At 38.0% G+C, this 115,343-nt stretch carries 111 protein-coding genes, 1 tRNA gene, 1 riboswitch and 1 other annotated feature (2 of these 114 cut by a window edge); of the genes, 82 read left to right on the forward strand and 30 right to left on the reverse strand.

Annotated elements, in window-relative coordinates:
- From lgt to ccpA, 7 genes are all read left to right on the forward strand, one after another.
- Nucleotides 1–537, forward strand: the 3' portion of a protein-coding gene (lgt, locus tag P7D84_RS01885) for a prolipoprotein diacylglyceryl transferase (RefSeq protein ID WP_311804815.1). The gene continues 294 nt to the left of window position 1, outside the view; 537 of the gene's 831 nt are visible here — the last part of the coding sequence; its start codon lies off the left edge, out of view; its stop codon occupies nucleotides 535–537.
- A 137-nt stretch (nucleotides 538–674) separates the two neighbouring features.
- The gene (locus P7D84_RS01890; RefSeq protein WP_137603993.1) at nucleotides 675–1,694 is read left to right on the forward strand and encodes an NAD(P)H-dependent glycerol-3-phosphate dehydrogenase; all 1,020 of its coding nucleotides are present in this window, start codon (nucleotides 675–677) and stop codon (nucleotides 1,692–1,694) included.
- Nucleotides 1,695–1,713: 19 nt separating this feature from the next.
- On the forward strand, nucleotides 1,714–2,607 hold the full coding sequence (galU, locus tag P7D84_RS01895) for a UTP--glucose-1-phosphate uridylyltransferase GalU (RefSeq protein WP_137603992.1): 894 nt from the start codon (nucleotides 1,714–1,716) through the stop codon (nucleotides 2,605–2,607).
- Between the two features lie 156 nt (nucleotides 2,608–2,763).
- Complete coding sequence (locus tag P7D84_RS01900; protein ID WP_311801255.1) at nucleotides 2,764–3,321, forward strand: TetR/AcrR family transcriptional regulator; 558 nt, start codon at nucleotides 2,764–2,766, stop codon at nucleotides 3,319–3,321.
- A gap of 116 nt (nucleotides 3,322–3,437) precedes the next feature.
- Nucleotides 3,438–3,875, forward strand: coding sequence for a DUF948 domain-containing protein (locus P7D84_RS01905; RefSeq protein ID WP_137604331.1), 438 nt, complete (start codon nucleotides 3,438–3,440; stop codon nucleotides 3,873–3,875).
- Between the two features lie 2 nt (nucleotides 3,876–3,877).
- Nucleotides 3,878–4,444, forward strand: a complete 567-nt coding sequence (locus tag P7D84_RS01910) for a YtxH domain-containing protein (RefSeq protein ID WP_311804816.1) — start codon at nucleotides 3,878–3,880, stop codon at nucleotides 4,442–4,444.
- Between the two features lie 220 nt (nucleotides 4,445–4,664).
- A complete protein-coding gene (ccpA, locus tag P7D84_RS01915; RefSeq protein ID WP_137604333.1) occupies nucleotides 4,665–5,669 on the forward strand; it encodes a catabolite control protein A in 1,005 nt (334 codons plus the stop codon).
- Nucleotides 5,670–5,810: 141 nt separating this feature from the next.
- Here the strand turns inward: ccpA and treR are convergent, their stop codons facing one another.
- Entirely contained in the window at nucleotides 5,811–6,533 is a 723-nt protein-coding gene (gene treR, locus P7D84_RS01920; protein WP_311804817.1) for a trehalose operon repressor, read from the reverse strand.
- 324 nt (nucleotides 6,534–6,857) lie between these two features.
- On the opposite strand from treR, the gene treP reads away from it, so the two are divergent.
- Both treP and treC read left to right on the forward strand, forming a co-directional pair.
- Nucleotides 6,858–8,798, forward strand: coding sequence for a PTS system trehalose-specific EIIBC component (treP, locus tag P7D84_RS01925; protein ID WP_311804818.1), 1,941 nt, complete (start codon nucleotides 6,858–6,860; stop codon nucleotides 8,796–8,798).
- A 15-nt stretch (nucleotides 8,799–8,813) separates the two neighbouring features.
- The gene (gene treC / locus P7D84_RS01930; RefSeq protein ID WP_311804819.1) at nucleotides 8,814–10,436 is read left to right on the forward strand and encodes an alpha,alpha-phosphotrehalase; all 1,623 of its coding nucleotides are present in this window, start codon (nucleotides 8,814–8,816) and stop codon (nucleotides 10,434–10,436) included.
- Nucleotides 10,437–10,520: 84 nt separating this feature from the next.
- Here the strand turns inward: treC and P7D84_RS01935 are convergent, their stop codons facing one another.
- The 4 genes from P7D84_RS01935 to P7D84_RS01950 all read right to left on the reverse strand — a co-directional run bounded on the left by P7D84_RS01935 (nucleotide 10,521) and on the right by P7D84_RS01950 (nucleotide 14,718).
- Nucleotides 10,521–11,027: a QueT transporter family protein gene (locus P7D84_RS01935; protein WP_137604337.1), complete on the reverse strand. Its 507-nt coding sequence runs from the start codon at nucleotides 11,025–11,027 to the stop codon at nucleotides 10,521–10,523.
- Between the two features lie 116 nt (nucleotides 11,028–11,143).
- A complete protein-coding gene (locus P7D84_RS01940; RefSeq protein WP_137604338.1) occupies nucleotides 11,144–11,896 on the reverse strand; it encodes a 3-oxoacyl-ACP reductase in 753 nt (250 codons plus the stop codon).
- Nucleotides 11,893–12,114, reverse strand: a complete 222-nt coding sequence (locus P7D84_RS01945; RefSeq protein WP_137604339.1) for a DUF2829 domain-containing protein — start codon at nucleotides 12,112–12,114, stop codon at nucleotides 11,893–11,895. Before P7D84_RS01945 ends, P7D84_RS01940 begins: the two co-directional genes overlap by 4 nt.
- 228 nt (nucleotides 12,115–12,342) lie before the next feature.
- Nucleotides 12,343–14,718, reverse strand: coding sequence for a transglycosylase domain-containing protein (locus P7D84_RS01950; RefSeq protein WP_311804820.1), 2,376 nt, complete (start codon nucleotides 14,716–14,718; stop codon nucleotides 12,343–12,345).
- A 335-nt stretch (nucleotides 14,719–15,053) separates the two neighbouring features.
- Between P7D84_RS01950 and tyrS the strand changes: the two genes are divergently transcribed.
- From tyrS to P7D84_RS01965, 3 genes are all read left to right on the forward strand, one after another.
- A complete protein-coding gene (gene tyrS / locus P7D84_RS01955; RefSeq protein ID WP_311804821.1) occupies nucleotides 15,054–16,316 on the forward strand; it encodes a tyrosine--tRNA ligase in 1,263 nt (420 codons plus the stop codon).
- Between the two features lie 90 nt (nucleotides 16,317–16,406).
- On the forward strand, nucleotides 16,407–17,312 hold the full coding sequence (locus P7D84_RS01960) for an AEC family transporter (RefSeq protein ID WP_311804822.1): 906 nt from the start codon (nucleotides 16,407–16,409) through the stop codon (nucleotides 17,310–17,312).
- A 17-nt stretch (nucleotides 17,313–17,329) separates the two neighbouring features.
- Nucleotides 17,330–18,217, forward strand: coding sequence for a deoxyribonuclease IV (locus tag P7D84_RS01965; protein WP_137604342.1), 888 nt, complete (start codon nucleotides 17,330–17,332; stop codon nucleotides 18,215–18,217).
- Between the two features lie 86 nt (nucleotides 18,218–18,303).
- Here P7D84_RS01965 and P7D84_RS01970 read toward each other — a convergent pair whose 3' ends face one another.
- Both P7D84_RS01970 and proB read right to left on the reverse strand, forming a co-directional pair.
- On the reverse strand, nucleotides 18,304–19,554 hold the full coding sequence (locus tag P7D84_RS01970) for a glutamate-5-semialdehyde dehydrogenase (RefSeq protein WP_311804823.1): 1,251 nt from the start codon (nucleotides 19,552–19,554) through the stop codon (nucleotides 18,304–18,306).
- Complete coding sequence (gene proB, locus P7D84_RS01975) at nucleotides 19,551–20,357, reverse strand: glutamate 5-kinase (protein ID WP_311804824.1); 807 nt, start codon at nucleotides 20,355–20,357, stop codon at nucleotides 19,551–19,553. The genes P7D84_RS01970 and proB overlap by 4 nt, the downstream gene beginning before the upstream one ends.
- 287 nt (nucleotides 20,358–20,644) lie before the next feature.
- Between proB and P7D84_RS01980 the strand changes: the two genes are divergently transcribed.
- The 9 genes from P7D84_RS01980 (at nucleotide 20,645) to P7D84_RS02020 (ending at nucleotide 30,041) form a co-directional block, all read left to right on the forward strand.
- Nucleotides 20,645–20,863, forward strand: a complete 219-nt coding sequence (locus P7D84_RS01980; RefSeq protein WP_010740033.1) for a YneF family protein — start codon at nucleotides 20,645–20,647, stop codon at nucleotides 20,861–20,863.
- A gap of 206 nt (nucleotides 20,864–21,069) precedes the next feature.
- Nucleotides 21,070–21,984, forward strand: coding sequence for a thioredoxin-disulfide reductase (gene trxB / locus P7D84_RS01985; protein ID WP_137604345.1), 915 nt, complete (start codon nucleotides 21,070–21,072; stop codon nucleotides 21,982–21,984).
- A gap of 143 nt (nucleotides 21,985–22,127) precedes the next feature.
- On the forward strand, nucleotides 22,128–23,852 hold the full coding sequence (locus tag P7D84_RS01990; RefSeq protein ID WP_311804825.1) for a phospho-sugar mutase: 1,725 nt from the start codon (nucleotides 22,128–22,130) through the stop codon (nucleotides 23,850–23,852).
- Nucleotides 23,853–23,866: 14 nt separating this feature from the next.
- Nucleotides 23,867–24,154, forward strand: coding sequence for an ArsR/SmtB family transcription factor (locus P7D84_RS01995; RefSeq protein WP_137604347.1), 288 nt, complete (start codon nucleotides 23,867–23,869; stop codon nucleotides 24,152–24,154).
- A gap of 127 nt (nucleotides 24,155–24,281) precedes the next feature.
- On the forward strand, nucleotides 24,282–25,571 hold the full coding sequence (locus P7D84_RS02000) for a homoserine dehydrogenase (RefSeq protein ID WP_311804826.1): 1,290 nt from the start codon (nucleotides 24,282–24,284) through the stop codon (nucleotides 25,569–25,571).
- A 2-nt stretch (nucleotides 25,572–25,573) separates the two neighbouring features.
- Nucleotides 25,574–26,632, forward strand: coding sequence for a threonine synthase (thrC, locus tag P7D84_RS02005; protein WP_137604349.1), 1,059 nt, complete (start codon nucleotides 25,574–25,576; stop codon nucleotides 26,630–26,632).
- Complete coding sequence (gene thrB / locus P7D84_RS02010) at nucleotides 26,629–27,492, forward strand: homoserine kinase (protein ID WP_311804827.1); 864 nt, start codon at nucleotides 26,629–26,631, stop codon at nucleotides 27,490–27,492. Before thrC ends, thrB begins: the two co-directional genes overlap by 4 nt.
- A 338-nt stretch (nucleotides 27,493–27,830) precedes the next feature.
- Nucleotides 27,831–29,102, forward strand: a complete 1,272-nt coding sequence (locus P7D84_RS02015) for an O-acetylhomoserine aminocarboxypropyltransferase/cysteine synthase family protein (RefSeq protein ID WP_137604351.1) — start codon at nucleotides 27,831–27,833, stop codon at nucleotides 29,100–29,102.
- Between the two features lie 3 nt (nucleotides 29,103–29,105).
- Nucleotides 29,106–30,041 (forward strand): homoserine O-succinyltransferase, encoded by a 936-nt coding sequence (locus tag P7D84_RS02020; RefSeq protein ID WP_311804828.1) that lies wholly within the window; start codon nucleotides 29,106–29,108, stop codon nucleotides 30,039–30,041.
- Here the strand turns inward: P7D84_RS02020 and P7D84_RS02025 are convergent.
- A complete protein-coding gene (locus P7D84_RS02025; RefSeq protein WP_311804829.1) occupies nucleotides 30,038–30,892 on the reverse strand; it encodes a pyruvate, water dikinase regulatory protein in 855 nt (284 codons plus the stop codon). The two genes, P7D84_RS02020 and P7D84_RS02025, sit on opposite strands and share 4 nt — an antisense overlap.
- Nucleotides 30,893–30,977: 85 nt before the next feature.
- Between P7D84_RS02025 and P7D84_RS02030 the strand changes: the two genes are divergently transcribed.
- The 21 genes from P7D84_RS02030 (at nucleotide 30,978) to P7D84_RS02130 (ending at nucleotide 50,910) form a co-directional block, all read left to right on the forward strand.
- Nucleotides 30,978–31,415, forward strand: coding sequence for a Fur family transcriptional regulator (locus P7D84_RS02030; RefSeq protein WP_311804830.1), 438 nt, complete (start codon nucleotides 30,978–30,980; stop codon nucleotides 31,413–31,415).
- Between the two features lie 138 nt (nucleotides 31,416–31,553).
- A complete protein-coding gene (gene rpsU, locus P7D84_RS02035) occupies nucleotides 31,554–31,730 on the forward strand; it encodes a 30S ribosomal protein S21 (protein ID WP_002356740.1) in 177 nt (58 codons plus the stop codon).
- Between the two features lie 20 nt (nucleotides 31,731–31,750).
- On the forward strand, nucleotides 31,751–32,197 hold the full coding sequence (locus P7D84_RS02040) for a GatB/YqeY domain-containing protein (protein WP_311804831.1): 447 nt from the start codon (nucleotides 31,751–31,753) through the stop codon (nucleotides 32,195–32,197).
- 373 nt (nucleotides 32,198–32,570) lie between these two features.
- Complete coding sequence (locus tag P7D84_RS02045) at nucleotides 32,571–33,491, forward strand: PhoH family protein (protein WP_137604380.1); 921 nt, start codon at nucleotides 32,571–32,573, stop codon at nucleotides 33,489–33,491.
- Between the two features lie 15 nt (nucleotides 33,492–33,506).
- Entirely contained in the window at nucleotides 33,507–35,711 is a 2,205-nt protein-coding gene (locus P7D84_RS02050) for an HD family phosphohydrolase (protein WP_311801254.1), read from the forward strand.
- Entirely contained in the window at nucleotides 35,711–36,184 is a 474-nt protein-coding gene (gene ybeY, locus P7D84_RS02055; protein ID WP_137604357.1) for an rRNA maturation RNase YbeY, read from the forward strand. Before P7D84_RS02050 ends, ybeY begins: the two co-directional genes overlap by 1 nt.
- Nucleotides 36,162–36,557: a diacylglycerol kinase family protein gene (locus P7D84_RS02060; RefSeq protein ID WP_137604358.1), complete on the forward strand. Its 396-nt coding sequence runs from the start codon at nucleotides 36,162–36,164 to the stop codon at nucleotides 36,555–36,557. Before ybeY ends, P7D84_RS02060 begins: the two co-directional genes overlap by 23 nt.
- Before the next feature lie 54 nt (nucleotides 36,558–36,611).
- Nucleotides 36,612–37,511, forward strand: a complete 900-nt coding sequence (era, locus tag P7D84_RS02065) for a GTPase Era (RefSeq protein ID WP_137604359.1) — start codon at nucleotides 36,612–36,614, stop codon at nucleotides 37,509–37,511.
- Between the two features lie 56 nt (nucleotides 37,512–37,567).
- Nucleotides 37,568–38,347 carry a DNA repair protein RecO gene (gene recO / locus P7D84_RS02070; RefSeq protein WP_311804832.1) on the forward strand — a complete coding sequence of 260 codons (780 nt, stop codon included), beginning with the start codon at nucleotides 37,568–37,570 and terminating at the stop codon, nucleotides 38,345–38,347.
- Nucleotides 38,348–38,670: 323 nt separating this feature from the next.
- Nucleotides 38,671–40,230: an ATP phosphoribosyltransferase gene (gene hisG, locus P7D84_RS02075; RefSeq protein WP_137604361.1), complete on the forward strand. Its 1,560-nt coding sequence runs from the start codon at nucleotides 38,671–38,673 to the stop codon at nucleotides 40,228–40,230.
- Nucleotides 40,227–41,534 carry a histidinol dehydrogenase gene (hisD, locus tag P7D84_RS02080; protein ID WP_311804833.1) on the forward strand — a complete coding sequence of 436 codons (1,308 nt, stop codon included), beginning with the start codon at nucleotides 40,227–40,229 and terminating at the stop codon, nucleotides 41,532–41,534. The genes hisG and hisD overlap by 4 nt, the downstream gene beginning before the upstream one ends.
- A gap of 60 nt (nucleotides 41,535–41,594) precedes the next feature.
- Nucleotides 41,595–42,653, forward strand: a complete 1,059-nt coding sequence (gene hisC, locus P7D84_RS02085) for a histidinol-phosphate transaminase (protein WP_311804834.1) — start codon at nucleotides 41,595–41,597, stop codon at nucleotides 42,651–42,653.
- Nucleotides 42,650–43,243: an imidazoleglycerol-phosphate dehydratase HisB gene (gene hisB / locus P7D84_RS02090; RefSeq protein WP_137604364.1), complete on the forward strand. Its 594-nt coding sequence runs from the start codon at nucleotides 42,650–42,652 to the stop codon at nucleotides 43,241–43,243. Before hisC ends, hisB begins: the two co-directional genes overlap by 4 nt.
- A 19-nt stretch (nucleotides 43,244–43,262) precedes the next feature.
- Entirely contained in the window at nucleotides 43,263–43,889 is a 627-nt protein-coding gene (gene hisH / locus P7D84_RS02095) for an imidazole glycerol phosphate synthase subunit HisH (RefSeq protein ID WP_137604365.1), read from the forward strand.
- A complete protein-coding gene (gene hisA / locus P7D84_RS02100) occupies nucleotides 43,886–44,608 on the forward strand; it encodes a 1-(5-phosphoribosyl)-5-[(5-phosphoribosylamino)methylideneamino]imidazole-4-carboxamide isomerase (RefSeq protein ID WP_137604366.1) in 723 nt (240 codons plus the stop codon). The genes hisH and hisA overlap by 4 nt, the downstream gene beginning before the upstream one ends.
- Nucleotides 44,609–44,638: 30 nt before the next feature.
- Nucleotides 44,639–45,400: an imidazole glycerol phosphate synthase subunit HisF gene (gene hisF / locus P7D84_RS02105; RefSeq protein ID WP_137604367.1), complete on the forward strand. Its 762-nt coding sequence runs from the start codon at nucleotides 44,639–44,641 to the stop codon at nucleotides 45,398–45,400.
- 99 nt (nucleotides 45,401–45,499) lie between these two features.
- Nucleotides 45,500–46,132 (forward strand): bifunctional phosphoribosyl-AMP cyclohydrolase/phosphoribosyl-ATP diphosphatase HisIE, encoded by a 633-nt coding sequence (gene hisIE, locus P7D84_RS02110; RefSeq protein ID WP_311804835.1) that lies wholly within the window; start codon nucleotides 45,500–45,502, stop codon nucleotides 46,130–46,132.
- A gap of 53 nt (nucleotides 46,133–46,185) precedes the next feature.
- Nucleotides 46,186–47,013 (forward strand): histidinol-phosphatase, encoded by an 828-nt coding sequence (locus tag P7D84_RS02115; RefSeq protein WP_311800481.1) that lies wholly within the window; start codon nucleotides 46,186–46,188, stop codon nucleotides 47,011–47,013.
- 337 nt (nucleotides 47,014–47,350) lie between these two features.
- On the forward strand, nucleotides 47,351–48,238 hold the full coding sequence (gene glyQ / locus P7D84_RS02120; RefSeq protein WP_137604369.1) for a glycine--tRNA ligase subunit alpha: 888 nt from the start codon (nucleotides 47,351–47,353) through the stop codon (nucleotides 48,236–48,238).
- Between the two features lies 1 nt (nucleotide 48,239).
- Nucleotides 48,240–50,318, forward strand: a complete 2,079-nt coding sequence (glyS, locus tag P7D84_RS02125; RefSeq protein WP_311804836.1) for a glycine--tRNA ligase subunit beta — start codon at nucleotides 48,240–48,242, stop codon at nucleotides 50,316–50,318.
- A 100-nt stretch (nucleotides 50,319–50,418) separates the two neighbouring features.
- The gene (locus tag P7D84_RS02130) at nucleotides 50,419–50,910 is read left to right on the forward strand and encodes a P-loop NTPase family protein (RefSeq protein WP_311804837.1); all 492 of its coding nucleotides are present in this window, start codon (nucleotides 50,419–50,421) and stop codon (nucleotides 50,908–50,910) included.
- 7 nt (nucleotides 50,911–50,917) lie between these two features.
- Here the strand turns inward: P7D84_RS02130 and P7D84_RS02135 are convergent, their stop codons facing one another.
- From P7D84_RS02135 to P7D84_RS02150, 4 genes are all read right to left on the reverse strand, one after another.
- Complete coding sequence (locus P7D84_RS02135) at nucleotides 50,918–51,859, reverse strand: AEC family transporter (RefSeq protein ID WP_311804838.1); 942 nt, start codon at nucleotides 51,857–51,859, stop codon at nucleotides 50,918–50,920.
- 42 nt (nucleotides 51,860–51,901) lie between these two features.
- A complete protein-coding gene (locus P7D84_RS02140) occupies nucleotides 51,902–53,854 on the reverse strand; it encodes a fructose-1,6-bisphosphatase (RefSeq protein WP_311804839.1) in 1,953 nt (650 codons plus the stop codon).
- A gap of 137 nt (nucleotides 53,855–53,991) precedes the next feature.
- Nucleotides 53,992–54,804, reverse strand: a complete 813-nt coding sequence (locus tag P7D84_RS02145) for a pyruvate, water dikinase regulatory protein (protein WP_137604374.1) — start codon at nucleotides 54,802–54,804, stop codon at nucleotides 53,992–53,994.
- Between the two features lie 10 nt (nucleotides 54,805–54,814).
- The gene (locus P7D84_RS02150; RefSeq protein ID WP_137604375.1) at nucleotides 54,815–55,444 is read right to left on the reverse strand and encodes a helix-turn-helix transcriptional regulator; all 630 of its coding nucleotides are present in this window, start codon (nucleotides 55,442–55,444) and stop codon (nucleotides 54,815–54,817) included.
- A gap of 242 nt (nucleotides 55,445–55,686) precedes the next feature.
- Between P7D84_RS02150 and P7D84_RS02155 the strand changes: the two genes are divergently transcribed.
- Nucleotides 55,687–55,758 (forward strand) — tRNA-Glu (locus tag P7D84_RS02155).
- Between the two features lie 423 nt (nucleotides 55,759–56,181).
- Here the strand turns inward: P7D84_RS02155 and P7D84_RS02160 are convergent.
- The 3 genes from P7D84_RS02160 to P7D84_RS02170 form a co-directional block, all read right to left on the reverse strand.
- The gene (locus tag P7D84_RS02160; RefSeq protein ID WP_137604376.1) at nucleotides 56,182–56,394 is read right to left on the reverse strand and encodes a DUF3955 domain-containing protein; all 213 of its coding nucleotides are present in this window, start codon (nucleotides 56,392–56,394) and stop codon (nucleotides 56,182–56,184) included.
- A gap of 163 nt (nucleotides 56,395–56,557) precedes the next feature.
- Entirely contained in the window at nucleotides 56,558–57,190 is a 633-nt protein-coding gene (locus P7D84_RS02165; protein WP_311804840.1) for a pentapeptide repeat-containing protein, read from the reverse strand.
- 532 nt (nucleotides 57,191–57,722) lie between these two features.
- Nucleotides 57,723–59,207, reverse strand: coding sequence for a helix-turn-helix domain-containing protein (locus P7D84_RS02170; RefSeq protein ID WP_311804841.1), 1,485 nt, complete (start codon nucleotides 59,205–59,207; stop codon nucleotides 57,723–57,725).
- Nucleotides 59,208–59,750: 543 nt separating this feature from the next.
- On the opposite strand from P7D84_RS02170, the gene P7D84_RS02175 reads away from it, so the two are divergent.
- The 5 genes from P7D84_RS02175 (at nucleotide 59,751) to P7D84_RS02195 (ending at nucleotide 65,170) form a co-directional block, all read left to right on the forward strand.
- Nucleotides 59,751–60,887 (forward strand): hypothetical protein, encoded by a 1,137-nt coding sequence (locus P7D84_RS02175; RefSeq protein WP_311804842.1) that lies wholly within the window; start codon nucleotides 59,751–59,753, stop codon nucleotides 60,885–60,887.
- Complete coding sequence (locus P7D84_RS02180) at nucleotides 60,827–61,090, forward strand: LPXTG cell wall anchor domain-containing protein (RefSeq protein ID WP_311804843.1); 264 nt, start codon at nucleotides 60,827–60,829, stop codon at nucleotides 61,088–61,090. Before P7D84_RS02175 ends, P7D84_RS02180 begins: the two co-directional genes overlap by 61 nt.
- Before the next feature lie 73 nt (nucleotides 61,091–61,163).
- Nucleotides 61,164–62,711, forward strand: coding sequence for a SpaH/EbpB family LPXTG-anchored major pilin (locus P7D84_RS02185; protein WP_311804844.1), 1,548 nt, complete (start codon nucleotides 61,164–61,166; stop codon nucleotides 62,709–62,711).
- 103 nt (nucleotides 62,712–62,814) lie between these two features.
- Nucleotides 62,815–63,993, forward strand: a complete 1,179-nt coding sequence (locus P7D84_RS02190) for a class C sortase (RefSeq protein WP_311804845.1) — start codon at nucleotides 62,815–62,817, stop codon at nucleotides 63,991–63,993.
- A 4-nt stretch (nucleotides 63,994–63,997) separates the two neighbouring features.
- Nucleotides 63,998–65,170: a class C sortase gene (locus tag P7D84_RS02195; protein ID WP_311804846.1), complete on the forward strand. Its 1,173-nt coding sequence runs from the start codon at nucleotides 63,998–64,000 to the stop codon at nucleotides 65,168–65,170.
- 121 nt (nucleotides 65,171–65,291) lie between these two features.
- On the opposite strand, the gene yidC is transcribed toward P7D84_RS02195, so the two are convergent.
- The gene (yidC, locus tag P7D84_RS02200; protein WP_311804847.1) at nucleotides 65,292–66,227 is read right to left on the reverse strand and encodes a membrane protein insertase YidC; all 936 of its coding nucleotides are present in this window, start codon (nucleotides 66,225–66,227) and stop codon (nucleotides 65,292–65,294) included.
- Nucleotides 66,228–66,331: 104 nt separating this feature from the next.
- Nucleotides 66,332–66,604, reverse strand: coding sequence for an acylphosphatase (locus tag P7D84_RS02205; RefSeq protein WP_311804848.1), 273 nt, complete (start codon nucleotides 66,602–66,604; stop codon nucleotides 66,332–66,334).
- Between the two features lie 160 nt (nucleotides 66,605–66,764).
- Here P7D84_RS02205 and P7D84_RS02210 point away from each other — a divergent pair, with 160 nt between their 5' ends.
- The 4 genes from P7D84_RS02210 (at nucleotide 66,765) to efp (ending at nucleotide 69,573) form a co-directional block, all read left to right on the forward strand.
- Entirely contained in the window at nucleotides 66,765–67,526 is a 762-nt protein-coding gene (locus P7D84_RS02210; protein ID WP_311804849.1) for a TrmH family RNA methyltransferase, read from the forward strand.
- A 129-nt stretch (nucleotides 67,527–67,655) separates the two neighbouring features.
- A complete protein-coding gene (locus P7D84_RS02215; protein WP_137603892.1) occupies nucleotides 67,656–68,153 on the forward strand; it encodes an HD domain-containing protein in 498 nt (165 codons plus the stop codon).
- 108 nt (nucleotides 68,154–68,261) lie between these two features.
- Nucleotides 68,262–68,900, forward strand: coding sequence for a YczE/YyaS/YitT family protein (locus tag P7D84_RS02220; RefSeq protein WP_137603891.1), 639 nt, complete (start codon nucleotides 68,262–68,264; stop codon nucleotides 68,898–68,900).
- A 109-nt stretch (nucleotides 68,901–69,009) separates the two neighbouring features.
- Nucleotides 69,010–69,573, forward strand: coding sequence for an elongation factor P (efp, locus tag P7D84_RS02225; RefSeq protein ID WP_311804850.1), 564 nt, complete (start codon nucleotides 69,010–69,012; stop codon nucleotides 69,571–69,573).
- Nucleotides 69,574–69,621: 48 nt separating this feature from the next.
- On the opposite strand, the gene P7D84_RS02230 is transcribed toward efp, so the two are convergent.
- The 3 genes from P7D84_RS02230 to P7D84_RS02240 form a co-directional block, all read right to left on the reverse strand.
- Nucleotides 69,622–70,521: a WaaS/CpsH family glycosyltransferase gene (locus P7D84_RS02230; protein WP_311804851.1), complete on the reverse strand. Its 900-nt coding sequence runs from the start codon at nucleotides 70,519–70,521 to the stop codon at nucleotides 69,622–69,624.
- Nucleotides 70,522–70,705: 184 nt separating this feature from the next.
- The gene (locus P7D84_RS02235) at nucleotides 70,706–71,236 is read right to left on the reverse strand and encodes a folate family ECF transporter S component (RefSeq protein WP_311804852.1); all 531 of its coding nucleotides are present in this window, start codon (nucleotides 71,234–71,236) and stop codon (nucleotides 70,706–70,708) included.
- A gap of 35 nt (nucleotides 71,237–71,271) precedes the next feature.
- Nucleotides 71,272–71,368: riboswitch (THF riboswitch) on the reverse strand.
- 72 nt (nucleotides 71,369–71,440) lie between these two features.
- The gene (locus tag P7D84_RS02240; RefSeq protein WP_311804853.1) at nucleotides 71,441–72,343 is read right to left on the reverse strand and encodes a LysR family transcriptional regulator; all 903 of its coding nucleotides are present in this window, start codon (nucleotides 72,341–72,343) and stop codon (nucleotides 71,441–71,443) included.
- A 287-nt stretch (nucleotides 72,344–72,630) separates the two neighbouring features.
- Here P7D84_RS02240 and P7D84_RS02245 point away from each other — a divergent pair, with 287 nt between their 5' ends.
- From P7D84_RS02245 to P7D84_RS02275, 7 genes are all read left to right on the forward strand, one after another.
- On the forward strand, nucleotides 72,631–73,485 hold the full coding sequence (locus tag P7D84_RS02245) for a sugar phosphate isomerase/epimerase family protein (RefSeq protein WP_311804854.1): 855 nt from the start codon (nucleotides 72,631–72,633) through the stop codon (nucleotides 73,483–73,485).
- A gap of 16 nt (nucleotides 73,486–73,501) precedes the next feature.
- Nucleotides 73,502–74,350 (forward strand): shikimate dehydrogenase, encoded by an 849-nt coding sequence (locus tag P7D84_RS02250; protein ID WP_311804855.1) that lies wholly within the window; start codon nucleotides 73,502–73,504, stop codon nucleotides 74,348–74,350.
- Nucleotides 74,351–74,408: 58 nt separating this feature from the next.
- Complete coding sequence (locus tag P7D84_RS02255; protein ID WP_311804856.1) at nucleotides 74,409–75,698, forward strand: MFS transporter; 1,290 nt, start codon at nucleotides 74,409–74,411, stop codon at nucleotides 75,696–75,698.
- Between the two features lie 197 nt (nucleotides 75,699–75,895).
- Nucleotides 75,896–77,224 (forward strand): citrate transporter, encoded by a 1,329-nt coding sequence (locus P7D84_RS02260; RefSeq protein ID WP_311804857.1) that lies wholly within the window; start codon nucleotides 75,896–75,898, stop codon nucleotides 77,222–77,224.
- A gap of 107 nt (nucleotides 77,225–77,331) precedes the next feature.
- On the forward strand, nucleotides 77,332–79,452 hold the full coding sequence (locus tag P7D84_RS02265) for a hydantoinase/oxoprolinase family protein (RefSeq protein WP_311804858.1): 2,121 nt from the start codon (nucleotides 77,332–77,334) through the stop codon (nucleotides 79,450–79,452).
- Nucleotides 79,453–79,469: 17 nt separating this feature from the next.
- Nucleotides 79,470–80,087, forward strand: a complete 618-nt coding sequence (locus tag P7D84_RS02270) for a hypothetical protein (protein ID WP_311804859.1) — start codon at nucleotides 79,470–79,472, stop codon at nucleotides 80,085–80,087.
- Nucleotides 80,088–80,210: 123 nt separating this feature from the next.
- Nucleotides 80,211–81,047, forward strand: a complete 837-nt coding sequence (locus tag P7D84_RS02275) for an SDR family NAD(P)-dependent oxidoreductase (RefSeq protein ID WP_311804860.1) — start codon at nucleotides 80,211–80,213, stop codon at nucleotides 81,045–81,047.
- A gap of 55 nt (nucleotides 81,048–81,102) precedes the next feature.
- Here the strand turns inward: P7D84_RS02275 and P7D84_RS02280 are convergent, their stop codons facing one another.
- Nucleotides 81,103–83,010, reverse strand: a complete 1,908-nt coding sequence (locus P7D84_RS02280) for a M13 family metallopeptidase (RefSeq protein WP_311804861.1) — start codon at nucleotides 83,008–83,010, stop codon at nucleotides 81,103–81,105.
- A 182-nt stretch (nucleotides 83,011–83,192) separates the two neighbouring features.
- On the opposite strand from P7D84_RS02280, the gene P7D84_RS02285 reads away from it, so the two are divergent.
- From P7D84_RS02285 to P7D84_RS02310, 6 genes are all read left to right on the forward strand, one after another.
- Nucleotides 83,193–83,747 carry a hypothetical protein gene (locus tag P7D84_RS02285; RefSeq protein WP_311804862.1) on the forward strand — a complete coding sequence of 185 codons (555 nt, stop codon included), beginning with the start codon at nucleotides 83,193–83,195 and terminating at the stop codon, nucleotides 83,745–83,747.
- A 107-nt stretch (nucleotides 83,748–83,854) separates the two neighbouring features.
- Nucleotides 83,855–84,826, forward strand: a complete 972-nt coding sequence (locus P7D84_RS02290; RefSeq protein WP_137603886.1) for a ribose-phosphate diphosphokinase — start codon at nucleotides 83,855–83,857, stop codon at nucleotides 84,824–84,826.
- Between the two features lie 178 nt (nucleotides 84,827–85,004).
- Entirely contained in the window at nucleotides 85,005–86,150 is a 1,146-nt protein-coding gene (locus P7D84_RS02295) for a cysteine desulfurase family protein (protein ID WP_311804863.1), read from the forward strand.
- A 55-nt stretch (nucleotides 86,151–86,205) separates the two neighbouring features.
- A complete protein-coding gene (locus tag P7D84_RS02300; RefSeq protein ID WP_137603884.1) occupies nucleotides 86,206–86,553 on the forward strand; it encodes a DUF1831 domain-containing protein in 348 nt (115 codons plus the stop codon).
- A gap of 201 nt (nucleotides 86,554–86,754) precedes the next feature.
- Nucleotides 86,755–87,393, forward strand: coding sequence for a hypothetical protein (locus tag P7D84_RS02305; RefSeq protein ID WP_137603883.1), 639 nt, complete (start codon nucleotides 86,755–86,757; stop codon nucleotides 87,391–87,393).
- A 91-nt stretch (nucleotides 87,394–87,484) separates the two neighbouring features.
- Nucleotides 87,485–88,090, forward strand: a complete 606-nt coding sequence (locus P7D84_RS02310; RefSeq protein ID WP_311804864.1) for a metallophosphatase — start codon at nucleotides 87,485–87,487, stop codon at nucleotides 88,088–88,090.
- 72 nt (nucleotides 88,091–88,162) lie between these two features.
- Here the strand turns inward: P7D84_RS02310 and P7D84_RS02315 are convergent, their stop codons facing one another.
- Together P7D84_RS02315 and P7D84_RS02320 are read right to left on the reverse strand one after the other, a co-directional pair.
- Entirely contained in the window at nucleotides 88,163–89,539 is a 1,377-nt protein-coding gene (locus tag P7D84_RS02315; RefSeq protein WP_311804865.1) for a PH domain-containing protein, read from the reverse strand.
- Nucleotides 89,539–89,913, reverse strand: coding sequence for a GntR family transcriptional regulator (locus tag P7D84_RS02320; protein WP_311804866.1), 375 nt, complete (start codon nucleotides 89,911–89,913; stop codon nucleotides 89,539–89,541). The genes P7D84_RS02315 and P7D84_RS02320 overlap by 1 nt, the downstream gene beginning before the upstream one ends.
- Nucleotides 89,914–90,083: 170 nt before the next feature.
- Between P7D84_RS02320 and mnmA the strand changes: the two genes are divergently transcribed.
- A complete protein-coding gene (gene mnmA, locus P7D84_RS02325; RefSeq protein WP_137603907.1) occupies nucleotides 90,084–91,214 on the forward strand; it encodes a tRNA 2-thiouridine(34) synthase MnmA in 1,131 nt (376 codons plus the stop codon).
- Nucleotides 91,215–91,282: 68 nt separating this feature from the next.
- Here the strand turns inward: mnmA and P7D84_RS02330 are convergent, their stop codons facing one another.
- Complete coding sequence (locus P7D84_RS02330) at nucleotides 91,283–91,513, reverse strand: hypothetical protein (RefSeq protein ID WP_137603879.1); 231 nt, start codon at nucleotides 91,511–91,513, stop codon at nucleotides 91,283–91,285.
- A gap of 330 nt (nucleotides 91,514–91,843) precedes the next feature.
- Between P7D84_RS02330 and P7D84_RS02335 the strand changes: the two genes are divergently transcribed.
- Both P7D84_RS02335 and P7D84_RS02340 read left to right on the forward strand, forming a co-directional pair.
- Complete coding sequence (locus P7D84_RS02335) at nucleotides 91,844–92,215, forward strand: DUF1033 family protein (protein ID WP_137603878.1); 372 nt, start codon at nucleotides 91,844–91,846, stop codon at nucleotides 92,213–92,215.
- Entirely contained in the window at nucleotides 92,154–94,229 is a 2,076-nt protein-coding gene (locus P7D84_RS02340) for a DNA topoisomerase III (RefSeq protein WP_311804867.1), read from the forward strand. The genes P7D84_RS02335 and P7D84_RS02340 overlap by 62 nt, the downstream gene beginning before the upstream one ends.
- A gap of 59 nt (nucleotides 94,230–94,288) precedes the next feature.
- Here the strand turns inward: P7D84_RS02340 and P7D84_RS02345 are convergent, their stop codons facing one another.
- The gene (locus P7D84_RS02345) at nucleotides 94,289–95,224 is read right to left on the reverse strand and encodes a ketopantoate reductase family protein (RefSeq protein WP_311804868.1); all 936 of its coding nucleotides are present in this window, start codon (nucleotides 95,222–95,224) and stop codon (nucleotides 94,289–94,291) included.
- Between the two features lie 143 nt (nucleotides 95,225–95,367).
- On the opposite strand from P7D84_RS02345, the gene P7D84_RS02350 reads away from it, so the two are divergent.
- The 13 genes from P7D84_RS02350 to rlmN all read left to right on the forward strand — a co-directional run bounded on the left by P7D84_RS02350 (nucleotide 95,368) and on the right by rlmN (nucleotide 111,121).
- Nucleotides 95,368–95,862 carry a TetR/AcrR family transcriptional regulator gene (locus P7D84_RS02350; protein WP_311804869.1) on the forward strand — a complete coding sequence of 165 codons (495 nt, stop codon included), beginning with the start codon at nucleotides 95,368–95,370 and terminating at the stop codon, nucleotides 95,860–95,862.
- Between the two features lie 95 nt (nucleotides 95,863–95,957).
- Nucleotides 95,958–98,636: a sigma-54-dependent transcriptional regulator gene (locus tag P7D84_RS02355; RefSeq protein WP_311804870.1), complete on the forward strand. Its 2,679-nt coding sequence runs from the start codon at nucleotides 95,958–95,960 to the stop codon at nucleotides 98,634–98,636.
- Between the two features lie 120 nt (nucleotides 98,637–98,756).
- Nucleotides 98,757–99,074, forward strand: a complete 318-nt coding sequence (locus P7D84_RS02360; RefSeq protein ID WP_311804871.1) for a PTS sugar transporter subunit IIB — start codon at nucleotides 98,757–98,759, stop codon at nucleotides 99,072–99,074.
- 11 nt (nucleotides 99,075–99,085) lie between these two features.
- A complete protein-coding gene (locus tag P7D84_RS02365) occupies nucleotides 99,086–99,415 on the forward strand; it encodes a PTS lactose/cellobiose transporter subunit IIA (RefSeq protein WP_170999787.1) in 330 nt (109 codons plus the stop codon).
- Between the two features lie 12 nt (nucleotides 99,416–99,427).
- Nucleotides 99,428–100,570: a GNAT family N-acetyltransferase gene (locus P7D84_RS02370; protein WP_311804872.1), complete on the forward strand. Its 1,143-nt coding sequence runs from the start codon at nucleotides 99,428–99,430 to the stop codon at nucleotides 100,568–100,570.
- Nucleotides 100,571–100,587: 17 nt separating this feature from the next.
- On the forward strand, nucleotides 100,588–101,841 hold the full coding sequence (locus P7D84_RS02375; protein ID WP_137603871.1) for a PTS sugar transporter subunit IIC: 1,254 nt from the start codon (nucleotides 100,588–100,590) through the stop codon (nucleotides 101,839–101,841).
- 109 nt (nucleotides 101,842–101,950) lie between these two features.
- Nucleotides 101,951–103,348, forward strand: a complete 1,398-nt coding sequence (locus P7D84_RS02380) for a glycoside hydrolase family 1 protein (RefSeq protein ID WP_311804873.1) — start codon at nucleotides 101,951–101,953, stop codon at nucleotides 103,346–103,348.
- Nucleotides 103,349–103,363: 15 nt separating this feature from the next.
- A complete protein-coding gene (locus tag P7D84_RS02385) occupies nucleotides 103,364–104,455 on the forward strand; it encodes a DUF871 domain-containing protein (protein ID WP_311804874.1) in 1,092 nt (363 codons plus the stop codon).
- Between the two features lie 80 nt (nucleotides 104,456–104,535).
- Nucleotides 104,536–104,760 (forward strand) — a binding site (T-box leader).
- A 342-nt stretch (nucleotides 104,761–105,102) separates the two neighbouring features.
- The gene (locus P7D84_RS02390; RefSeq protein WP_137603868.1) at nucleotides 105,103–105,744 is read left to right on the forward strand and encodes an amino acid ABC transporter permease; all 642 of its coding nucleotides are present in this window, start codon (nucleotides 105,103–105,105) and stop codon (nucleotides 105,742–105,744) included.
- 13 nt (nucleotides 105,745–105,757) lie between these two features.
- Nucleotides 105,758–106,393, forward strand: coding sequence for an amino acid ABC transporter ATP-binding protein (locus tag P7D84_RS02395; RefSeq protein WP_137603867.1), 636 nt, complete (start codon nucleotides 105,758–105,760; stop codon nucleotides 106,391–106,393).
- A 55-nt stretch (nucleotides 106,394–106,448) separates the two neighbouring features.
- A complete protein-coding gene (locus P7D84_RS02400; RefSeq protein ID WP_311804875.1) occupies nucleotides 106,449–107,276 on the forward strand; it encodes a transporter substrate-binding domain-containing protein in 828 nt (275 codons plus the stop codon).
- 96 nt (nucleotides 107,277–107,372) lie between these two features.
- A complete protein-coding gene (locus P7D84_RS02405; RefSeq protein ID WP_311804876.1) occupies nucleotides 107,373–109,766 on the forward strand; it encodes a DNA translocase FtsK in 2,394 nt (797 codons plus the stop codon).
- Nucleotides 109,767–110,053: 287 nt separating this feature from the next.
- Entirely contained in the window at nucleotides 110,054–111,121 is a 1,068-nt protein-coding gene (gene rlmN, locus P7D84_RS02410) for a dual-specificity RNA methyltransferase RlmN (RefSeq protein ID WP_137603864.1), read from the forward strand.
- A 165-nt stretch (nucleotides 111,122–111,286) separates the two neighbouring features.
- Here rlmN and P7D84_RS02415 read toward each other — a convergent pair whose 3' ends face one another.
- From P7D84_RS02415 to P7D84_RS02435, 5 genes are all read right to left on the reverse strand, one after another.
- Nucleotides 111,287–111,766, reverse strand: a complete 480-nt coding sequence (locus P7D84_RS02415; protein WP_311804877.1) for a DUF2798 domain-containing protein — start codon at nucleotides 111,764–111,766, stop codon at nucleotides 111,287–111,289.
- 153 nt (nucleotides 111,767–111,919) lie between these two features.
- Complete coding sequence (locus P7D84_RS02420; RefSeq protein WP_137603862.1) at nucleotides 111,920–112,750, reverse strand: NUDIX hydrolase; 831 nt, start codon at nucleotides 112,748–112,750, stop codon at nucleotides 111,920–111,922.
- 101 nt (nucleotides 112,751–112,851) lie between these two features.
- Nucleotides 112,852–113,784, reverse strand: a complete 933-nt coding sequence (locus P7D84_RS02425) for a peptidylprolyl isomerase (RefSeq protein WP_311804878.1) — start codon at nucleotides 113,782–113,784, stop codon at nucleotides 112,852–112,854.
- Nucleotides 113,785–113,922: 138 nt separating this feature from the next.
- The gene (locus tag P7D84_RS02430) at nucleotides 113,923–114,318 is read right to left on the reverse strand and encodes a YtxH domain-containing protein (protein ID WP_137603860.1); all 396 of its coding nucleotides are present in this window, start codon (nucleotides 114,316–114,318) and stop codon (nucleotides 113,923–113,925) included.
- A complete protein-coding gene (locus P7D84_RS02435; protein ID WP_311804879.1) occupies nucleotides 114,319–114,744 on the reverse strand; it encodes an HIT family protein in 426 nt (141 codons plus the stop codon).
- Nucleotides 114,745–114,934: 190 nt separating this feature from the next.
- On the opposite strand from P7D84_RS02435, the gene P7D84_RS02440 reads away from it, so the two are divergent.
- Nucleotides 114,935–115,343 carry the 5' portion of an ABC transporter ATP-binding protein gene (locus P7D84_RS02440; RefSeq protein ID WP_311804880.1) on the forward strand. 329 nt of this gene lie beyond the right edge of the window, so only the first 409 of its 738 coding nucleotides appear in the window; its start codon is at nucleotides 114,935–114,937; its stop codon lies off the right edge, out of view.

Consider the following 115,343-nt stretch of genomic DNA (forward strand, 5'->3'; position numbering starts at 1 on the left):
GCTGCTGTAATTGTTTTGATTATTTATACACGTTATCATTTTATTGATCCGTGGTTGTTTCTAGACGTGGTCTCACCAGGTGTGATGTTAGCGCAAGCTATGGGCCGATGGGGGAATTTTATGAACCATGAAGCCTATGGCGGGGAGACGACACGCCGCTTTTTAGAAAATTTACATTTGCCACAATTTATTATTAACAATATGTATATTGATGGCGCATTCCGTCAGCCGACATTTCTTTATGAATCACTATGGAGTCTCATCGGATTTGTCTTAATTTTATTTATTAGGAAAAATGGGACCACCAAACGTGGGGAACTATTTTTAGGATATGTGACGTGGTATAGTTTTGGTCGCTTCTTTATTGAAGGAATGCGAACGGATAGTCTCTACTTATTTGGTGGGATTCGCGTATCACAATTATTGTCGTTGCTTCTTTTTGTTGGCGGGCTTGTTCTGTTGTATTACCGTCGTAAAAAAAGTACGAATATTAAGTTATATGAACGTGATAAAGGAATTAATCAAGCTTTAATTTAAGCCTGAGTTGTTAACAGCCTGTGTTATGATAAAGAAGAAGGTTCGAAAAACCAATCACATGATTAAAGTGGCTGATTCTACCAATTATTTGGAGAATTGAAGCGTATAGATGAGACGTAAACTAGGAGGAACACTCAGTGAAACAAAAAGTAGCAGTTTTAGGCCCGGGGTCTTGGGGGACCGCTTTAGCACAAGTTTTAGCTGAAAATGGTCATGAAGTAAGACTTTGGGGAAATAACCAAGCACAAATTGATGAGATCAATACTTATCATACTAATCGACATTACTTGCCAGACTTGAAAATCCCCGAAAGTATTCGAGGAGAAAAAAGTTTGGAACGTGCAGTCAAAGATGCAGATGCTGTTTTATTTGTCATCCCAACGAAGGCTGTTCGGTTGGTTGCTCAAGAATTTGCCCAAGTGGTTGAAAACAGTCCTGTAATCATCCATGCAAGTAAGGGACTAGAGCAAGAAACCCACAAACGTATCTCAGAAATTCTAACAGAAGAAATTCCTCAAGAGCATCGTCAAGGAGTCGTTGTTTTATCAGGACCTAGTCATGCGGAAGAAGTAGCAGTGCATGATATCACAACGATTACAGCAGCTAGTGAAGATGAGACCTTAGCAACTTATGTACAAAAATTATTCATGAATGAATATTTAAGAATCTATACCAATACAGATGTCATTGGTGTTGAAACTGGTGCGGCATTAAAAAATATCATCGCTTTAGGTGCAGGCGCTTTACATGGTCTTTCTTATGGTGACGATGCGAAAGCTGCCATCATGACACGAGGATTAGCAGAAATCAGCCGATTAGGTGTAGCGATGGGAGCAAATCCACTGACTTTTATCGGTTTAAGTGGTGTTGGCGATTTGATCGTAACATGTACATCAGTCCATTCACGAAACTGGCGTGCTGGGAATCTTTTAGGCAAGGGCCATAAATTAGACGAAGTTTTAGACAATATGGGCATGATTGTTGAGGGTGTCTCAACGACAAAGGCAGCAAAAGAGTTAGCTGATCGATTAAATGTCAGTATGCCGATTACTGAGACAATCTATGATGTGTTATACAATGATAAAGACGTCCGGCAAGCTTGTCGCGATTTGATGATGCGTGAAGGTACGTTTGAAAATGAATTTACTTTAGAATAGAAAGTGTGGGATAAGAGTCATGCGAGTAAAAAAAGCAGTCATTCCAGCCGCTGGGTTGGGAACAAGATTTTTGCCAGCCACTAAAGCGATGGCTAAAGAAATGCTGCCGATTGTTGATAAACCAACAATCCAATTTATCGTGGAAGAAGCATTGAATTCTGGAATCGAAGATATTTTGATCGTGACAGGAAAAGCAAAACGTCCGATTGAGGATCATTTTGATGCCAATATCGAATTAGAAATGAATCTAAAAGAAAAAGGCAAAACAGATTTATTGAAATTAGTTGAAGAAACAACCGATGTGAATTTACACTTTATCCGTCAATCACACCCTAAAGGTTTGGGACATGCCGTGCTACAAGCTCGTGCATTTGTTGGAAATGAACCTTTTGTAGTCATGCTAGGGGATGACTTGATGGAAGATCGAGTGCCATTAACGAAACAATTGATGAACGATTACGAGCAAACTCATGCCTCAACGATTGCTGTGATGCGTGTACCAGAAGATGAAACGTCAAAATATGGAATCATCAATCCAGGTGAAGAAGTCGCTAAAGGCTTGTTCAACGTGAAAAATTTTGTAGAAAAACCAAAACCTAAAGAAGCACCAAGTAATTTAGCGATCATTGGTCGTTACTTATTGACTCCTGAAATCTTCGACGTTTTGGCTACACAAAAACCAGGTGCTGGAAATGAGATTCAATTAACAGATGCAATCGATACATTAAATAAAACACAACGAGTTTTTGCTCATGAGTTCAATGGAAAACGATTCGATGTAGGCGATAAATTTGGTTTCATGACAACTAGCATTGAATACGGCTTGAAACATCCAGAGATCAAAGATAAATTACAGGATTATATCATTGCTTTAGGCAAAGAATTAAGCGGACAAAACAAAGTAAAAAAATAATATAAAAGCGCAGATTGATTTCTGCGTTTTTTTGTTGTTTTAAATAAATGAATCATTGATTTATTTAATGTTAACTATCAATATGATTAATAGAATATATCATTCATTTTGTTATATAATATCTTTTGAAAATAACAATAATGAAAAGAGGGACAAATGAAAACTTCTCGCTTAAATAAAGAAATCGTCATTGAATGTGCGATGGAACTAGTTGATGAGTCTGGTATCAACGGATTGCGGTTAAATAAGATTGCAGAACGATTAGAGGTTAAATCACCCTCATTGTATACACATACAGGAAGTATCACCGAACTACGGCATACAGTGGTTGGACGCGCAATGGAAGAGTTTCGCGCGCAATTAGTCGATGCACTTTTAGGCCGTGCCAATCTATGCGCTTTTGTAGAATTAGGAAAGTCGTGGGTCACTTATGCAAAAAAGAAAAATGATTTTTACATTGTTTTTTATCAAAAAGAATACATAGAAACTTATGAAAGAAAAATCTCTCATTTTTTAAGAGCAGCATTTGAACGAATCTTTTTTACTTGTGAATTGACTGATAAAGAACTTGTTCAAGTCGAACGAGTCATCACCAATTATTTCCGGGGAAATACCAATGATTTTGTTGAAAGTTTTGATGAGGAGGATCTGATTAGTGATTTAGAGATTCTTTACAATGGTATTCTTCAAAATTTTACAAAGATCGCTCAATAAGTTAATTGAGCGTTTTTTTATTCCGATTGATTACAACTCTTTCTCTTTCATTAATTTGCAGGTGAATGGTATAATTTAAGTTAGTATAATGAGTGAAAGAGGAAGGGAGCGATTAAATGAATCTAGGGGGCATTGCAGCACTTATTGCAGCGCTTGCATTTGTTGTCTTAGTCTTATTTTTAGTTCGTGTTTTGAGTCAAGTCTCAAAAACAGTTGAAAAAGTAGAGACAACAGTGACCGAGGCCAATACAACAATCGATGTGCTTACAAAAGACGTGGATCTGCTCATGCAGCAAGTAGAAGGATTATTGGTTAAAGGGAATCATTTATTAAATGATATCAATGGGAAAGTAGAAACGATCGATCCATTGTTTACAGCAGTGGCTGATTTGAGTCAGAGTGTTTCTGATTTAAATACGACAAGTCGAAATCTAGCAGGAAAGGTCAGCGGTGTCGGAAAACATGCGACAAAAGCTGGCGTAGCAGGAAAAGTCGGCGCAACTACGATGCGGTTTTTTAGAGATCACAAGAAAACAACGAAAACGGAGGGATAAGGATGGCAAAACGCGGCAAATTTTTAGTAGGTGCTTTGATTGGCGGGACAGCGGCAGCAGCAGCGGCATTACTATTGGCACCGAAATCTGGTAAGGAACTACGTGAAGATTTAGCAAAGAAAACGGATGATTGGTTGGACCTAGCCTCTGATTACACGGATGATTTGGTTACAAAAACAAGTGAGATGGGATCAATCGTGAAAGAACGTGCTTCTGATTTGAGTGATCAAGCTAGTGATTTGGCTTCCAATGTAAAGGAAAAAGTCGGCGATTCAATGGAAGATATGAACGACATCACTTCTGACACTCTAGAAGATCTGAAACGCCAAAGTTCTGATCTATCTGATCGTTTCCGTAAAGCAGCCAGCGATGCGAAAGATGTGGCTGAAGATACATCAGAAGATATTGTGATCGATGCCAAAGAAACTAAGGAAGAAGCAAAAGAAACAGTTTCTGAAGGTGCGGAAGCTTTAGCAGCTAAGAGTGAAGAAATAAATCAACAAACCTCTGACTTTTCTGAAATCAAAGAAGAACTAAAAGAAGAAATCGAAAAGAATAATCCAGAATAAAAAAAGCTCTCAAATTTGAGAGCTTTTTTTATTGATAGACAGATCAATTATTGAGTAAAAAGAGTCCTTTTTTATAGTAAGATTGTAAAATAATTTCAGTAAACGCTTACATATAAATAAGAAAAAAAGTGTAAAACGGTTGCAATCAATGAACCAACGTGCTATTATCTTTTAGAAATGTAAATGACATTTTCTGAAAACATGATAAAAGGAGCATACCATGGAAAAGCAAACAATTACGATTTATGATGTTGCCCGTGAAGCAAATGTTTCAATGGCAACCGTTTCTCGTGTAGTCAACGGCAACCCTAATGTAAAACCAACAACACGTAAAAAGGTGTTAGAAGTTATTGAACGTCTAGATTATCGTCCAAATGCAGTTGCACGAGGACTAGCGAGTAAGAAAACAACAACTGTCGGTGTAATCATCCCAGATGTTAGCAATATGTTTTTTGCGTCATTGGCACGCGGAATCGATGACATTGCGACAATGTACAAATACAACATTATTTTAGCTAATTCCGATGGCGAAGCACAAAAAGAAGTCAATGTACTGAATAATTTATTAGCAAAACAAGTAGATGGTGTAATCTTCATGGGACATCGCATTACTGATGAGATTCGTGCGGAATTTTCTCGCTCAAAAACACCAATCGTTTTAGCTGGTTCAATTGATCCGGATGAGCAAGTCGGCAGTGTCAATATCGATTATGCGGCAGCTACAAAAGAATCAATCGATTTATTAGCAAAACATGGCAATAAGAAAATTGCTTTCATTAGTGGCGCATTGATCGATGCCATCAATGGTCATGCCCGCATGGGTGGTTACAAAAAATCATTGGCTGAAAATGGCTTAGAATATAGTGAAGGACTAATCTTTGAAGCGCCTTATAATTTTAAAGAAGGAATTGCTTTAACAGACCGCATCTTGAATAGTGGTGCAACAGCAGCTTACGTGACAGATGATGCGTTAGCAATTGGTTTATTGGATGGCTTGATGGACAAAGGTGTGAAAGTTCCTGAAGAATTTGAGATTATTACAAGCAATGATTCATTACTGACAGAAGTAGCACGTCCACGTTTGAGTAGTGTAACGCAACCGTTATACGATATTGGTGCTGTAGCGATGCGTTTATTGACAAAAATGATGAATAAAGAAGAGATTGAACAAAAAACAATCGTGTTGCCGCACGGTGTTTTTGAAAAAGGTTCAACGAAACAATAAGCATAGCCTCATTGTAGAGTTTGATGCAGATACGAGTAAATCTAAAATCAATCTTTTCTTGTTACAAAAATTAAAATAACTATAGCTTCAAGCGACTGTGTCTTCCATCAGACACAGTCGTTTTTTGTCATTTCTGACAGATTACATCGTTGAAGGATGGCGCCGTGCAAAATCAAAGAAACGGAATTTATCGACTTGATGACGGCTTTCAGTATATTGAAATTGTTGCGCATCACTAGTAAATACCCGACTTTTTACTGAGACGATATTGATATCTTGTTGATTGAGGTCCAATAGTTTACGATCTTCTTCTGTTAATGCATCAATCGTGATCTCTTTTTCCGCAAAAGAAATATTAATCCCCAATTGGTTCTCAAAGTAGCGATAGATAGAGTCTTTGGCAATCTCAGTATCTAAATCTGCTACAATTGTTGTCAGCAGCAGATCTTTATCAAGGATCACTTTCTTTTGATCAATCGCTCGGGTACGGAGCAATTCCCAACAAACCGCACCAGTTTCAAATCCTGTGTAATGTGCGACTTCTTGATCAATCACAATTTTTTTAAGACTGACGACTTGGGTATTACTTTCATAGCCATAGGAATTTTGTAATTCTTTATAGCTAGTCAGACCGGAAACCGGGAAACGTAGTTGTTCACGTTTTAAGACTAACGATCCTTTGCCTTGGATTTTTTGGATGTAACCATTGGCCATTAAAAGAGCAAGCGCCTTGCGAATCGTATCTCGAGAGACGTGATAGGTTTGTCGAAGCGTATTTTCACTAGGTAAGTAAGTCTCTGCTCCATAAACACCTTTTAAAATTCCTCGTTCAATTGCTTGATAGATTACTTCATAATTTTTCATCCAACCATCCTAACTTGTCCGTATATGTTTTAATCATTATACAAACAATCGTTTCATAAGTAAAACGCTTTCTAAAAAGAGCTAAAAGTAAAATGAGAGAATTATTATTTTAAGCAGAACTTGTTGGGAAAACAACCAACTTGTAGAGGGATTATAGACAAATAAGTCATTGATAAATTTTGTTATCATTTATTATGATGAGAAGAATCTAATAAAAAAACTATCTATCAAAATGTAAGCGATTTACAAAGACGGTTAAACCAGATATAGTAACTATATTAGCTGAACTTATCCATACAAGTGAAATTAATTGGAGGAGAAAAAATGGGAAAATATGAAAAGGATACAAAAGATCTACTCAAAGCGATCGGCGGCACAGAAAATATCTCAGCAGTCACGCATTGTGCTACACGAATGCGATTTGTTTTGAATGATCCGAAAAAAGCAAATGAAGCTCAAATTGAAGATATTCCTAGCGTCAAAGGAATGTTTACTAATGCGGGACAGTTTCAAGTCATTATTGGGAACGATGTGTCAGTTTTTTACAATGAGTTTGTCAAAGTTTCAGGCGTAACGGGTGTTTCAAAAGAAGCAGCCAAATCAGCAGCAAAACAAAATCAAAATCCAGTTCAACGTGCCATTACAGTTTTAGCAGAAATCTTTACCCCCTTATTACCAGCAATTATTGTCGGCGGTTTGATTTTAGGATTTCGAAATATTTTAGAAGCGGTACCAATGGGTTGGTTGGATGGTCAAACAATCGTTGAGGCTTCCACTTTTTGGAGTGGAGTGAATGGTTTCTTATGGTTGCCTGGTGAAGCGATTTTCCACTTCTTACCAGTTGGGATTACTTGGAGTATCGCCCGTAAAATGGGAGCGACCGAGATTTTAGGAATTGTTTTAGGGATTACATTAGTTTCACCGCAATTATTGAATGCCTATGCTGTAAACGGGACAACAGCTGCAGAGATTGCTAAAAATTGGACTTGGGATTTCGGTTTTTTCACCGTTGACAAGATTGGTTACCAAGCACAAGTTATTCCTGCGATGTTAGCCGGCTTTTTACTTGTGTACTTGGAACGTTTCTTCCGGAAATATATTCCAGAAGCTGTCTCAATGATTTTTGTTCCATTCTTTTCATTGATTCCGACTATTTTAGCCGCACATCTTATTTTAGGACCAATCGGTTGGAAAATCGGGACGGCAATCTCAGCTGTTGTGAATGCTGGATTGACTTCTAGCTTTAGTTGGTTGTTCGGTGGGATCTTTGGAGCCTTGTATTCACCGTTAGTTATCACAGGATTGCATCATACTACTTTAGCAATTGATTCGCAGTTGATCGCAGACTTTGGCTCAACTAATTTATGGCCGATGATCTGTTTATCGAATATCGCCCAAGGTGCATCTGTTTTAGCCATTGTTTTTGCTCATCGAGGAAATAAAAAAGAAGAACAAGTATCGATTCCATCAGTGATCTCTGCTTGGTTAGGTGTTACTGAACCGGCAATGTTCGGGATCAATTTAAAATACACCTATCCATTTATTGCTGCTATGATTGGTAGTGGAATCGCCGGGTTGTTTATTACTTTATTCAAAGTTCGGGCACTATCCATCGGTGTTGGTGGACTGCCGGGAATTTTGGCAATCCGTCCGCAAGATTATTTAATTTTTGTGATTGGTATGATCATTGCGATTGCCGTTCCATTCATTTTGACGCTGACTTTCCGTCGCATCGGTTTATTCAATAAAAACGATCGAGTGGAAGAAGACGATGTTCCAGCTAATGAATCCATTCAAAAAACAGGAGCCACAGTTGACTTATTTGCCCCAATTGCGGGTAGAGTGCAACCATTAAGCAGTGCCAAAGATCCTGTTTTTGCAGAAGGTATGATGGGACAAGGTGTTGTGATCGAACCTAGTGAAGGAAAACTATATGCACCCTTTGATGGGCAGATCAGTTTGTTATTTCCTACTAAACATGCCATCGGTTTAGTGAGTACGGAAGGAGCGGAAGTCTTGATCCATATCGGAATCGATACCGTTCAACTAGATGGCAATTATTTTACGAGTCATATGAAACAAGGAGACAGTGTCAAAAAAGGACAATTATTGATGGAGTTTGATGTAGCAGCAATCAAAGCGGCAGGTTATGAAACTCAAACACCTATCATCGTGACGAATGCGACTGATTTTCAAGTGGATCCATTGATTGAAGATGCCGTGGTCACAAGTAATGAGAAAATCTTACGAGCAAAAAAATTATAGATGCTGGAGGACACAATGAGTTTTAAAGAAAAAGTAATTTACCAAATTTATCCCAAATCATTTTTAGATACAAATCAAGATGGTGTCGGAGACCTACCTGGAATTAAGCAAAAACTTCCTTATTTAAAACAATTGGGTGTGGATATGATTTGGTTGAGCCCCATTTATCTAAGTCCACAAAAAGATAACGGATACGATGTGGCAGATTATACGGCCATTAATCCCATGTTCGGGACAATGGAAGATTTCGATCAGTTGATGACTACAGCCAATGAACTTGGAATCGAGCTCATGTTAGATATGGTATTTAATCATGTATCAATCGAGCATGAATGGTTTCAAAAAGCGTTAGCCGGTGATAAAAAATATCAAGATTACTTTATTTTGCGAGAAGAGCCGACTGATTGGCTCTCCAAGTTTGGTGGAAATGCTTGGGCCCCATTTGGAGAGACAGGGCGCTATTATTTGCATCTATATGATAAGACACAAGCCGATTTAAATTGGCGCAACCCTGAAGTTCGAGCAGAATTATTCAACGTATTAACATTTTGGATGGACAAAGGAGTCAAAGGATTTCGTTTCGATGTAATCAATGTAATTGGCAAAGATGAAGTATTAGCAAATTGTGAAGAAGAGGATGGCAAACCGGCTTATACGGATCGTCCGATCACTCATGAATTTATCCAGATGATGAATCAAGCAACCTTTGGTAAAGATCCCGAGATGATCACAGTCGGTGAAATGAGCTCTACTACGGTGAAAGAATGTATTTTGTATACAAAACCTGAACGAGAAGAATTAAGTATGACCTTTAATTTTCATCACTTAAAAGTGGATTATAAAGATGGGAAAAAGTGGACACAGATGCCCTTTGACTTTGCGAAATTAAAAGAATTGTTTCATACTTGGGGAACGCAAATGAGTGAAGAAGGTGGTTGGAATGCCCTTTTTTGGAACAATCACGATCAACCACGGGCATTGAATCGTTTTATCGATGTGGATAACTATCGTGTTGCTGGGGCAAAAATGTTGGCAAGTGCAATCCATTTGAATCGCGGGACACCATATATATATATGGGAGAAGAAATCGGCATGCTGGACCCAGATTATGAATCAATGGAGCAATACGTGGATGTAGAAAGTCTGAATGCATATCAAGAACTAATTGACGCTGGTCAGACGGAACAAACAGCATTTGAAATCGTCAAGCTTAAATCTCGCGACAATTCTCGTACACCGATGCAATGGGACAGCAGCAGATTCAGCGGGTTTTCACAAGTTTCTCCTTGGTTAACTGTTGGTCGAACAGCTGATACAATTAACGTAGCCAATGAATTACAAACAGGATCGATTTTCAGCTATTATCAGCAATTGATCAAGTTGCGCAAAAAATATCCTGTAATCTCAGAAGGAAGCTATGAAGCCTTTTTACCAGAACATCCGCAAATCTATGGATATATCAGACGTCTAGCAGATCATTCACTACTTGTGTTAAATAACTTCTTCCCACAAGAGACGACGATTGAACTACCAGAAGAATTTTCAGCAGGAGAAATTTTGATCGATAACTACCAGACTGAAACTTATAATAAAAAACTTGTGTTAAAACCTTATCAAACGATTGCGATTTATCGCTGATCTATAAAAAAAGGTTCCAAAGAATGATTTCTTTGGAACCTTTTTAGTCTCTAGTGATTATTTGAATTGTTCATGCTTGTATTTTTATTTAGTTAAATCGATTCGTTGATTGATTAAATAGATTAATCCGCCGCCTAATGCCATAGAAAGTAATTCGCCTACGCCAATGATCAACCAATTAAAGAAAAATGGAGCATGGTAGAAAAAGCTTAATTGGCCTGCAACGGTGAACATGGAGAAAGCGAAGATTAGTGCGGTGATAATCATTCGTTTTTTTAGACTGACAATATTTTTTGTCACAGCTCGACAAATCAGTAAGACGATTAACGTGGAAATACTTCCCAGTGCTACGTCGACTATACCTAGCGGAGAAGCCAAATTGGCGATTGCCACGCCTAAAGTCACAGCGATAGTGTAGCGTTTGTTAAAAAGCGGTAAGTAGTTGAACATTTCGGAAAGCCTAAATTGGATGGCCCCAAAACTTACAACAGATAAAACAATCGTGACAGCGACATATAATCCTGTCACAACGGCCATTTTAGCCGTATCAGTGGTGGTCCAGCGTTTAGCTGAACTTTTTTCAAGATGCATTTATCATTCTCCTTTACAAGACACTGTCTCGTTGATAACTGCGACCAAAGGATCGAAGTGCCGCAATGCGAAAATCTCGCTACTATTATCTTAGAGGATTTCAGAAAAATTGCAAGCTATTTTAAAAGCCAACCACCATCAATCGGTAAAATAGTTCCTTGGATATAACGTGTTTCTTCACTTGCTAAGAATAAGGTGGCGTATGCGACTTCTTCAGGTGTCGCCCAACGCTTGGTTGGTGTTTCCTCAGCTACCCATTTTGCCATTTTCCCATCCCCAGAGAAATCTGCTTGATTCATAGGGGTATCAATCGCTCCTGGTGCAAGTCCGTTGACATGAAGTCCCTTGTCAGCGTAATCTAGCGCCAATTGTTTAGTAAAACCGATGATAGCATGTTTGCTAGTCGTATAAGCGATTCCGCCGCCACCGGCGACCAATCCGGCAATCGAAGCCATGTTGATGATCGTCCCTTGATTATCCAATAATTCGTGTAATAATAATTTTGTCAATGTGAACATACTTTTTACATTGGTATCTAAAATTTGTGTCCATAAAGCTTCATCTGTTTCAGCTAATGGCAGATAATCATCTAGAATCCCCGCAGTATTCAGTAAAATATCAATCGTGCCAAACAAACTATGACAGTTTTTGATTGCTTCTTGCAGGTGATTTTTTTCTCGTACGTCTCCTAAGTAAAAAGCAAATCGTTCAGGAAAAATTTCTTGAAATCTCTGGAGTTGTCCGTTTTGCTGATCAAAAGCAAAGACTTGTGCACCAGCATTTAGTAAAGCCTGTGCTTGAGCCGCGCCAATTCCTGAGGCCGCACCGGTGATAAAGGCTGTTTTATTGGTAAAATCAAAAGTTATCATTCAACGATTTTCCAATCATCTGCTAAAATGTCACAAACAGTTGGGGCAAAACTAGAAAAACCTTCATCGGCTGTTTTAATCAGAAAATAAGGCGTAACTGGTGCACCCTCAAATTGCTGATTTTCAACGAGTGTCACATATAACTCAAATCCGCTCCAACCTTCCCGGATAATTTTTGCTCCTTTTTTTAGTTTGGGTAAAATTTCTTCAAATGTCATGAGTGATATCTCCTTAGTGGAATTATTTTTAAAACAGGTGTTCTGATCGATTATTTATAAAATGATTTTCTGTTGGTAGAATACCAAAAAGCTTGTGGAGTCACAAGCTGCTTAGATGCTCTTTTTACAGAATCATGAGCTTTTCACAAGTTGATCTAAGAAAAAAACTCACCATGGACTAGCCTCAAAGTTAGATTGAGAGACAGTTCATGGTGAGAAGTCTTTTAATTAATCGTCATCTGTCGTTTTGTTGTCTTTGTTTTTGGCAGCGACTTTATTTCGTGTATTCCAATACGTCTTGTAATCCTCGTCGTCACCGCCGATACCAAATTCGTAGGTGTTGTCTACTGGACCATCTTTTGCCCAAAGAGAAGTAGTTTCACCACTTGGCACTTGATAATTTATTCCATTGTGAGTCACTTTACCAGGTTTTAAACCAGTGAAATCAGAAACTTTGATTTGTTTCACGTCATCAGTCAGTTCAAATTTTTCATCTTCAGCAAAAACTGTTGGATTGACTTGATAGATTCGACCTGCAAGATAAGCCATGTAGGTTGCTGTTCGATTTCCAGCACCATCATTCATAGGTTTATTGTCATCTCGTCCAGTCCATGTTCCTAAGGTGATAGACGGAGTGGAGACAATTAACCAGTTGTCGGCATAGTTATCTGTTGTCCCAGTTTTTCCGACCCAATCAGCGGTACTTAGAGAATAATTCACACCACTCAAAATAGATTTGAACGGCGTTGTATGTTGTTCATTGATTACGCTGCGCATCAAATTATTCATAATAGAAGCTGTTGCTTTTGAATAGACTTGGACTGGTGCATTTTTATGTTTATAAATTTCTTTGCCAGTGCTGTCAGTAATAGAGTCAATCAAGTATCCTTGCTGATAGACTCCGTCATTTGCCAAGGTTTGGAAGCCATTGACTTCTGTTAAAGTTGAAACGCCTGTAGTACCTAATGGCGCGGATTCTACACCCCAAGTATTGGAAGTTGGATAATTCATTTTCTTCAAATAATTATCATAGGCAAATTGATCCGAACCTTTATTTGCAAGCATATCTTGATAAACATGGTATGCAGTGATATTTGTTGATTCGACCAAAGCTTCCCGAGTTGTCTGGAATGTCTTGGAACCTTTATTTTCCGCATTCTCTAATTCTTTTCCAGCATGTTCTCCGCGTTGATATTTCATCGGGAAATCAGCGATTCGCGAAGCGCTACCTAGTAGACCTTGATCGATTGCAGGTCCGTAGACTAAGACTGGTTTGATTGAGGAGCCGGCTTGTCGAACCGTATCAAAAGCATGATTGTTTTGATTTATATTGTAATCACGACTTCCGACGAAACCGTAGATTCGGCCAGTTTGGTTATCCATCATTACGGTTCCTGGTTCAACAGTTGCACCAGAGCCATCGTCTAAATATTGTCCGTATTCAGCAACCCCGAGTTGCATCGCGTCATAGATGTTTTTATCGATGGTTGATTTTACAATGAGCCCTTGATTTTGCATTTTGACTTTAGCTTGTTCAATGTAACGGCTTTGTACGTCATCTTTGTCGTATTCACCATCACTAATGCCATCTTCTTCCGCTTGTTTTTTTGCTACGATGCTGATGGCCTCATTATAAACAGTGTAGTATAAAAATCCGTGCTGCTGTACTTCGATATCTTGCCGAGCTTGAAAGTCTTTTGACAAATCATACTCTTTTGCGGCTTCGTATTCTTTTTTAGAAATCATCTGTTCACGATACATATTGAAAAGGACATCGTCTTTTCGAGCCATACCTAATGAATAATCTTGTTTTAGATCACCGGTGTTGGTGTAGGGACTATAAACAATCGGACTTTGCGGCAAACCAGCAATAAAAGCTGATTGCGGTAAGTTCAGATCCTTAGCATGGACACCAAAGATACCAATCGCTGCTTCTTCTACTCCTGCGATGTTTTGTCCTTTGTTATTACGCCCAAAAGGGGAGACATTCAAATAAGATGTTAAAATTTCATCTTTGCTTAAATATTTCTCTAAATCAAAGGCCAAGACAATTTCATTTGCTTTTCGTTTGAACGAAGTCTCATTTGTTAGGACCTGTTGTTTGATCAGCTGTTGAGTCAGTGTAGATCCTCCAGATCCAGCGCCAAAACCGACTACTTCGCCTAATAAGGCACGGACAACAGCTTTTGGTACGACACCGCGATGTTTATAAAAATTTTCATCTTCAGTAGCAACTAGTGCTTTTTTCACCCAGGAAGAAATTTCATCGGAACTTATTTTTTCACGGATTGGATCAGATTGGATTGTTGCTAGCTCTTGATCATCGGCATAAAGTAATTTTGATGGTTCGGCGATGTCTCCAACTTTTTGTTTCATTTCGGTTTTTGTAGGCGTCGGAGTTCCTTCGACAAGATGAGCAAAATACCCAGCTCCGATCCCAACAACCAGCAGACCGCCTAAAAAGAGCACTACGATAAAGCCAAGTAATAGTGACTTGATTACCCGCAATGAAACATTGAGTGCAAAAAGACCTCCAAGAGTAGTTTTTGATTTCTTTTTGCTACTCTTTTTCGGTTGTTTACTTATTTTTTTCTTGTGAGCCAAAAAGTCCACCTCGTTAAATTCTATTCATTTTAATTATCTGTTGAATTATAGCAAAGATTTACTTCTGTTAACAAGCAGATGCCGTGTTTGTAATCAAAACTTCAACTAATTGTTAAGGAAGAAAAAACAAGTATTAGCTGATTGATCAAGTGATGGTATGAAAAACGCTTTGTTAATCCCTCAGAAACTCGAATAAATCCAGCGAACATCTTTTATTTCCTCGTTTTTTCAGTTAATATGGGAAAGGATAAGTATCGATCATTAAGAAATGAGATGCGTAATAAACAGATAGTTGGTTCGAAGTTGACTATCATAAATCATTAGGAGGATAAAACATGCATTCAGACTTTTTCCAAGAATTAAAAGCCCGTGGCTTAATTTTTCAAGCAACCGATGAAGCAGCCCTAGAAAAACAATTAAATGAAGAGTCTGTTAAACTATATATCGGGTTTGATCCAACAGCAGATAGCTTGCACATTGGTCATTTATTACCGATCTTGACGTTGCGTCGTTTCCAACAAAACGGACATGTGCCGATCGCATTAGTCGGCGGTGGTACCGGGATGATTGGAGACCCTTCATTTAAAGATGCTGAACGTCAATTAAATACGTTAGAGACTGTTCAAAGCTGGTCGCAAAGTATCAAAAATCAGCTTTCAGGAATCATTGATTTTGAAAATAAAGAGAATCCAGCGATCGTTGCCAACAACTATGAATGGTTGGGCGAACTAAAAATGATCGATTTTTTACGTGATGTGGGGAAAAACTTTACGATCAATTACATGATGAGTAAAGAAAGTGTCAAACGTCGTATCGAATCTGGAATCTCTTATACAGAGTTTGCATACCAATTATTGCAAGCTTATGACTTCTATGAATTAAATAAACGTTACGGTTGTTTACTGCAATTAGGCGGCAGTGATCAATGGGGAAATATCACGTCAGGGATTGAATTGATTCGGCGCGAGTCAGGCAAACAAGCTTTTGGGTTAACCATGCCGCTGATTACTAAAGCTGATGGGACAAAATTTGGGAAGACCGAAGGCAATGCAGTTTGGTTGGATCCAGAGAAGACTTCGCCGTATGAATTTTATCAATTCTGGATTAATACAGACGATCGAGATGCAATCAAGTTTTTAAACTACTTTACCTTCTTGAGCTTAGAAGAAATTGCAGCAATTGAAGCAGAATTCACCAAAGCTCCTGAACAACGAGCAGCCCAAAAAGCATTGGCAAAAGAAGTGACTGTTTTAGTCCATGGTGCAGAAGCCTATGAACAAGCAGTGCATATTTCTGAAGCGCTATTTAGCGGGAATGTAAAAAATTTGAATGATGAAGAGATCAAGCAAGGATTTAAAAATGTACCGAACTATCGTGTACAAACAGACGATGATTTAAACCTCGTTGAAATCTTGTTGACTGCAGGGATTGAAAAATCTAAACGTCAAGCGCGAGAAAATATCACGAACGGTGCAATCTATGTCAATGGCGATCGTGTACAAGAAGTTGCTTATACATTGAGTGACCAAGACAAGTTAGCCGATAAGTATATAGTTATCCGTCGAGGCAAGAAAAAATATTTCGTTTTACAATTTTAGTTTTATCAGCAAAGGGATTGGACCAATTTTTGGCACAATCCTCTTTCTTTATCATGCAAGGTAAGCGCTTTTGGATTGAGAGGTGAGCACGTGAGAGCAGTTTTATTAAATTCGTTAGGATTATTTGTTATTATCTTGATAGGCTATCTAACCAAAAGACTCAACTTGTTAACAAAGGCGGATGGTTCCCTGATCTCAAAAATAGTTGTCAATGTCACATTACCGGCAGCAATTATTGTAAATTTGCAATCATTGGTGATTAAAAACCAGTTATTACTTTTGATTTTAGTCGGAGTATTCTTGAACTTAGTAATAATCATTATTGGTCATTGGTTCTCAAAAAGACAAGAGCAAGTCGAACGCGAGTTTTTGATGTATAGTGTTTCAGGCTATAATATCGGTAATTTTGCGATCCCTTTTGTACAGAGTTTCATGCCGCAAGCCATACCGATTTTGTCGTTTTTTGATATCGGAAATAGCATCATGTTGGCTGGAGGATCAAATGTAGTGATTGAGAGCATCAGTGGAGGAAATGAGGAACGTCCAAGTATCAAAAAAGTTCTAGGTCGATTGGGTCGATCAATTCCTTTTCTTTGTTATTTGATTATGTTGCTCTTACGGGTAACAGCGATCGATTTGCCGCAAGCAGTCTTTCAATTGGTGCAGCCTGTCGCAAATGCTAATACTTTTTTATCGATGTTTATGATCGGTTTATTTTTGGAACTGCGGTTGCCCAAAAAAGATCTAGCTTTAGTTTTGCGAGTTTTAGTAATCAAATATGGAAGTGGGCTATTATTGACAGCTTTGTTCATGTGGTTGCCGTTTCCTGAGATGATTAAGATTGTTTTGTGCCTTGTTTCGGTTGGACCGATTCCGACATTTGGAGTCATTAATAGTGTGGCCGCCGGAATGCGAGCAGAAGTAGTCGGATTCACGTCCTCGTTAAGCTTTTTGATTAGTTTGCCGTTGATGACGAGTTTACTATTATTTTTATAAAAAAACTGGAGGTTTTTATGTTAATTGGTTCTCATGTAAGTATGAAGGGAAAAGGTATGTTATTGGGTGCTGCACAAGAAGCAGCTAGTTATGAAGCATCGACCTTTATGATCTATAGCGGCGCCCCGCAAAATACTCGTCGCAAACCAGTGGAAGAGATGAATATTCCAGCTGGAGAAACATTTATGAAAGAACATGGCTTGTCAAATATTGTCATGCATGCACCTTATATTATCAATTTAGGAAATACGAAAAAACCGGAGATGTTTCCTTTTGCTGTCCAATTTTTACGAGACGAAATCATGCGAGCTGAAGCGCTAGGCGCTATGCAGATCACGTTGCATCCTGGTGCACATGTCGGTGCGGGTGAAAAAGCAGGATTGGATCAAATCATCAAAGGTCTAAATGAAGTGTTGACCAAAGATCAACGGGCGCAAATCGCTTTGGAGACGATGGCAGGGAAAGGGACAGAGTTGGGGAGAACTTTTGAAGAGTTAGCGTATATTATCGATGGCGTAACATTGAATGAAAAACTTTCAGTAACTTTTGATACTTGCCATACCAATGACGCAGGCTACAATGTCAAAGAAGACTTTGACGGTGTCTTAGCAGAATTTGATCGGGTGATCGGTCTGGATCGTTTAAAAGTGATTCATGTAAATGATTCTAAAAACCCAATCGGCTCTCATAAGGATCGTCATGCTAATATTGGTTTTGGCACGATTGGCTTTAATGCGTTGAACAAAATTGTTCATCACGAAAAATTGAAACATTTGCCAAAAATCTTAGAGACACCTTATGTAGGAGCAGATAAAAAAAATCAACGGGCTCCTTACGGCTTTGAGATTGCTATGTTAAAAGCAGAAACATTTGATCCAGATCTCTTGACAAAAATCCAAGCATAAAGCAGAGGGCAAATAAACCTCTGCTTTTTGCTATAAAAAAGCGGTTGATTAGTTGAAAAAGTTCAATTTAATACAGTCGCTTAAAATTACTCTCGAATTTGACCGTTGCCGTAAATGATGTACTTAGTCGCAGTCAAATGTTCCAACCCCATCGGCCCACGAGCGTGTAATTTTTGTGTAGAGATTCCGATTTCTGCACCGAAACCAAATTTGAAACCATCAGTGAAACGAGTCGAAGCATTGATGTAAATAACAGCTGCATCTATTTCATTCAAGAATTTTTGCCCATTTGAATAACTGTCCGTTACGATAGTTTCTGAATGTTTCGTATTATACTGATTGATATGTTCGATTGCTTCATCAAGCGAAGAGACAACTTTGATTGCTAAAATATAATCTAAAAATTCCGTTGCCCAATCGGTTTCGGTAGCTAAATTTGCTTGATCCAAATAAGTTAAAGCTTCAAGATCTCCTCTTAAAGCGACCTGATGAGGAAGCAAAGCTTTTTCTAACCTAGGCAAAAAATCACTAGCAATCTCTTTATGAATCACTAACGTTTCAACGGCATTACAGACAGAGGGGCGTTGTACCTTCGCGTTGACGACGATGTTCAGCGCCATATCTAATGATGCCGCCGTATCAACATAGATATGATTGTTTCCAGTACCAGTTTCAATCACAGGTACGGTTGCATTATTTTTGACACGCTGAATTAATCCTGCTCCGCCGCGAGGGATTAAAACGTCCAGATAGTCATTTAGCTGCATCAATTCCTGAGCAGTTTCATGGGACGTATCTGTAACAAATTGGATCATTGCCGGATTGAGCTGTTGTTTTTGCAAAGTCTGTTGCATAAGTTGTACGAGCACTTGATTCGAGTGGAACGCTTTTTTGCCTCCTCGAAGTATCACAGTGTTTCCAGATTTGAAACATAAACTGGCTGCATCAGTTGTTACATTTGGTCGTGCTTCAAAGATGATGCCAATCACACCTAATGGCACACGTTGTTGCCCAATCATCAGCTGATCTTCTGTACGCCACATTTTTTCCACTACGCCAATTGGATCTGGCAAAGCTGCGACTTGCCGAATGCTTTCAGCCATTTCGCTGATTCTTTCAGCAGTTAAACGTAAGCGATCAAGCATCGTATCAGAGAGTTTATTTTTTTGTGCTTGGATTAAATCCAGTTGATTGTTCGCTAAGATCTCTGACAGATTGTTTTCTAAATCTAGGGACATTTGCAACAAACAGTCATTTTTTTTCGCAGTCTCCAGTAGACATAATTGCTGGGCAGCAAGTTTACTTTGTTGCCCTAGTCTATTTAGTAAATCACTCATACTGATCCCTCCTTGAATAATGTCCCGATTTCATCACCGGCTAAAATATCAAAAATTATTCTAGGTGGTTTGCCATTGGCTAAGACCATCGTGCTATTAGCTGCCAAAACTCGTTGAGCTGCTTTTAATTTACTGAGCATTCCGCCAGTACCAAAACGACTGCCTTCGCTGCCAGCTTGTTCCAACAATGTTTGATCAATCATTGAGATAGCCGAATACAAAGTTGCCTGTTGATTTTTAGTCGGATTATCAGAGTAAAAGCCGTCAATATCACTTAGTATAATCAATACGTCTGCTGCCATCAGTTGTGAGACGACTGCAGATAGTTCGTCGTTGTCACCAAATTTTCTCGTATGATCCATTTCATCTACTGCAACGGTATCATTTTCATTGATGATTGGAATGATACCCATTGAGAGCAATTGTTCCAAAGTATTGATTACATTGGAGCGGCTTTCTGGAAAATCGACGACATCTCTTGTCAGTAATACTTGAGCAGTTTGCTGACTGTAGCCTAAAAAGCGTTGGTTGTAAATATGCATCAATTCTGATTGTCCTACTGCGGCAACGGCTTGTTGAATGGGGATTTCTTGTGGGCGTTCTCTCAAGTTAAGTTTATCCATGCCCACACCAATTGCGCCAGAAGAGACGAGCAATAATTCTTTTCCTTGGTTACGAAGATCTGTTAAGACAAAAGCTAATTGGTCGATACCAGAAAAATTGATTTTGCCATTTGGATGAATCAACGAACTTGTTCCAATCTTTACAACGATCCGATTGACTGATTTTAAAAATTCTCTCATATAGACACCTCTTCACTTAGCCACCAGTGAGGAAGATAGTAAAATGGATTTTATCATATTTTAATCGTTATTTCATCAATTGTTTAAAAAATAATGAATTTTTTTGCTGGTTTGTTTGGCTTGTATAACAAGTAGAAGGTATTTTTTTGATAAGAAACGAGCGATCAGTCATCCGTAAGAACAAACTAAAATTTTATTGTTGTCTTTGAAGATTCTTAAAACTGCTTTTCTTTTGCTGAATCTTCTAGTAAAATGTATGAGAATGTGTCAGGAAAGGAGCGGTGAAAATGGTATCAACTGGAATTGTAGTATTGATCGCAGTAATTGCTGCACTATTAGGTGCTGTTGGCGGTTTCTTCTTAGCCCGTAAATATATGCAAGACTATTTCAAAAAGAATCCTCCAATCAACGAGGATATGTTACGTCAAATGATGATGTCAATGGGACAAAAACCATCAGAAAAAAAAGTGCGTCAAATGATGCAACAAATGAAAAACCAACAATAATTTTTGAAAGGACAATCGTCACTAGATGATTGCCCTTCTTTTTTAATCCATAAAACACTGAATGATCTGTCAAATAATTGATCGAAGTATAAAGGAGTAATAGATCTTTACTTTATGAAGTACAAAAAAGCTGACAATTAGTAAGCAGATTTGTCGACAGAATAAATTCTTGGATGTAAAGTAAAGCCGAATGGAGGAATTACTGAATGTATGATGTAATAATTATCGGCGCAGGTCCTGCTGGGATGACTGCAGCCTTATATGCTTCACGCTCGAATTTAAAGGTTCTTTTGATTGAACGTGGTGCGCCAGGCGGACAAATGAACAATACCGCTGAGATTGAAAATTATCCAGGTTTTGAATCCATCATGGGTCCAGAACTTGCGATGAAAATGTACGATGGTGTCACGAAATTTGGGACAGAAAATGCTTATGGGATCGTACAAGACATTAAAGATCACGGCGATTACAAAGAAGTCATTACTGAAGATACCAGTTATCAAGCAAAAACGATCATTGTTGCTACCGGTTGTGTTCATCGCAAATTAGGTGTGCCAGGGGAAGAATCTTTTGCTGGACGTGGCGTTTCTTATTGTGCAGTTTGTGATGGGGCATTTTTCCGCAACAAACGATTAATTGTTGTTGGCGGTGGTGATTCTGCAGTAGAAGAAGCCATCTACTTAACCCGCTTTGCTTCTGAAGTTGTGATTGTTCATCGGCGAGATGAGTTGCGTGCCCAAAAAATTATTCAAGATCGTGCCTTTGCTAATGAAAAAATTTCATTTATTTGGGATAGCGTAGTGGATGAGATCGTCGGCAACGATATGGTTGTGACAGGTGCACAGATTCGCAATGTCAAAACAGGTGATGTTCATTTAGAACCAATAAATGGTGCCTTTATCTATGTCGGATTGGAACCATTGACCGAACCATTTAAGAAAAGCGGAATCACCAATGCTGCTGGTTGGATTGAAACTGATTATGAGATGAAAACAAAAATCCCTGGTGTTTTCGCAATTGGGGACGCACGTGAAAAGGATTTGCGCCAGATCACTACAGCTGTTGGAGAAGGCGGAATCGCTGGACAACAAGTATATAAATATATTGAAGAACAACATTAATCTCAAGAAGGCAGCTAGCTGCCTTCTTTTTTCGTAAGATTACTAAAAAAATTTCACCTAAGACAAGATACAAGTCCCCTTTGCTGGCTATGGCAGTAATGGTATACTTAATTGGTAAGAAAATTTTGAAAGAGGTGTGTTTCATGTCTTGGGAACAAGTTTATGAACAATGGATCGATTCAGATAAATTAGATGAAAAAATGCGTAAAGAATTACAAGACTTAGGCAAAGATCCTGAGTTGAAAAAAGATGCGTTTTATAAACCATTAGAATTTGGAACCGCAGGGATGCGCGGAATCTTAGGACCGGGTGTCAATCGAATGAATATTTTTACGGTTCGTCAAGCGACAGAAGGCCTAGCACGTTTTATGGATACACAAGATCCTGAGACGAAACGTCGAGGAGTAGCAATTGCCTACGATTCACGCCACATGTCGCCAGAGTTTGCTATGGAAGCAGCGAAAACTTTAGCAAAACATGACATTCCTTCCTTTGTATTCGAAAGTCTGCGCCCAACGCCTGAATTATCTTTTGCGGTACGTTTTGAAAATGCCTTCACTGGAATCATGATCACAGCGTCTCATAATCCGGCAGAATACAATGGGTATAAAGTCTATGGAGAAGACGGGGGCCAGATGCCGCCAGAAGATGCCGATGCATTGACAACCTTTGTCCGAAATGTAGAAAACCCGTTAGAAGTTGAAGTATTGTCTGATGAAGAAGTGGAACATAGCGGGCTGATTACTATCATTGGCGATGAAGTTGATTCTGCCTATTTAAAAGAAATCAAATCAGTAACAATCAATCAATCATTGATTGACGAGATGGGCAAAGAATTAACATTAGTTTATACACCTTTGCATGGTACCGGTAAGATGTTAGGTGAAAAAGCTTTGAGACAGGCTGGTTTTGAAAAATTCGTACTTGTTCCAGAACAAGCGATTGCTGATCCTGATTTTTCAACTGTAAAATCACCAAATCCAGAAGAACATTCTGCTTTTGAATATGCCATCAAATTAGGTGAAGAAGCTGATGCTGACTTGTTGATCGCTACCGATCCAGATGCAGATCGACTTGGGGCAGCGGTCCGTTTACCTGATGGGCGTTATCAAGTATTGACTGGAAATCAAATCGGAGCCATTATGATTCGTTATATTTTAGAAGCGCATAAACAAGCAGGAACGTTACCAGAAAATGCGGTGGTCTTAAAATCAATCGTATCAAGTGAACTTGCGACAACTATTGCCTCTTCCTATAATGTGAAAATGGTAGATGTATTGACTGGGTTCAAATTTATTGCGGAAAAAATCCAACAATATGAAAATGATCATTCCCAAACATTTATGTTTGGTTTTGAAGAAAGCTATGGCTATTTGATTAAATCATTTGTTCGTGATAAAGATGCAATCCAAACATTAGTATTATTGGCCGAAGTAGCAGCGTATTATAAAAAACAAGGAAAAATATTGTATGATGGCTTGCAAGATATTTTTGCGGAATACGGCTATTATGCAGAAAAAACAATCTCTGTTACATTAAATGGGGCAGAAGGTGCAGAACGGATTCAAACAATCATGGAAAATTTACGTAATGAAGCACCAAAAGACTTTGCTGATGTGGCGATTACATTAACTGAGGATTTCAAAACGTCCAGAGCAATCACAGCTGACGGTTCTGAAAATACAATCGACATGCCGGCTTCAGATGTTTTGAAATATACGTTAGCTGATGAAACTTGGCTAGCAATCAGACCTTCTGGGACCGAACCAAAAATTAAATTATATATCGGTGTGAAAGGTGATTCTCATGATGCCGCCGCAGAAAAAATTGCGACGTATGAAGAAGCAATCCGTAAAATTGCCGAGTAAATGAGGGCTAAAAAATGAAGGAACACGAAGAGTTTCAAGCGGTCAGTCAATTTTTTAAAGTTTTGAGTGATCCAACACGGCTGAAGATTTTAATGTTTCTAAAAGAAGGAGAACGCAATGTCTCTTCTATCAGCGACACGTTGATGATGGAACAGTCTGCTGTTTCTCATCAATTACGACTATTACGGGACAATCGTTTAGTGAAGGCACGTCGTGATGGCAAGGCTATGCTGTACAGTTTAGACGATCAGCACGTCTTAGATGTTTTAGAACAAACCTTTCGTCATGTCTTACATCAATAAAAGGGAGCTTTTCCAAATTTTTTGGAAAAGCTCTTTTTTTTTATAAGAATTTTGTTATACTGTTAGCTAACTATTAGAATATGATGAAATTATCTTTAATAAGAATGCAATTTAATGGAGGCGGATTATGGAAAAAACAGTCAAGGTGGGTCTATTAGGGTTAGGTGTCGTAGGGACCGGTGTCTTAGAAATTCTAGCCGACCATCAAGAAAAAATTAAAAAAAGTATTGGTGCTTCCTTAGTTGTATCGAAAGCCTTGATTCGACCAGGAGAAGATAAAAGTGCGCTAGCCAAAAAATATAATCTAGAATTAGTCACAGAACTAGAAGCAATTTTAGCTGATCCTGAGATTGCGATTGTAGTAGAAGTGATGGGACGAATCGAGCCAGCTAGAACATTCATCAAAAAAGCATTGCTATCAGGAAAACACGTTGTAACAGCCAACAAGGATCTGTTAGCCCAATATGGACGTGAGTTAGTTGATCTAGCCCGCGATCAACAACGGAATTTATATTACGAAGCGAGTGTTGCCGGTGGGATTCCAATCTTACGAACGATTGCGAACAGTTTAGCAGCTGATGATATTACAGAAGTTTTAGGAATCGTCAATGGTACGACCAATTATATGTTGACTAAAATGGTGCAAGAACACCGAACATATGAAGAAACATTAAAAGAAGCTCAAGAACTTGGTTTTGCAGAAAGTGATCCTACCAATGATGTTGATGGGATTGATGCAGCGTATAAGATGGTCATTTTAAGCAAGTTTGCTTTTGGTATGACTGTTACAATGGATCAAGTCAAGATCAAAGGAATCCGCGGCTTAGCAGCTGAAGATGTCTCGATGGCTGATCGACTTGGTTATACCGTAAAATTAATTGGTTCAACGATAAAAAAAGACGACTCGATCTCAGTAGAAGTAGGTCCTGTCTTAGTAGCCCATCACCATCCGCTTGCTTCAATTCACAATGAAATGAACGCGGTATTTATCAAAAGTTCAGGCATCGGTGAATCAATGTATTACGGTCCTGGTGCCGGTAGTCGACCTACAGCAACAAGTATCGTAGCGGATCTGATGACGATTGTTAATAAGATGAAAAAAAATACAGTCGGTCATCGTTTCACCGGCTATACACAACCAACGAAAATCACGCCGCCTACTGAAAACATCAGTAAATATTTCTTGTCATTAGAGATGCCGGATGAGCATGGACAATTTTTAAAACTTGCTGAAATTATGTCACAGGCAGAAGTTGGGTTTGAACAAGTCGTTCAAGAAAAAGGGGATGGTGCACATGCCCGAGTCGTTTTGATTACTCATGCGACCTCTGAAACAAAACTAGCAACGATTCAACAAGCAATCAAAGAAAAAACTAAATATAAATTATTATCATTGATGAAAGTTATGGGGGAATAAACATGTACGAAGGTCTATTAAAACAATATAAAGAATATTTACCAATCACGGATAAAACGCCTGAAATTGCTTTAGCTGAAGGAAACACACCGCTGATTCCATTGAAAAATTTGTCAAAAGAGTTAGGGATTACTTTATATGGAAAATATGAAGGTCTAAATCCAACAGGTTCATTTAAAGATCGCGGAATGGTGATGGCAGTAGCAAAAGCAGTGGAAGATGGTGCTAAAGCGATCATTTGTGCCTCAACAGGAAACACAAGTGCAGCAGCTGCAGCTTACGCAACACGTGCAGGGATTAAAGCCTATGTCGTGATTCCAGATGGAAAAATCGCATTAGGAAAATTAGCACAAGCGATTGCTTACGGAGCAGATATCATCTCGATTCCTGGGAATTTTGATGAAGCATTGAAAGCTGTTCGTGACATCGCTAAAACTGAAGCAGTCGCATTAGTAAATTCAGTGAATCCATATCGTTTAGAAGGTCAAAAAACAGCTGCTTTTGAAGTTTGCGAACAATTAGGCAAAGCACCTGATGTGTTAGCAATTCCAGTCGGCAATGCCGGGAATATTTCTGCTTATTGGAAAGGGTTCAAAGAATGGCATGAGAAAAAAGGAACAGATTTACCACGAATGCACGGTTTTGAAGCCGAAGGAGCGGCGGCTATTGTAAAAGGTCAAGTGATTGAAGCACCTGAAACAGTTGCGACAGCTATTCGAATTGGAAATCCGGCTAGTTGGAAACTAGCCGAAGCTGCTCGTGATGAATCAAAAGGGTATATTGATTCAGTCACTGATGCAGAAATCTTGAATGCTTATCGCAAAGTTGCATCACAAGAAGGTGTTTTTGTTGAACCAGGTTCAGCTGCTTCATTAGCCGGAGTAATCCAACATGTAAAAAATGGTCGAATCAAACCAGGTGAGACAGTTGTAACAGTATTTACCGGCAACGGCTTAAAAGATCCTGATACAGCAATCAAAGAAACAGATATCAAAATCAATAAAATGAGTGATGTGGAGGACATGCGCCGGCATTTACGTGAAGGAGTGGCCGCTCTATGAAAATCCGCGTCCCAGCAACCAGTGCGAATTTAGGTCCTGGTTTTGACTCATGTGGCATTGCTTTGTCTCGATATTTGACTATCGAAATAGGTCCTGAAACAAGAACTTGGCAGATCAATCATCAATTAGGCAGTGAGATTCCCTCAGATGAAAAAAATCTGTTGATTAAAACGGCGTTAGATCTAGCGCCGACATTGAGACCTCACAAAATTACGATGATTTCAGATATTCCAATTGCTCGTGGTTTGGGAAGCAGTTCATCGGTCATAGTAGCAGGGATCGAATTGGCTAATCGCTTAGGAAATCTAGGAATGACTCCGCAACAAAAAGTGGCATATGCGACAAAAATTGAAGGTCATCCTGATAATGTCGCTCCTGCAATTTGCGGAGACTTTGTAGTGGCAAGTTACAACAACAATGAAGTAAATTTTGTGGAACATACTTTTCCTGATTGTGATGTGATCGCCTTTATTCCTGATCATGAATTATTAACTTCAGAAAGTCGTGGGGTTTTACCAAAAGAATTGTCGTATCATGATGCAGTGAAGGCGAGCTCGATTGGAAATGTCATGATTGCGGCGATTTTAAATGGAAATTTGCCATTGGCTGGAAAAATGATGGAACGAGATATTTTACACGAAAGTCATCGGCAACATTTAGTTCCTCATTTAAAAAAAATTCGGACGCTATGCAAAACATATGGCGGCTATGGCAGCTTTTTAAGTGGAGCGGGTCCGACAGTTTTAGTGTTGACACCACCAGAAAATACAGAAAAATTAGTGACGGCTTTGAAAGTACTCAATCATGAAGCGTCGATTGATGTACTTTCGATTGAAAGAGAAGGCGTTCAAATATTTTAATTGCAATGAAAAGAAGAGTACAATGAATCGGACTTGACAGAGAGCTTCAGCAGGTGAGAAGAAGCAGCAGCGATTGATTAGAAGATGGCCTTGGAGCAATTGTCAATCTGACACGGGAACGCCCGTTACAGCAGTTCGTAGCAATACGACAAAAGTTCAGTCTTGTAAGAGATTGATAAACTAAGGTGGTACCACGGCACTCCCGTCCTTTCATTGTGAAGGACGGGAGTTTTTTGTTTGTCAGTCGATTTTGCGGGATGATAATCTGAAATACATATTTTTTCAAAGTCAAAAAGTAATTTTGGAATGAAAAGGCTAAATAATTAGGAGGAAGAACAATGGAATTTGAAACGAAATGTTTGCATGCAGGGTATCAACCTGGAAATGGGGAGCCGCGCGTTCTGCCGATCACTCAAAGTACAACATATACTTACGGTTCAACAGAAGAAATCGGGAAATTATTTGACTTAGAAGAAGCGGGGTATTTTTATACCCGTTTAGCAAATCCAACGACAGGTGCAGTGGAAGAAAAAATCGCAGCACTAGAAGGTGGTGTGGGGGCACTTTGTACTGCTTCAGGACAAGCGGCTACTTTTTATGCCTTGTTGAATATTTTAGAAACCGGCGATCATCTGATTTCTTCAAGTTATATTTATGGGGGAACGTACAATTTGTTCGCTCATACTTTTAGAAAGATGGGCATAGAAGTGACTTTTGTCGATCAAGATGCTTCTCAAGCAGAATTATTGCAAGCAGCAAGACCAAACACGAAAGCAATTTTTGGGGAAACAATTGCCAACCCAGCAATAAAAGTATTGGATCAAGAAAAGTTTGCTGCAGTAGCAAAAAAATTGGCTATTCCTTTTATCATTGATAATACTTTTGCAACGCCATATTTTTGTCGCCCATTTGAATTTGGAGCAGATATCGTTGTTCACAGCACTACTAAATATTTAGACGGTCATGCTGTACAAACCGGTGGTGTGATTGTTGACGGTGGGACTTTTGATTGGAACAACGGGAAATTCCCTCAACTTTCTGAACCAGATGAAACGTATCATGGCATCGTTTATACAGAAAAATTTGGTAATGCTGCCTATATCACCAAAGCCCGTGTGCAGTTAATGCGCGATTTAGGTGCAGCACCTGCACCACAAAATTCATTTTTGTTGAATCTCGGGATGGAGACGCTGCCTGTTCGGATGGATCGGCATTATCAAAATGCCTTGGCCGTCGCAGAATTTTTAACAAAACAACCGGCGGTCAAACAAGTCTATTACCCAGGACTGAAGACCGATGAAAACTATTCATTGGCACAAAAATATGTCCCAAATGGTTTGTGCGGAGTCATTTCGGTAGAGTTTGCAGCAGGGAAAAAGGCAGCTGCTAAATGGTTAGATACGTTAAAACTCGTTTCATTAGAAGTCCATGTGGCAGACATTCGGACCTGTGCACTACATCCAGCGACCTCTACCCATCGTCAACTAACAGATGAAGAATTGCTGCAAGCAGGAATCTCACCAGGACTTGTGCGTTTATCTTGCGGCATCGAAAATGTGAATGATATTCTTGCCGATTTACAGCAAGCATTTGATAAATTGGAGGGATGAGACATGCCAATTCGTTTAGAACCTGATTTTCCAGCAAAAACTATTTTAGAGTCTGAAGATATTTTTGCAATTGATACTTCTCGTGCCAAACATCAAGATATCCGTCCGCTAAAGTTATTGATCCTGAATCTAATGCCCAATAAAATTGACACAGAAATTCATTTATTGCGCTTGATCAGTCAAAGTCCGTTACAGATTGATGTAGATTTTTTAAAGACTACTAGCCATGAGCACAAGCACACGAGCAAGAATCATTTAGATGAATTTTATTTGGATTTCTCCCACGTGAAAGAGAACTATTATGATGGCTTGATTATTACGGGAGCGCCAGTAGAGCAGATGGATTTTGAAGAAGTCGATTACTGGTCAGAGTTGGTAGAAATCATGGAATGGAGCCAATTATCGGTGACTTCGGTTGTCCATATTTGTTGGGGAGCACAAGCCGGGTTGTACCATCACTTTGGCATTGAAAAAGTCGCTTTTACTGAAAAACTATTTGGGATTTATAAACAAGATATTCAGCATCATTTCCGTTTGTTTAGGGGCTTTGATGATCGCTTTTGGATGCCGCAATCTCGTTATACGGGGATCAATGAAGAACAAGTTCAGCAGAAAAAGATCAAAGTAATCGCTCAAGATGAAAATAAACAGTCGACTATTTTGATTTCTGAAGACGAGCACGATATTTTTTTGATGGGACATTTTGAATATGGGACGGATACTTTGGAAAAAGAATATTTACGAGATCGTGAACGAGGGGTAATCACTGCACTCCCGCAGAACTATTACGAAAACGGTATTGTCCATAATTGTTGGCGAGCACAAGCTCATTTGTTTTATCACAATTGGTTAAATGACGTCTATCAGCTAACACCTTATCACTTAGAAGATATTCGACAGTTGCAAAAAGAAAGAAAACTAAGATCGATTAGATCTTAGTTTTCTTCCTCCATGAAATAATAACTATGGTCTTCTAAATCTAACGCATTCATAATCATAGCAGCGGTCTCTTCAATTGAAAGAGTCGCTACATTGATAATCTCACAACCTAATTTATGATAGAGCTCATGAGCAAATTTTAGTTCTGCTTGGATTTTTTCTCGATCTGAATAGGCTGTCTCAGGATTTAGTCCATAGGCACGCATCCGTTCTTTGCGAATGCCGATTAAAACTTCTGGGTCATTAGTCAAGCCGACGATTTTTTTCGGATCGATTTCAAACAATTGTTTAGGAATATGTGCTTGAGGGATCAATGGCAAGTTGGCGACTTTCAAGTTTTTATTTGCAAGATACAAACTCAATGGTGTTTTGGAGGTACGAGAGACACCAAGCAAGACGACATCAGCTTCCAAAAAGCCTCGAGGGTCTTTACCATCATCATATTTTACGGCAAATTCCATTGCTTTGATACGCTTGAAATAATTCTCATTCAAATGATGCAATGCGCCTCGTTCGCCGGATGGCTCAAGTTGTGCGCGTTTACCGATTTCACTAACGACGGGATTCAATAGATCCATCGTGAACAACTCTTCATTATCAGAAAAATCTTTAGCGATTTTGGCTAATTTGGGATCAATCAATGTATAAATGATCATACCATTTTCATCTTTGGCATCGTTCAACGCCTTCATCAGTAATTCTTCCGTGTGTACAAAAGTCCGTCGGAAAAGACAAAATTCCACAGTAGGGTATTGTGCCATCGAGGCTTGTGCTAATTTCGAAGCCGTTTCTCCCGCGGAATCGGAGATGATGAAAATAGTGACAACTTCATTTTGTTTTTCGCTATCCATAAAGAAAATCTCCCTTGCAATCAGTGATAATTTATTATACCATACAGTTTATTCGGAATCATTACACTTTGAAACGAGGGATACAATGACTCAGACAACTTTATTAGAAAAAGCTATTGCAAAGGTAAAAGAAAATGGGTTTAAATATACCAAAAAACGTGAGACTTTATTAGATTATTTAATTAGATGCAATCGGTACGTTTCCGCCCGTGAAGTTTATGATTATTTGAATGGACAGTTTCCTGGTCTGAGTTATGATACGGTCTATCGCAATTTAAGAGAATTTTGTGAGATTGGTTTAATTGAAGACACCGAATTGCAAGGAGAAATGAAGTTTCGTTTTAGCTGCAGTGAAAATTTTGAGCATCACCATCATTTTATTTGTACTGTATGTGGTATGACAAAAGAGATCCATATGTGTCCAATGACGTTCTTTAAAGAGCAATTGGACGGCTGTGAGATTAAAGGTCATCGTTTTGAGCTATATGGTCGTTGTGAACAGTGTCAAAAAATTAATGAATAAATTAACAATTAAAATTCTTCAGTACCTTGACTCAAAATAGCCCATTAGCTATAATGACTTATGGACGGTCTTGTTTATTGAAAGTATATTTCAATAACAAAAACGGTTACATTTCAAGCCCGGAGGGAGGGAATTTATATGTCAAAAACAGTGGTTCGTAAAAATGAATCTCTTGACGATGCTCTTCGTCGCTTCAAACGTTCCGTTTCAAAAGCAGGGACTCTACAAGAATCTCGCAAACGTGAATTTTATGAAAAACCAAGTGTGAAACGTAAGAAAAAATCAGAAGCAGCTAGAAAACGTAAGAAATTTTAGTCTGTGAACGGAGTGATTCGATGTCACTACTTACTACCTTGAATGAAGACATGAAGCAAGCAATGCGAGCAAAAGACAAAGAGACTTTGCAAGTGATCCGGATGCTGAAAGCTTCGATTCAAAATGAGCAAATAAAAAAAGGCCAGGATTTAAATGAAGAAGAAGAGTTGACTGTTTTATCTCGTGAGATGAAACAATGTCGGGATTCTTTAACAGAATTTGAAAATGCTGACCGCACCGATTTGGCTGATAAAGTCAAAAAGGAAATCGTAGTTGTTGAAAAATACTTGCCGACTCAACTTTCCGAAGAAGAGATTCGTGCGATTGTTACCGAAGCAATTACAACAACAGGAGCAACTTCGCCAAAAGAATTTGGTAAAGTGATGGGTGCAGTGATGCCGAAAGTCAAAGGTAAAGCTGATGGCAATCAAGTCAATGCAATCGTCAAAGAGCTTCTGAATAAGTAAGCAATCATGAAAGTCGAGAGAATGTTCTCTCGACTTTTTTTGCGACTACCACTACATAAATAAATCATATTTTTAGCAAAGACGGCAAAAAAGTTAGTTTTCCTTTTCCATACTTAAACAAAGAAAATGTTAAGAGAGCAAAAAGATGGTTTATCAAGGATCAGTTAGAATCAATCTTCTAAAGGTGAAAAAATTTTTATGATGTTGATCTAATAGTCCCTGGGGTTCTTTTTTGTAAAAGTTTAGACAATTTTTCTTTTATTTAGAGTGTGGTATTATAGGGAGGAATGATTTACGAAGGGATGAACGCTTGTTGAATAGCAACGATTTTGAGTCGTTAGAAATAAAGCTTGATGGAAATGATGACATCAGTATGCTTTTAGGTACCCATGATAAACATATAAAATTTTTAGAAGACAATACAGAGACTACGATCAATACTCGAGGTGAGATGATCCAGATTATCGGTCCAAAAGAAGAGATAAAATTGGTAGCTGAGATTATTCGAACGCTCCAAGTTTTGATTGACCGAGGTGTTAAAGTAGCCACGCCGGATGTGATGACAGCATTACGTTTAGGACGTGAGAATCACTTAGACGAATTTATTATGATGTATGAAGAAGAACTATTAAAAGATCGTAGCGGAAAACCTATCCGACCAAAAAATATCGGTCAGAGTCGCTACATCGCAGCGATACGTAAATCTGATGTAGTTTTTGGTGTGGGACCTGCCGGTACAGGAAAAACATATTTAGCAATCGTTATGGCAGTTGCCGCATTAAAAAAAGGGGAAGTACAGCGAATCATTTTGACCCGTCCAGCAGTAGAAGCTGGAGAGAGTCTGGGATTTTTACCAGGTGATTTAAAAGAAAAAGTAGATCCTTATTTACGTCCGATGTATGATGCATTGCATCAAATCTTTGGGATGGAGCATACCAATCGCTTATTAGAACGCGGAGTCATTGAGATTGCCCCGTTAGCGTATATGCGCGGTCGGACATTAGATGATGCATTTGTTATTTTGGATGAAGCACAAAATACGACCATTTCACAAATGAAGATGTTTTTGACGCGTCTTGGATTTAACTCTAAGATGATCGTTAATGGAGATACTTCTCAGGTGGATCTACCTAAAGGACAAGTCAGTGGTTTGATCCATGCGGAACGAACCTTAAAAGGAATCAAAAAAATTCGTTTTGTGAATTTTGAAGCAGGGGATGTAGTTAGACACCCCGTAGTCGCAGAAATTATCGAAGCGTACGAACAAGAGAACCTACGACGCCAAGAGAAGTAGTCAGGAGGGCATTGAATGTTAAATCAACCCATCAATAACTTGCTGAAAAAGTTAGGTTCAAAATTTATACCGATTATTTTAGGAATCTTCTCGATTATCTTGATTTTAACAATGTTTACTAGCGTGATACAAAAAAGCGTGGACTATAAAGAAGGTCAAGTAGCAACAGAAAGCATTCGTGCCAATAAAACGATCGAGAACAAAGAAGAAACGAATCAAAAACGTCAACTTGCTGTAGAAGCAGTTACACCTGAATACACCTATCAATCTGATTTGGCAAATACACAACATGATCGAATCAGCCAGCTGATTTTATTAATCCAAAAGGCCAATGGTGAATTAGATAAGAATTATCAAAATAAAGTATCACAAGCTAAAGAAGGCGAAAAAATTCCTCAGCCAACGATTGCTGAACGGATAGCAGCGATTAAAAAGAATTTTGAAGGTTTAGATCCAGAGACGGTGACTTTTTATCAACAACTGCCAGAAGAATTTTATCAATTGGTCGTCCAGTTGAACACAGCTGATTTGACTAAAGTCGGGACAGAAAGCTTAAAACTTTTAGATGAACAGATGACTAAACGGATTCGACAAAGTGATCTTGCTGAGTATAAGCAACAAGCTATCGACAAGATCCAAAGTTTGGGTTTATCTGATGAATCAAATCAAGTAATCCGCTATTTATTAGAAAATGGAATCGTGATTAATGATTCTTTAAATCAAAAGCGCACAGATGAATTAAAGGAACAAGCCAGTGATTCTGTTCAACCAGTGATGATCTATCAAGGTGAAGTCATTGTACGTGAAGGCAGCCAAATTGATGCTAATTCCATCAATAAATTAAAACTGCTTGGTCTGACTAGCTCGAGTACTTCTGTGTTCCCATTAATCGCAATGATCTTATCGGCGATTTTACAAGGAGTCTTGTTATGGTTTTATAGCCGCCAATTTGAAGTTGAATTTCAACGAGTGCGCTTCATTTTATTTTATAGTGCCACGATGGTCATCGGCGTTATTATCATGAAGATTCTTCAAAGTTTTCAAGGCAGTAGTTCCAATAATCTAGCGTTGTTCTTTCCAGCTGCGTTTATGCCATTAGTTTTGACTGTCTTTGTCAATCGGCGAGCAGGCGCCTTATCGGCTGTTTTCCAAACAGTTTTTGCGCTATTTATTTATTACAATGCTATCGGGACCAATATGCTACCGGTCATTTTGATGACGTATCTTTTTTCTGGTACGTTAGCTGTTATGGTAAAACAAAAACGATTGTCTGATCAGGCAAAACAAGCGATGCTCTGGATTGTCGCCTTTCCAGTGATCTGGTCGGTTATTTTGAGTATTTATCAAGGGATGTCCTTTACTGATTCTCAAACATGGGGATTGTTATTAGGCGCTTTTGCTGCTAGTATCCTCTCTTTTATTATGGGGATGGGTTTGCAACCGTATATTGAGATCTTAGTGACTGATAGCAGTGTAATCACATTGAATGAATTGAGTAATCCTAATCATCCGCTACTAAAAGAATTATTGGAAAAGGCACCAGGAACGTATCATCATTCGATGATGGTTGCCAACCTAAGTGCAAATGCAGTGGCAGAAATCGGTGGGCGCTCACTGTTGACTCGAGTCGCCTGTTATTATCACGATATTGGTAAGATCCGTCATGCCAATTTTTTTGTTGAAAATCTACCAACAGGAGCAGAAAATCCACATAATTTTTTACTGCCGGAAGATAGCAAGCAAATCATCTTTGGCCATGTCATTGAAGGGGCAAAAATTTTAAAAGAATATAAGATGCCGCAAATGGTGATTGACATATGTTACCAACATCATGGTACGACATTGATGAAATTTTTCTACTTTAAAGCCAAAGAACGCAATCCTGAAGTAACAGAAGCAGAGTTTCGTTACCCAGGTCCTAAACCGCAAACTCGTGAAGCTGGGGTCGTGAATATCGCAGATAGTTGTGAAGCTGCAGTCAGAGCGATGGACCATCCTTCAATCGATAAGATTACTGATTTTGTCCATAATTTAATTGAAGAACGAATCAATGATGGTCAGTTAGATGATTCTGGCTTGACATTGAAAGAAATTCGAATCGTTGAAAAGTCATTGATCAGCGGCTTGAGCTCTACCTTCCATTCTCGGATTAAATATCCGCGAATGCAATCAGAGGCAGAGAAAATGAAAGAAGAGCAAGAGAAAAAAGGGGAAGAGTAATGGATATTACCTTTATTGATGAAACAGAGCAAGTCTCTAATGAAAAAATCCAAGAGATTGATGGCGTATTGCAATTTGCAGCCGATTATTTAAAACTGCCGGAAGATACCGAGATGTCAGTGACTTTTATGGACAATGCAGCAATTCAAATCATCAACCGCGACTATCGCGGAAAAGATGCACCAACGGATGTGATCAGTTTTGCATTGGAAGAAGAAGGAGAAGACGAGATTCCAATTATTATGGATGAGGAGGATAAGATGCCGCGCAATCTAGGCGACATCATGATCTCTACAGAACGTGCTCAAGAACAAGCAGAAGAGTATGGGCATAGCTTCGATCGTGAATTGGGTTTTCTAGCCGTACATGGCTTTTTGCATATCAATGGCTACGACCACATGACTACAGAAGATGAAAAAGAGATGTTTGGTCTACAGAAAGAGATATTAGATGCCTATGGACTTAAAAGATAAAACGGGAAAAAACAAACATTTTATCACATCTTTAGAATTTGCCATCCAAGGGATCAAAACGGTTTTTCAAGAAGAACGCAATATGCGTGCCCATGTGGTCTTTGGATTGATGGCGATACTTGTAGCATTTTTGCTGGGGGTCTCTGTGCTTGAGTGGCTGTGGATTTTTCTAGCAGTCTTTCTAGTCTGGATCGTGGAAATTATCAACACCGTTTTTGAAAATGTTGTGGACATGGTAACAGATTGTCATTTTCATCCAATTGGAAAAAAAATCAAAGATATGGCTGCTGGAGCAGTCTTAGTCACTTCGTTATTTGCCATTATCGTGGGTGTCATTATCTTTTTACCAAAAATCATTGAGCTTTTTCTTTAGTAAAAAGAAAAAAGATTCGAAATAGCATTTTTTGCTAGCAGAAAGGAATAATATATGTCAGAACATAAATCAGGATTTGTTGCCATTGTTGGCCGTCCCAACGTAGGTAAATCAACGCTGTTAAATCGTATTGTCGGGCAAAAGATTGCCATTATGAGCGATAAGGCACAAACTACTAGAAATAAGATTCAGGGAGTTTATACAGTACCCGAAGCACAAATTATCTTTATTGACACGCCAGGTATTCATAAACCAAGACATCGTTTAGGTGATTATATGGTTGAGATGGCCTATAGTGCATTAAGAGAGGTCGATGGGATTTTATTTATGGTCAGTGCAGATCAAAAACGCGGCCGTGGCGATGATTTTATTTTGGAACGTTTGAGTAAGCAAGAAGTTCCAGTCTACTTAGTAATCAATAAAATCGATACCATCCATCCAGATGAATTATTAGCCATCATCGATGATTATCGTACAATCATGGACTTTAAAGAGATTATTCCAATCTCAGCAACTGAAGGAAACAATGTTGAACACCTGCTTGAAACATTGGTCGATCAAATGGATGAAGGTCCGCAATATTTCCCCGATGATCAAGTTACCGATCATCCTGAATATTTTATCGTTTCTGAATTGGTTCGAGAAAAAGTCTTGCGTTTAACGAGAGATGAAGTACCGCATTCTGTGGCAGTCGTGGTAGAATCGATGAAACGCGACGAGAATGACAAGGTTCATATTCAAGCATCGATTATTGTTGAACGAACGAGTCAAAAAGGAATCATTATCGGTAAAGGGGGCAAGATGTTAAAAAATATCGGGACACAAGCCCGCAAAGATATCGAAACGCTTTTGGCAGACAGAGTATATTTAGAACTATGGGTCAAAGTCCAAAAAGATTGGCGTGACAAACAAACTTATCTGCAAGATTACGGATATCGGAAAGACGATTATTAAACAAAAGCTTCGCGATTTTTCGTGAAGCTTTTCTTCTCGAGAAGAGGTGAGAAAAGATGGCACAAATCAGTGAAACAAAGGGAATCATTTTATTTAGTCGAGATTACAAAGAAAAAGACAAGTTAGTCAAAATCTTTACTGAATCCGCCGGTAAAGTGATGTTTTTTGCTAAAGGCATTCATCGCGCCAATCATCCTTTGCAGACAGCAATCCAACCATTTACTGAAGCAGTCTTTATTGGGAATCTGAAAACAGATGGTCTATCATTTTTAAATAGCGCAAAAGAAGTTCGTCCGTTGCGAAAACTGCAAGAAGATATTTTTTTGAACGCCTATGGTTCATATATCTTAGGTTTAGCTGATGCGGCGATTGAAGATCATGTGTATGACCCAGCGTTATATGGATTTACTCGCGAAGCGTTGCAACGGATGAATGACGGGGCAGATGGTGAGACAATCATGAATATTTTTGAAGTTCAGATCATGCAGCGATTTGGTGTTTCCTTGAACTGGCAAGGATGTGGGGTCTGTGGTAAAAAGACTGGGGCTTTTGATTTTTCTTCAAAATACAATGGCATTCTCTGTCAAGAACATTGGCAATTGGACCACCATCGGTATCATGCAGATCCGCGGGCAATCTATTTTTTACGATTGTTCAATAGTGTGACCTATGAAGCCATCAATACAATCAATTTAAAACCAGAAACGAAAAAAACTATTCGCCAAACATTGGATCAATTATACGAAGAGTATGTGGGCTTACATTTAAAAAGCAAAAAATTCATTGATCAAATGAGTGAATGGCAAGACGTATTGAAACCAAAAAATGAGAAATGATCCGTAGTACCGAATGGGTGCTGCGGATTTTTTATGCAACAATAATTTTTCCATCGTAAGAAAATGCAGCCTTGTAAAAAGAACTTCAGGGATCAATTTTGTTCTTATTGAAAAAAATCGATCTCTTTCACAGATTTTCATTGCTAAATTATGGTAAAACGATTAATATTATTAGAAATTATTAATTTTTTAGCGGTTAAAATGAGAAATTATTGATTGCTGATCTTTTTATAGATGAGGAGATACTATCAATCATGGGAATTTGACTCATTTTTGTTGAAGCGGAAATAAGATGATTTTAATAAAAATTGGGAGTGATAAGTATGGAAGAATTATGGGATGTATTAAGACCTGAAGAACAAATCGAATTAAGCTTAAGAAAGTTGTATACACAACATCATTTCCATCCTTATCACTTAAATAACTTTGAAGACTACGGCAGTTATCAACAAAGCTATAATTTTTTACGAAACTCATCTATTATCACCTTCACTGGAAATGATGGACGAACGATGGCGTTAAAACCGGATGTGACGTTGTCGATTGCTAAAAATACCCCTGCTGGCCAAGCGCGTAAAGTGTATTACGTAGAAGATGTCTATCGTCATGATCGCCAAGCAGGAGAGTATCAAAAAATTTACCAAATCGGTTTGGAAATCATCGATACGATTACATGGGAGAATCAGCTAGAAGTATTGGAACTCGCTTGGGAAAGTTTGGCTCAAGTTGGTGAAGGAACGTTGGATCTGTCTCATATGGGAATCTTAAATGGGATATGTAATCGTTTTGCTGAAGAAGATCGGCAAAAAGTTTTAGACTGCTTACGCGATAAGAGTTCTCATGACATGGATGCCTTAACGTTAAAAGCAGGGTTAACAAAAGAGGAATCTGAGAATCTAGCCAAATTGGTTCGTTTGTCAGGGGATTTTGAGACTAAATACCAACGCGCGAAAAAATTATTAGCAACTTATCCTGAAGCACAAGCTGGTTTAGCAGAATTGAAACAATTATATCAGGCGTTGCAAGAGAAGAAATTATCTAAAAAAGTTCGTTTGCGCTTAGATTTTTCAATTATGAATGATGCTGATTATTATAGCGGACTATTATTCCAAGGATTTACTAAAGCAGCACGGGCAACGATTTTGTACGGGGGCCGTTATGATCGTTTGATGAGTCGACAAGGAAAAAATCAAGGAGCAATCGGGTTTGGTATGAAATTGAATCATGCCGGTCAAAAAATTCCTGTAGTAACAAAAAGTTCAGACTATTTGAATATCGCATTGCCTAAGGGTCGAATGGGAGATGCAGTCTATGAGTTGTTTACCAAAGCTGGTGTGGCATCAGAAGGGGTCTTTGTTGAAAATCGTAAATTGATTTTTTGTGATGAAAGAAATAAATTGCGCTTCTTTTTAGTCAAACCAAGTGATGTCGCAATCTATGTTGAGCATGGTGCTGCTGATATTGGTGTTGTAGGGAAAGATGTTTTGTTGGAAAGCCAAGCGGAAGTAATCGAATTTCTGGATCTGCACATGGGCAATTGTCGTTTGGCAGTAGCGGCGCATAATGATTTTGAGGAGGATTTTTCTCGACCATTACGAGTGTCGACTAAGTATCCGCAAATTACAAGAAAATACTATGAAGGTAAGGGACGGTCAGTGGAGCTGATCCATTTACACGGTTCTATCGAGTTGGCACCTTTATTAGGTTTATCGGATGTGATTGTCGATATCGTCGAAACAGGAACGACGTTGAAAGAAAATGAATTAAAAGTCATTGAAGAAGTGGCACCGTCTTCTGCACGTTTGATTATCAATAATGCGACTTGGCGATTCAAACAGGAAAAAATCCAGAAGGTAATCGAGAAGGTGAGGGAACAGCTATGAGAGTTTATTCAACCAAAAAAGATCCGTTAGCCGATATTTTAGCACGAAAATATAGTGAGACAGCCGATGTTTCTGCAGTCGTTCAAAAGATACTCGCTCAAGTACAAGCGGAAGGTGACAAAGCTCTGTATCAATTGATTGAAGAAATCGATCATGTGACATTGGATTCGTTGACTGTCAGTAAAGATGAGATTGAAGCAGCCTTACAAACCATTTCTTCTGACTTGCTAGCAGTAATGGAACAAGCCAAAGAAAATATTCTCGCATTCCATCAAAAACAGATACGTCAAGGTTTTGTTTCAACCAAACAAAACGGAGTCGTTATGGGACAACGAATCATCCCGTTAGCTTGCGTAGGTGTGTATGTTCCAGGTGGAACGGCTGCGTATCCGAGCACAGTATTGATGGACGTTTTACCGGCAAAACTTGCCGGAGTAAAAAAAATCGTCATGATGACACCTACTGATCACAACGGCCAAGTTCCAGCAGCGATTTTAGCAGCAGCCAAAATCGCTGGTGTGGATGAAATTTATAAAGTCGGCGGGGCACAGGCAATAGCCGCCCTTGCTTATGGAACTGAGACGATTCCTAAAGTAGATAAGATTGTTGGTCCTGGAAATATCTATGTCGCGACCGCTAAACGAATGGTCTATGGCAAGGTCGATATCGACATGGTCGCAGGACCTAGCGATGTATTGATTGTTGCTGATCACAGTGCTGATCCGCGATGGATTGCCGCAGATCTTTTAGCCCAAGCAGAACATGATAAATTGGCTCAAGCAATTCTTATTACGACTGAAGAAAGTATGATTGAAAAAGTCCAGCTAGAACTAGCACAGCAGTTAGCTGAATTGCCAAGAAAAGTTATCGCAGAAGCTGCAATTGAAAACAATGGGAAAATAATTCTGGTCCAAAATTTGACAGAGGCATTATCACTTGCTAATCAAATCGCACCAGAGCATCTTGAATTAGCCGTGGAAGAACCTTTTGCTTTATTAGGCAAGATTGAAAACGCCGGAAGTGTCTTTTTAGGGCATCACACACCAGAAGTTTTGGGGGATTATTTTGCTGGTCCTAATCATACTTTGCCTACGGAAGGGACCGCTCGGTTTTATTCCCCATTATCGGTAGATGATTTTGTTAAAAAAAGCAGTTATCTGTATTATACAGCCGATGCATTGAATGAAGTGGGTGCGGCAGTTGAATTATTTGCAGAGACAGAAGATCTGATTGGTCACGCACGGTCAATGAATGTTCGAAGAAAAACAAACGCTTCTTTTTCTGAAAAAGAAAACAAAAATTAGTTGGCAGTCTAAAAAATCAAACGATCAAAGAAAAAAATAAGCTGAATGAGGAGGAAACGAATGTCATTTTTGAATCCAAAATATCAGGATCTGACACCCTATACACCAGGTGAACAAGTCGATGAGCAAGAGTACATCAAATTAAATACCAATGAAAGTCCTTATCCGCCAGCAGCAAGTGTCCAACAAGCAGTTGTCCATGCTGCTCAAAAACTGAATCGCTACTCAGATATCGCAGGTGAAAGTGTTGCAAAACCGTTGGCTCGTTATCTTGGCGTGAAGCAGGAACAGTTATTTCTTGGTAATGGCAGTGATGAAGTGCTTGCGTATATTTTCCAAGGATTTACGGAAAATGGGATTGCATTTCCTGACGTGACGTATGGTTTTTATCAAGTGTATAGCAATCTTTATCAAGTCGACGCGAAGATTGTTCCGCTGAAAGATGATTTTTCCTTAGAACTTACGAAATACAAAAAAACAAAAGGAACAGTGATTTTTGCCAATCCCAATGCACCGACGGGTATGTATTTGGCACCAGAAGAAATCTGTGATTTTTTAGAGCATCATCCGGATCGTTTAGTCGTCGTAGATGAGGCATACATCGATTTTGGCGGGAAATCAATGATTCCTTTAATCAATCAATACAGAAATTTATTAGTAGTAGGGACGTTTTCTAAATCACGTCAACTAGCAGGAGCACGTTTGGGTTTTGGCGTAGGAAATGCCGCATTGATCGCAGATTTAAATCGCTTGCGTTTTAGTCTGAATCCTTATAATGTGAATAGCTTGACTCAAGCAGTCGGTGAAGCTGTTTTACAAGAACAAAGCTACGTTGATCAAAAAATCCGAGAAACCATCCAGGTCAGAGAATGGAGCAAAAAGAAACTGACAGAATTAGGTTTTGAACAGACCGACAGCCAAGGCAACTTTCTTTTTGCCAAACATCCAAAACTAGCTGGTGAAAAATTATTTACTGCATTACGTGAAAAGAAAATCTTAGTGCGCTGGTTCAATCAACCGCGAACAAAAGATCATTTGCGAATCACCGTTGGGACACAAGAACAGATGGAACGATTGGTTCAGGCTTTAGCAACGATTATAAAAGAGGTGACTGTATGAGAAAAGCAGAAGTAATCCGCAACACATCTGAAACAAAGATCAAGTTAAACTTGACCGTAGACGGCACAGGAAAACAGACGATCAAAACAGGCGTAGGTTTTTTAGATCATATGTTGGAATTGTTCGTTCGTCATGGGCGTTTTGATCTTGAGTTAATCTGTGATGGAGATATTGAAGTGGATGCACATCACACGACTGAAGATATAGCTATCGCTCTTGGTCGGGCATTTTCTGAAAGTTTAGCTGAACGGCGTGGAATCAAACGTTATGGCAGTATGTTATTGCCGATGGATGAAGCATTAGTAATGACTGCTGTGGATATCAGCGGTCGGGGCATGGCAGTAGTTGAGTTAACTATTCCTAGTGAAAAGATCGGACAGCAATTTGATACGGAACTAGTCGAGGAATTTTTTATTGCTTTTGCCCGTGAGCTAGGAGCAACGATTCATTTGCATCAAATCGCCGGGAAAAACAGTCACCATATTGTCGAAGCGTGTTTCAAAGGGTTTGGCCGTGCGCTAGGAGAAGCTGTGGCCATCAATCAGCAAGCACCTGATGAAATCCCATCAACTAAAGGAACGATTAATTAAAATAAGATAGGAGGATCTTATGCTAGCGATTATTGATTATGGCGTGGGCAATCTTTTTAGTTTATCCCGTTCGCTAGAACACTTAGGCGTCAACTGTCAGGTCACTCGTTCTTTAACGGAATTAAAAGCAGCTGATCATATTATCTTGCCCGGTGTTGGGGCATTTGGGGATGCACGGAAAAAACTTGAAGAACTTTCATTAATTGAACCCATCCAAGCACTGGCTGCATCTGGGAAACCTTTTTTAGGGATTTGTTTGGGGATGCAACTGTTGTTTGACAAGAGTGAGGAATTTGGAGAACATTCTGGTCTGGGACTGATTCCCGGTCGAATCGTTTCGATGCGTGAGACATTCGATCGCGAAAATATCGACCTGAAAGTACCTCAGATTGGTTGGAACAAATTAACTGTTCAAAATCAACACAGTCCTTTAGTAAAATCATTAGGAAAAAATGATTTTGTTTATTACGTCCACAGTTATTATGCCACTGACTGTCAGAAATATTTAGTAGCAGACAGTGAGTACGGAATCTCGATTCCGGGCATTGTCCAAAATAAGAATGTTTTTGGTACCCAATTTCATCCGGAAAAAAGTGGCGAAGTTGGTTTGAATATCTTAAAAGCATTTACGGAGGTACCTGCATGAAAATTTTTCCAGCAATTGATCTTTTGGATCAGAAAGTCGTTCGACTCTATCAGGGAGATTATCAGCAAAAAGAAATTTTTGGTGACGACCCCGTTGCTTTTGCTAAGGCTTTTGAACAAGCAGGTGCAAAGTATTTACATTTAGTTGATCTAGATGGTGCTAAGGCTGGCAAACTGCATTATTTTGAGACCGCTCAAAAAATTGTTGAAAATACTGATTTATTTGTTGAAGTAGGTGGCGGTATTCGTGAGGAAGCAACGATTGAGCACTGTTTATCAGCTGGGGTGAATCGGATCATTTTAGGAACAATCGCACAAAAAGATCCTGAATTTACTCAGGCGATGTTAAAAAAATATGGTGACAAAATTGCTATCGGTGTAGATGCGAGGGAAGGAAAAGTTGCTGTAGAAGGCTGGTTAGAAAAAACAGAGACAGATGCGTTTGAATTTTGCCGTCAGTTGGTCGCTTGGGGAGCGGAAACGATTATCTTCACTGAAATCTCTCGCGATGGTACCGGTGAAGGAATCAATTTACCGTTGTATCAAAAACTCAATCAGTTAGAGGTAGAAATTATCGCTTCAGGCGGCGTTGCCTCATTAAAAGACATTGAAGAATTAAATGTACTAGGAATCTCTGGTGCAATTGTCGGAAAATCATTGTATGACGGGAGTCTGAAATTAGAAGATATTTTAGCTGCTAGTAGAGCTAATCTAGCGTAAACACAAAAAATAGCTGAAGGAGGGCAAGTAATGATCGCAAAACGAATCATTCCGTGTTTAGATGTTCGTGATGGTCGTGTCGTGAAAGGTGTTAATTTTGCAGGTTTACAAGACGTCAATGATCCGGTGACTTTGGCTCGTTTTTATAATGAACAAGGTGCCGATGAATTAGTTTTTTATGACATTACCGCTTCTGCTGAAGAGCGGGGATTGTTTACGGATATTTTAAAAAACGTTGCATCTGAAGTGTTCATTCCTTTGACCGTTGGCGGTGGAATCAATGAATTATCGGACTTTGAACGAGTGTTAAATTGCGGAGCGGATAAAGTCAGTATCAATTCAGGTGCGATTCGACGCCCACAATTAATCGAAGAAGGCGCCAAACGTTATGGCAGCCAATGTGTCGTTTTATCAATAGATGTTCGGCGTGTGGATAATCAGTGGCATGTTTTTGCTAAAGGCGGTCGTGAAGATACCGGATTGGCAGCGCTAGAATGGATCCGTCAAGGCGAACAATTAGGTGCTGGTGAATTGGTCATCAATAGTATGGATACAGATGGCGTGAAACAAGGTTTTGATTTGGAATTATTAAAAGCAGTTAGTGAAATCACCACCTTACCGATTGTCGCTTCAGGTGGAGCTGGAAAAAGTCAAGATTTTATTGACTTATTTCGTTTACCAAAAATCGAAGCAGGGTTAGCTGCATCAATCTTTCATTATGGCGAAGTAAAAATCCCCGAGTTGAAAAAACAATTGTTGACAGCCCAGATTCCTGTTCGAATCGAAGGCTAAGTAAATCGTTTACGAGGTATCAAAGAAACAATGATCTATTCATTTTTAGGAATAATTGTATAGATGATAAGCGAGTTCAGTTGAATAAGGGGTGAAAAAATGACAAAGTTAACATTTGACGAGCAAGGATTAATCCCTGTAATCGTCCAAGATGCAATCACCAATGAAGTATTGACATTGGCATATATGAACCAAGAGAGTTATGATTTAACAATAAAAGACAAATTGATGACTTTTTATTCACGCAGTCGCAAAGAATTATGGCGTAAAGGTGAAACGAGTGGAAATTATCAGCATCTAGTCTCTCTAAAATTAGATTGTGACCAAGATGCGTTAGTAGCCAAAGTAAAAAAAGATGGTCCGGCTTGTCATACAGGTGCTGAAAGTTGTTTCAATGAAGTATTGTTTGGTGAAGATTCGCAAGCCACTCTGGATACGTTGTATCAATTAGTCAAAGGACGTAAAGAAACACCGCAAGAAGGAAGTTATACTAGTTATTTATTTGAAAAAGGCATCGAAAAAATTTTAAAAAAAGTCGGCGAAGAATCAACCGAAGTTGTGATTGGGGCAATGAAAGAAGATCGCAGCGAAACAGTTTTTGAAATCTCTGATTTGGTGTATCATGTCCTTGTCCTGATGGTAGAGATGAACATCGATTTGTCAGAAGTCCGTAAAGAATTAGCTAACCGTCATGTTGTGGATAAAAAAGTAAAACAAGAACGGATGCAATAAGAAAGACACATGCTGAAAGTCACATCGTTTTGAAATGAATGAGGAGGCCAATGATGTTCTATTCAAATGCACATACCCATAGCACTTGGTGTGATGGAAAAGATTCATTAGAAGCTATGGCACAAGCAGCCATTGACTTGGGCTTTACAGATTTGGGATTTACTAGTCATTCGCCAGCATTTTTTGATCCTAGCTGCTTAGGTGTGCAAAATGAAGTAGCTTATCAAGCAGCCTTGCATGGACTAAAAGAAGATTTGGCTGGCAGACTAACTATCAGCTTGGGGTTGGAATGGGATTATTATAGTGCGGATCCAATCAACGGATATGATTATACGATAGGTTCGGTTCATTATTTTCCACCACGACAAGGAATATTTCGCAGTGTCGATGAAAGTCCTGAAAGTTTGAAGCAGACTTTGGCTGAGTGGTATCAGGGTGATGCGTTAAAAATGGTTCGTGATTATTATGATACTGTCGTGAAGCATATCCACCAAAATCGCTCAAAAATTGTTGGTCATTTTGATTTGATTACAAAATTCAATGAAAAATATCCTTGGCTAGATGAAGATAGTGCAGACTATCAAGCCATTGCTTTGCAGGCACTAAATGATGTGATCGATAGTATTCAAACCTATGATGGAATGGTAGAGATCAACACAGGAGCCATTTCTCGCAACTGGAAAACGACGCCTTATCCTAGCGTATTTTTATTAAAGCAATTAAAGCGACGAAATTGTCCGATCATTATTACTAGTGACAGCCATGAGACAACGACATTAACTTGTCATTTCAAAGAGACCAAAGCACTATTACAATCGTTGGGCTTTACTGAGACGATGCAATTAAAAGATGGGATTTTTCAGCCAATTCCCTTTGATTGATAGAAAGATTTGACAAAAGGGGTATGGTGTCGCTATTATAGAACCAAGTTGAATACGTGCAATGATCAAATTTAGAAATTTGTGGAAGATCACAGCGAGTTTGGGCCAGTGAAAGCCAAGCAGGGAAGCAGATTTTGTTGGCGTTTGTGAGCACATTTAGTTAAAGCTGCCAAGCTTGTTGCTTGGAAGTAGGGTGGAACCGCGTTGATACGTCCCTATGTCGAAATTCGACATAGGGACTTTTTTTGTCAGTTTTGCTTTTTCATGATTTTTAAGTTTGTCTGAAATAAATTAGTATGAAAGCAATAATAGTAAAAACGATACAGGAGGAAAAAGAATGAGCAAATTAACCGTGCAAGAGATGATTTTGACTTTGCAAAAGTTTTGGTCAGATAATGGCTGTATGTTGATGCAAGCTTACGACACAGAAAAAGGAGCAGGAACGATGAGTCCGTATACTTTTTTGCGGGCGATTGGTCCAGAACCGTGGCGGGCGGCTTATGTAGAACCTTCACGTCGTCCAGCAGATGGTCGTTATGGAGAAAACCCAAATCGCTTGTACCAGCACCATCAATTCCAAGTTGTGATGAAGCCTTCACCTAAAAATATTCAAGAATTGTATTTAGACAGCTTACGCTTATTGGGGATTGATCCATTAGAACATGATATTCGTTTTGTGGAAGACAACTGGGAAAATCCTTCTATGGGTTGTGCTGGTGTTGGTTGGGAAGTTTGGTTAGATGGGATGGAAATCACTCAGTTCACGTATTTCCAACAAGTCGGTGGTCTGCAATGCCGTCCAGTTACTTCTGAACTGACATATGGTCTGGAACGTTTGGCTTCATACATCCAAGAAGTAGACAGTGTTTATGATTTAGAATGGAGCGCCGGTGTAAAATACGGCGAGATTTTCAAACAACCAGAATACGAACATTCAAAATATTCTTTTGAAGAAAGCAACCAAGAAATGTTATTAGAAAACTTTGATAAATTTGAAAAAGAAGCAAAACGCTGTATTGATGAAAATCTCGTACATCCAGCGTATGATTATATTTTAAAATGCAGCCACACCTTTAATCTATTAGATGCACGTGGTGCGGTTTCAGTAACAGAACGTGCTGGTTACTTAGCACGCATCCGTAATATGGCTCGCGCTGTTGCGAAGATTTTCGTAGCGGAACGGGAAAAATTAGGTTTCCCATTATTGAATCAGGAGGGCAAATAAGATGGCGAAAAATCTTTTATTAGAAATCGGTTTAGAAGAAATGCCAGCCCACGTGGTTTGGCCAAGTATCAAACAACTAGAAGACAGAGTCTCAAATTTCTTAGCAGAAAACAGCTTGACCTTTGAATCAATCGAAACCTTCTCTACTCCTCGACGTTTGGCGATTCGAGTGACCAATATTCCTGATCGACAAGAAGACGTGCAAGAAGAAGTCAAAGGACCAGCAAAGAAAATTGCGCTTGATGCTGAAGGAAATTGGAGTAAAGCAGCTGAAGGTTTTGTCCGCGGACAAGGTTTGACGACTGATGCGATTACTTTCCGTGAGTTGAACGGAGTAGAATATGTCTATGTCACAAAATATATCCACGGAAAAGAAAGTAAAGAAGTTTTAGCTGGATTGCTAGATGTTGTGAAAAGCATGAATTTCCCAACGATGATGCATTGGGGCGAGACAATGTTTGAATACATTCGGCCGATTCATTGGATTGTTGCTTTATTAGACGAAGAAATTATTCCTTTTGACTTGTTGGATGTACAAACAGGACGGACAACAGCAGGACATCGTTTCTTAGGGGATCAGATTGAACTTGCTGAGCCGAGTGAATATGAAACAAAGCTAGAAGAACAATTCGTGATCGCAGATGCTTATAAACGGCAACAAATGATTGTAGAACAAATCGAAGAGATTGCTAAAAAAAATAAATGGGTAATCACTTTGGATCCTGAGCTATTAGAAGAAGTAACCAATCTAGTTGAATATCCAACGGCATTTGTCAGTGATTTTGACGAACGTTTCTTATCAATCCCTGAAGAAGTATTGGTCACTTCGATGAAAGAACACCAACGCTATTTTGAAGTCCGCAATCAAGCAGGGATGTTATTGCCGCATTTTATTTCTGTACGGAATGGTAATAGCGTGAAATTAGATAATGTCGTTAAAGGAAACCAAAAAGTTTTGGCAGCTCGTTTAGAAGATGGCGAATTTTTCTTTGAAGAAGATAAGAAATTATCGATTGAGGATTGCGTAGAAAAATTAAAAAATGTGACCTTCCATGAAAAAATCGGTAGTATGCATGAAAAAATGCAACGAGTTGCGTTAATCAGTCAAGTAATCGGTAAACGCATCGGTTTGAGTGATGAAGAATTAACGGCTTTAAAACGGGCATCTGAAATCTATAAATTTGATCTAGTTACGAATATGGTGGGAGAATTTCCTGAACTACAAGGGATCATGGGAGAAAAATATGCCTTGTTGAAAGGTGAAACACCTGCTGTCGCTACAGCAATTCGAGAACATTATCTGCCTGTTTCATCAGAAGGAAAATTACCAAAAACAGCTGTAGGCGCAGTTTTAGCAATCGCTGATAAATTGGATAGTGTCTTAGGATTCTTTGCAGTTGGGATGATTCCAAGCGGTTCAAATGACCCTTATGCATTGCGCCGCCAAACGTATGGAATTATTCGAATCATTGAAGAAAAGGATTGGACATTCCCATTTACCGATATGCAAGGAGCAATCGTCGATGCCATCAATGAAGATGTGTTAGACTATGGCATCCATTTCAACCGTGATCAAAAAGAATTCATCGAGTTCTTCAAAGGTCGGATTCGTCAACGCCTTCAATTGCATCATATTCGCCATGATATTATTGATGCAGTAGTGGAATCACACCAAGATGATCTAGTACAAATCTTCAAGACTGCTCAAATTTTCGATCAACATTTAACAGATGATCACTTTAAAGAAACAATGGAAGCTTTGACGCGAGTCATCAATTTAACGAAGAAGATGGAACCAGCAGCAATCACTTTCCAAGTGGATCCTAAGTTGTTTGAAAATGACAGCGAAAAAGAATTGTATGCAGCAGTTAAAGAAGCAGAAGATGTATTTGCCAATCAAAGCATGGCAGAAAATTATCAAACGTTGACAAACTTGCGTCCAGTAATTGAGCGTTATTTCAATGATACGATGATTATGGTAGCTGATGAAAAAGTTCGCGATAATCGTTTGAATCAATTAGCGATTATTACACGAATGGCCGATGCACTAGCCAGCATTGATAAAATCATTACGAAATAGCAGAAAAGTTTATAAAAACAGTACCGAGTATCTGATTTATAGATACTTGATACTGTTTTTTGTGTCCGTGTGATTATTTACTAGAAAAAGAGGAGAAGATATGCAGAAAGTCATTGTTATCGGCAGTCCTGGTGCAGGAAAAAGCACCTTTTCACGAAAATTAAGAGAGAAAACAGGGTTAAGTCTGTATTATTTAGATCGTTTTTGGCATAAATCTAATCAAACAACAGTGAGCCGCGAAGAATTTGTCCAGCAGTTAGCTAAAATAACCAAACGAGAAGAGTGGATTATTGATGGCAATTACCTGCACACACTTAATCTGCGTTTGGCAGAATGTGATACTGTTTTTCTTTTGGATTATCCACTGTCAGTCTGTCTTGCTGGAGTAAAATCACGGATTGGAAAAGTTCGTGAGGATCTGCCTTGGATAGAAACAGAATTTGATGAAGAATTCAAGCAATGGATCATTGATTTTCCAAACAATCAATTGCCGCAAATTTACAGATTGTTAGACCAATATAAAAAAACGAAAAATCTAGTCATTTTTAAATCGAGAGAAGAAGCAGAAAAATATTTGCAAGAAACATTCTGATGCTTTTTTAAAGAATCAATTTCAATAATAGCGGAATATAGGCAAGATACAGCAACACCGAATAGCCTAGAGATGACGCCGCAAATTTTTGATCGGCCTCATAAGAACGAGCCAAAATCGGTACAGAGTTTTGAACGGGCATGGCAGATTGGATAATGAAGACTGAAAGCATTAAAGGCGGTACGCTGATCCATTGTCCCAATGACCAAACGACCAATGGAGAAATCAGATAGCGACCGATGAGCACGCCGAGAATATCTTTGTGCAACATCAGATTTTTAATCCCTACATTGTAGACGATGATTCCGATTACAAACATCGATAAGGGAGTAGTCAAATCAGCAAGATAAGCTAAGAAAGTTGCAAGGGAATCAGGTACAGTAACATTGATTAAGACCATACATAGACCAAGCAGAAAACCCAATAATGCCGGCGAGAAAATCTTCTTTAAAATCGGTACCAAATGAAAACTGACTGTCGCTTGTTCGATCTGTGGATTGTCACGTGCAATAAAATAGATTCCCAGTGTCCAAAACAGGGTTGTATTTACAATGTAATAAAGCAGTACATAAGGAACGGCTTGCTCGCCAAAAATTGCTAAATTAATTGGCAAACCAATAAAAATCGTGTTGGAACAAGTGAACATGGTCGAAAAGATTCCTTTACGTGTCGGCGAAATGTGAAAAATGCGGCGATAGGCAAAGCTGAGCACAAAAGTCAGCAGCATAGAAAGAAGAGGGATGATCATCCCGCTCACAAGATGCAAAAATTCCGAGCGAGAAAAATTCTTAGTAATCGTTAAAAACATATTGCAAGGCAAGGCGATTCGTAAAATCAATTTTGAGAACGCGTCACCGATTTGATTTGAGAACCACTGCTTATACGTTAAGATATAACCGATAAACATCAAAACAAAAATAAAAAAGATATTGATATATGCAGAAATCATTTTTTCACCTCAAAACTACTATACAGAAACATGCGGAAATCATCAATTACTGATGATGCCCGCATGTTCATTTCTATCTTGGTAATGCAACAAACCGGTTAGATTTTCGATCTGTTCTTCAAGACTGTCGCCAACGGTCGTGTCTTTAATGAGAACCCGTTGCAAGTCTTTATCGATTACCCGTTTTAAAGAAGTTTCGTCCGCTTGTTTGGCCAATAGATTTTCGACAGATTCAAAAGGATCATGCGTCACTAATTGGAAACCAAAAGAATTATTCAACAGTGAATAGCCAGCGATACCAGTTGTTTTTTGGTAGGCTTTAGAAAGTCCGCCATCAATCACAAATAGCATTCCTTCGCCTTTAATCGGTGATTCTCCGCCTTTGACCTTTACCGGAGTGTGACCATTGATGATTCGAGAATGAGGAGAATACAAAGCAAACTCCTCTAAAATCATCTGACAAGTCTCGTGGGTATCTCGATAGTGATAATAAGGATTTTTGATTTCCTTATGAGTTTTTTTGTCAGCGATAAAGTAGCGCTCAAAAGTGGTCATGGCGCTTTTACCGAATTGTGGGGAAATTTTTCCAGTCCAACAATACCAAATCCAATCGGCAGCCGAACTGTCTTTTGTTTGGTGCTGACAACCCGAACGGATCTGTTCTTCAAAAAAGTTCAAGAGCTCTTTGCCGTTGTAATCTTTATCAGCAACGGTCAGCGGCAAGAAACTACCGTCCGATTTTAATGGAAGGCAACCGTGAAACAAAAGGTGTTGATTATATACAAGATACATCGAGCCTTTATCTAACAACAGCTGCATATGCTCTTGCATTTTAGCCGATTGTTGGAAAGAAGCTAGTAAGGTATCGACGACATATTCTTCCTGTTCAGTGAGAGCATGAACATCTTTTTGCAAAGTTTGGAAGCAGCTTCCTTGTAATGGATAGTCTTGTCCAGCTAATTGAATCGTTGCTTTATCAAAATCAATTTTTTCAAAGAGCAAACGGTCATTCATTTGAAACTCTGGATGCCGTTTGATCAATTGGCCCTCTAGTTTGAATTGAAGGATCGACAATGCTTGATGAACTTTTTCTAAGCTGTCTAAACTTTCGATAGAATAATTTTCACTACTATTTTTTTCTTTAGGTGTAAAAATCGGATTTTTTTGATAATGTTCTTCTGCATACATGAATAATGGACGGAGATTCAACGCATAAGCTTGTTCGATTTCATATAAGTAATTGTACCGTGCAGCAATTCGCAGTAATGTCATCAAACATGCGCACGAGCCGGCGTATGCGCCCATCCATAAAATATCATGATTGCCCCATTGGATATCCAGCGAAGGATGTTGGCACAATTTATCCATAATCTTATCGGCTTCTGGTCCACGGTCATAAATATCCCCAACAACGTGGAGATGATCCAAGACCAACCGTTGAATACTTTGACATAACGCAATGATAAATGGCTTGCCTTGCTCTAAATCTAATAAATGTGCCAAGATTTGATCAAAATAAGCAGCTTTATCCGTATAGTTCGTATCCGTGTACATCAATTCTTCAATAATATACGCGTATTGTTTCGGCAACGCTTTCCGAACTTTTGAACGAGTATATTTTGTTGAGCAAAAGGCCAATAACTCTAGTAATTGGCGGATTTTTTTTCGATACCAAGAACAATCACGATAAGCAAAGAACGTTTTATCAGTCAATGCTTGTTGAGGATAAGCAACTAGAATCGTCAATTTATCTTTTTCGTGTTCTGTTAGGCGATCACCAAAGAGCAAACTGATCTTTTCTTTGATATTGCCGGCACCAGTACGCAAGATATGGTCAAAGGCAGCAAACTCCCCATGAATATCACTGATGTAAAGTTCGGTTCCTTTTGGCAGATGCATGATGGCTTCTAAATTGATTAATTCAGTCATGATCGCTTCTTTGGTACTAAATTCTTTTTCCAACATTTGATAATATTTTTCACGGGTTGATAACATACAGGCACTCCTTATTTCTAGTCATTTCACAGTCGACCAACGGATTATTTTTGAGAATAAACATTACTGATGTTTTCATAACGATTGTAGTTTTTCCGCCAAACTATGAGCAATCCAATGAAGTCAGCTGCGATCTTCTATAGTGAGCTATCTAATTGTTCAAGGATCAGTGTTGCTGATTCTTCGATGGATTTATTCGTCACATCAAGTGTAAACGCACCTAATTCGTCAAAAACATTCAAGGCATAATCGACTTCTTCTTTGATCCGATTAATGTCTGAATAACGAGAATTTTCCGCCAAACCTAGAGAGTTCAAGCGACTCATCCGGATTTTTTTCTGAACTTCTGGCTCAATCATCAGTCCGATAAGTTTTTCTTTTGGAACAGACTTGATCTGTTCGGGTAGAGGGACTTCAGGAATCAATGGCAGATTTGCGACTTTGATTCGTTTGTTTGCCAAATACATACTTAAAGGTGTTTTAGAAGTACGAGAGATTCCTAATAAAACAAGATCAGCTTCTAAGAATCCTTTTGCATCTTTTCCATCATCGTATTTCACTGCAAATTCAATCGCTGCTACACGATCAAAATATTCTTGATTTAGTTTATGGACTACGCCAGCTTCTTGTAAAGGAGCCACACCGGTTTTTTGATGGACAATCTTCATGAAAGGACTCATTAAATTAATGTATTGCAAGCCAGTCCGATCACCAAAGTCTTCGATAATTTTAGTAAGATTGTCACTGACTAAAGTAGTGACGACGATTGCACTGTCTTTTAAAGCATCGCTTAAAATACTAGTTAGTTCTTCCTCATCTTTAGTGAAAGGAAAACGATAAGACAAATCAAAATCCACGTTAGGAAATTGGGCTGTTGCGGCATTGACTAATTTCAAAGACGTTTCACCGACTGAATCAGAGATCATATAAAGAGGTACACTTTTTTTCATTTTTTTGCTCCTATCGATTGGTTTCAGTTTGTTTTGCTTGTTGCATAATATAATTAAAAATTCGTGATTTCGTAATTTTTCCGATAACTTTTTTCGGATCTTCTTCGCTAACAACCGGCAGTGAATCGACTTGATAATCAAGCAAGACAGCACCAGCTTCTAAGATAGTGTAATCTTTTGTACAAGTTTGCAGATGAGGCGCACGAGTCATAACGACTGCAACTGGAGTATTTTGTAAATTACTGTTCAACGAAGCACGTAATAGATCCTTGCGGGACAATAGACCAACTAGATGTTGTTCTTTGTCTGTTACATAAATAGACCCTACATCATACATGAACATATTAGTGATGGCGTCATGAATAGACGTGTCTTGTGGTGTGAGAAGTGGAGACAGCATGATCTCTTCAACTTTGACGGAAAAGATTTTGTCGAACAAAAATTGCTCGATGCCTACACCGGTATAAGTATAACCAACTTTGGGACTTGCTTCTAAAATCCCTGCCATAGTTAAGAAGGAAAGATCGGTTCGTAAGGTTGCGTGTGAAATTCCTAAGTGATCAGCGATTTTTTCGCCACTTAGTGGTTGATCGCGTTTGACAACCTCGATGATTTTCTCTTGCCGTTGTGATAGATTCATAGGTCCTCCTAGTAATACATTCCTTTTTCTTTGAGAAAAAATGAATTTGATTTTCACTCATTCATTGTTCAAGTGTCGTTCAAAAAAATAAGTGCGTGAATACACACTCTATTATACACGTTAAAACTATATAAACAACATGAATGATTAAATAAACACATATTTAATTATTCAAAAAAATAAGGGTAAATACTTTCTAAAAAAAGTGATTAGCAGTATAATACTTTTTGTTGATAAAATCTAACCTGTTAGTCAAGGGGTCAAGACGCCGCGTTCTCAGCGCGGAGGCACGGGTTCAAATCCCGTACAGGTTATAAATGCAGTTAGAGTTGGTGTGAGGGTCTTTGTAGTCCGTCTGCTAACTCTATTTTTTTGCCTGCGTGGGCAGAGTAAGTAGTCCGAACAATGCGGGTACGGGAATGAATCTGCTAGCAAGTTCATTGATTTGCAGTTAATGATGAGGAATTTTTACAAGGAAATGATTCTAGCCTGTATGGGAAAGAAATAATTTTGTGTGATAAAGAAAATGAACAAGCTGTTTTGTATAGCTGTTATCGATTGGAAAATTTACTTCAATGAATCGATAGACATTTGCCAAATAATGGACAAAGCGACTATTTTACAAACGAAAATCGTTGATTTGTGATTATCGATTTTGAGGTCTGAGAAATGAGTTGTTTTTATACTAACTGATAAAGAAGAAATTTGGAGATAAAAATAAACAGCCAATTGGCTGTTTATTTACTATTTTTAAAAATTTTTTCTTTCGTAAAATCATATAGCGCAGTAAGAAACGAGATCAAAAGGGCCAAATAACCAAGTGGGATACAAAAGAATGCCGGTTCTATCAACAGACCATTTGCATCTAGGTGTGATCCAATCAGTGTTGCAATGGCAAATAAAAAAATACTAGCAATAAAGAAGAGACCGGAAATACTGTACTTACCCATATAAAATTACCTCCTTATTTTCCTAAATTATAGATAAATATTATTAAGAAATGGTAATTGTGACAAAATTGTAAGAAGAATTCTGAACAATTTTGCGACTCTTAGTCAGACGAACAGCCGCAACAGGTATTGATTTGTCTCTTAATAGATACGGGTAAAAATCTCAAACAACTTGAATATTTAAAAATTTTTTTGCTAAATAAATGACTTGATATTGATTGAATTTACAACCGATAATATCCTCTTGTCTAACATCAAGGGTATCAAATTCGCAAGATGAAAAGTTTATTTTTTTAAGATTTGTTTGAAAGAGATTGGCTTTATTTAGATTGCTATTGGAGAAAGTTGTTTTATCAAGGAAGCTTTCGACCATATCAAAACTATCCATGGTACATTTATCGAAAGCGACCGTTTTTAATTTTGAATCACTAAAGTTAGCAAAATTCAGCAAACATTCCGTAAATAAAGTATTGCCCAAATAACTTCCAATAAAACTAGCACCGACCATTTTACAATTGATAAATTTGACGCGATGAATCATGGATGCATGAAAATTACAATTTGAAAAATCACAATTTAAGAAGATGCAATCAGTTATTTCGAGTCTATTGAATTCATTTTCCTCAAATACAACCTTCTCAAAAAGACATTTTTCGATTATCGGATGTTCAATGTGTTGTCTCTCGATAATTTCGCCTTCAATGAAGACTCCATCCAATATGAAATCCTCATTGTCATAAATTTGGAAAAATGATCCTTGAGACAGATTCAATCTATTAAATTTTGGTTCAATCATATGATTTCCTCCTAAATCTATTATGGGATTAATAGTACATGAATAAATAGATAATTCATTAATAAAAAATGAGGAGAATTTACGTGCTTTTCGATAAGGATAGTTCTTCGCATACACGAAAATCCCTCAGAAACCTTCTGAGCGACAAAAAACTGTCAAAAATCACATGGAATTTTTAGAAATTCAAAAACTAAAAGTATCGTTCAGTGATAGTAATCCAATAAAGCAATCTACTAGGCAGTTTTTAGGTTGCAGTTGCTAAAAAGTCTCTTTTGCTATATAGAACGGTACTGCAGCGTGTTCATCTATAGCAAGAAGTCACCAAATAAGAACACGGACCATGAATACATATTAAAAAGCATAAAATAAGCTTATCCATTTTTTGTAGATCGAGTGGATGGTTCAAAATAATTTACAAAACATATGAGTAAAACAAAGGGGACTGATCTACTTTGAGATCAGTCCCCTTTTAGGTTAATCAAAAGAACTTATTGTTGAAACGTCCGTACACAGGGATGTAGAGATTGTTAGTCTATTTTTTTGCCGAGGCAGGCCCACCTGTTTGCAGACGATAAGAAATATTTTTCCTTTGGTGCTGTTTTCGTAAAGTACGGTACAACGCGGTGTAATCAGTATTTTTACTAAAAAAATTAAAAACAAAATACGGCAGACTGTTGTCCTTAGGTAATAACAACGCGGAGGAGCAAACTAAAAAATCATATTCTGCCACATCATGAATCGAAAAAGGAACTAATTTGACGAAAGAAAGATCGTTTAATCGCTGCGTGATACCTTGGCGAAATAATTGATTAGACTCCATAATCAAAGAAACAATTAACGGCTGTTGTTGTCCAGTAGATTCAAAATAGGCCAATGTGAGCCAGGTGAATAGATCAATCAAGCATGATTGACAGCCTTGTAACCATTCAAATCCGCTACGTCTGCTAAAGCGCGTGAAAAAGCGCGTAATCTGTTGATGAAGATACTCATAATGAATAGAAGTACTCTGTTGAAAATAGACCAAAAGATTAAACAAGGTCGGGATTTTCTGCGGGAAAATATAATAACAAACCAAAACATTATGAAGATTTCCATGGATGTCAGGATTTTTTTTCAAAATGGCTGTATCTCCGCGAATAACTGTTTTTTCCCAGAATGATTCAAAACTAAGAAGAATCGTAGACAATGGATTTTTTTCAGCCAAGTATTGCTGAATCATAGGCAATCGCGGATCATCATTTCCTATATAAGTAGGAGCGTAATATTGCATAAATTGTAAAAAACGGTATTCCGCATATAGTTGATCTTTTGAAACAGGGAAAAATTGTTCTAATGCATCCAGCGGCAGCTGACTTTCCTTTGAAAAAATAGCATCATAACGCGGATCATCTTCGACATAAAAACCATGTTTTATACGGAGATAGGTAATCTCGACAAAGAGATGGATTTCTTTTGTTCCAACATAATCACGACCTAAAGGAATCTCTTGGCTCAATGTAGCGAGTGTCGTAGTCAATTCACCTGACTGAAAATGTTGAAATAACGGTTCACTTCCTTTTGAAACTGCCCAAATAAGATTGAACAAAGTAATGCGGATCAAGCGTTCATCACCTTTCATCGATAGTTGACTACGATTAAAAGTGATGCCAAATTGTTGGGTATACTCCGCTAACGGTTGGAGATGCCGCATACAAGAAGCGATACTGACATAGTGAGAATGACAAAATGTCTGCAAATCATTTTGTGGATGTTCCAATAAATAAAGCAAACATTGATAAGGCACACCTTGATGTACCAAAAAAGCAAAATAGCGATCATAAGCGATTCCGTTAAGAGGACAGCGAACTTGTTTTTGCGGAGTGAACAACATCGCTTCTTTATTGATCATTGAACAATCCGCTGCCATTTCATTCAATAAAACTTGTGTTGTGCTATAGACATACCCAAGTTCATCACTGATCGATTTGATAGTGTAGTCTCCTTCAGGCAATCGTTCCAAATGATAAAAGAGGGCCAATTTTTTTGGTCTTTTTTTGTTAAGAAAATCGTTGCTAGCAAGACGCCACCTTCTCTCTAATCTAATTCTTAATTTTATTATAAAGGAAATTAAAAACATTATCAAAAAAGCACTTGAAAATCACTATATAAATAACTGATTAAGTTAATTGTTTAGATAAATAATCGCGATTACTTGTAATTAGCTAAAAATAATTCGTTAACGACAAAATATGACGATAATCCAGCAATCAATTTTAATCATAATTTTCATTTATTTTGATAATTATATATTGTTTTGAAGAATAATTAGTTGTTTTATTCGCTGTAAATCTGATTATATCAAAAATCATAGGATTGAAAACGTTATAAAAGTAAATAAATAACTTTAAACCATATTAATTGGTTATAAAGCATTTAAATTGATAAACTGAATATGTAATTAGTTAGAATATAGTTTGAAAAATGAAAGGAAGATTAGAGTGGGCAAGTGAAAAGTGGAGCACCCGTAAAAAAACAAGGGAGCGATTTAGAAGATTTTGAAAGAAAGGATGTGGACAAACAAATGAGACTAAGGAAAAAAGGACATTCATTTTGGTCAGTGTTTGCAATTCTGATGATTATTTTTCCTTATCTTTTGTCAGTAGCTTCGGCATTTTCGCAAAAAGTAGAAGCAGTGACAACAGGAGAAGTTATCTTCGATCAAGAAAATCTGGGACGAGTAGAAGTTTCGTATCAAGAAAAAGAAACAACAATCGAATGGCAAATTGATTATCAGAAACATCACGACACAAGCAGTGACGATGATAATCAACGACTGATGAAATTAAAAGTAGACAAAGTAACGTCGGGGATTGGCACGCTAGTAAATGCCAATGAATCTGGAATGGCTATGCAAGCAGACGGCTGGTTAGCAGAATCTGATTACTCACCAGCATCAGCAGGGAAAATTATTGTAGAAGTCCCGAAAGAAGAAAATACGTTAGCTGTTGAAATACAGTTAGACGAACGACGTGAAATGCGTGAAGAAATGGTCGCAGAAGGAGAAACCTCAGCTGATGCAGAACGGATAGAAATGGTGTCGCAAGAAACAAAAGAGATCCAAACAAAAGATATTCTTCCGACAGAAATGCAAGGACCGTTTCAAGTGACTGCAGAAGTACAAATGACCGAAGAGACCCAAGCCACAGATGAGGAAAAAGAGAAAGAAGACGAGCCGAAAAATATCAATGAAGAAATAGCGGCTTTACCAAGACGGATGACACAAAATACTGGAGGCTCAGGAACACCAATACCTGTTAATGCAACAAAACGTGCTCAGTTAGCTACAAAAGATGCAGATGGAAACCCGTTATCTCCATTAGAAGCATGGAATCAGCGACTTTATGAGATCACCTTTGATTTAACCGCCGAGGCTCCATTACTTCATGGTGCAGCAGATATTGTGTTTATCATGGATTCAAGTTCTTCTACTTCAGGTGGAGATAGGAATGAAGATGTACGTACGGCAATATACTATTTGGAGAATGCGCTTGAAGGGACGGGAGCGAAAGTCAATATCGCAATTTTACCAGCAAGTGATGATTTTGATCCAAAAACGAATAAAGAAGGCATCAAGACTGATTTTGCCCCATTAGAAGAGTGGATGAAAATAGAAGGAAACGAAGAGAGTCTATTTCAACTGATCCGGAAAAACCGGTAACACCGGGACAACCGACCACACCGGAGCAACCGACTACACCAGCACAACCTATCGAGCCATCTTCTCCACCGAAAAAGTCATTTTTACCAGTGACGGGAGAAGCCAAAACACTTATTTCACTGATTGGATTAGTGATTGTAGGTCTTGTGATTTTCTTTTGGTATCGTCGAAAAATCGCTGTCAAAGTAACGAAAGACGAATAGAGATCATTGCAAGTAAAGTAGACGTTGAAAAAGAAATCCACTATTATAAAAAGAAAAATTAGGAGGAAAAGAGATGAAAATGAAAAAAATATTCGGTTTGTTAGCCACCAGTCTGATGGCACTACCTTTATTAATAGGAGGAGCACTTGGTGTAGGAGAAATCGCAGAGGCGGCTACGTCGGAAACAGTCAATGTGACATTAAATAAACGATTGTTTGATACTGATTATCCAGAGTCAACTATACAAAATACCGGAGGAGAAATAGCGGATTTTGGCGGCGAACCTTTGGCAGGTGTAACGTTCACTGCGTATGATATCACAGCGTATTACCATGGACAGATTAATGACAGCTCACAAAGCGCTGTGACTAATGCGATTGTAGCAGATACAGCAGATGCGATTGCAGCTGCCGCCGGGCAACCACTCAACGTGACAACAGGTGATAATGGTAAGGCGTTGTTTGAGAATTTACCAGCAAAAAGTACGTATCAAGTATCTGGAAATTCTGTAACAAAAGATGCAGTGTATCTATTTGTCGAAACGGGCACGCCTACCACGACAACGATCACAAAAAAAGCAGCACCGATCGTTTTAGCATTACCAATCTATGGAATTGTAAAAGATACTGATGGATCAATTAAATTAGATGATAACGGGAACGTTATCTACACAGATGTTGTAAATGAAAATATCCATCTTTATCCTAAAAACCAGACGGCGACAGATAGCAAAGTAGCGGATTATGGTACTCAGAAAATTTATGACGAAAATGATCCAACAAAATTATTGTATTACAATGCTACGACAGCGGACGAATTCAGCTATACATTAACAATCAATATCCCAGAAAATATCAGTTCGCTGACATCATTTACAATTACAGATGAACCAAGTGCCGGATTAGAACTTGTGGGAACACTGGAAGTTGGATCGCTAGGAGCTACGGACTATACATTTGCTCCAGAGAATGGAAAATTTGTAATCAGTCTGAATACAAGCAGTGCGGCAGTAGGAAGTCTAGCAGGAGAAACGTTAATCATCACGTATCAAATGAAGTTCAAGGATAGCTTCGACATCGATAAATTACAGACGAATAGGGCGTATGTCTCGATTAACGGGAGCCAGCAGTCTGATTTGACAACTGATAAAGTCGGAACAGGCGGCCATCAATTTACTAAAATCGATGGACATACAGGTCAAGGATTAGCGGGTGCGAAATTTAAGGTCCAAAAATCTGACACTGAATATGCAAAATTCAACTTAAATGATGATGGAGAATATGCATTCAAAGGCTGGGTGACTAAGAATGAAGCGACAGAGATCTCATCAGGAACAGACGGTGTACTAAAAGTGATTGGACTTGAGAATGGGACATACAATTTAATCGAAAAAGCGGCACCTTCTGATAAATATGTAAAATTAGAAGAGGCAGTCTCATTCACTGTTACACATGGGGAGTACGAAACGGATGATCTAATAACAAAAGTCAGCAATACGCCTAAAGGATTATTGCCTTCTACAGGTGGAAATGGGATCCTAGCATTCTTAGCGATTGGATTAGCCTTGATGACAGGGGCATTCATCTGGTACAAAAAAGCAAAGAGACCCTCTGAAGTATAATCTTCCTTTTTAACACGAAAAACAGATTGGATCAGTTCCTTTGAGACTGTTTCAGTCTGTTTTTCTAAATTTTACATAGAAAATGAATGAGGGAGTGGTAACGATGACAAAACAAACGCACTCTGCTAGGAAAAAACCAACAAATCTACTTATCAAATGCTTGATTGCGGTAATGTTTATAACTGGCATCGGCATATTTTCCTATCCCTTTTTTGTGGATTCATTGAACAACTATCTGGATCAGAAAATGGTAGAAAAACATCAGCAAGAAACAGCTGCACAAAATCAGAAAAATCGAGAAAAAGTACGAAAAAAAATGGTCGCCGAAAATGCAAAGAAAAGTGAAGCAACGGGTATTTCTGGTTTAGGTCTGTTGGAAGAATTATTTGATACGACAAATCTTGAAGAAAATTATCCGGCAACGTATTACGAAGAACATCTTTTAGGGGCATTATATATTCCTAAAATTCGTACGAGTTTACCGATTTTTAGTGAGACGAATCAAGCACTTTTAGAAAAAGGGACGACCTTACTGCAAGGAACGTCTTATCCGATTGGTGGAACAAGTACCCATTCGGTTATTACAGGACATACGGGATTGCCTCAAAAAATGATTTTTACCGATCTGGAAAAATTAAAAAAAGGCGATCAATTTTATCTCGATATATTGGATGAACGCCTGGCGTATCAAGTCGATCAGATTCAAGTAGTATCACCAGATAATTTAGAGGTTTTGGCTGTACAAAAAGGACGCGATCTCGTGACGTTATTAACATGTACACCCTATATGATTAATTCTCATCGTTTGTTAGTAACAGGTGTGCGAATTCCTTATAAAGAAAAAATGGGAACAGCGATCAATCAAACCAAACGCTATCAATTCTGGCGTCTATCAGGGCTGATTGTACTTTTGGTGGGAATCTTAGGCATCATTTTTTATTGGATTTGGCGTAAAGTAGTGTTATTTCGAGCAGCGAAAAAAACATACAAGTTACAGTTTTTCAATTCAGAGCCAACGCTACATCAATTTCAATTACTGCAAAAAGATGGCACACCGGTTCTTTTAGGAGGAAAACCCGTAATCGAATCGAAAAACGTACAAGGGGAAGTTTGTTTTTCAGAGATTCCTGGTGGGATTTATAAAGTGAGTGCTTTTCCAAAAAATGAACAACCATTGTTTAAAGCAAAAGTTTGGCGTGTACATGATCCAATGTTTCGTTTGATTGGCAAAAGAAATCAACTGATTAAAAAAAATGGGAAGTATTTACTAGTAGGAGTGTGAGAAGATGAAGAAAGGCGGGAAAAAACAACTCATTACGCGGATTTTAATGCTCCTGATTTTTTTGATCGGAAGTTTGACTGCGTTATATCCTTTTTATTCAGATGCAGTCAATAGCTTAATCGATCAGAAAATGGTCGACAATTATCAAAAAAAGATCGATAAACAGCGCTTGGCACAAATGAAACAAGCAAATCGTGACGATAAACAAAATCCTGCGGCAATTACAGATCCTTTTAAAGAGACAGCTGATCTATCTGATAGTGAACAATACATCGAAAAACATTTGATCGGTACGCTGACGATCTCAGCAATCAAGACGGAGGTACCGATTTTTGATACTACGAATGATTATTTATTGATGCGGGGAGCCACCGTTATACAAGGAACTTCCTATCCAACAGGAGGTGTAGATACACACGCGGCAATTTCGGCGCACCGTGGACTGCCGCAACGAAAATTATTTACGGATTTACCAAAGCTCAAAGAAAAAGATATCTTTGTTCTAACGATTGCAGGAGAGAAACTTGCTTATCAAGTCGACCAGATAAAAGTGGTGGAACCAAATGAGACAAGTGATCTGCAGATTGTACCAGGGGCGGATTTGGTCACGTTGATTACGTGTACGCCCTATATGATCAATTCTCATCGATTATTAGTACGCGGTCACCGAATTCCTTATACTGAAAAGATCGCCTCAGATGCACAAAAAGCGGTCAGTTCTCGTCGATTGTATCAATGGGGAATCTTAGCTGGAATCGTCGGTCTGTCAGCAGGTGTAATTTTGTTATTGTATCGTGTGCTTAAGAGTTACTTGCTGCGAAAAAAAATAGTGGATTTAGTTTTTTATTTACAAGATCAGCAAGGAGAACCTTTGCGCCAATTTTCAGTAGCATTAGCTGATCGCAGAGGAAAACAAGTTTTACAGCGAGAAGGAAAGCCATTTGTAGTACAGTCAGATGAGGAAGGTCAAGTCGTTTTTGATCATCTTCCAGGGAGTTTATATACTGTCTTGTTAGGAACAGAAAAAAAGACAAGTATCGCTCAGTTTAAGGCAGGGCTTACCAAGCTTAAACAAACCGACCCGCAAGTTTACTTACCTAAAAAAACAATTCTTAGTAAAAAGGACGACTCTAATCAGCTGATTATACAAATCCAACAAACAAATACAACCTCATAGGTGCATTCAGTGACAATGATTGTATTCTTCGAAACTATACAAAAAAATCTAAGCATAATTGCTTAGATTTTTTTGTGGACAAGGAAGAAACTTTTAGAAAAAAATACTTGCTGAGAAGTGATTATTTCCGTTGTTGTTTTCCTGCGTTACGTCCATGGTTATTATTTTTTTTTCCTTGATTCTTTGGTTGACTGACTTGTTTTGGTTTGATTGGTTCCGCTTGTTTGATTGGTTTAGTCACCACTTGTTTTGGCGGATTTTTCTTTAAGTCTTCTTGAATCTTTGCTTTGATGCGAGGGCGCATCAGTACATTTGTAATAAAAGTTTGAAGGCAACTAAAGACACCACCGACTACCCAATAAAGAGCAACTCCTGCAGGTGAAGTGAATGACATGAAGACGATCATCAACGGTGAGGCGATCATCATACTGCGCATGGTTTTCTTTTGTTCTTCCGGCACACCAATTAGTGAGATATAGCCTTGTAATAAGTAGGCAATCCCGACAACGACAACTAAGACATAACTTGGTTTTGCTAAGTCGATTCCGATGAATGAAGAATGTTGGATGCCTTCTGAAAAACGTGCAGTGTAATACAATGCTGAGAAGATCGGCATTTGGATTAGTAAAGGCAAACATCCCATGCCGCCCATCATGCTGACATTGTTTTCTTTGTAGACTGCTTGCATTTCACTTTGTGCTGCCATTTGTTCTTCTTTTGTTGTTGCTTGTTTTACTTTTGCTTGAGCAGCATCAATCTGTGGTTTGATAGATTGCATTTTCTCAGATTGGATTAACGATTTTTTTGATTGATGAATGCCTAGCGGTAAAATGATCAAACGTACGATGATGGTTAGAACGATGATCGCTAAGCCGTAAGACCAATCGAAATTCTGGACCATCCAATTTAGAAAGTTCTCTAATGGAACGACCAATATTCGGTACACAAGACCTGATGTATCTGGGTTACCATTTTTATCCGATCGCACACAGCCTGAAAGGATTAAAAGAACACCCAAAAGTCCAGAGCCTAAAAGCCAATTTTTAAATTTTGTCATTTATTTCTTCCTCTGCTAATAAAAATTTATACAGGAAATACTATACTAGATAACACTAGCCTTTTCAATTAAATTCGGAAAAATCAGCCAACCTTGTCATTTTCTTAATAGACGACAGAAAACTTGTCAAGGTCTTTGATCGTAGGGTCCTCATATTGTTCGATGTGCTTGACTTTAGCAAAAGGATTTTGCGGATTTTTGAGTCTTGTGAGAAACTGCTCGATCTGTTCGCTTGTTCCAACTGCTTCAATGGTCACACTGCCATCGGCCTCGTTTTTTACAGTGCCTGTTACACCAATCTCTACGGCTAATTGATACGTTGTACAGCGAAAACCAACACCTTGCACGCGACCAGTAACGTTGAAATGCATCTTCATAAGAAACCCTCCTATTAATTTTTGCTTATACTCCATGATACCGAGTTTTACTAGTTGTTACAAGAAATCACGTGCTATAATGACAGACGAAATGTCATTTGAAAAAGACAGGCAATCACTTGCTGGAAAAAATCTTCTATACAGTAAAAAGGAGTTCAACATGAAAGAAATCCAATCAAGTAAAAATCCATTGATTAAAGAGACAAAAAAATTGCAACAAAAAAAATATCGCCAACAAAGTCAGACCTATTTGTTAGAAGGATTTCATCTGATTCAAGAGGCACACGCAGCCGATGTTGTTTTAAAAGATGTCTTCATCAGTCAACGTGGGGTAAATGAGTGGTCTGACTGGATCGAAGAAAATCTATCAGAATATTATTTAGTTTCTGACGAAGTATTGAAACATTTGGCTAGTCAACCAGCACCTCAGGGGATGATCGCCGTAGCAGAAATGCCGCAAGAAAAGGAAATAGATTTTTCTGGCGCTTGGTTGTTGTTGGATAATGTGCAAGATCCCGGAAATGTGGGGACAATGATTCGGACAGCTGATGCTGCTGGATTTTCTGGTGTAATTTTAGGACAGGGCAGCGCCGATTTATACAATCCTAAAACCTTGCGCAGTACGCAAGGCAGTTTGTACCATCTAACAATCAGCAATGCTGATTTAACAAAGATCATCCCGCAATTCCAACAACAAGGCAGTCTTGTATTGGGAACAGCCCTAGATAAAAATGCAAAGGAATATTTGACTGTAGAAAAAAAAGAAAACATTGCACTGGTGATGGGAAATGAAGGACAAGGGATGTCATCAGCAGTTTTAGCATTGACAGATCAGAACCTTTATATCCCGATTAAAGGACAAGCAGAATCATTGAATGTCGCCATCGCAGCTGGTGTATTGATGTTCCATTTACTTAAATAAATCTTCACAATTTGTTAAACCTTGTTAAGGAACTATTAAACTTTATTTTCAAATTTGTGGAAGCCTATTCAAGTTTTTAAAGCCGTGCTATAATTGGTGGCAGAAACAAAGAAAAGGGGCTTTCTATCCATGACAGAAAACTGGCGTGATGATGAAGAATACGTTTCTTATATTGAAGATTTATTAGTTACCGAAGAAGTACAAAAATTAGCAAACTATACTCAACATATGAACTCTACACGTTTGGAACATTCGATTAGTGTTTCTTATACAAGTTATAAATTAGCAAAACAATTTCACGGGGATGTACGAGCAACCGCTCGCGCAGGATTGTTGCATGACCTGTTTTACTATGACTGGCGGACGACTAAGTTCGACGAAGGGTCTCATGCATATATGCATCCGCGCATCGCTGTGAAAAATGCTGAAAAGATTACTGAATTGTCAGATCTTGAACGTGATATCATTATCAAACATATGTGGGGCGCAACAATCACACCTCCTAAATATAAGGAAGGCTACATCGTTACGTTAGTCGATAAGTATTGTGCAATTGCAGAAGCTGCAGTTCCTTTGGTAGAGCGATTCAATTCATATAAAATGCGTTTTAAAAAAGGTTGGAACTAATAGAAACACATTAGACACCAAACAAAAACTTGTTTGGTGTCTAATTTTTTGACCAGTTTTAGATTTTTTACACTAAAGAGCAGAATAAATTTACAGCTGCTTGATTTAATGAAAGAGAGGGACACAGTTATTAAACCAAATGTCGTCAAGCAATTATTTTTTACTATTATTGGAACATTCATTGCTGCAATCGGGGTTCGGCTGATTGTTGTCAGCGGTTTAGGGGCAGATGCAATCAGTACCTTTGTTTTGGGTGTTTTGCAACACGCACCGTTGAAATTCGGAACGGTCAGTATGCTGTTTAACGGAATCATCTTAGTAATTATCTTCTTTTATGATCGTAAGATGATCGGATTTGGCAGTCTGATTAATAGTTTTGGTCTAGGATTTTGCCTAAATATCTTAGACTGGCTCGGTATCTTACATACGATTCCCAGTGGTACTGGCTATTTCTCAATCGTTGCCGGCTCAATTATTTTTGGGATTGGGACAGGAATTTATCTTTTAGCAGATGCAGGTTCTGCGGCGTATGAATCTTTGATGATTTTATTAAAGCGAGTATTGAAAAGCTCAGTAAAAACGGCTCGAATCGTTTTGGATGCACTTATTTTTTTAACTGGTTTTTTATTGGGAGGCCATATTGGATTTGGCACGTTGATTGTATTGCTTTTAATGGGACCGTCCTTAGAGTTAACATTGAATCACTTACCCAAACTAAGTTTTTTCCGAATTCAAGAAGCAAAATAAATGAATCACGTTGTTTTTCCCAATAGATAATTATTTTCCCTAGTAACTATCAGGGTTATTTGCTACAATGATAAAGGTTCATTTTATAGTAGAAGAGGAGTGCTTATTAATGATTTCAGCAAGCGATTTACGTGCGGGGATGACTTTCATTCAAGACGGAAAATTGATCAAAGTCTTAGAAGCCAGCCACCACAAACCAGGTAAAGGAAATACAGTTATGCGGATGAAATTACGCGATGTGCGTACAGGTTCAACCTATGACACAACTTTCCGCCCAGAAGAAAAATTCGAAAAAGCGATGATGGAAACTAAAACGGTTCAATATCTATACACCCAAGACGATGTCGCAATCTTCATGGATCTTGAAACTTATGAACAATACGAGATTCCAGTTTCAACAATTGAAGCAGAAATGAAATATATCCTTGAAAATATGGAAGTAAAAATCCAATTTTACGGTGACGAAGTGATTGGATTGACGCCTCCAACAACAGTTGTCTTGAAAGTTGTTGAAACACAACCATCAATTAAAGGTGCTACTGTGACAGGCTCTGGTAAACCAGCAACAATGGAAACAGGCCTAGTCGTAAACGTTCCTGATTTTATTGAAGAAGGCGAAATGCTAGAAATCAATACTCAAGAAGGTACTTATCAAAAACGTGCGAATAAATAGGGAAAAAGCTGCGACGATTAGTCGCAGCTTTTTTTTAGTTATAAAAAGTTACAGAGCACTTTTTTGGGCCATCAGTTCGGGATAATACTCGAATTGTTCAAAGAGTTCTGGTTGATGATCAACAAAACGCTGAACCCAATGACTTACTTCAAAAAAATCACGTAATTTTTGATCGATAGGTTGGTAAGGGGTAGTTAAAAAAGCAGTCAATTGGCTGAGGTCTGGACCGAGCATAAAAATATTTCTAGGATCATAGAGTCGGTAAAAAGGAAGCATCTTATTTGTTGTGAGTAATTTTTTTTGTAAAAAAAGAGACTCAAAGGTTCGTAAAGTTACACCATATTGCCCCGCCCGCAAGATTTCTAAGATCCCTTTACTGCGTTTGACTAGGGTTAAGTAATCTGTATAAGGCAAATAACCTACTTGATCGTTTCCGCGTTTAGGCAGTATATGATAAAACGTAGAAAGTCCAAGTAACTCAAAACGTTCTTTTAATGCTAGTGCTTGTTGCTTGCGGCCATTGTCACTTGCACCAAAGAAAATATCATAGGCTATCTGATCTGCTGGATCACCGACTGATTGTGTGTAGAACGAACTATTGTGTTTTAATTGCAGATCGCGAGCTTCTAAAGGATCGAAGTGGTAAATTTCATCGATGGCAGTTTCTTTTTGGCTGGCAGCTAACTTGCGGTAGTGTTCCAATTTAAAGTGGTTCCAAAAAAACAGAACGATTTTTGCTTTAGTGAATGTCCGAATCTTTGCTGCCATTATCGGTTCAAAACCATAATCTAAAAAGATGATCAGTTGAAATGTCTTTAAGTAGTGCCGTAAGTAGTCATTACTTGCGACAAGTAATTCTTTCCCTGAACAAATACTGATTTCCGATAGGGCAGGGAAAAAATAAAGCGAACGATCTTTAGGCACGATCAATACATCAGAATTTTTCATGTTTCTCCCAGCTTTCTTCTCAGATTTTTCACAGCATAGCGCTTTCTTACGTGAATAGCGATTATTATGCTTGCGAAAAATAATACAAAAAAAGAGACTGTCTATGGGATGAGACAGTCTCTATCGTGATTTATCGTGTGAAAGAAATAACTATTTCTATATAAACATTATGTTTGCGTAAAAATTAATGGGCACGATTGAAACGTGCGATCCATTGTTTATAAGGCAATACACCACCTAAGAAATAGGTGATGGCTGTTTGAATCGGAATCCAAATAACCGTCTTAATCAAACGCGGTATCCAAATCACCCAACTGTTCAAGGGGACGTGGTACATCATTGCCAGCCAAAGCGGTGTTAAGATCAAGTTGATCAAGATCGTTGACACTAACACAGATTGAATCGAGTTTTTCCAAGTAATTTCTTTCTTATAAAAGAAGTAACCATAGATAGCTCCTTCAAGAAAGGCATTGATTGTAAACCCAATAAAAAATGGCGCTTTCGCAAAAAGTGACATCCCAATAAAATCAGCAATAACTGAGCCGATTCCGGTCCATATTGGTCCAAAAAGCATGCCCATTATGATTTCTGGGATAAAAGTAAAACTGACTTTGAGAAATTGTGTCTCGATTCCTAAAATACGAGACAAAGTAACCATCATGGCAATCAAAAGTGCCATTGTTGTGATGCTTCTAGCATCGAGTTGTTTCTTCATTTCTAGCATCTCCTTATAGAGCTGCTACATCTTCATGCAGCGAATGCGAAAACAAAACCGCAGACTAAGTCTTTCGTCCAGAGGACAACATCCCATCCCTCTAGCACTTAACGCTTTATTTTCTACTCTGATTTTTTGGGGAAGACCCCGAAAAAATAGTAGCACAGAATGGACAAGGAAACAATCTTTTCACTTCGAAAATGGTCAATAAACAATCTCTTTTGGATTTGAATGAGCTAAGACAAATTCTTTGAAGTTTATAACTGCAGGAGTAAGATAAGCTTCTTTATTTGTAACCAGATAAAAAGAACGATCTAAAATGACATTTTTCAAATGAATTGTTTTTAGCGGTAGGTGTTTTAAAATATACATATTTGGAACAACAGCGATACCAAAACCTTGACTAACAAGGCCAGCGATAACTTGATCCACTGTTACCTCATAAACGATGTTGTAGCTACAGTTGTTTTTATAGAAGATTTCATCGATTACATTACGCAAACCACTGTTCTTACTAAAACCAATTTGTTCATATGGTTGCGTCTGTTCTAAATAAATCTCATCGAATTGAGCCAAGGGATGGTTCAAGGGGGTAATTACAACTAGTTCTTGACTAGCAATAGGTAAGAATTCGACAGTAGGCTCGTTAGGCAAATATGACGAAATTCCGATGTCATAATGCATATTTTTGATTCCATCGATTATTTCTTTAGAAACACCAGACGAAGTATGAAAATCAAAAAGAATATTTTTATCTTGGTGGGCATTATGAAACTGGCGTACTAGTTTTGGTACAAAGGTTGTGCCCAACACCGGCAAAAAAGCGAAACTGATAAAACCGCTTCCTTTACTAATCTTCGTTATTGTATCAATCCCATCTTCTAAAGTTCCTAAAGTACGGGAAACATAATCTTGAAAGATCACACCTGGTTTGGTCAAAACAACATTTCGTCCCTTTTTTTCGAATAAGGTAATCCCTAATTCATCTTCAAGTGAAGAAATGGCATTACTTAAACTAGGCTGCGTCACGTTTAATAATTTACTAGATCGAGTATAGTGCTGTTCACGGGCTAATACATCAAAATATTTTAAATGTTGTAAATTCATACGTACAACTCCTAATCATTTTCAGTATTTAAAAACTAATTTTGTTCATAATGCTTTTCTATGATTATATCAAAACCTATACGCTTTACCTATAGATTATTCGATAAAAACCAATTAGAATTTTTGAAAGTCCAACGGTAAAATAAAAGCAAGATTTGATTGTGAAAACCTACTTATTATAAATTTCGGATTTCATATCAAAATTTTTTTAACATGAAGAAATTATCATCTTTCATGTGAATTAAATAACTTTTAGAAAACTAACTATACTTTTAGGAGGAGAACAAATGAAAAAGGTACCGTTAACTATCAGCTCTTATACTTTAGGAGTTGAAATTGATTTTGAAGAACGTGTAAAAATTGCTAAGGCAGCGGGGTTTGATGGGATTGGATTGCGAGCTGAAACATATATGTTAGCAATCAAACAAGGTTATTCTGATGAACGTATGTTAGAGATTTTAGAAGAAAACGATATGAAAGTTACTGAAGTTGAGTATATTACTTTGTGGGCAGATCCCAATAAGACTCAAGAAACGCCTGAAACATTGTTACAACAGTTTAAAGAACAGACGGTGTATCATATGGCCCGTTTGTTTGGTGTAGGCCATATCAATTGTGGTTTGATGGAAAAATATCCAGAAGAAGTTCAGATTCAAGCTTTTAAAGAATTATGTGCTCGGGCGAAAGAGTTGGTGATTGGTTTAGAATTTATGCCTTATAGCGGTGTTCCTGATTTAGCTAGTGCGTGGAATATTGTTAAAAAAGCAGGTTGTGACAATGGAATGTTGATTTTAGATACTTGGCACTGGGCACGGGCTGAAACCTTAGCAAAAGATTTGAAAGATGTACCCGCAGAAAAAGTAGTCTCTATTCAAATCTGTGATGTATTAGAACGTCGTTATCCAGATACAATTTTGAGGGATGAATCAATGCACGATCGTTTATGTCCAGGAACAGGTTGGGGCGATACAGTTGGTTTCTTAAAAGCAATCAAAGAACACGGAATCAAACCTCGTGTGGTTGGGACAGAAGTTATCTCTGATCCAATTTTGAGCTTAGGTTATAATAAAGCAGCTCAAATGAACTATGACACGAGTATTGATGTCATCAAGCAAGCTTGGCCAGAACTACTAGAAGATTAAAAAGGTGGATAAAAAGATGTTAGAAAGCATATCAGGTAAAACGCAATTATATGGATTGATTGGAAGCCCTGTCGGACATTCGGGGTCACCAGCGATGTACAATTATGGCTTTGAACAACTAGGAATTAATGCTGTTTATCTAGCGTTTGATGTACAAATCGATGACGTTGAAAAAGCATTTCAATCTGTTCGTACATTCAATATGCCAGGTGGGAACGTAACGATGCCTTGTAAAGGAGCAGCGGCAAAATATATGGATGAATTATCTCCGGCAGCACAAATGGTTGGTGCAATCAATACGTTTCAAAATAAGGAAGGAAAACTTATTGGACATATTACAGATGGGATTGGTTTCATCGATAATTTGAAAAATCATGGAATTAGGGCAAAAGGGAAAAAATTCGTCGTATTGGGAACAGGAGGTGCAGCAACAGCCATTCAAGTACAATTAGCGATTGAAGAAGCGGCATCTATTGATATTTTTAATATTAAGGATGACTTTTTCACAAAAGGAGAAGAAACTGTTACACGAATCAAAAAATTCTATCCTGGTCTAGCAGTTGAGATCCATGATTTAACAGATGATAAATTATTAAAACAAAAGATTGCAGAAGCCGATGTTTTGGTAAACGGAACAACGGTTGGTATGGGTGTCGGTTCAACCAGAACACCAATTAGTGATACTAGTATGTTCCATGAACAATTAATCGTAGCAGATGCCATTTATAATCCACCGGAAACACAATTAATCAAAGATGCAGCACAAAAAGGTTGTACAACAGTGACTGGTGAAGGCATGCTATTAGGACAAGGAAAAGCATCATTTAAGATTTTTACTGAGCAAGAATTACCTGTTAGACCATAAATATACTTTTTCCGTACATTCCTTTGAGTGTACGGAAAACAAATAAAGGAGCTTAGATATGAAATCAAAAAAGTATATCATGTCATTAGTGACGACATATTTGTGCTATTTTACACATGGAATGCAAGCACTTATTCTTAGTCAAAATATGCCTTATTTTTATGAAAAGTGGGGTTATACTGATGCGACAGCTGGAGCAGCTGCTGTTTCTCTAGCTATCACAGCAACTAGTTTTGGTAAATTTGTTTCTGTTTGGCTTGGTGGTGAAGTTTCTGATAAGATTGGTCGAAAAAAAATGGCGATTGGTGGCGCAATTCTTTACATTATTTGTTTTGCTGGATTATTACTTAGTCCAAGTATGATAATTGCTGCCATCTGTGCTTTTGTAGCAGGGGTTGCAACATCAGGTTTCTGGGATGCCTCGTTGTATCCAGCAGTTCAAGAAGCAGCACCAAAATATGCTGGGTCGGCTTTATTAGGAATTAAATTGTTTGTTTCACTAGCTGGAATTGTTTATCCATTGATGGTTGTTAATTTCACTGAGATGGGCTCACCTCAATTAAATGTTATCATTCCTCTTGTTTTGTCAGTTGTTTGTTTAATTTTAGCAGTAGGTTCACCGTTTGCTTACGATGATCTGATGAAAGAGAATAAAGAACAGGATGAATCAGGTGAAGAACACTCAGATGCTATCTATCAAGAAATTGAGGCAGCAAAAGCTAAGATGTTAATAAAACCAAATATTTTAGTCAATTTCATCACGATGTTCTATGCTTTTTTATGTATGTTTATTATGTATGGTGCTCAACAATATACTAAAGCTTTTGGACTAAGTAATGCTGGTTTAACAGAGATTCAGGCGGCAGGGTTAACATCAATCTACACTTTTGGTGGAATCATTGCTGTGGTTTTCTGGGCGATTATGATGGGTAAGTTACGTTGGAATCCTTTGAAAGTTTTGGTGATTGATTCGATCTTTACAGCATTAGCACTTGCCAGTGTATTACTTATACGACATCCGGCAGTTATTTACGCCAGCATTGCAGCCTTGGGATTCTTTGCTTCGGGCGGTGCTTTACAAACGGGATTAGCTTTACGCCAGTTGTTCTGTCCAGGTCCTAAAGGAAGAAATACTGGGATTTATTATACTTTTATGGGTTTTGCTAGTACATTTCTACCATTTATTGTCTCGGCAATGACTAAATCAGCAGGTGAGAAACAAGCGATTTACATCATGATGGGTTTACTTTTGGTAGCAGCAATTATGGCAACAATAATGATGATTTATTTGTTAGGACAACATAAAAAAGTTTTCGGGTATAGTGCCTTTGAAAAAATGCGAGATTAATTGCGAAAAAGGGGGATTGACTATAACTAGTCACCTCCTTATTCGATTTATACAATAATTTTTCTCTAAAAATTTGAAAGGTTCAATATCTTCGTTCATTCAATTTCAAACAATTATTATTAGTTGTTTTTGTTTTTTATTTTCTTTAGGAAAATCGTGTGTTCATTGTTGGATACTAGGTAATTTAGGAGGTCCTCATGGATATTGTTATTGGTTTATTATTGATTTGTTCATTTGTAGGTATGGTCATTTACTGTATCAAAGGACATAATTTAATGATTGGTTTTTTCATTATGGCAACGATTTGGACGTTTTTACCGATAATCGGTAATCTATTGTCGCCAAATATAGCATTTGAAGGTCTGACCGTTCACGATATGCTCCGTCAAGTGTATCAAACAGCACCGGAGAAATATGGTGCTTCAGTCATGAATATCTTCTTAGGGGCTTTTTTTGGACGAATTTTGTTAGACACAGGTATTGCTTCGACTATTATTCGAAAAAGTGTTGAATTGGGCGGTGATAACCCAGCAGTAATTTTGACAATTGTAAACTTGATCAGTGGATTTATCTTTACATCAATGACCGGTGGCGGTTCAGTAATTGCTATCGCAGTTATTATCTTACCAATTTTATTTTCAATCGGTATTCCAAAAGTAATCGGCTTTTTTTCCTTTACAGGCTCAGTCGCTGCAGGTATTTTTTTAAATCCAATTAACTTTGGGCAATACTCTGCTTTTTTCTTGAATTCAAACGGGGGGAAAGCATATACATATAATGATTACTTTCCTTTTGGAATTTTAGCATTTGTCGTGATGATCACTGTGGTTTCACTTGCATCAATGATTTATTTGAAAATGGAGAATCTTACGTATTCTTGGGCCGCGGTCAAGCAAAATGAAGTTGTGGATGCACCTGGTATTTCACTAATTACTCCGTTTCTACCAGTGATTGGTGTAATTGTTTTTAAATTGCCAGTAATTTTATGTTTTGTCTTAGCTAGTTTATATGGTTTAGGAGTTTGTGGTAGATTAACAGGAAACTTTCGAGAAATTTGTCGAACAATCTCACGAATCTTTACTGAAGGGGTAAAAGATATGTCGGCATTGATTGCTTTTTGGATTACTTTGGCAATGTTCAATGATGCAGCAGTTTATGCAGCACCATATTTTCAAGAAATCATTGGTGGTTGGATTCCTGCTTCACCACTAATTTTATGTATTGCTTTTGGTATCTTAGCGCCATTGACATGGTTTAAAGGTCCGCTTTCTTTGATTGGTTCAGGTGCAGCATTATTAGCAGTAGTGAGCCAGACAACAAACTTTCCCACTACTTTCTTATATCCATTGTTTGCTACTGTACTGATTGGGATGGCCCACTTTGATATTACTATTTCTTGGAATGCTTGGGGGCTGGGATTTAATCGAATCAATGCAGTTGATTACATGAAAGTAGCATTAATTCCAGGTACAACAGTAGCGTTGGTTTTAGAAATAGCCAACTTTTTTCTCAATAATCCACTATAGACTTTTTAGGAATATCTGTCCAATTTTTATAGTAATAAAATTCAAAAAAGAAGGATAGATTCAAAACAAAAATAAGAAGTTTAGTAGAAATAAGGAGAGGCGCAAAAATGAAACGACGTGTTCGAATCGGGATTGATGTCGGTGGTACTCATACAAAAGCGGTAGCAATCGACAATGATACCCAAAAAATTATCGGTAAATCTTCAGTAAAAACAACTCATGATAGTAAGCAGGGGGTAGCTGAAGGTGTGGCTAACTCTTTTTTAAAGTGTTTGTCCGAATTTGATATTGCAGCAGAAGAAGTCGTCTTTGTTGCACACAGCACGACGCAAGCAACGAATGCTTTGTTAGAAGGAGATGTTGCTAAAATTGGTATTATTAGTACCGCTAAATCTGGAATCGAGGGTTGGTTAGCTCGCCCTCAAACTAATTTAAAGGATATCGATTTAGGCACAGGTCGAAGTATTTATGTAACCTCTCGTTTTATTTCACAAAAAAAATTTACAGAAGAGGAAATTGAAAAAGTCATCGATGAATTATTAGAAGAAAGAATTGATGTATTAGTAGCTTCGGCTGCTTTTGGTGTCGATAATTTATCTTTAGAAGAAAAAATTGCAGCAGTTGCACGTAAAAAAAATATTCCAGTGACTTTGGCATCGGAGATGACTAAACTTTATGGGTTATCTCGTCGTACTCGAACGGCAACAATCAATGCTTCGATCTTGCCTAAAATGTTAGAAACAGCAAATTCTACTGAAGAAAGTGTTCGTTCATCGGGCGTAGATGTCCCATTGATGATTATGCGTGGAGATGGCGGTTTGATGGATGCAATCGAAATGAAAAAACGGCCTGTCTTAACGATGTTGTCTGGTCCGGCTGCTAGTGTCATGGGGGCTTTGATGTATCTACGAACATCGAATGGAATCTATTTTGAAGTTGGTGGTACATCAACAAACTTAGGTGTAATCAAAAATGGACGGCCGGTAATCGACTACTCAGAAATTTCAGGACATAAAACATATGTTAACTCACTAGATGTGCGAGTTCTAGGCGTAGCTGGTGGAAGTATGATACGTGTGAATAAAAATGGTGTAAAAGATGTTGGACCTCGTAGTGCCCATATCGCAGGATTAGCGTATGCTGTTTACACACCCGAAGAAGAAATCATTGATCCTAAATTAGAGCTATTTTCTCCTAAAAAAGGTGATCCAGAGGATTACGTAGCGATTAAATTGGCAAATGGTAAACGTATCACGATTACAAATTCCTGTGCTGCGAATGTCCTAGGTTATGTGACAGAAGAAGATTTCTCTTACGGAAATGTTATTTCGGCACGAAAAGCGATGGCCCCTTTGGCTGATTATTTAAACTTAACGATCGAAGAAGTAGCACGACAGATATTAGCTAAGGCAATTGAAAAAATTGAACCAGTCATTCATTCACTAGCAAAAAAATATCAACTTGAAAAAAATCAGATGACTTTGGTTGGTGTGGGCGGTGGTGTTGCTGCATTGATCAAATTTGCCGCTGAGCGGATGGAATTGAATTATAAAATTCCTGAAAATGCTGAAGTGATTTCTTCAATTGGAGTAGCTTTAGCGGCAGTTCAGGATGTAGTAGAACGCATCGTTCCAAATCCAACAAAACAGGACATCCAAGCAATTAAACAAGAAGTCACCGACATGGCGATTGAAAGTGGTGCAACAGAAGATAGTATAGAAGTTCATATTGAGATTGATCCTCAGACACAAAAAATCACAGCTCGAGCTGCTGGATCGACAGCCGCTCAAGCAGCTGAACTTCAAACTGCCGCAACTGAGGAAGAAGCAAAAGAAATTGCCGTTCAGGATTTTCATTTACCGGCCGAACAAGTCCATTTATTAGATGCAACAGATCATTTTTTCATTTATGGGGCTAGTACAAAAAAGGGTAATGGAATCCGAGTGATCGATAAAAAAGGGTTTATCCGCGTTCAACGGGAGCATGCTGAAGTAATCAAAACAACAATACAAAGTTATTTTGAAATAGTGAATCAACTCTGGGAAAATATGGCAAATTATCAAAGTGACTTAATTATTCGACCAGATTATTATTTTTGTGTAGGACCGCGATTATTAGATTTTTCCAATACAGATTTTTCTCAATTGACGATGTTGATGGAAATTGAGATGAGTGAGATTGTAGGAACTGAGGAGATGATTATTATCGCAGCAAATCGTTATATTTAATAAAAGGAGCACAGGTGATGAATATTCAAGCTTTATTAGAGCAAAAAGACAATAAATATGATGAATATTTATTATTACAAGATCATCTCTATAATAAAATTCCTGACAATCAACGTTTTGACCTGATTAGGCAGGCAGTTGAATGTGGAAAGAAAGCAGCGGAAAATATAAAGACAACAAGTTTGTGGGAATATTGTCGACAAGAAGGAATCACAATTGATTTTTTTCAAGAGGAGATGAAAGTTGAAAATTTTCGCTTTGTATTGGCCGAATTTCAATTACCAAATCACATTCGAATCAATCAAAGTTTGCTTCAAATCGCCAAACCTTTATTATTGACACAAGACTTTCTTAAAAATCAGCAAGTATCTGAAATTTTGTTGGCTCATGAGCTTTACCACTATTTAGAAAATCAACAGCAACTGTTCACAGTGCAAAAACAATTAAGTTATCGAACAGGTCCATTTAAACGTAGAGCACGCTTGTATTCGCTTAGTGAGATAGCTGCAATGAATTTTGCTAGAGAATACTTTGGATTATCCTTTTCACCAGTTATATTAAATATTTTTTTGATTTATCCTATCGCACCTGAACATGCTGAATACTTAGTTAGACAACTTTTGGTGATTGATTGAACAAGACTATAGATTGATTGGAAAAAAGAATTAGTATTCATTAATTGGATTCAGTATATTTAAATTAAGCAAAAGGACATCTTAATATAAAAATGAATATATAAAAGAAGGGGAGTAGAAATGATGGAAAAAGCATGGTTAGATTTAGCAGATGATGTAGTGGTCATTACAGGGGCCTTAGGCGGAATGGGACGAAAAATTGCTAATGATTTTGCAGAGCAACAGGCTAATTTAGCTTTAGTTGATTTAAATGAAGAAGCGACTAAAAGTTATGCTAAAGAATTAGCAAATAAATATGGTATTAAGGCAGAAGGTTATTCCTGCAATTCAACTGTTGAAGAACAAGTGGATGCCTTGGCTCAAACAGTTAAAGCAGATTTTGGTAAAATTGATGTATTAGTTCAAACAGCAGCTATCTTAACATTCAGCCCATTAGAAGATCTAGCTTTAGAAGAATGGAAACGTACAATCGATGTAAATCTGAATGGATATTTCTTAGTTTCACAACGTATTGGTCGTGTAATGATTGAGCAACAATCAGGACGAATGGTTCATATTTCAACGATTGCGTCGATTGCTCCAGAAACATATTCAGGGGCATATAGTCCAAGTAAGGCTGGTGTAAATATGTTGTCTAAGATGATTGCTGGTGAATGGGGACAATATGGAATACGAAGTAATTGTGTATTACCATGTTTTGTTAAGACTCCACTATCAACAAAATTCTATGAAGATCCAGAAGTAGAAGAGGGCAGAAGGCGAATGACTGCCAATCGTCGTATTGGTGAAGTTCAAGATATCTCTAATGCTGTGCTGTATCTTGCAAGCAAACGCTCAGATTATACAAATGGACATGAATTACGCGTGGAGGGTGGTTTTGGCAATATGATTGGAGACTTGGTACCAAAACCAGGTGGTCGTCGACAATATGCAATTGATTCAAAGAAACCAAAAGCTTAATAAAGCTAAAAGACCTCGACATTTGTCGAGGTCTTTTAGTTTAGAATAAATTGATCTACCAAATACTTACTCGTTTTTCGGGTGGTAAGTACATGGCATCGGTCGGTTGGATATCAAAAGTTTGGTAGAAATCTGCCAAGTTTTTGACTTGGACGTTGGCCCGCAATTGGTTTGGTGCATGCACATCGATTGATAAAAGTAATTGGGTGTATTCGGGGCGTGCTTTCATCCGCCAAATTGTTGCCCAATTGATAAAAAAGCCTGAAAGATCAGCGTTCTCATCTTTTTTAGCAGCTTCCAAGGCACAACTTAACCCGCCAGCATCGGCGATATTTTCTGAGACGGTTAATTTGCCATTTACTTTTCCGCCAGCGATTTCCAACCCATCAAATTCAGCAATCATTTGATCGGCTAATTCTTGAAAATGCTTTTGATCGTCAACAGTCCACCAGTTGTTCAAATTACCGTATTCATCAAAAAGCGAGCCATTATTATCAAACGCATGGGAAATTTCATGAGCGATGACAGCACCGATTCCGCCAAAGTTTTCACTGCTGGATTGTGTCAGACTGTAAAAAGGTGCTTGTAAAATCGCTGCCGGAAAAACAATGATATTGCGAAACGGATGGTAGTAAGCATTCACTGTATTGGCGCTCATCTCCCATTCATCTCGTTCTACCGGCTTGTTCCATTTGGCATAATCATCTTTTCGTTTTAAGTGACTGAATTGCAGTGCAGTGTTCAACAATGTTCCACCTTTTTTTGCTGGTGTAACTTTAAATTGGGTGTAAATTGGTGGAATTTTTTCTGGATAACCGACATGGATACCAAGCGTTTTCAGCTTAGTAATGGCTTTTTTTCGAGTAGCCTCACTGAGCCAACTATTGTTGTGCAAGCGTTCTTGGTAAATGCCCACCATCCGAGTCACCATTTGTTCAACATCTTTTTTGGCTTGTTCGCCAAAATATTTTTTTCCGTAATAATCACCGATGATTTGATCGAAACGACCAGAAGCGAGGTAAAAAGCAGCTTTTTCTTGCGAGCGTGCTTCTGGTGCCCCAGAAAGCGCGCGACTATAGATTCCACCAACTTGACGGAATTCTTCGCTAAGATAGGAAGTAAGAGCGTTGATTGTCATCACGAGCATCCAGCTTTTCATTTGTGAAAAAGTTGTTGGAGTAACAAGAGCATCGAGATTTTCAAAAAACAGCGGTTCTGTCACAATGATTTTTTCTGGAACTTCACCAACTAACTCGATGAATAATTTTTTTAAATCAAGGTAGTGACTGTGCTTAACAAACTCTTCCCCACTTTCAGGGTTATACATCTTGCTGTAGTCAGCATTTTCTTCGGCACTTTTTACGTGAGGTGCGAGTAATTGATCGAACTGAAGAGCTTCATCGGTAATTTTCTCAGCTGTATCTGCTTCATATCCTGCAAGGGCAAAAAGTTTCAGTGTCATTTCTTTGAAAATCGCTAAAAGTTGTGAGGCTTGAGGATGATTAGGCTCATAATATGTTTTGTCTGGTAAAATCAAACTAGGTGCCCCAGCAAAAAGCGCATTGATTTTTGTGTTTTTCATATCTGCATCTACGTCTACCCCAAAAGGTAGAGGCAGGCCATCGAGGACCCACTGAGTCAATTGTTGATTTAAATCAGCGAGATTTTTTAATGAGGTGATTTGATTTAATAAAGGCAGCATTGGAGAGGCGCCATCTTGTTCCCGTTTTTGATAATCATTAGCTAATTGAAAATAAGCAATATACTCTTTCATCAAATGATTAGGAATAAGTGAAGGATCTGCACTCATTTTTTTGGTATCAGTTATTAATAAGTCTTCGATCTCATCGACCAAATCTTGAAAACCACCGGTTGCTGGTTTGTCTGCGGGAATAGTTGCTTCTTTGAGCCATTCGCCGTTGATTGCTTCATATAGATTCTCTTTGATTTTTGTTTTATCCATAAAAATTCTGCTCCTTTGTCTTTACTGTTCTATACTATAATAAAACAATTGCTGAGTTACTCATAGGAAAGGGTCTTTTTGAAAAAAATTGTGGTTTGACTAGTGAATAAACTCGGAGTAGTTCGCGTTTATTCTGTGCCATTTTAAAAAATAGATGAAATGAAAGGATCTGGTGGTAGAAAATGATTGATTTACGGAATCGATGGGTAGAATTAAAGAGTTTTGAAGCATATCGTGAATGGAAAACACCGAGAGGTTTTTTATGCGGAACGTATGCTAGCAGTGTATTATTGGCCTACTGGCAAGATCAGTTAGATGAACAATGTTCAGTAAACCAACTTAGAGAAAAAAATAGTAGTCAAAATGACGCGCTGATTCGAACATTGCAGGCTTTTTTACAGCCAATCGATTATCCAACGGTCCCTATACAAATTTCTTTAGGGTTAAATCGGTTCTTTCGCCGTTATCACATTCCTTATCGAGCAAGGGCAACAACAGTTGGATCGTGGCAACGGACGACTAAACGAATTGCTGCAGGAGAACCGGTCATGATTGGACTTTTGCAGATACTTGGGAGCAAGTATAAAAATCATTGGGTCGTTGCACATGGCTTCATGGAAACTTCAGATGGACAAAGATTTTATAAGATTCATGATAACTGGGGAAAGAGTGCAGCAATCGTCCCGGCAAAATGGGTCAATGGTACGATTTCTTTGGTTTCTCAAAAGAAACCTTAGTCATCAAATCTTGCACACGTGGCGTTTTTTTTCGTAGAAAAGTAAAATCTACAGCAAATAACTAAAATATGTTAAACTAATGATACAAAAACACTTGGAGGGACACCATGTCAGAAGAAAGTAATGGAAAGTTTAAAATTTTCAGCCTTAACGGAAATAAACCATTAGCTGAAAAAATCGCCGATGTTTGCGGCGTACCATTAGGGAAAAGCACGGTCAAACAATTTAGTGATGGAGAGATCTCAATCAACTTGGAAGAGACAGTCCGCGGCTTTGATGTTTATTTGATCCAATCGACCAATGAACCCGTGAACGATTATTATCTGGAGCTATTGATTATGATCGATGCATTAAAACGTGCCAGTGCAAAAACGATCAATGTTGTCTTACCATATTATGGTTATGCCAGACAAGATCGTACAGCGAAACCGCATGAACCAATCACTGCTAAATTAATAGCAAATTTACTTTCAAATGCAGGTGCAACACGAGTATTAACACTTGATTTGCATACGGTGCAGGTCCAAGGATTCTTTGATATCCCCGTTGATAATTTATTTACGATGCCGTTGTTCGCACACTATTATCGTCGTCGCGGCATGGTTGGAGATGATTATGTTGTAGTATCTCCCAAAAATAGCGGGGTACAGCGTGCACGTAGTTTAGCAGAATATTTGGATACGGCGATTGCGATTGTTGATGTGGCTGAAGAAGGAAATCCAGATTCTGGTTATGTCATCGGAGATGTCGATGGCCGGTGTTGCATCATGGTAGATGATATTTTAAATACTGGTGAAGTATTTGCCAATGCGTCAAAAATATTGAAAAAAGCTGGTGCTAAAGAAGTGGTTGCTTGTGCTTCCCACGGATTATTGTCACCTCCAGCCAAGGCTAATCTAGATGCTGCTGATATTGAAGATATTTGTATCACAGATTCTGTATTGACCGCACCAGATCGTCATCCTGAGAAGTTATCGATCGTCAGTTGTTCCGTTTTAATGGGGGAAGCCGTTAAACGAATCCATAAAAATGAATCAGTCAGCCCATTATTTACGATGGAACAAAAAGATTTTAAATAAAGGGCCTTGTGTCCTTTTTTTGTCAGCTTAATTTTCCAGCCTGAAGGCTATTACTTGTTTAAAATCAGGTGATTTGGTCATTGGACTGACTTGTAATGAAAATACATCGAACAGCTTGGAAACAATGTGAAAAATGATCGTATAAAAATGGCCAGCTGTCAGAAAGGTTCGAAGATTTATGGAAAATATTTATTTAGATCATGCAGCGACAAGTCCTATGCATCCAGAAGTGATCGCTGAGATGACAAAGGTCATGTCTGAAACTTTTGGCAATCCATCTAGCGTCCATTATTTTGGTCGCCAAGCTGCCGGAAAATTAGAAATGGCTCGAGAAATTATTGGAAAGAGCCTTGGTGTAAAATATCACGAGATTATCTTTAATGGCGGCGGAACAGAAGGAGATAACACGGCGATTTTAAGTACGGCTTTTGGTCGTCAAGCTGAAGGCCGACACTTGATAACTACGCAAATCGAACATCCAGCAGTCATTAATACAATGAAGTATTTAGAGACACAAGGATTTGAAGTGACCTATTTGCCAGTCGATCGCAAAGGAAATATTTCATTGGAAGATTTTGAAGCTAGTTTACGTCCGGATACGACTTTAGTATCGATTATGTATGGCAACAACGAAATCGGTAATTTGATGCCAATCAAGGAAATCGGCGAACGCTTAAAAGAACATCCTGCGTATTTCCATACAGATGCTGTCCAAGCTTACGGCAATCAAATGATCCAACCCCATGAACTAGGAATCGATTTTCTAAGTACTTCTGCTCATAAGATTAATGGGCCAAAAGGTGTCGGTTTCTTGTACAAAAGTGATGAGGTAAAACTTATCCCGCTGCTTCGTGGCGGCGAGCAAGAGGAAAAACGTCGTGCGGGGACCGAAAATTTAGCGGGCATTTGTGGAATGGCAAAAGCAGTTGAACTACTAACCGAAGAAAAACGTGAGTCCCATCGTCAATTATATGATCAATTCACTCAGAAAATTTTGGCAAAGCTAGATGATGCAAAGATTGATTATCAAGTAAATGGTGATCTAAGGAATAAATTGCCGCATGTGTTAAATCTTCGCTTTACAGGGATCATTAATGACTTATTACTGATGAAACTAGATTTACGCGGCATCGCGGTTTCTACTGGATCGGCATGTACTGCAGGAACGATTGATCCTTCTCACGTATTAGAAGCGATGTATGGCAAGAATGCACCTGAAGTGAAGGAATCTTTACGAATAAGTTTTGGCTATGGCAACACGATGGAACAAATAGATTATTTTACAGAACAACTTATTGCTAGTTTACAAGAACTAACAAAATAAATTAGACGAACGAAGAGGTCTTTTTATAATCAAAAATCACAGATGAGGTGGGCAAATGGCATTCACGAAGACAGCGACGGTTAAAGGAGCTAACTATCAGTATACCTTAGCACCTACAGCGAAAAGATACACACTGCGAGATAACGGATTTACTGAAACGAGTTCAGGAAATTTTCAATTGATACGTCCGTTGCAAGCAACACCCCAAAGCAAAGAAGGATTCAAACTAAAAATCACAGTGACAAAGGATCTCAGTGCTCTAAAAATGTCAGTAACGACAGCTAATGGATTAAAAGCCGTAGATATTTTTAAAGATGCACGACAAGCGATGGTTCAGGAAAAATTTTATTTTCTAATGGACGGGATGATTGATCGCGGATTGTTTGTAAAAGAGGAAATTTAAGTAGCAGCTCTTATCTGAGAAGATAAGGGCTTTTTTTAGAAAAAGCTTTTAAGGAGAGTAAGAAAATCCACCAAATAGAAACCGTTTTATATTTCGCGGTATTTATGATTTTTTTGAGTTTTTTTAAGACTTAAAAGCTTCAAGTTTAGTAGATTATGGTACACTAAAGATAAGAAAATTGTTGGAAATGTAGGTGGGAAGTTGGTTCACAAGATAGACACAATCAAGCATCATAAAATTATTTCAGATTTTCGTCTCTTGTCAGGGCTAACCGTTTCGATTGAAGACTGTGCGTATTTGACAAAGGCGTTTCAAGAATATGGCGTAGAGGATTATTACATTAGTAATTACGAAGGTAATAGTTATTTGACGCGGTATGTTGATTATTTTATTGACAGCATTCCTTGTTGGGAATACAAAAAGCAATATTTGATCCCACTGATTTTTCGCGACACACCGGACACACAAAAGATGTTCCATGATACTTACCGTTGGGAAGCTTTTTTTCTTCTTTTAGATTGGTACTTAAAATACAATCCAGAAAAAGTCATTATTCGCTGCAAAAAGAATAAACAGCAAGTGATCGACACTGCATTTTTGGTTTTTCGCTTGTGGGAGATTTGTGATGGCGCGGCTTTTCCCATCGCTAATCTCAATAATCTTTCCGAGTTCGAACAATGGAACCAAATCTTTCACTTGATTGATACGGGAAAGTCTTTTCGACGTACAAAAGAATTCGATGCGACTAGAGTAGAAGATCTAACACAATTAGAGATTGTTATTGCCATTATTAAATTAAAATACCAAGCACTTTTACAAAAACAAGGCTACCAAATCTAAATTGGTGGCCTTGTTTCATAGGTACAAAAGCGCATTTTTTCAAGAGAGATGGTAAAATAAAAGAAATAGAACTCTTCTGTAGGTGATGAAAGTGAAATATTTTATAGCAGATACGCATTATTTTCATGAGAATCTTTTAGGCAATAATGATTTTGCTCCACGTTTATTTGCTTCCGTCGAAGAGATGAATCAGCAAATGATCGATGCGTGGAACGCTGTGGTGAAGGAAACAGATACAGTTTATCATTTGGACGATGTGGCGATGCATCCGCAATATGAAAAAGGATTTCCAGATATTTTGGCACAGTTGGTACAATTAACAGGAAAAATCGGCTTTATCAAGGGAAACCATGATTCGCGAACGTTCTTTAAATATTTAGCAGCCCATGACCCCAAACGAGCAAACGGTGAGAACAAATTTGAATTTCAGGATGTTGGCGCCATCGTCAAGTTTAATCATCATCAGTATTATTTGACCCACTATCCGATGTTATTAGGTAAGACACTGAACATTCGAAATTTACATGGTCATATTCATAATTATAGTATGCCGATCGCTGAAGATATCAATGTTGGTGTAGACGCACCAGAACGGGATTTTTTACAAACGCCACTGCCATTTGGTACACCGATTTCTGAAAATTTGATTGATGAGATTGCTAGGTACAAAGAAAATGAAATAAAAAAATTAAAATAGAAACTGAGAATGAGAACTAAAAAATGAAAAAGCACAAGCATGATTCAATGAATCATGCTTGTGCTTTTTTTGTTAATCAATTGACTGGAGCTCTTGATAAAGGTGCTTTGTTTCTGTGGAATGTTTATTTGTATAATAGTACGTACGATCTTTAGTAACGATTGTCAAAATCGGTTTTGACTGATGATCGACAAATAACACGGAAGGTTTGCCAGCTATTTGAAAATGCCCAATCGCATAGTCATTTGTCGCAAGACCATTTGTTCGAATTTGGCGATTCGGCATGTGGTCGATTAACGTCACTTTTTGGATACGAGCAAATGGGATTTGCTGTGCTTTAACAAGCGGTCCATCAAGAATAACTGCTTCAGATTTTATTTCATAACTTAGCGGGTCTGGATGATAATCTAGTACATATAACGGTATAAAGGCAACCGCCATAGCGCCGATCAAAATTAGTGGAATAAGACTTAAAAAAATCTTGCCAGCAATTTTTCCTAAATTAATGGAGATATTCATACCAATTCGATCAGGAACCATTAAACGAGGGTCATCCGGATTGCAATACATCCCATAACGCCAATAGTAATCATCCCCAAAATAACGAAAAGTAGTAGAGGTAGTGAGTAACTGATCCTGTTTTTTCCGTAACCGGATCAACCACCAAATGGACGCGCCACAAAACAAAAGAATCAATAAAAATTCGATAGCAGTTAGGATAGTAAAAAATCTTGTGCTGATTGTCATCGTCAATAAAGGAATATAGACAATCAAACTGATGAGACCACTCATAAAAACAGAGAAGGTCGACCAATAGAACTTGGTTAGATCGTTGTACTGTTGATTGATTTTTGGATCATTTGTCAAAGGACGTACAGGCAAGCGGCGAATAACGCGCCAGGTAAAAACCATCACAAACCAGATCAATCCATTCGTGATTAGAAGGATCCAGGCCATGTCGGGATTTTTTTGTTTGTAAAGAACAATACTAAGGAAAAAAATCAGACTTAGTGATACTAAAAACCACCAAGGAGAAACAAGTTTGCGATTTTTCTCAAGAATCAAACGAGTATCGATTTGAATCGGTTGTGTCGGTAGTTGCCAATTATTTTCAATAATCAACTGATGGCCTTTACGAATGTAGCGCAACGTGAGTAGATAATTCATACCGATGGTCAAATATAATAGTAAAAAGAATAGCAACATAAAACTCGAATCCTTCATGGGGATTAATAAAGTTAGATCAAGTAGAGTCAAAATAAAGGATAATTGAAATTGGCGCTTGCGAAATTTTTTGGAAAAATTGATGACTGTTGGATCATCGATTTTATCTGCTGGAAAAGTATTTTCAAGGATTACATAATTGTGGGGCTTAGCTGATAGACTGCTGACAAAAGCCATAATAACATTACATGCAATCAAAATTACTAAAATCATTGGTGCCATCATTAGTTTTCATCCTTTCTAAAAGACGACAAAATAGCTTGGATTTTGTCAGTCAGCTTTTTTTCGTCAGGTTCTGCCAAGTAAAGTTCCGCTAATAAAAGTGTCAAATTTTTTTCATTGGATTTATTGGATTCAACTGGTAAGGGGGCTATGACGGTTCCTTTACGACGATCTGTCAGGATATAACCTTCTTCTTTCAATTGTTGATAGCCTTTTGACACAGTCATTGAATTAATCCCGATCTCATCAGCAATTTGTCGAACAGTTGGTAACTGTTCGTTAGGATTTAATTCACCTTTAGCAATTCCAATAATAATTTGTTTGCGTAATTGCAGATAAATCGGCTCTTCTGAGTGAGGATTGATTTCTAAAATCATTTTTATCCGCCTCCTTTGTATTGTTTATATTAATACAAACAATACAAAAAGACAAGAAAGTTTACATGAAGAATAATTTATCGAAAATTTAGGATTTATGTTGTATAATGCATGTTACTGAAAAGTTGCGACCTTCAAATCGTGGAATTTTCGGAATCTAGATTGAAATGATGGTGATATTTGTGTCTAACAGCAACACACGAGTCGTCGTAGGAATGAGCGGCGGCGTCGATTCATCAGTTACGGCTTTGTTGTTAAAAGAACAAGGCTATGATGTAGTCGGCATTTTTATGAAAAATTGGGATGATACGGATGAAAATGGTGTCTGTACCGCGACAGAAGATTATAAGGATGTGGCGAAAGTCGCAGCTCAAATCGGTATTCCTTATTACTCTGTCAATTTTGAAAAGGAATATTGGGATCGTGTCTTTGAATATTTCTTAGCAGAATATCGTGCTGGACGTACGCCAAATCCAGATGTGATGTGTAACAAAGAAATCAAGTTTAAAGCTTTCTTAGATTACGCAATGGAATTAGGGGCAGATTATGTGGCGACAGGTCATTATGCTCAAGTTGAAAAAGACGAAAACGGAGTCGTACACATGTTGCGTGGTGTCGACAATAACAAAGATCAGACTTATTTCTTGAGTCAGCTATCTCAAGAACAGTTAGCAAAGACGTTGTTTCCTCTAGGCGGTATGCAAAAGCCAGAAGTTCGTGCGATTGCTGAACGGGCGGGTTTAGCTACTGCGAAGAAAAAAGATTCGACCGGTGTCTGCTTTATCGGGGAAAAGAATTTCAAACAATTTTTAAGCAACTATCTACCTGCGAAAAAAGGCAAGATGGTTACTTTAGATGGTGAAGAAAAAGGTACACACGATGGTTTGATGTATTATACAATTGGCCAACGCCAAGGTCTAGGGATCGGCGGCGGCGGAAAAACTAATGATCCGTGGTTTGTAGTCGGTAAAGACTTAACGACAAACACTTTGTACGTAGGCCAAGGGTTCCATCATGAAGCGTTGTATGCGACAAGTTTAGATGCTAGCGAGATTCATTTCACTACAAATGAAGATCGATTGAAAGAATTTAAATGTACTGCGAAGTTCCGTTATCGTCAACAAGACGTACCGGTTACAGTTCGATTACTTGAAGGAGATCGTGCAGAAGTGATCTTTGATGATCCTGTTCGGGCAATCACACCAGGACAAGCTGTTGTTTTTTATGATGGCATGGAATGTCTAGGCGGCGGCTTAATCGATCATGCTTATCAAGCAACAAAAGAATTGCAATACATTTAGGTTAAATGACGAAAACATATTGTGAAAAAAAGTAGTCAGCGTAGAATTTCTACGCTGACTACTTTTTATTAAGCAAGACTTTGAGCAAAGTGGGCCATTGCCCCTTTGACTTCAGCTAAATTTTCAGGCTTAATCAAAGGGAAAAGTTGTTCTTGCAATTTTTTAAATTCATAAAGACTTAATGCATCAGTCTCTTGATCTGCGAAACTTTTGATCAAGATTTCTTTTGCTTCATCTTCTTTTCCTTCAATGGTATTGTTGAGAAAGAAATCAAGAAATTTTAATTGTCCATCGAGCATGTTCGTCACTTCTTTCATTATGATTAGTTATTAGTATAAAAAATTAATAGAAATTTTGCTATTAATAAGACTTAAACTTTATAAGCTTTTTTATTAGTTTATCGGTCAGAATGTTTAGATATGTTTTAAGAATTTTTTATCCCAAGGCTTATAGAAGCCATAGGAAATTTCGTTGCTTTGTGGTAGGATACAACTAAGAAAAAAACAACATTTTTCTGCAATTTTTTTATGATTTTCAAAATTTTTATTGCTCTTATTTCAGTTGAGAACATTTTTCTTGTATTTTCATTTCATGATACTTATGATTGGGGTAGAAAGAAGGAGAGCAAGATGTATCAGGTAATTACCATGTACGGTGATAATGAACCTTGGTGGTTCTTTGAAAATTGGCAGACAGATATCCAAGAGACCGCGACGTTTGAAGAATTTGACGCGGCTGTGGCCTATTATGAACATCGTTGGAGCGAGCTCCAAAAGACTAATACATATAGCAGTGCTAAACATAATTATTTAAGCGCATTTTGGAAAGAACAAGACGAACGCTGGTGTGAAGAATGTGATGATTATTTACAACAGTATTGGGGACTTGCGCTATTAAAAGATGAACAACCTGTAACGGTTGATAGCAGAAAGGAATTTTATGAAACAGCTCATTATAGCGGAAAAGCCAAGTGTTGCAAGAGATTTGAGCAAGGTGCTTAACGCCAATCAAAAAAATAAAAATTATTTTGAAGGACCCAATGTTGTCGTGACTTGGGCCCTTGGTCATTTATTGAGTTTAAAAATGCCGGAGGATTTGAATAAAGAGTGGCAAAGTTGGCAAATGGAGACGTTGCCGATGATTCCTAAGTATATCGGTATCAAACCATTACCGAAAACTCGTGGCCAATTAAAATCTATCCAGCAACTTGCGAAACGTAAAGACATTTCAGAGGCAGTAATTGCTACGGATGCCGGTCGTGAAGGGGAACTAGTTGCTCGTTGGATTTTAGAATATGTTCGATTTGAAAAACCGGTCAAACGACTGTGGATTTCTTCTCAAACCAATAAGGCGATCAAAGATGGATTCAAAAAATTAAAACCGGCCAAAGAGTATGATAATTTGTACCAATCTGCTTTAGCACGAGCAAAGGCAGATTGGCTAGTGGGTTTGAATGTCACGCGTGCACTAACTGTAAAATACGAAGATAGTTTATCAGCGGGGCGTGTCCAAACACCGACACTTGCCATGGTCCGTCAGCAAGAAAAGAAGATTGAAAAATTTCGTCCACAAAATTATTTTGTGATTTCTTTAGAAGCCAATGGTCAAAAAGCTAAATTAAACCAAAAAAATCCTTACAGTATTACTGAACGAGAGGCGGCTGAAAAATTAGTCAAAGAAATGTCGCAGCAAAAAGGAATCGTAACAGAGATTACTGAAAAAGAGAAAAGCGAGCCGGCACCGTTGCCTTATGACTTAACAGAGATTCAACGAGAAGCCAACGCGCGGTATCAATTTTCTGCTAAAAAGACGTTGTCACTAGTCCAAAGTTTATATGAAACGCATAAAATCGTGACATATCCGCGAACCGATAGTAAATATTTGACGAATGATATGAAAGCGACTATGAAGGAACGCTTACAAGCAATTAGTGATTTTGCACCAGAAGTAAAAACGTATATCAAAAATGGTGCACAGGTTAAACAAAAACGAGTATTCCAAGATAATAAAGTTACAGATCACCATGCATTGATTCCCACCGAACAACGTCCGAGATATGAAAAATTATCCACTGATGAACAGCGGATCTATCATCTGATTGTGACACGCTTTTTGGGTTTATTTGCTGAGGCTCATAAAGAAAGCCAGCAAAAAGTAACAGTGACTTTTCAAAAAGAAAGCTTTACTTTCCGACACAACAATGTTTTAGTAGCTGGTTGGAAACCTGTAGAAGAAGCAAAAAAAGCTGTTCAATGGTCAAAAGATATGAAAATCGTCCCAAATTTTACGATTGAAAAAGCGTTGACGACACCGCCAAAACCATTGAATGAAGGCACGTTGCTTGCTCAAATGGAAAAACATAGCTTAGGGACACCTGCAACCCGCGCAGAGATTATTGAAAAATTAATCAAATCTGAATTGATGGAACGGACCACTTCAGGCTTAGCCGTTTCGCCTAAAGGCAAGCAATTATTGGAATTAGTCAATCCATCATTAGTGACGCCCGAACTAACTGAAAAATGGGAAAAACAATTAGAAGCAATCGCCAATGGCAAATACAGTAGTAAACAATTCTTACAAGAGATTGAAGCAGATACGAAGAAATTAGTCAGTGAAGTCAAATATAGTGATAAAAAGTATCAAGACTTCTCAATCACCGCGAAAAAATGTCCAGAATGTGGTGCTCCATTACGAGAAAAAAACACACGTGATGGAAAAATTTATATCTGTACCAATCCTAAATGTAACTATCGTAGACGGAAAGATCCTAAAGTTTCTAACCATCGGTGTCCGCAATGTCACCGAAAAATGGAAATTATCGATGGCAAAAACGGCGCTTACTTCCGATGCAAGTATGATGGGACAACTGAGAAGATGTTGGACAAGAAAGAGCGTTCGAAAAAAATGACAAAACACGAAGAACGTCGCCTATTGAAAAAAATCAATACGGAAGAAGAACCGCAAGAAAGTGCACTCGCTGCAGCATTAAAAGCAGCAATGGAAAACAATGATTAACAATAAGCCGCTAAGATAAAGAAATCTTAGCGGCTTATTTTGTGAACTTATTTAGCAACTCAAGACAAGGTTGCTTGTTCTTTTTCATATTTTTCTTTGGCTTTCTGTAGCAAAGAATCAAGCTCTGGACTGGCTTTTGTCTGGTAACGGCCAAAAGCAATCAGCAACTCATAAATCTCTTTGAAACTTCCTTGAACCATCTGGCTGATGGGAGAGCGATAGTAAAGTGAAAAAAAGCTTTTTGTAAGGGCAGGATGTTGAAAGAAGAATTTTTGCCATTTAGGCAGAATTTCGCTGCCGCTAGCTTCCAATAATTCAAAACTTTCTTTTAATGAGAGTGAAAGAGTCGACAAATTATCCGCTGTTCGGATGATTGATGGTGAAAAATCATGAATATACTCAAAAGAATTTTGAACTAAAATCATGGTAGCATGATTTTTTAACCAATCATCCATTTTCGCCTCATATTTCCAACTATAGTTTGTTCCGTCAAATGCATTGTCTAATAACCGAGCAAGCTTAAAATCAGCATGCAATGAACCAATTTTCATTCGACCTTTACCAAAACGTAAAACAGAGGTCCCCTGTTCGGTATAGGTGCCGCCAGTCATTTGAAAACCAAAATAAATGTTTTTGTGCTGTGTACTTTTTTCTAATAAATCTTTTTCTAAGGTCACTGCATCTATCTGATTACCAATAAATAGTATCGTTGAACTGCTATTTTGGGCTAGTTGGTCAATGATTAATGGAAAATCACTGTATTTCATCGTAACAAAAATCAAGTCATAAGTATCTGCTGGTTGAAGTGTCTCAATCACGCGGACGGAATCAGTGGTTTGTCTTCGCTGAATCGAGTGATGCAATACTAGACCATCGGTTATCAGTTTTTTCTTTCTTTTTCCTCGAGCTAAAAGTGTGACGTCATTATTTCCATTAATCAGTGAATGGGCCAAATAACTTCCTTGGATGCCAGCACCGTATATTAAGATTCTCATTTTATTTAATCCTCAAAAATCAACAGATGTTGATTAATCAACTTATGTACACTATAATAAATTGACGATGAAGCATTTTCAATCAACAAAAAAGTAATTTTGTTGATAAATGAACAGAAATAAAAAATTGATTGGAGAAAAAAGTGGATCGACGGAAGAGAAAAACACAAAAAGTAATCACAGTAGTTTTTTATCAACTTTTAAAGAAAAAAAGTTATGAAGAAATATCTGTGAGTCAGATTTGCCAGATAGCGGACATCAATCGCGGGACCTTCTATCTTCATTTTATTGATAAAGATGACCTACTTGAAAAAAGCATTGCTCATGAAATGCAGGAGTTGGTCGATTACTGTGAGAAAAATGGTGAAATGAGTAATCAGCAAAAGTTGGATAAGACATTTGACTATATCCGAGATCATCGGAGACAATTAGGCCGATTGCTTAGCGCAGACAAGCAAGGATTTTTTGCTCAGTTTCTAATCGCTCACTTAATGGAACAAATGATGGGGCAATCACAATTAACAACGATCTTTTTTGCTCACGGACTTGTTGGATTATTAGAACATTACTTAATGAACGATGTTTCTGAAATAGAAATCTCACAGGCAATGGAAAGAATTTTTTCTTCCTTTCGATAAAAAGGATCTCAGCTATTTCAGGGATAATTAGTAGAAATCCAAAAAGAAAAGGGTTACAATATAAAAGGTTTAGACCATTTGCAGGAGGGATTTTTTTGAAATCAAGAAAAGATGAAGTATTGGAAGCATTGAGAGCAAATCCTAACGAACAAACGGCACAAGAATTGGCAAATCAACTGGGAGTTGACCGGACGAATGTCAGTCGTTATTTGAATGAGCTGACAAAAGACGGTACTGTCAAAAAAATTGATGGCCGCCCAGTAAAGTTTCAAATTGCTGCAGTATCCACTGAAAAACATATCAATTTTGATAATTTGATCGGCCGCGAGGACTCACTTAAAAGTCAGATTCAAAAATCAAAAGCGGCGATTTTATATCCGCCCCATGGATTGCATACGATTATTTTTGGCGAGACAGGGACCGGAAAAACGATGTTTGCTGAATGTATGTATCGGTTTGCTGTTTCTGCAGAAGTTTTAGATGAACATGCACCATTCATCACCTTCAACTGTGCTGACTATGCGCAAAATCCACAATTACTTTATGGTCATATCTTTGGAGTAAAACGAGGTGCTTTTACCGGTGCTGAAGAAACTCGCGAAGGATTGATGGAAAAAGCCGATGGGGGAATTTTGTTTTTAGACGAGATCCATCGATTGCCGCCGGAAGGACAAGAAATGCTCTTTACGTTTATTGACAAAGGAACATTTCGTTCATTGGGAGACAGTCAAGAAAAACATGCTTCTGTACAGATTATTGGTGCTACTACGGAAACAAGCTCAATGTTCTTGTCGACATTCAATCGTCGTATCCCAATGCAGATCGAACTACCGTCTTTAGCAGAACGTTCATTAGATGAGCGTTTGGCGATTATTAAAGAATTTTTACAACAAGAAGCCAATCGCTTGTTGCAGGAGATTGCGATTGATAAACGAAGTCTGCTGGCATTTTTGCTCTACCACGCTGAAGGAAACATCGGTCAATTAAAACGCGATTTGAAGTTGGTTTGTGCCAAGGCATTTTTACATCACCAAACCAACAGTCAGTTAGAAAAATTAATGATCGTAGAAGAGGACCTGCCGCTAGTCGTACAAAAAGGCTTGCTTCGAATGAATGAAGTCCAAGACAAATTAACACCATTTATGGATAAGAAAAATCTTTACCTCACGTTGAAACCTGGTACTGAAGAAGTTGTTTGGGGACAAGATCCCAATAAAGACATGGAAGTTTATCATTCTATTACGTATAAACTAGAAAAATTAGGACGTGAAAATCTATCGGAGATTGATTTGGAGGAGCTGATTTCTGATGATGTCGATCAATATTTTGAGACATATGTTGAGGAATTATCTCATACAAATGCTTATCGAGAGATTATCTCTGATGAACTTTGGCAACTGGTGAATAGTCTCTATGATTTTGCCGCTAGCCAAATGAAGCGTGAATATGATGAAAAGGTACGTTTTGCTTTCGCGCTGCATATCAGTTCAACAATTGAGCGGATTCGTGGAAACCAATTCATTACACATCCCAATTTGAATGATATTCGTCGTAATTATTCAAAAGAATTCCAGTTGGCCATTGAGTTTTCTAATCGAATCGAAGCAGCTTATAATATATTGATTCCATTGGATGAAATTGGATTTATCACGATGTTTTTAACTATGGATAATCAAGAAGCTCAAAAAATCGATGAACGGCAAGTGACAGTATTTGTCGTTATGCATGGAAAATCAACAGCTTCCAGTATGCTAGAGACAGTCCAAGATCTTTTAGGAACGAAAAAGGGAATCGCATTTAATATGCCGTTGACTTTGGATACGGAGACAATGTATGGTCAGATTAAAAATTATATTCAAGGAAGAAAAGAGTCCTTTTCAGAAGGAATCATCTTATTGACAGATATGGGCTCACCGAATAATTTTGGTAATTTGATCTTTCATGAGATGGAAATCCGCACTCTAGTAATTTCGATGGCTAGTACGATGCTAGTCTTAGAAAGCTTGCGTTTGGCAACACTTGGTCGATCATTAGAAGAGATTTATACAAGTGTCATCTCAATGTTCCAAAGCATGGTCCGTCTAGAAGAACCCACACAAAAAGATGAAAAGAAGGTAATCATCGTCGCCTGTTTTACTGGTGAGGGAGTTTCTAAGCGTTTGAACGAAGTTGTTTCCCAGATTGTCAATTTGGAAGAATTTGAGATTATTCAGATGCAATCATTAGAGCGGGAAAGTTTCAAGCATCGGATAGATCAGTTGATTACACATAAAGACATCGTGGCGATTGTGGGAACGATGGAGATTCACTACCAAAAGATTCCATTTATCCCAGCGATGAATCTATTCAAAAGAGATAAGATCTTAGAGTTCCAAGATTTATTAGGAAGTACAATCACACTACCAGAGATGGTGGATTCGTTGACCAAAGATTTTTCTCCTGAGATCGATGTAAAAACACTCTTTTTATTGATTGATGATGTATTGCAAGGAATTCGAAAAGACCAAGAATTGATTATTGAGAATACTGCGATACAAGCGCTTAGTGTCCACATTGCTTTTTTAGTAGATAAGATCAAAAAAGCTGAAGTGCGGCCAATGTTTGAGAATGTGAAATATTTCCATCAGCAACACCAAAAGCGGTTTAATCAAACTGCCGCTAATCTATCTATCATTGAAAAACAATTTGCTATTCGTTTTACCGAAGATGATATTGCTTATATTGTTAAAACACTTGAAGATAATCGAATTGAACTGGGGTTACACAGTGTGTAATCTCGGTTTTTTTGTGTGTAAATTGAAAACCCTATCATTAAAGCTTCTGTGTGATAAAAAAGTTGGCACATAACTTGCATTATATAAAGTGAATAAGAAAAAATTGAAGGGGTGTCAACGATGAAAAGAATCATGTTAGTTTGTGCCGCAGGAATGAGCACCAGTTTATTAGTAACAAAAATGGAAAAAACAGCTGAAGCAGAAGGTGTTGAATCAGAAATCTTTGCAGTCTCAGCTTCAGAAGCAGATACAAAACTAGAAGATACCAGTAAACCAGTCGACGTTTTACTATTAGGACCGCAAGTTCGTTTTATGAAGAATCAATTTGAGACTAAACTAGCGGATCAAGGAATCCCAGTAGCGGTTATCGATATGAAAGATTACGGTATGATGAACGGCGAGGCTGTTTTAACTACTGCCCTTAATCTTATGAAATAGAGGTGTAACAGATGAGTGAAACAATGAGTCAAGAACAATTAGAAGCAGTAATGGGGCTGATCATCAATGCGGGCAATGCTAAAAGTGATGCCATGGAAGCGATTCAAGCAGCGAAACAAGGTGATTTTGCTTTGGCGGAAGAAAAACTGAAAGCCGCTGATCAAGCCCTCGTTGAAGCGCATCATTCTCAAACGGGGTTGTTGACAGATGAAGCTAGCGGAAATCCAATGACGATTACACTTTTAGCCGTGCATAGTCAAGACCATCTAATGACGAGTATCACTTTCAACGACATGGCAAAAGAAGTCGTTGATCTTTATAAACGTTTGGGAAATGAGTAAGGAAGTGATCTCGTGAAACTAACTCGTGATCATCAAACATTGAAGGCGATCACCGATTTAATTGAATACGCTTTTAAAAAACAACAATCCATCATCGATGACCCGCTATTTTTATCTCGTTATGAACACGCGGATTGTTATGGTGTGTATCAGGAAAATGAATTGACTAATTTAGTCATGGCGAATCATTTTGAGATACAACTTTTTCAACAAAGAGTCAAAATGGCCGGTGTTGGTTATGTGGCTAGTTATCCAGAATATCGAGGTCAAGGCGGCATCAGTACAATCATGCCTGAACTTTTGTCCGATCTTTATGAGCAAGGTGTAGCTGTTTCTCAATTGGCTCCTTTTTCAGAAGCTTTTTATCGGAAATTTGGTTATGAACCGACAAGCCGCAGAAAAACTTATCGCATACCAGCAAACGCTTTTCATTATTTGACAAGTGATAAAAGAGGGAGTGTGAAACGTGGAACTTGGCAACAGATGAAACCGCTGATCCAATCAATCTACCAACATTTGTTGATTCAACGACAAATTGGAACGGTTGTTCGCGAGGACTGGTGGTGGGAACGTTTGGATGAATATTATCCCCATCGTTTTTATGCTGTAACTTTTGATGATACCGCTACAGCAAAAGGCTACATTATTTATCGTATGCAAGGCAGCACATTAGTTGTTGATGAGCTTGCCTATGAAAATGAATTCGCACTGAAAAAATTATTAACGTACTTGAAGGCCCATGTCTCATCATTTGAAGAATTTCTTTATCATGCACCTGTTCATGAACGCATTGAAAAATGCTTTCAAGAACAAGAATGTCTTACGATTACTTTAGAACCTTATATGATGAGTCGAATTATTGACATTGAGCAATTATTAATGAAACTACCGATACACCAAGAAGAAATTATTTTAGAAGTGACCGAAGATAAAGAATGTCCTTGGAATGTTGGCAGCTGGCTGATCAGTCAGGGGACTTGTCAAAAAGTACAAAAATCAGGTGATATCAGTGCTTCTATTCATGGATGGAGCGAATTATTATTGGGAGAATTAACTTTAGCCGAAGGAATCTTCTTAGGTAAGTTTACTGTCTCAAACGGAGTCGAAGCTGAGCTTTTTTCAAAAGGGCAACAAAGTTTTTATGACTATTTTTAATTAGGAGGAATTAAATAATGGATGGATTTATTAATTTTATGGAAAAACACTTTATCCCACATGCGTCAAAAATCGGTAACCAACGTCATTTGATCGCGATTCGGGACGCCTTTACAATAACAATGCCGTTAATGATTTTAGGCGCCTTAGCAGTGATGTTCAACAATTTGCCGATTCCGGCTTTCCAAAAATTCATGAGCGGTATTTTTGGTGGTGATTCTTGGCAAGGATTTGGTGGAGCAGTTTGGAACGGAACATTTGGTGTTCTTTCAGTCTTCATCGCTTTCTTAGTGGCGTACAACTTAGCGCATCACTACGGAAAAGATCCAATCGGAACAGGTGTCGTGTCCGTTGCTTCGTTCTTTACTTTAGGTGCGGCAACAAGCGGAATGAACTCATCAGGATTATTCGTAGCATTGATTGTAGGGATTGTGGTTGCAGAAATCTTTACTCGTTTAGTTGGTAACGAAAAATTGATCGTTAAAATGCCAGATGGCGTACCACCGGCAGTTGCTCGGTCATTTGCTTCACTATTCCCAGCAATGATTACGGTTTCAATTTTTGGCTTGATTGCAGCAATCATCGCCGGATTTGGTGTTGAAGATATGTTTGCTGAATTCTATGCATTGGTTCAAGAACCATTTATGGGCTTAGCAAATTCTTATGGATCAGCATTATTAATTGCGTTCATTACACCATTCTTGTGGTTCTTTGGATTACATGGTGCTAATATGATTGATCCATTCATGCAAGCCATCAATGCTCCAGCGATTGAAGCAAACAATGCTGCGATTGCTGCAGGCGATGCGGCTCCTTATATCGTTAACAAACCATTCATCGACTCATTCGTAAACATGGGTGGTACGGGTGTAACAATTGGTTTAGTCATCGCTATTTATTTAGTTGGTCGTAAAAATAAACCTTTTATGGTCGTGAACAACTTGGCAGCTGCTCCTGGTATCTTTAACATCAATGAACCATTGATGTTTGGTCTGCCATTAGTATTGAATCCGATTATGTTCATTCCATTTATCTTGACACCGATGGTCTGTGTAACAACAGCTTATTTTGCAACGAAGTTCGGTTGGGTGCCAGCAGCGACAGTAATGCCGCCATGGGTAACACCACCAATCATTGGCGGATTCTTAGCGACATCAAGTTTCTCAGGTGCTATTCTAGCGGCAGTGAACTTAGTAATCTCAGTCATTATGTATGTCCCATTTGTTTCATTAGCAACAAGGCAAGAACTAAAAAAAGTGAATGAAGCGTAAGGATTATTAGGGGGTTATGGATCACTCGATCCCTGCCCCCTTTTTTCGACTTTTATGATTAGATCATGAAAAATATTTCAAAAAAACTAGCTAAGTTAGGAGACTTACAATGAAAACTTTTCCCAAGAATTTTTGGTGGGGTGCTGCAACATCTGGTCCGCAAAGTGAAGGACGTTTTAATAAAAAACATGCCAATGTCTTTGATTACCATTTTGAGATTGAACCAGAAAAATTTTACGATCATGTAGGACCAGATACTGCCTCAAATTTTTACAATAGTTATAAAGAAGATACCAAACTAATGCGGTCAATCGGCATGAATAGTCTGCGAACTAGCATCCAATGGAGCCGTTTAATCGATGATTTAGAAACAAATACTGTCAATCAAGAGGCCGTCGATTTTTACAACAACGTGATTGACACAATGTTAGCTGAAGGTATGACACCGACGCTGAATCTGCATCATTTTGATTTGCCAGTAGAGTTGTATGATAAATATGGCGGCTGGGAATCAAAAGAAGTGGTTGATTTATATGTCGGCTTTGCACAAAAATGTTTTGAGTTATTTGGGGATCGAGTAAAATTTTGGACGACCCACAATGAACCGATGGTCGTAGTAGAAGGCGAGTATTTATTCCAATTCCATTACCCAAATATTGTTGATGGAAAAAAAGCGGTACAAGTGGCTTATAACTTGAATTTGGCTTCAGCTAAAGCAATTCAAGCTTTTCGAAAATTAGCCGTCAAAGACGCGCAAATCGGAACAATCTTGAATCTTACGCCAACTTATGCAGCATCTGATGCACCAGAAGATCAAGAAGCAGCACGGATTGCGGAACTGTGGAACAACAAAATGTTTCTAGAACCAGCAATCTATGGACATTTTCCAGCTGAATTGGAAGAATTATTAACGAAAGACAATGTTTTATGGGAAACGACAGAAGAAGAAAAAGAGATATTAAAAAATAATACTGTCGATTTCTTGGGTGTAAATTTCTATCATCCAAATCGAGTAAAAGCACCTGATGTTGCGCCAAACTCAGTCGGTGCTTGGATGCCAGATCGATATTATGATGCGTATGATATGCCGGGGCGTCGTGTGAATCTTGATCGCGGTTGGGAAATTTATCCTAAAGCATTGTATGATATTGCAATCAATATCAAAGAAAATTATAAAAATATCCCTTGGTATGTATCTGAAAATGGCATGGGCGTCTCAAATGAAGAGCGCTTTAAAAATGCTGAGGGTGTGATTGAAGATGATTACCGAATTGATTTTGTACAGGAACATCTAGAATGGTTGCATAAAGGGATCAAAGAGGGATCAAACTGTTTTGGTTACCATATGTGGACACCAATTGATTGCTGGTCATGGCTGAATGCTTATAAAAATCGTTATGGATTCATTTCAAACAATATTCATACCCAAATCAAGACTATCAAAAAGTCTGGTTACTGGTTCAAAGAAGTAACAAAAAGAAATGTTTTGGAAGATTCATCTAATTGAGTAGGAGGAAAATAAATGAAACGTGAATTAGGCATCTCAATCTATCCTGACCATAGTGATCCGCAAGCTGATCGTGAGTACATCCAAAAAGCAGCGAAGTTAGGTTATACTCGGATTTTTATGAGTATGTTAGAAGTAACTGAAGGAAAAGAAAAAGTCAGTGAAAAATTTGGTAATATCATCCACTATGCAAAAGATTTAGGGTTTGAAACCGTCTTAGATATCGCACCTTCAATTTTTGATGATTTAGGAATCTCTTATGATAATCTACATTTTTTTGCAGAGCTTGGTGCAGAAGGGATTCGGTTGGATGAAGGTTTTGATGGAAACAAAGAAGCGATGTTAAGCTATAATCCTGAAGGTTTAGCGATTGAATTGAACATGAGTAACAACGTGGCTTATCTTGATAATATTTTATCTTATGAAGCCAATGAACCATTTATTTATGGATGTCATAACTTCTATCCTCAAGAAGGTTCAGCATTGCCTTATGATTTTTTTGTCAGCTGCAGCAAACGGTTTAAAGGCCATGGCATCAAAACAGCTGCTTTTATCACAAGTCATGAGGCAAAATATGGTCCTTGGGATGTGAATGATGGGTTGCCGACTTTGGAAATGCATCGCCATTTGCCGATTGATCTGCAAGCACGTCACATGTTTGCGACAGGATTGATTGATACCGTAATCATCGGAAATGCCTATGCTTCTGATGAAGAATTAGAAAAAGTGGCTGCAGTCGATCGATACAAATTGAGTTTAGGGATTGAACTGGTACCAGATATCTCTGATGTGGAACGCAAGATTATTGCTTATCCAAATCATTTTCGCCGAGGAGATATTACATCAATGGCGGCTCGTTCTACCATGACGCGTGTAGTTTATAAAGATAAAGCAAATCCTGTTCACGATAATACACAAGAATTTCAAATTGGTGATGTTGTTGTCGGTAATGATGATTTTGGGAAATATAAAAATGAATTACAAATCGTTTTGGAGCCACATAGTGATTCTCGGAAAAATTTAGTTGGGAAGATCCCTCAAGATGCGCGGATTTTATTGGACTTTTTAAAGCCTTGGACGAAATTTCAATTTGTTCCTGAAAATTAAATTTGAAACAAATGAAAAAAAGATGAAGATTATTTGTTGACAAATCCTGTGAAGGCGTGTAAAGTATGATTCAACTTAATCAAACGACAATGAAAAGAAGAGTAGCAGTTTATTTGCTTTAAGAGAGTCTCTGGTTGGTGAAAAGAGACAGCGATTAATTGTGAACCACATCTTTGAGTCGATTGGCTGAATAAGTAGGCCAATCCGGGAGAGCCCGTTAGCGCAGAGGTCAGATTGACCAGTTGAGATCGTTCGTTGTGAGACGACGATAAAAAAAGGTGGAACCACGTAATTACGTCCTTTAGTCCTAGTGACTAAAGGACTTTTTTTATTTCACTGTTTGGAAAACTGACCCATAGAGGTTCTTTTTGTGAAAAAAGAACAAAGATGAGGTGGAACCACGTAGTTAACGTCCTCTGGTAGAAATACCAGAGGACGTTTTTTTGTCAATCTAACGTAGTTTGTTGCAATCAGTAAAGTATGAGCCAACATCAGTATAGTTGGCTGGTATGCATGAAGCTAATATGGGAAAAGATTTCTTTCATAGGAAACTAGCTGTTGCCAATTCGGCCTCAAGTAGAATCACTGGAGTCAAGATTAAGTATTTTTAGGCCGTACAAATTTCGATAACATGGAGGGATATTGAGATGAATTATCTAGTCGAAGTCATGCCACAATTATTACAAGGGGCAACAACAACACTGAAATTATTTATTTATACGATATTAGGCTCATTGCCGTTAGGAGTGTTGCTATCTTTTGGGTTAGCTAGTCGTTTTAGACCATTACAATGGATCTTACGTTTTTACGTTTGGATTATGCGTGGGACACCATTACTGTTACAATTGATTTTTGTATTTTATGGGTTACCGTTGGTTGGAATTATTTTTGATCGTTTCGAAGCCGCACTGTTTGCGTTCATATTGAACTATGCCGCTTATTATGCAGAGATCTTCCGAGGCGGGATTCAATCCATTCCAGTTGGTCAATACGAAGCCTCAAAAGTAATCGGCTTGACTCCTGTTCAAACAGTAACACGAATCATCATTCCGCAAGTTGTCAAGATCGTTTTGCCATCAGTTGGAAATGAAGTGATCAATTTAGTAAAAGATACCTCACTTGTGTATATTTTAGGTTTATCCGATGTGATGCGGGCGGGAAAAATCGCGATGGAACGAGATACCACCTTGCTCCCATTATTCGGAGTAGCCATTATTTATTTAGCATTGACAGGGATTACGTCCGTTATCTTGAAACAACTAGAAAATCGTCTGAATTATTATCGATAGGTAGGTGAAAAAAATGATTGAATTAAAAAAAGTAAATAAATCGTTTGGCAATAAGAAAGTGATTGATAATTTGGATCTGGTGATTCCTGATGGACAGATCTTAGCAATTGTCGGCCCATCCGGTGGTGGGAAAACAACTTTATTAAGAACGCTGGCAGGATTGGAAACAGCAGACAGCGGAACTTTTTTACTAGATGGAAATCCTTTTGATCCGACCGGTTCAAAAGAACAAGAACAAGTTGTTGGTGTAGTTTTCCAAGATTTTCAATTATTTCCACATTTAAGTGTCTTAGACAATATCACCATTGGTCCACGGTTAGTTTTGAAAGAAGACAAAGAGACGTATACGAATAAGGCGCAACATTTAGCGAGTTTATTAGGCATCGAAGAATTATTAAATAATTATCCGTATCAACTATCTGGTGGACAAAAACAACGCTTAGCGATTGCTCGTGCGATGGCGATGAATCCCAAGGTTTTGGCTTACGATGAACCTACCAGCGCATTAGACCCGGCTTTACGTCAGCAAGTAGCGAATTTGATTTTAGAACTTAAAGCCGATGGAGTTACTCAAATCGTTGTTACTCATGACTTGGTCTTTGCTGAAGAAATCGGGGATCAATTATTAAAGGTAGAACCAATTAAATAAATGACGTCAAACTCAGCTTTGTTTTATAAGCTTAAAAAAATTAGGAGGAATAAGTATGAAATTGAAAAAGATTGTTTTGGGAATGGCAGCTGCTTTAACTTTGGTAACATTGGCGGCTTGTGGTCAGAAAGAAGCCAGCAGTGACGACAGCTGGAAAAACATTGAAAAAGACAAAAAAGTAACGATTGGTTTAGATGATACATTTGTTCCGATGGGTTTCAAAGATGAAGATGGTAAAATCGTTGGTTTTGATGTAGATCTTGCTAAAGAAGTTTTTAAAGAATATGGCGTCAAAGCAGATTTCCAACCAATCGATTGGTCAATGAAAGAAAATGAGTTGGAAAATGGAACCATTGATTTGATTTGGAATGGGTATACAGTAACAAAATCACGGGAAAAGAAAGTTCTATTTTCAGATGCATATGCCCAAAATGAACAAGTCTTAGTGACTAAAAAAGATAGTGGAATCACAGATGCAAAAGGGATGAAAGGCAAAATCTTAGGAGCACAAGAAGGTTCTTCTGGTTATGAAGCATTCAATAATCAAACAAAGATATTAAAAGATATCGTAAAAGAAAATGATGCTACATTATATGCTAGTTTCAATGAAGCGATGATCGATTTAGAAAATGGCCGAATCAATGGATTATTAATCGATAAAGTATATGCAGATTATTATTTGAAACAAGCTGGTAAATTAGAAACGTACAATATTTTCAGCGTTGGTTTCAAAAATGAAGATTTTGCTGTTGGTGCACGTAAAGGCGACAAAGAGCTAGTGAAAAAAATTAATAGTGCATTCAAAAAGATCCAAGAAGATGGAAAATACGGTGAAATCTCAAAGAAATGGTTTGGCGAAGAGTTGACTTTACCAAAAGAGTAATGAGAAAACAATCTTTAATCGGAAAGAAAAGGCGAACAAAACTTTTGTTCGCCTTCTTTTTTTTGTATAATGGTACAGAATGGAAAGAGGGATAGCATGGCGCAAAAAAAGCGTACAAAGAAAAAAAGAAAAACAAAAAAACAAAAACAATTACAAGAACAGCGCCTAATTATCGGTATCGGGCTTTTATTCATTTTGTTCATGATTTTTTCCTTGTTTAAGTTAGGTTTTTTAGGAAATTTGATAGCGAATGTATTACGGCTGATTGGTGGTAATACGTATCAGTTTTTGGCAATAGTACTCGGAGGATATGGCGGGCTACTTGTAGCTAAGAATAATAAATTACGCATAACTAAGACACGGCGTTGGAGCGGAGTGGGCATATTCTACTTAGGAATCTTATTGGTTCTACATGCACGTTTATTTGCCAATGTCCAAAGTAAAAATCCTAATATTTTAAAAACGACATGGGATTTATTGATGTCTGATTTTTTAGGAAATCAGATTACCCAAAATGTCGGTGGCGGGATGCTGGGCGGACTTCTTTATAATTTGACACATTTTTTAGTATCACAAGTCGGCAGCTATTTGATAGCAGGATTATTATTGGTCCTAGGAGTCTTTTTATTCAGTCTCCTAGAATTTAACCAAGTAACAGATTATTTAGCGGAATTTACTGAAAAAATCCAGACAAAATTTACAGAATCTGATGAAAAAAAAGCGTTGAAAGAGGCTAAAAAAGCTGAACGTCAAGCACAAAAAACACAAGCTCAAGCAGAAAAACGTGCAGCAGAAAAAGCTAGGATGGAAGCAGAGCGGACAGAAGCTAAACAAGAGATTCCGCCGTTCACAGACGAAGAACAAGTAACTAACCGTTCAGAACGCGAAACTAAAGCTCCCGAACAAATGACTTTAGTACCAATCGAAGGGTTTCAAGAAAATTTAGAACCAATACCAACACCAGTAACTACGAAAAATGCGCAGCTAGAAGAAGAAATCGAAGATCCAGGCGAATTAGAATTTGAAATTAATGCTGAACCGGAAGACCACGATTATCAATTGCCGCCTTCAACGTTGTTAGACTCGATTCCAGCAACGGATCAAAGCGATGAATACAAAAAGATCGAGCAAAATATTAAAGTATTAGAAAAAACGTTCAATAGTTTTGGTGTTGATGCCAAAGTTGTCAAAGCTAGTTTAGGACCATCAGTTACAAAATTTGAAGTTCAGCCAGCTGTAGGTGTCAAAGTCAGCAAAATCGTCAATTTAACAGATGATATCGCCCTAGCTTTAGCTGCAAAAGATGTGCGGATGGAAGCGCCCATCCCTGGAAAATCATTGATTGGAATCGAAGTACCTAATAGTACAATCAGTACGGTATCTTTCCGAGATATTATTGAATCACAACCGAATCATCCTGATAAAATTTTGGAAGTTCCATTAGGACGCGATATTTCCGGAATGGTCCGAACGGCAGATTTAACAAAAATGCCTCATTTGCTGATTGCCGGTTCAACCGGAAGTGGGAAATCTGTTGCAATCAATGGAATCATTACCAGTATTTTGATGCGGGCAAAACCAAATGAAGTAAAACTCATGATGATCGATCCGAAAATGGTCGAGTTGAATGTCTATAATGGGATTCCTCATTTGTTGACACCTGTTGTGACCAATCCAAGAAAAGCGGCACAGGCTTTACAAAAGGTCGTGCAAGAAATGGAAGAGCGTTACGAAAAATTTGCGGCAACTGGTGTACGGAATATTTCAGGATTTAATGAATTGGTTATTCAGAAAAATTTAGAAGATGGCCAAAATCGACCAATTTTACCATTTATTGTGGTTATCGTTGATGAATTAGCCGACTTGATGATGGTAGCAAGTAACGAAGTCGAAGATGCGATTACTCGATTGGCTCAAATGGCACGTGCTGCTGGAATCCATATGATCTTAGCTACACAACGTCCAAGTGTTGATGTTATCACAGGTATCATCAAAGCCAACGTGCCATCACGTATTGCTTTTGCTGTTTCTAGCGGGACCGATTCTCGAACGATCATTGATGGCAATGGCGCCGAAAAACTTTTAGGACGCGGAGATATGCTGTTCTTGCCAATGGGTGAAAATAAACCAATCCGTGTCCAAGGTGCGTTTATTTCCGATCACGAAGTAGAGCAGATTGTAGAATTTGTTTCTGATCAGCAAGAAGCTCATTATGAAGAAAAAATGATGCCAACAGAAGAAACAACGTCTTCGCCGTCAGAAAACCCTCAAGATGAATTGTATGAAGAAGCCAAGGCATTAGTTGTTGATATGCAGACAGCAAGTATTTCTTTACTGCAACGCCGTTTCCGAATTGGCTACAATCGAGCAGCCCGAATCGTTGATGAATTAGAAGATCATGGTGTCATTGGACCGTCAACTGGCAGTAAGCCACGAGAAGTCCTTTTAGAAAAAGTTGAAGAAGAACCAGAAAACCCGTTGGAAGGGTAAAAAATAGTCTAGAGAAATCTAGACTATTTTTTGTTTTTTCCAAAGTTAATTGTTTTCTCTTTGTGAATCGGTTATAGTATGTAGCGGATGTTGCCAATTTTTTAACTGGATAATTCTGGATTTATGAGAACTCGAATCTTTGTATAATAACAATGTATCGAGAGCCAGTTGATCAAAAGAGGTAGACGTACGAAGAAGAGAAACTTTTTGAATTTCTGACTTTGTTGTTACACTTGTTCTACTAATAGAACGAGTGAACGTTTCGAAATACAGTAGGAGGTAATACTTTGGAAAGACCCTCAATTTATGGTTTAAGAAGAGAAGAATTAGTCGAATGGTTTTTAGAACATGGGGAGAAAAAATTTCGCGCGACCCAAGTTTGGGAATGGCTTTATCGTAGTCGAGTAACAGAATTTGCACAAATGAGTAATTTATCAAAACAAACGATTGCTTTGCTGGAAGAAAATTTCATCATTAATCCACTAAAACAATTGGTCGTACAAGAAGCCAGTGATGGAACAGTCAAATATTTGTTTGAATTGCCGGATCACTTGATGATCGAAACAGTGTTGATGCGCCAAGAGTATGGTTTGTCTGTTTGTGTTACAACACAAGTAGGCTGTAACATCGGTTGTACTTTTTGTGCATCAGGTTTATTGAAAAAACAACGCGATCTGACAGCAGGAGAAATCGTTGCTCAAATTATGTTAGTCCAACATTATTTTGACGAACGAGGTGAAGAGGAGCGTGTTTCTCATATTGTTGTGATGGGAATCGGAGAACCTTTTGATAACTACAACAATGTGATGGACTTTCTCCATGTTATCAATGATGATAAAGGAATGGCCATCGGTGCTCGCCACATTACTGTTTCAACAAGTGGATTGGTTCCGAAAATCAAAAAATTTGCGGAAAATGGGTTGCAAGTGAACCTAGCGATTTCATTGCATGCGCCAAATAATGAGATTCGTTCATCAATCATGCGGATTAATCGCAGTTTTCCAATCGAAAAACTAATGGGAGCCGTCGATTATTACATTGAAGAAACCAATCGCCGGGTGACTTTTGAATACATCATGTTATCCGGAGTGAATGATCAGCCGGAACACGCACAGCAATTGGCAGATTTAATGAAAGATAAGAAAAAACTTGTCTATGTGAACTTGATTCCGTATAATCCAGTCAGTGAACACGACCAATACTCACGTAGCAGCAAAGCAGCTGTGTTGCGTTTTTATGATGTTTTGAAAAAAAATGGAATCAATTGTGTAATCCGAAAAGAGCATGGGACAGATATCGATGCGGCTTGCGGACAATTACGAAGCAAACAAATGAAAAAAGCAGCAGTAGAATAAATGTTGAACTCTCTCTTATTGGGAGAGTTTTTTTATCAAATAAATTCGAACTTATGGTATAAAATTAAATAAAAAATCCGAACTCTCTATAATACAATGCCGCTGTTTATTACAGAAGCAATTATAGAGGTTCGGATCTTTTTATTTTATAGATTCATCTAGAAATTATGCTAAAATCGTACCAACTGGAAAGATGGTTCTAAATACTTTTCGAACGAGGGGTCCAGCAATAAATAATTGAAAAGGAATCGCCATAACGATGTTTTTCAAAATATTCGTCCCCAAAATAATGAAGAGTTGATCCCAATTTTGGGTGTGGCTCAATACTTCTACAGCACCATATAAGGACATGAAGAAGACCATTGGTAAAACCATACAACAAGAAATGGTAAGGACCTTTCGGACAGGTCCCGCTGAATCAGGCAGTATTTTGAAGGCGAAATTTTTTGCAGGCGTTGATACGACAAACCAGTCCAAAAGTAACGCGCATAAATAACCCAAAGGCAAACCGACCCAGGCAGTTTCTAAAACTTCTAATGTGAAAGTGCCTGCGTGTAAATAAATATTGTACAAACTCATCCAGAACACCATCACAAAACACATCATTATCGTATAAACAAAACTTTCTCTTTTATTTCTTGGCATGAAAATCCTCCTAATATATTTGAATACAAAAAAGTGGCAATCGTATAACTCGCTACGACAACCACTTTTGGGAATCTTCACTGCGTTATGGAAAGACAATTTTTTTGCTTCTCCATTATAAACAGATTTTTCCATTTGATGTAAGTAAAAAATTTATTTTTTTTCACCAATCTCATCTTTTAGACGATAAATCTTTGATGGACGACCAATTCCAACGGGTCGTTCGCCAAGTTCGTCAAAATATTGCAGCATTGCTTTTTTGAAATTGGAATGGTCAACGGTTCTAAAATCAACACCTAAAAATTTCGCAAAGACTTTTCGTGCTTCAGTGATCGTGAATTCGTCACCTAAGACTTGTAAAATCAGCGGCTCATGATCCATTTTATTGACGACGCGATTAAAGGCTTTGCGAATAATCTCATTGTGGTCAAAGGCCAAGGTATCTTTACCGATAGACTTTCCGGTTGCTAGATCGATTTCAATGGAAATATCTTCTTCACTAGTTAAACAAATCGTATCACCATGACGTTCCATATTGAACCAACGTGCATCTTGAGTATCATCGCCGGCTGTCGGCGGGACTTGTCCGATGAAAGCCAAATAGCTGACGGTAATGACCCAACCGCGCGGATCACGATTTGGTGAACTAAATGTATGAAGTTGTTCAACATTTTTTCTTCCAATGATCAGGCCAGTCTCTTCGGCCGTTTCGCGGCGAACGCTGTCGTTGGTTGATTCATTTCTCTCGACAAAACCACCAGGTAATGCCCAGGAATTACGATAAGGATTGCCACGACGTTGAATCAGTAAGATCTTCAACTGATCTTCTACCTTGTTATAACCCATGATAACAATATCGACGGTCACAGAAGGTTTTTCATATTCCGGATGATCTTGTTTTTTATACCAAGCAAGGAAATCTGTTTCATTTGCTTCATGTTCATAGTAATCTTTTTCTGCTTCTTTAGAGGCAAATTCTTTCATGCATTGTTCACCCATTTTCTTATAAGTATTCGATACTTTATTGTAGCATGAATACAAAAAAAAAGGGAACTCCGCTGGGAATTCTCCTTTTTTACTAAAACTTATTTTGATGAGTCAGTCGTTGTTGTTTTACCTGAGCTGTTTGTTGTTAAGAAATCAGATAAAATATTTTCAAAGGAATCATCTTTGATCTTCACATTGGCTTTTTTCAATTCTTTTGAGATGACTTTAGAAGAAAAGGTTTGGTCAGCCATTTTTGTATCTTCTGCAATCTGCTTCAATTCTTTTTCGTATTTATCCATGTCATTGCCTTTAGATGAATTTTTTTCCATCTTCACAATGTAGTAGCTGGCCTGATAAGTAGAGGCATCAGTTGCTGTGATTACATCAGAAACCTCGCCGTCTTTCAATTTAAAGGCAGCTTCTTTTACTTCAGTAGGAACAGTAGATGATTGAGAATCAAACTTGATTTGTCCACCATCTTTTTTCGTTGTTGTATCTTGTGATTTTTCTTTTGCGATTTTAGCAAAGTCGCCTTTATCGTCTAATTGTTTCTTGATTTCTTTTGCCTCATCTTCACTGCTTGCTAAAATGATTCGAGCCGTTACTTCTGGATGGAATGAATCCCAAGCTGTTTTCAAATCTTTATCAGTAATTTTTACATGAGCTTTCAAGCCTTCTTGGAAAGCAAGTGATTGTTTTAAATACTCTTTATAAGATTTTTTCGTATATCCAGCAGACTGCAATTGGCTTTCAAAGCTGTCGCCTAATTGTTTTGATTGCTTGTTGTACTCTTTATCAACTTGTTTGTCTGTTACTTTATCACCATAGGCATTTTCAAATACTTTATAGATGATCATGTTACGAACTAAACTTTGATTGTTTTGTTCTTTTTTCGCTTCGTTATAAAAATCTTCGACGGTGATTTTTCCGCCTTTCATAGTTGCGATGTCTTGATTAGAACTTCCTGAACAGGCACCTAATACAATTACGCTAAGCAAGCCAGCCGTGGCTAAGAGAATCTTTTTCTTCATTTTTACGTTACAACTCCTAAATTCATAATTTACTTCTTATTAATTCTTTCCAACTATACCATATCTAAAAATACAAAGGAAAGGGGATAAAAATAGTTTCCGAGAAAATTCACACTAAAAGCATAATTAGTTAACTAATTATGATTCATTTGGGATTTCAGCAGGTCTAGTCAAAGAAAAGCGTCCTTTTTTTATAACTGTCTTCGTTTCATCAGTAGATAAGCTCTGATTGATTTTTTCTAATTGGGCTTGAATCTGCTGGATTCTAGGTTCAGCTTGAAAACGAAATTCCTCGACATCTTTTTCCACGCCTGATTTAAAAGCAGGAACGAGGGTATCCATGGTTTCTTTTAAAGTAGCCGCAGATTCACGGAATGCGGATAAGTTATCGTTTAGCTCGTCAGTTAATACGACTAGTTCACGAGTAGAAGTGATTAGTTTTTCTCGGGTTTCTTCTCCTTTACGCGGTGCTAATAAAAGCCCCCCTATGGTACCAAGACCAGCGCCAAATAAAATTCCTTTGAAAAAGCCCATTTATTTCACCTGCTCTTTGATCTGATCAGCAATTTTTTGCATATCTTCTGATGTTTGTTGTTCTGTGTGGTTGCCAAAATGGATCGAGAAATCATCTTTTTTACTATAACGTGGTACTAAATGAATATGTGAATGGAAGACAGATTGATAGGCAAGTTCTTTGTTATTGTTCAAAATATTTAATCCTTCCATCTCTGGAAATGCTTGCTCGAGTGCACGGGCAATTTTAGGAATGCGAGCAAAAACATCTGCTGCTAAGTCTTCGTCATAATCAAAAATATCTGTCACATGTCGTTTCGGTACAACGAGTGTGTGTCCCTTTGTCGCTTGTGAAATATCTAAAAAGGCATAGACTTTTTCATCCTCATAAATTTTGTAGCTAGGGATTTCTTGGTCGATAATTTTACAAAAAATACAATTTTCCATTGCAAACATCCTTTCTGATTACTCATCATCACTTTATTTTGTGTCATTACCAGTAAAAACTTGTAAATGACGGTAAATTCTACTTTTACTTTACCATAACTTATAATGCTTGTGCGGGAAAAGGTCAATAGTCGCGTAATTATTTGGAGGATTCTGCTATAATACTAACTAAGAAATTGGAGGGAAAAAGATGAGCTTAGTAATTCAGCATGTTACAGGTGGTTATGGTCATGTACCTGTTTTAAAAGATATTAATTTTAAAGTTGCTAATGGAGAAATGATCGGGTTAATTGGTTTAAACGGTGCAGGAAAATCTACTACTATCAAAAATATTATTGGTCTATTAACACCTCAAAAAGGCTCAATTACAGTTGATGAGTTAACTTTACAAAAAGAGCCCGAGAACTATCGCAAAAAAATCGGTTATATTCCTGAAACACCTTCACTCTATGAAGAATTGACCTTACGCGAGCATATCGAAGTAACCGCGATGGCGTACGATATTCCCAAAGAAACCGCAATGCAGCGGGCAGAAGTGTTACTAAAAACATTCCGTCTAGAAAACCGATTGGATTGGTTCCCAGTGAATTTTTCTAAAG

Source organism: Enterococcus dongliensis, assembly GCF_031927985.1.
GTDB lineage: Bacteria > Bacillota > Bacilli > Lactobacillales > Enterococcaceae > Enterococcus_A > Enterococcus_A dongliensis.

Excerpts from the sequence above, each read along its gene's own strand:
- P7D84_RS02165 (WP_311804840.1), bottom strand. The coding sequence starts at position 57,190 with ATGATTGAACCAAAATTTAATAGATTGAATCTGTCTCAAGGATCATTT.
- trxB (WP_137604345.1), top strand. The coding sequence starts at position 21,070 with ATGTATGATGTAATAATTATCGGCGCAGGTCCTGCTGGGATGACTGCA.
- treR (WP_311804817.1), bottom strand. The coding sequence starts at position 6,533 with ATGAAAAATTATGAAGTAATCTATCAAGCAATTGAACGAGGAATTTTA.
- P7D84_RS02150 (WP_137604375.1), bottom strand. The coding sequence starts at position 55,444 with ATGAATCTATCACAACGGCAAGAGAAAATCATCGAGGTTGTCAAACGC.
- P7D84_RS02390 (WP_137603868.1), top strand. The coding sequence starts at position 105,103 with ATGAATTATCTAGTCGAAGTCATGCCACAATTATTACAAGGGGCAACA.
- P7D84_RS02230 (WP_311804851.1), bottom strand. The coding sequence starts at position 70,521 with ATGAAAAATTCTGATGTATTGATCGTGCCTAAAGATCGTTCGCTTTAT.
- P7D84_RS02215 (WP_137603892.1), top strand. The coding sequence starts at position 67,656 with ATGACAGAAAACTGGCGTGATGATGAAGAATACGTTTCTTATATTGAA.
- P7D84_RS02160 (WP_137604376.1), bottom strand. The coding sequence starts at position 56,394 with ATGGGTAAGTACAGTATTTCCGGTCTCTTCTTTATTGCTAGTATTTTT.
- P7D84_RS01970 (WP_311804823.1), bottom strand. The coding sequence starts at position 19,554 with ATGAGTGATTTACTAAATAGACTAGGGCAACAAAGTAAACTTGCTGCC.
- P7D84_RS02195 (WP_311804846.1), top strand. The coding sequence starts at position 63,998 with ATGAAGAAAGGCGGGAAAAAACAACTCATTACGCGGATTTTAATGCTC.
- efp (WP_311804850.1), top strand. The coding sequence starts at position 69,010 with ATGATTTCAGCAAGCGATTTACGTGCGGGGATGACTTTCATTCAAGAC.
- P7D84_RS02375 (WP_137603871.1), top strand. The coding sequence starts at position 100,588 with ATGGATGGATTTATTAATTTTATGGAAAAACACTTTATCCCACATGCG.
- ccpA (WP_137604333.1), top strand. The coding sequence starts at position 4,665 with ATGGAAAAGCAAACAATTACGATTTATGATGTTGCCCGTGAAGCAAAT.
- P7D84_RS02235 (WP_311804852.1), bottom strand. The coding sequence starts at position 71,236 with ATGAAGAAACAACTCGATGCTAGAAGCATCACAACAATGGCACTTTTG.
- P7D84_RS02430 (WP_137603860.1), bottom strand. The coding sequence starts at position 114,318 with ATGGGCTTTTTCAAAGGAATTTTATTTGGCGCTGGTCTTGGTACCATA.
- P7D84_RS02175 (WP_311804842.1), top strand. The coding sequence starts at position 59,751 with ATGAGACTAAGGAAAAAAGGACATTCATTTTGGTCAGTGTTTGCAATT.
- P7D84_RS01940 (WP_137604338.1), bottom strand. The coding sequence starts at position 11,896 with ATGATAACTTTTGATTTTACCAATAAAACAGCCTTTATCACCGGTGCG.
- P7D84_RS01905 (WP_137604331.1), top strand. The coding sequence starts at position 3,438 with ATGAATCTAGGGGGCATTGCAGCACTTATTGCAGCGCTTGCATTTGTT.
- hisC (WP_311804834.1), top strand. The coding sequence starts at position 41,595 with ATGTCATTTTTGAATCCAAAATATCAGGATCTGACACCCTATACACCA.
- P7D84_RS02025 (WP_311804829.1), bottom strand. The coding sequence starts at position 30,892 with ATGGATAGCGAAAAACAAAATGAAGTTGTCACTATTTTCATCATCTCC.
- P7D84_RS02045 (WP_137604380.1), top strand. The coding sequence starts at position 32,571 with ATGCTTTTAGGTACCCATGATAAACATATAAAATTTTTAGAAGACAAT.
- glyQ (WP_137604369.1), top strand. The coding sequence starts at position 47,351 with ATGAGCAAATTAACCGTGCAAGAGATGATTTTGACTTTGCAAAAGTTT.
- P7D84_RS02365 (WP_170999787.1), top strand. The coding sequence starts at position 99,086 with ATGAGTGAAACAATGAGTCAAGAACAATTAGAAGCAGTAATGGGGCTG.
- P7D84_RS01935 (WP_137604337.1), bottom strand. The coding sequence starts at position 11,027 with ATGCATCTTGAAAAAAGTTCAGCTAAACGCTGGACCACCACTGATACG.
- P7D84_RS02435 (WP_311804879.1), bottom strand. The coding sequence starts at position 114,744 with ATGGAAAATTGTATTTTTTGTAAAATTATCGACCAAGAAATCCCTAGC.
- hisF (WP_137604367.1), top strand. The coding sequence starts at position 44,639 with ATGATCGCAAAACGAATCATTCCGTGTTTAGATGTTCGTGATGGTCGT.
- P7D84_RS02265 (WP_311804858.1), top strand. The coding sequence starts at position 77,332 with ATGAAACGACGTGTTCGAATCGGGATTGATGTCGGTGGTACTCATACA.
- P7D84_RS02385 (WP_311804874.1), top strand. The coding sequence starts at position 103,364 with ATGAAACGTGAATTAGGCATCTCAATCTATCCTGACCATAGTGATCCG.
- P7D84_RS02245 (WP_311804854.1), top strand. The coding sequence starts at position 72,631 with ATGAAAAAGGTACCGTTAACTATCAGCTCTTATACTTTAGGAGTTGAA.
- P7D84_RS02290 (WP_137603886.1), top strand. The coding sequence starts at position 83,855 with ATGTCAGAAGAAAGTAATGGAAAGTTTAAAATTTTCAGCCTTAACGGA.
- P7D84_RS02050 (WP_311801254.1), top strand. The coding sequence starts at position 33,507 with ATGTTAAATCAACCCATCAATAACTTGCTGAAAAAGTTAGGTTCAAAA.
- P7D84_RS02315 (WP_311804865.1), bottom strand. The coding sequence starts at position 89,539 with ATGATGGCACCAATGATTTTAGTAATTTTGATTGCATGTAATGTTATT.
- P7D84_RS02145 (WP_137604374.1), bottom strand. The coding sequence starts at position 54,804 with ATGAAAAAAAGTGTACCTCTTTATATGATCTCTGATTCAGTCGGTGAA.
- P7D84_RS02060 (WP_137604358.1), top strand. The coding sequence starts at position 36,162 with ATGCCTATGGACTTAAAAGATAAAACGGGAAAAAACAAACATTTTATC.
- era (WP_137604359.1), top strand. The coding sequence starts at position 36,612 with ATGTCAGAACATAAATCAGGATTTGTTGCCATTGTTGGCCGTCCCAAC.
- yidC (WP_311804847.1), bottom strand. The coding sequence starts at position 66,227 with ATGACAAAATTTAAAAATTGGCTTTTAGGCTCTGGACTTTTGGGTGTT.
- tyrS (WP_311804821.1), top strand. The coding sequence starts at position 15,054 with ATGCATTCAGACTTTTTCCAAGAATTAAAAGCCCGTGGCTTAATTTTT.
- P7D84_RS02220 (WP_137603891.1), top strand. The coding sequence starts at position 68,262 with ATGAAAGAGAGGGACACAGTTATTAAACCAAATGTCGTCAAGCAATTA.
- hisA (WP_137604366.1), top strand. The coding sequence starts at position 43,886 with ATGAAAATTTTTCCAGCAATTGATCTTTTGGATCAGAAAGTCGTTCGA.
- P7D84_RS02300 (WP_137603884.1), top strand. The coding sequence starts at position 86,206 with ATGGCATTCACGAAGACAGCGACGGTTAAAGGAGCTAACTATCAGTAT.
- P7D84_RS02425 (WP_311804878.1), bottom strand. The coding sequence starts at position 113,784 with ATGAAGAAAAAGATTCTCTTAGCCACGGCTGGCTTGCTTAGCGTAATT.
- P7D84_RS02140 (WP_311804839.1), bottom strand. The coding sequence starts at position 53,854 with ATGTTATCAACCCGTGAAAAATATTATCAAATGTTGGAAAAAGAATTT.
- hisB (WP_137604364.1), top strand. The coding sequence starts at position 42,650 with ATGAGAAAAGCAGAAGTAATCCGCAACACATCTGAAACAAAGATCAAG.
- P7D84_RS02295 (WP_311804863.1), top strand. The coding sequence starts at position 85,005 with ATGGAAAATATTTATTTAGATCATGCAGCGACAAGTCCTATGCATCCA.
- P7D84_RS02320 (WP_311804866.1), bottom strand. The coding sequence starts at position 89,913 with ATGATTTTAGAAATCAATCCTCACTCAGAAGAGCCGATTTATCTGCAA.
- P7D84_RS02285 (WP_311804862.1), top strand. The coding sequence starts at position 83,193 with ATGATTGATTTACGGAATCGATGGGTAGAATTAAAGAGTTTTGAAGCA.
- P7D84_RS02400 (WP_311804875.1), top strand. The coding sequence starts at position 106,449 with ATGAAATTGAAAAAGATTGTTTTGGGAATGGCAGCTGCTTTAACTTTG.
- P7D84_RS02015 (WP_137604351.1), top strand. The coding sequence starts at position 27,831 with ATGGAATTTGAAACGAAATGTTTGCATGCAGGGTATCAACCTGGAAAT.
- P7D84_RS02135 (WP_311804838.1), bottom strand. The coding sequence starts at position 51,859 with ATGATTTCTGCATATATCAATATCTTTTTTATTTTTGTTTTGATGTTT.
- P7D84_RS02030 (WP_311804830.1), top strand. The coding sequence starts at position 30,978 with ATGACTCAGACAACTTTATTAGAAAAAGCTATTGCAAAGGTAAAAGAA.
- thrC (WP_137604349.1), top strand. The coding sequence starts at position 25,574 with ATGTACGAAGGTCTATTAAAACAATATAAAGAATATTTACCAATCACG.
- P7D84_RS01910 (WP_311804816.1), top strand. The coding sequence starts at position 3,878 with ATGGCAAAACGCGGCAAATTTTTAGTAGGTGCTTTGATTGGCGGGACA.
- hisG (WP_137604361.1), top strand. The coding sequence starts at position 38,671 with ATGGAAGAATTATGGGATGTATTAAGACCTGAAGAACAAATCGAATTA.
- P7D84_RS02275 (WP_311804860.1), top strand. The coding sequence starts at position 80,211 with ATGGAAAAAGCATGGTTAGATTTAGCAGATGATGTAGTGGTCATTACA.
- recO (WP_311804832.1), top strand. The coding sequence starts at position 37,568 with ATGGCACAAATCAGTGAAACAAAGGGAATCATTTTATTTAGTCGAGAT.
- hisH (WP_137604365.1), top strand. The coding sequence starts at position 43,263 with ATGCTAGCGATTATTGATTATGGCGTGGGCAATCTTTTTAGTTTATCC.
- glyS (WP_311804836.1), top strand. The coding sequence starts at position 48,240 with ATGGCGAAAAATCTTTTATTAGAAATCGGTTTAGAAGAAATGCCAGCC.
- treC (WP_311804819.1), top strand. The coding sequence starts at position 8,814 with ATGAGTTTTAAAGAAAAAGTAATTTACCAAATTTATCCCAAATCATTT.
- P7D84_RS02130 (WP_311804837.1), top strand. The coding sequence starts at position 50,419 with ATGCAGAAAGTCATTGTTATCGGCAGTCCTGGTGCAGGAAAAAGCACC.
- P7D84_RS02240 (WP_311804853.1), bottom strand. The coding sequence starts at position 72,343 with ATGAATTTACAACATTTAAAATATTTTGATGTATTAGCCCGTGAACAG.
- P7D84_RS01965 (WP_137604342.1), top strand. The coding sequence starts at position 17,330 with ATGTTAATTGGTTCTCATGTAAGTATGAAGGGAAAAGGTATGTTATTG.
- P7D84_RS02415 (WP_311804877.1), bottom strand. The coding sequence starts at position 111,766 with ATGCCAAGAAATAAAAGAGAAAGTTTTGTTTATACGATAATGATGTGT.
- P7D84_RS02190 (WP_311804845.1), top strand. The coding sequence starts at position 62,815 with ATGACAAAACAAACGCACTCTGCTAGGAAAAAACCAACAAATCTACTT.
- P7D84_RS02255 (WP_311804856.1), top strand. The coding sequence starts at position 74,409 with ATGAAATCAAAAAAGTATATCATGTCATTAGTGACGACATATTTGTGC.
- P7D84_RS02360 (WP_311804871.1), top strand. The coding sequence starts at position 98,757 with ATGAAAAGAATCATGTTAGTTTGTGCCGCAGGAATGAGCACCAGTTTA.
- P7D84_RS01900 (WP_311801255.1), top strand. The coding sequence starts at position 2,764 with ATGAAAACTTCTCGCTTAAATAAAGAAATCGTCATTGAATGTGCGATG.
- P7D84_RS02185 (WP_311804844.1), top strand. The coding sequence starts at position 61,164 with ATGAAAATGAAAAAAATATTCGGTTTGTTAGCCACCAGTCTGATGGCA.
- P7D84_RS02380 (WP_311804873.1), top strand. The coding sequence starts at position 101,951 with ATGAAAACTTTTCCCAAGAATTTTTGGTGGGGTGCTGCAACATCTGGT.
- P7D84_RS02405 (WP_311804876.1), top strand. The coding sequence starts at position 107,373 with ATGGCGCAAAAAAAGCGTACAAAGAAAAAAAGAAAAACAAAAAAACAA.
- P7D84_RS02260 (WP_311804857.1), top strand. The coding sequence starts at position 75,896 with ATGGATATTGTTATTGGTTTATTATTGATTTGTTCATTTGTAGGTATG.
- P7D84_RS02020 (WP_311804828.1), top strand. The coding sequence starts at position 29,106 with ATGCCAATTCGTTTAGAACCTGATTTTCCAGCAAAAACTATTTTAGAG.
- P7D84_RS02270 (WP_311804859.1), top strand. The coding sequence starts at position 79,470 with ATGAATATTCAAGCTTTATTAGAGCAAAAAGACAATAAATATGATGAA.
- P7D84_RS01980 (WP_010740033.1), top strand. The coding sequence starts at position 20,645 with ATGGTATCAACTGGAATTGTAGTATTGATCGCAGTAATTGCTGCACTA.
- P7D84_RS01990 (WP_311804825.1), top strand. The coding sequence starts at position 22,128 with ATGTCTTGGGAACAAGTTTATGAACAATGGATCGATTCAGATAAATTA.
- P7D84_RS02420 (WP_137603862.1), bottom strand. The coding sequence starts at position 112,750 with ATGAAAGAATTTGCCTCTAAAGAAGCAGAAAAAGATTACTATGAACAT.
- P7D84_RS02000 (WP_311804826.1), top strand. The coding sequence starts at position 24,282 with ATGGAAAAAACAGTCAAGGTGGGTCTATTAGGGTTAGGTGTCGTAGGG.
- P7D84_RS01995 (WP_137604347.1), top strand. The coding sequence starts at position 23,867 with ATGAAGGAACACGAAGAGTTTCAAGCGGTCAGTCAATTTTTTAAAGTT.
- thrB (WP_311804827.1), top strand. The coding sequence starts at position 26,629 with ATGAAAATCCGCGTCCCAGCAACCAGTGCGAATTTAGGTCCTGGTTTT.
- hisIE (WP_311804835.1), top strand. The coding sequence starts at position 45,500 with ATGACAAAGTTAACATTTGACGAGCAAGGATTAATCCCTGTAATCGTC.
- P7D84_RS01945 (WP_137604339.1), bottom strand. The coding sequence starts at position 12,114 with ATGACATTTGAAGAAATTTTACCCAAACTAAAAAAAGGAGCAAAAATT.
- proB (WP_311804824.1), bottom strand. The coding sequence starts at position 20,357 with ATGAGAGAATTTTTAAAATCAGTCAATCGGATCGTTGTAAAGATTGGA.
- P7D84_RS02330 (WP_137603879.1), bottom strand. The coding sequence starts at position 91,513 with ATGCTCGATGGACAATTAAAATTTCTTGATTTCTTTCTCAACAATACC.
- ybeY (WP_137604357.1), top strand. The coding sequence starts at position 35,711 with ATGGATATTACCTTTATTGATGAAACAGAGCAAGTCTCTAATGAAAAA.
- P7D84_RS02345 (WP_311804868.1), bottom strand. The coding sequence starts at position 95,224 with ATGAGAATCTTAATATACGGTGCTGGCATCCAAGGAAGTTATTTGGCC.
- P7D84_RS02115 (WP_311800481.1), top strand. The coding sequence starts at position 46,186 with ATGTTCTATTCAAATGCACATACCCATAGCACTTGGTGTGATGGAAAA.
- P7D84_RS02335 (WP_137603878.1), top strand. The coding sequence starts at position 91,844 with ATGTATCAGGTAATTACCATGTACGGTGATAATGAACCTTGGTGGTTC.
- treP (WP_311804818.1), top strand. The coding sequence starts at position 6,858 with ATGGGAAAATATGAAAAGGATACAAAAGATCTACTCAAAGCGATCGGC.
- galU (WP_137603992.1), top strand. The coding sequence starts at position 1,714 with ATGCGAGTAAAAAAAGCAGTCATTCCAGCCGCTGGGTTGGGAACAAGA.
- P7D84_RS02280 (WP_311804861.1), bottom strand. The coding sequence starts at position 83,010 with ATGGATAAAACAAAAATCAAAGAGAATCTATATGAAGCAATCAACGGC.
- hisD (WP_311804833.1), top strand. The coding sequence starts at position 40,227 with ATGAGAGTTTATTCAACCAAAAAAGATCCGTTAGCCGATATTTTAGCA.
- mnmA (WP_137603907.1), top strand. The coding sequence starts at position 90,084 with ATGGTGATATTTGTGTCTAACAGCAACACACGAGTCGTCGTAGGAATG.
- P7D84_RS02040 (WP_311804831.1), top strand. The coding sequence starts at position 31,751 with ATGTCACTACTTACTACCTTGAATGAAGACATGAAGCAAGCAATGCGA.
- P7D84_RS02250 (WP_311804855.1), top strand. The coding sequence starts at position 73,502 with ATGTTAGAAAGCATATCAGGTAAAACGCAATTATATGGATTGATTGGA.
- P7D84_RS02210 (WP_311804849.1), top strand. The coding sequence starts at position 66,765 with ATGAAAGAAATCCAATCAAGTAAAAATCCATTGATTAAAGAGACAAAA.
- P7D84_RS02395 (WP_137603867.1), top strand. The coding sequence starts at position 105,758 with ATGATTGAATTAAAAAAAGTAAATAAATCGTTTGGCAATAAGAAAGTG.
- P7D84_RS02205 (WP_311804848.1), bottom strand. The coding sequence starts at position 66,604 with ATGAAGATGCATTTCAACGTTACTGGTCGCGTGCAAGGTGTTGGTTTT.
- rpsU (WP_002356740.1), top strand. The coding sequence starts at position 31,554 with ATGTCAAAAACAGTGGTTCGTAAAAATGAATCTCTTGACGATGCTCTT.
- P7D84_RS02340 (WP_311804867.1), top strand. The coding sequence starts at position 92,154 with ATGAAACAGCTCATTATAGCGGAAAAGCCAAGTGTTGCAAGAGATTTG.